The organism is Streptomyces sp. CA-249302, assembly GCF_050936785.1.
Classification (GTDB): Bacteria; Actinomycetota; Actinomycetes; order Streptomycetales; family Streptomycetaceae; genus Streptomyces.
The window spans coordinates 4,043,312-4,158,654 of sequence record NZ_JBNJMG010000001.1 but is presented as its reverse complement, the minus strand read 5'-3'; the positions used below and the strand labels follow the sequence as shown (position 1 = coordinate 4,158,654).

Sequence of the window (115,343 nt, the reverse complement as noted above, 5' to 3'; positions counted from 1 at the left end):
GCTGCGCGCCCTGCTCGACGCCGAGCGGCGCGGGGAGCCCGCCGCGGGGGCCGAGGAAGTGCTGGACGCCTTCGGGCTGGGGGCCGAGTTCGTGCCCGTGGCGCTCGGCGGGCGGCTGGAGCGGGCCGACGGGCTGGCCGCCGTGCTCGCGCCGGTGTTCCGCCGGGACCTGTCGCTCGGGTTCGGACACGGCATCACCTCGCTGTTCGCCGCCTCGCCGGTGTGGGCGGCGGGCAGTGCGGGACAGCGGGACGCCATGGCCCGGCTGCTGTGCGGGGGCGGGCGGGCCGCGATCGTCCACCACGCGCTCGCCCAGGGCAACGCCCTGCTGAGCGGCGAGATCAACGCGGCCCCGGCCGCCGACGGCACCTTCGTCGTCGGCGGGCGCAAGGACGCCGTCATGAACGCCGACCGGGCCGGGCTGTTCACCGTCTACGCCCGGACCGCCCCGCGAGCCACCCACGGCCCCGGCACCCTCTCCGTCCTGCTCCTCGACCCCTCCGGACCCGGCCCGCACCGCACCCGGCTGCTGCCCCACCGCCCCACCGCGGGCCTGCGCGCCTGCCGGGTCGGCGGTCTCGAACTGGACGGCCGTACCGTGCCGCGCGACGCGCTGGTCGGCGCCGAGGGGCAGGGCATGCGGCTCGCCCTGCAGACCTTCCAGCTCAGCCGCGCCCTGATCCCCGCCGCGCTGACGGCCGGCGCCGACACCGTGCTGCGGGCCGCCGCGCGCGCCGCCGTCCACGGCACCGCGGGCGGGCCGGGCGCCCGGCAGACCGGTGTGCTCGTCGGCGTCCTCGCCGACCTGCTGCTCTGTGACAGCCTCGTGCAGTGCGCCCTGCGCGCGCTCCATCTCACCCCGCGCAGCGCCCACCTGACCGCGGCCTGCGTGAAGTACCTGGTGCCGGAACTGCTCCGGGACGCCTTGGAGGAACTGTCCGCGATCCTCGCCGGCCCGGGCCGGTACGCCGAGCGGGGCGCCGGGCAACTCGCCAAGCTGCTGCGGGACATGCCCGCCGCGGGGCTCGGCCACGCCGGTACCGCGACCTGCCAGGCGGTGATCGTCCCGCAGCTGCCCCGGCTCGCCGCCCGCTCCTGGTTCCGCGCCCCCGAACCGGCCGCCGCGCTCTTCACCACCCGCGCCGAACTGCCCCCGCTCGACCTCGGCGCCCTCGCGGTCGCGGGCGGGGACGACCTCACGGCGGCGCTGACCGCCGGCGCCGGCCGGCTGTCGGACGGGGCGCCCGAGGGGCCGTACGGGCCGGTGCTGCGCGCCCTGGCCGACGCCCTCAACGGCGAACTCGCCGCCCTGCGCGACCGCTTCCGCGCCCTCGCCCCCGACGGACGGCCGCTGCCGCCCGGGCCGGTGGTGTACTCGCTGGCCGACCGCTACGCCACCGTCGTCGCCGCCGGGATCGCGCTGTCGACCTGGCAACTCCGTTCCCCGGACGGCTCGTTCACCGCCCACCCGGCCTGGCTCACCCTCGCCCTGCAACGCCTGGCCCGCCGCCTCGGCACCCGCGACCTCCCCGACCTGCCGGCCGCGACGACCGGAGACCTGCGCGACGAACTCCTCGCACGGCTGCGGACGGGGCGGGCGTACGACCTGGGCGGGGCGCGGCTCGCCGGGGAGGGGTGATGGGAGCCGGGCCGCGACGGCCGTGCGAACCGTCGAGGACGGGCAGGCCGACTGGGCCGACTGGGCCGACCGGGCCGGAGGAGCGGACTGGGCCGGGCGAGCGGATCGGGCCGGGCGAGCGGACTGGGCCGGGCGAGCGGATCGGGCCGGGCGAGCGGATCGGGCCGGGCGAGCCTTCGGTCGCCCGCGAGCTGTCGGGGCCGCCCGGGAGGTCGGTCGCCCGCGAGCTGCCGAAACCGTTCGGGCGGTCGGCCGTGGGCGAGCTGCCGGGAGCGGCCGAGTCGTCGGCCGTGGGCGAGCTGGGTCAGCCCGTCGAGGTCGCCGGTCCCGGGGCGGGTTGGCAGCAGGTCGTCGACGACATGGCCGTGCACGGGACCGCCGTCGTGCAGGCGCGGTGGGCGGGGTGGTTGCCCGGGGAGTTCGACTCGGTGCGGATGCGGGCCCGGCTCGGGGCGCACGACTGGCGGCGTACCCGGGCGCTCGCGAACCCCGAGGCGCGGGCCCGGTTCGTGGCGACCCGGTTGCTGACCCGGCACGCGGCGGCCGCGGTGCTCGACGTGGCGCCGGACGAGGTCGACCTGGCGTACCGGCCGGCCGGGCGGCCGTATCTGCGCGGCTGTCCGCAGGTGGAGGTCGCGCTGACGCACACCGGGCCGGTGGCGGCGGTGGCGCTGAGCCGGTGCGGGCGGGTCGGGGTGGATCTGGAACCGGCGGGCCGGGCCATGTCGTTCGAGGGGGTGCAGCGGCTGCTGTGCACCCCGCGGGAGCGGGACGCGCTGGCTCTGCTGCCGCCGGACCGGCGCGGCCGGGAGCTGCTGCGGCTGTGGACGCTGAAGGAGGCGTACACCAAGGCGATGGGGCAGGGCATGCGGATGGGCTTCGCCGACTTCGGGTTCACCCCGGACGGACGGGAGCTGGTCTCCCGCGCCGGCGCGTCGATCTCGCCCGGCGAGTGGACCTTCGCCACCTACGAGGTGCTCGACGGCCATCTGCTGAGCGTGGCCCGGCACGCGGCCGGCTGGGAGCCGTCGGCGGACACCGCCGCCCGCTCCATGCTGGACGCGGGCTTCGTCGACGAGGTGCTCAGGGCGATGGGGGAGGCGGATCCGGTGGACGGGATCGCCTGAAGTGTCCGGGAGTTGGACAAGGCGTGATACCGCCTGCCGTCGAGTACCATCCAACCGTCACACAATGTTCGAGGGCGTACGGCCGTCGGCGGCCGCACCGGTGGGGACCGGCGCGACGCAGGGGAGGAGGCCGGGCCCGGTCGTGGGGCTACGGACTACGCACGGGGGAAAAGTGGTCTCTGTTCTGATAGCCGAGGACATGCTGATGCTCCGCAGAGCACTGGTGTCGCTGCTGGAGCTGGAACCGGACATCGAGGTCGTCGCGGAGGTCGCGGACGGGACCGAGGTGCTGCCGCAGGCGCGGAAGTTCCGCCCGGACGTCGTGGTCCTCGACATAGACCTGCCGGGCCTGGACGGCATCTCGGCGGCCGGCGAGCTCCATCGCGAGCAGCCGGACTGCGGCATCCTGATGCTCACCAACCTGCACCGCTCGGGCAACCTGCGCCGGGCGATCACGGCCGGCGCCTCCGGCTTCCTGCACAAGGACACCGACCCCGACCGGCTGGTCGCCTCGATCCGGGCGATCGCGCAGGGGCAGCAGGTGGTCGATCCCGAGATCGCCCTGGCCGCCCTGAAGGACGGGCCCGAGCCGCTGACCCCGCGCGAACTCCAGGTGCTGCGGCTGGCCGCGGAGGGCGAGGAGGTGGCCCAGATCGCGGGCCGGCTCTTCCTGTCCACCGGCACGGTGCGCAACTACCTCACCAACGCGGTGACCAAGCTGGGCGCCCGCAACCGGGTGGACGCCGTACGGATCGCCCGTGAGGCCGGCTGGCTCTGAGGCGTGGGCGGCGGCCGGGCGCGGCGGATCGTTCCGGCTGGCTGCTCAGGCCACGTTCTGCGTGTCCGTCGCGGCGGCGGACGGCCTCGGCTGCGCGGGCAGCAGGATCTCGGCGGTCAGGGCGAAGCGGCCGTCCGCACGGACCCCCGCGGTGAGCCGGCCGCCGTGCTCGCCCATCCGCTCGGTGAGGTTGGCGATGCCGCTGCTGGCGGTGGAGCCGTCGCCCGCGTCGGGGATCCGGCCGACCCGGCCCACCCCGTCGTTGACCACGGTCAGCCGCACCGTACGGCCGGTGCGCACCGCCTCGATGTCCACCGACTCGGCCTTGCTGTGCCGCAGCATGTTGGTCAGCCCCTCGCGCAGCACGGTCGCCAGCACCGTGTCCACCGAGGTGGGCAGTTCGCCGCAGTCGAGACGGACGGAGATGCGCAGGCCGAGCGTGGTGAGCATCGACTCGGCGGTGGCCGCCTCGGCCGGCAGCGACATGTCGCGGTAGCCGCGCGCCACCGAGCGCACGTCCGACAGCGCCTGCCGGGCCGTCTGGAGGATCTCGGTCAGTTCCTGCTGCACCCGGTCCGGATGGCGCAGGGCCAGCCGGTAGGTCAGCTCGCACTTGAGCGTGATCGCGGAGAGGCTGTAGCCGAGCAGGTCGTGCAGGTCGCGGGCGATGCGCAGCCGTTCCTGCGCGATGGCGAGCCGGGCCAGCTCGGCCCGGGACCGGTGCACCTCGGCGACCATGTCGGTCAGCCGGGACAGGCCGAACACCACGAGCGCGGTCAGTACGGTCGCCACGGTCGTGTAGACCGTGTCGGCCACTCCCGTGCCGAGGCGAAGCTCGATCAGGTCGGTCAGGAGCAGTTCGCCGATGAACAGCGGTACGGACAGCAGGGCGGGCAGGAGCAGCAGGGTGGACGCGGCGAGCAGGCCCGGCATGCCCAGCCAGGCCCTGCCGAACATGGTGAAGGGCGCGTACGTGAGCGCGGCCTGCACGGCGAGCGTGAGCCGGCCGGGGCGAATTCGGGACGGGGCCAAATTCACGAACGAATGCTGCAACTGGATCGCCACGATGGCCAGGAGCAGGACGGTCGCGGAGGCGAGCATCAGCGTGCTCGGATGTGCGGCGAGTACATATGTCGCCGCTATGCCGAAGAATCCGGCCAGAACCACGGCGGTTATCGTGGTGGCCACCCGTGGCGCCAGATCGGTGCGTTCCGGCTGTGCCTCGCCTGTGCTTCTGCTGAACGGCTTGCCAAAACGCATGTCCATCCCCCATGGAAGCGGCGTCCTGAGTCCGAGTGAGCATAGTCGGTTTCAAGCCGCGGCGGGTGGATGGAGTTTGACAAACCGTGATTGTTCAAACGCCAATTAATTTCCGGTAATTGACAGGAATTCAGTTCCCGTCGGGAAGTCCCAGGACGATTTCCCCCACACTGGGTTCCACCAGCCAGTCCAGGGCGAGCGCGCGCGCCGCCGCGTCCAGGTCGGAGGCGGTCAGCGCGCAGGCGCCGAGGCCCATCGCCGAGCACGTCAGATAGAAGGTCTGCTGGAGCGCGCCCACCTCCTTCAGCGCGTTGGTGTAGGCGACCGCGCTGTACTGGGCGGCCAGTCTGAGCATCCGGGTCGTCAACACCACCAGCAGCGGCGGCGGTTCGGCCAGCCCCGCCGCGGTGCAGGCGCCGGCCAGCAGGTCCCGGACGGCGTCCGGGTCGCCGGCCACGGGCTCCAGACGGTGCCCGAGCGGGTCGTAGTGGTACGGGCCCGGCGCGAGCCCCGGGCAGCGCGCGGCGATCAGATAGATCTCCAGGGCGTAGCTGTCCCCGGCGCTCGGATACGGGCGGGCGGTGCGCGGACCGCCGGTGGGGTCGGTGGCCGCGGGCGGCAGCAGCGCCCGTACCCGGGCCGCGCGGTGCAGCAGCACGCCCAGCTGTTCGAGGGAGGGGCCCTCGGAGGCGAGCCGGCGGGTGGAGCGACGGCCCTCCAGAACGTCCGCGAAAGGCCGGTCGAAAGCCCCCAGCCGCACCGGGTCGGGCCGGTCGAGCAGGACGGCCGTGCCGCCGGGGGAGGGCTTGACCGGCGGCTGCGCCGGGACGCGGCCGGCCAGCGGATACGTCATGCCGAAGTCGTCGTCGTGCCGGCCGAGCCGGCTGCGGGTGTGGGTGAACAGATCGGTGGGCGACCAGGCCAGCAGGGACGGGTCGCCGTCCTCCGGATAGCCCGCGCCGGGGCCGGTGCCGTCCGCGCACACCACCATCGCGGCCGCCGCCAGATGTACGTGCACCGCCTCGACCACCTCGTCCCCGAACGGCCGCGCCGGACCGGAGCCCGGCAACTCGCCCTCACGGCCGCCGAGTTCGCCGATCAGCCAGCCGACCCCGGGATGGCGCACCTCGACCCGGTGGCGGGCCAGCGGGGACTCCAGGCGCATGCCGTCGGCGGTGGCCCGCAGGACCGCGAAGCGGGACATCCGGCGGGCCCGGCCGGGTGCCAGCGGCCGCGGCGCGAAGCGCGCGTCGCGGGCCACCGGCACCACCGACAGCAGCGGGGTGCCGCCCAGCGCCAGGGTGCGCACCACGCAGTGCGCCACCCGCTCCAGGCCCTCGACGACCTCCTTGGCCTCGGGCGGCACGGCGTGCGCCATGGCGAGCACGGCCGGGAAACCCGGGACCACGTTGGCCGGGGTGACCGGGCCGAACGTCATCCGGCGCAGCAGCTCGGCCAGTTCCCGCCCCGGCCGCTCGATGCGGATACCGCCCCAGCGGGTCCGCAGCGTGACCGCCGGGCACTCCTCCCCGGCCGCCGCCGGCTCCTCGTGCTCGACCAGCACGTCCTCGCGCAGGGACCACAGTTCGGCGAGTTCGGAGCCGGCGAGCTGGTCGATACGCATGCGAAGGGCCGTCCAAGTCGGGGGAGGGTTCCGCGGGTTCGCGGAACACGGTCGGGACGCGGCGGGCGGGTAACCCGTGATGAGGAGTCGCGCGGGGCCGATGTGATTCAGAGGAAGAGCGGTACGGGGTTGAGCTGTTCGTAGGAGAGGGGCGCGGCCAGCCGGCCGAGGCGCACCGGCACCTCGTACAGGCGGCCCGGGGCCAGCCGTGCCCAGTGCGGGCGCAGTCCGGGGACGATCACCCGGGCCACCGCGAGCCCCACGTCGGGCCGGGTCTGGTCGAGCACCATGAGCTCCAGTCCGCGCGCGGCGAGCCGGCCTTCGAGCAGCGCCACGTCCGCGGTCACGTCGTCGGTCGGCGCCGGGCGGTCGGTGACCACGGGGGCGTCGGCGCGGGGGCGCAGATAGGGCAGGTCCTCGTAGGCCGCCGTACGGAACCAGTCCAGGGCGTACGGGTCCGAGCAGCCGTAGCCCGTGCCGTCCGCGGTGGCCTCCACGACCGGTGGCAGCATCTGGTTCAGCTCGGTCAGCGCGCGGCGCAGCGCGACCCCGGGGTCCAGATGGGCGCCGAAGCCGAGCACGATGTCCTGGCCCCGGCCCGCCGGGCGGTCGGTGCGGCGGGACAGCGCGGCGACCACGGGCACGCCGAGGTCGGAGGTGAGGTCCAACGCCCAGATCTCGCGGCCGAGTCGGCGGTGCAGCTCGGCGACCTGGCCGACGTACGGGTCGGTGGCCGTGGTCAGGTCGATGCCGGGCTGGCGGGTGCGGTTGTACCACCACAGGGCGACCGCGTCCCGCTCGATCAGCTCCAGGGTGCCCTGCAATACGGCGTCCTCCAGGGTGGCGCCGGCGGCGGTGCCGTTGGAGTGCGCCCAGCAGTAGGTCCGGCCGGGGGCCTGCGGGGCGTTGTAGTAGAGGTACGCGGTGGGCAGCAGTCGCCGCCGTTGCCCGGTCAGTGACCAGACCGGCGTCCAGTCGGTCTCCGCCCGTTCGTCGAAGGGGTCGCAGACCCGGTGGACGGCGGCGTGCCCCGCGTTCCAGCGGTCGCGGTCGCGGAACTGACGCGGGTGGAAGAGCTGCACGGCGTCGGGGTGCACGGCCTCGGGCGCGAGGTCGGCGTACCGGCCGCGCCGGACCGGCTCGTCGCCCTGGAGGAAGCCGCTGTGCCGCTCCAGCGCCTCGCCCAGCGCGCTCACCCTGGCGTGCAGGGCGGTGACGCCCTTGCCGGAGCTGGTGTGCCGCAGCCCGGCCCGCAGGGCGTCCAGGCCGGACGGGCCGGCCACCGGATTGTGCCCGGCGTGGAAGCAGTTGAGGGCCTCCGGGCCGCGCGGGTCCCGCCGGATCTCGGCGACCAGGCCGGTGAGCGGGTCGACCAGCCTGCCGTGCCGGGCCAGCATCTCCTGCGGCGACAGCGAGCGGTGGCCGCCGCCGGACACGTCCCGCTTGGGCCGCGGTTCGAGGACGACGGGCCGCCGTACCCGGCGCGTCACCAGCCCAGGGTCCCCGCAACTCGCGCACTGCGGGCGGCGGTCCACGGGATGGTGGGTGCCCTGAAGGGTCAGCGTGTCCAGCGTCCACAGCGCCGCCTGATGCGCGTCCCGGTGCCCGCCCAGCCACTTGGCCGCCTCCAGCACGGCCAGTTGCAGCCCGGCGAGACGAGCGGCGGGCAGCGAGCAGCCGGGCCGCGGCGCGGGCCCCGGCCGCCCCAACAGCCGCTGCACATGCGCCTCGGCCTGCCGCCCCCGCCACAGCCGGTCGGCGAGACAGCTCCAGCAGGGGCCGACCGGGGATGGGAGGGCGGCGCTCTGTGCGGCGGAGCTGCCGGAGGGCGTGCCCTCGAGTGATTCGGTGTGCGTGCCGGCCGCGCAGAGGCCGACCGGGGGTGCGGGGGCGGCGCCCTGTGCGGCGGAGTTGCCGGAGGGCGTGCCGTCGAGCGAGTCGGTGTGTGTGCCGGCGGGCCGGGCCGTGTGCGTGGCTCCTGGTGTGCTCGCGGGCACGCCGAAGAACGGCCCCACCCAGAGCTCCCGGCCCGCCGTGCGGACCGGTAGCCATGGGGTGTTCGCGGCGCGGAACTCCTCGTCCACCCGGGCCAGTTCGGGGTTGAGGTAGTCGTCGCACAGGACGAGGGTGAGGGTGGCCGGAGTGCCGTCCGGGGCGAGGACGAGGCCTGCCGCGGTGAGGGCGGTGCGCAGCGGCCCGTCGTCGCCGGGGCCGACGCCGAGGACGCGGACCGTCGAGGTGGCGAGGCGGTCCGCGGCCGCCGTGGCCTCCAGGCCCGCCAGCTCCCAGTACGCCTCCTGCGCGCGCCGGCCGGGGTCGGCCGGGCGGGCCCCGGCGCGGTGCAGCAGCCCGGCCCGGTCGAGCCCGGCGACCAGGCGCTCCACCTGGTCGTCCGGGATCCGGTCCGCGCACGCCGCACGCAGCGCGCCGAGGTCCCTGGTGCCGTCGAGGAGCGGCGCCAGATGGGAGATCGCCGTGCCGTGCAGCGCCGTCACCCGCCGCTCGGAGATCAGGTACGCCGCCTCGCCGGGTACCGCCTCCACCCGCAGATGGGGCTTGAAGCCGAGGTAGGGGCGGGTGCCGGGCCGCACGGCCGCGGTCACCGGGCGGCCACGGCTGCGGAGTCGTGCTGCGGGGCGTGCAGGGCGGTGATCCAGCAGATGCAGATGCTGTTCTCGTCGGTGATGTCCTGTGCCAGCTCCTCGACCACGAAGCCGTCGACCGGGTCGCCGTACTGGATGGTGTTGCCGTTCATCGCTACCCCCTGTGTGGTGAACGTGCGCTGTCCGATGCCCCGAAGTCTTTCGGCCGGGGGCGGTCCGGAACAGTGCCGCCATCACGACTCGGCATGTGAGGAATTCACGGTTCGCGCCGGTAGGGATCCACTGCGGGTCAGGGATGCCGGCACTGGTGACGGGCGGGCCGCCCGGGTGATGGTCGTAGGGCCCCGAGGGGTCATGGCCGGCCCCGGTCCCTGCGGACCCGGAGGGGAAACAACGGAGGGAATCATGGAAATCAAGGCGCTGGGAGCGCTGACGGCCGAAGTACGCGGCCAGTCAGTCGTTCCGACCGCGGCGAAACCCCGCCAGATCCTGGCCCTGCTCGCCGTCCATGCCAACCAGGTGCTGCCCGTGCCGACACTGATGGAGGAGATCTGGGGGCACGACCTGCCGCGCAGCGCCCTCACCACGCTCCAGACGTACATCCTGCAGCTGCGCCGCAAGCTCGTCGCGGCGTACGGCACCAGCTCGGCCCAGGTCTCCCGCGAGGTGCTGATCACCCGGCACGGCGGCTACCTGCTGGAACTCCAGCCCGGTTCGGTGGACATCCACGAGTACGACCGGCTCGCCGCCGTCGGCCGGGACGCCTTCGAGCGCGGCGACGACGAGTCCGCCTCCGAGTACCTCGGCCGGGCGCTCGCCCTGTGGCACGGGCCCGCCCTGGTCGACGTACGGGTCGGCCCGATCCTGGAGATCGAGCTGGCGCGGCTGGAGGAGAGCCGGCTCAACACCCTGGAGCGGCGCATCGAGGCCGATCTGCGGCTCGGCCGGGACGTCGGACTGCTCACCGAGCTGAGCGAGCTGACGATCCGGCACCCGCTGCACGAAGGGCTGCACGCCCAGCGGATGGTGGCGCTGTACCGCTCGGGCCGCCCCTGGCAGGCGCTCGAGGTGTACCAGCGGCTGCGCGGCCGGCTCGTCGACGAACTGGGCCTGGAGCCCTCGCCGCGGCTGCGCCGGCTTCAGCAGGCGGTGCTCTCCGCGGACCCGGCCCTCGACCACGACGGAGCCGAACGGCGGCGCGTGCTGGACCTGTTCGCCGCGTAGGAAAACCACCTCAGGAAGAACAGGAAGAACAGCAGAACAGCAGAACAGGAAGAACAGCAAGAACACGACAACCGAACCGGCCTCATGCACCCCCGTGAATCCCCCCACGGCACCATGACGCCCGGCATCCCGCTGCCGGGTCCCCCCCGCGGCCCCGCTCCGCCGTTCCCCCCGGCCGGAGCGGGGCCGCACGTCTGCGCCCCACCCGTACTCGACCCGTCGTCCAGCGGCCGCGGTCAAGGTGCCCCGCGCGGTCCGAACCGGCCGCGTGCCCGACCGACCGGCCCTGGGGGTTGCCTTGTCCGCCTTGCCCGTTCCCATTGCTTCGCCGGGTACCCGGATCATCGATCTCTCGTCCCCGATCGACGCCTCCTTCTGGGAGCCCGACCCCGTGGTGCACGAGATCATGACGCCCGCCGAGGGCGCCCGGCACATGGCCGAGGAGATGAAGGCCCACTTCGGGATCGACTTCGACCCGGCCGACCTGCCCGGCGGTGAACTGCTCTCCCTCGACACGCTGACCCTGACCAGCCACACCGGCACCCATGTCGACGCGCCCTCGCACTACGGCTCCACCGGCGAGTACGGCAGGCCCCGGCACATCGACGAGATGCCGCTGGACTGGTTCCTGCGCCCGGCCGTCGTGCTGGACGTGACCGAGGCCGGCACCGGCACCATAGGCGTCGAACGGATCGAGAAGGAGATGGCCCGGATCGGATACCGGCCCGAGCCCCTCGACATCGTGCTGCTGCACACCGGTGCCTCCCGACACGTCGGCACCCAGCGCTACTTCACCGACTTCGCCGGACTCGACGGCCCCGCCACCGACTTCCTCCTCGACCTCGGCGTCCGCGTCATCGGCACCGACGCCTGGAGCCTGGACGCCCCCTTCGGGCACATGCTGCGCACCTTCCAGGAGACCGGCGACCGTTCGGTGCTCTGGCCCGCGCACTTCGCCGGACGGCGCCGCGAGTACTGCCAGATCGAGCGCCTGACCGGCCTCGGCGACCTGCCCCGCCCCTTCGGCTTCCAGGTGGCCGCCTTCCCCGTGAAGATCGCCGGCGCCGGCGCCGGCTGGACCCGGGCCGTGGCGCTGGTGCAGGAGTGAGCGCGGGGGACGGCCGCCGGCCGCCGTTGCTGCTCTGCTTCCACCACGCCGGCGCCGGCGTCTCCGCCTTCGCGCGCTGGCAGGCCCGCTTCGGCACGGCGGCCGAGGTGGTGCCGGTGCTGCTCCCCGGGCGCGACGCCCGCGCCCGGGAGCCCCGGATCACCGAACGGGCCGCGCTGCTGGCCGAGTTGGAGGTGGCGGCCGCGGTCACCGAGGGACGCCCGTACGCGCTGTACGGGCACAGCCTCGGCGGCCTGGTCGCCTACAGCTTCGCCGCCGCGAGGGAGGCCGCGGGGGCGCCGCCGCTCGCCGTGGCCATCGGCGCGGTGCTGCCGCCGCATCTGCGCTCGCCGCTCGCGCACAGCGCCGAACTGCCGGACGAGCCACTGCTGCGGCTGCTGGTCCGGCAGGGCGTGCTGCCGCCCTCCGCGGCCGACGACGAGCTGAACGGCGGCCTGTTCCGCCGCCGGGTGCTGCCCCGGCTCCGCGACGACCTGCGGCTCGCCCGCGACCTCATCGGGCGCGCCGGGACCCCCCTGCGCACACCGGTGCTGGCCCTCGCCGGCCGCGACGACCCGGTCGCGCCGCCCGCCGGGGTCGCCCAGTGGGAGCGGTTCGCGGCGGGCGGGTTCCGGCTGCGGCTGGTCGAGGGCGGCCATCTCTTCGTACGCGACAAGGCGCTGCCGGACCTGCTGCGGCGGGAGCTGGAGCGGCTGCCCGCCACCACGAGTCGAGCCGGGGTCCAGGGGACGCGGGCAAGGTCGTCCGAGCGGCAAGCGCCCGCGGCGTGACGGCACAGAGAGGTCGTGAGCACGTGACAGGACAGCATCCCCGCCGCCCCGCGGCGGACACCGGACACCGACGAGGGAGGCAGCGATGAGGCGGCGCGTGGTCATCACCGGCATCGGGGTGGTGGCTCCGGGCGGGGTCGGCACCAAGGAGTTCTGGTCCCTGCTGACCAGCGGGCGCACCGCGACCCGGGCCATCAGCCACTTCGACGCCTCCTCGTTCCGCTCCCGGATCGCGGCCGAGGCCGACTTCGACGCCGTGCGCGAGGGGCTCACCCCGCAGGAGGTGCGCCGCATGGACCGCGCGGCGCAGTTCGCGGTGGTCAGCGCCCGGGAGGCGGTCGCCGACAGCGGGCTCGACCTGGCGGCGGCCGACCCCTTCCGGACCGGCATCACCATCGGCAGCGCGGTCGGCGCCACCACCAGCCTCGACACCGAGTACGCGGTCGTCAGCGACGGCGGCGCCAAGTGGCTGGTGGACCACGAGTACGCCGTACCCCACCTGTTCGACCACTTCGTGCCCAGCTCCTTCGCGACCGAGGTCGCCTGGGCCGTCGGCGCCCAGGGCCCCGCCTCGGTGGTCTCCACCGGCTGCACCTCGGGGCTCGACGCCGTGGGGCACGCCGTGGAGCTGATCCGGGAAGGCACCGCGGACGTGATGGTCGCGGGGGCCACCGACGCCCCGATCTCGCCGATCACCGTGGCCTGCTTCGACGCCATCAAGGCCACCTCGCCGCGCAACGACTCGCCGGAGACCGCCTCCCGGCCCTTCGACGCCTCCCGCAACGGCTTCGTGCTCGGCGAGGGCTCCGCCGTCTTCGTCCTGGAGGAGCTCGGCGCCGCACGGGCCCGGGGCGCGCACATCTACGCGGAGATCGCCGGGTTCGCCTCCCGCTGCAACGCCTACCACATGACCGGGCTGCGCAAGGACGGCGCGGAGATGGCCGAGGCGATCCGGGTCGCCCTGGACGACTCCCGCCTGAACGGCACCGCCGTCGACTACATCAACGCGCACGGCTCCGGCACCAAGCAGAACGACCGGCACGAGACCGCCGCCTTCAAGCGCAGCCTCGGCGACCACGCGTACGCCACCCCGGTCAGCTCCATCAAGTCGATGATCGGCCACTCGCTGGGCGCCATCGGCTCGCTGGAGGTCGCCGCCAGCGCGCTCGCCATCGAGCACGGCGTGGTCCCGCCCACCGCCAACCTGCACGAGCAGGACCCGGAGTGCGACCTCGACTACACCCCGCTCCAGGCCCGCGAGCGCCGCATCGACACGGTGCTCAGCGTCGGCAGCGGCTTCGGCGGCTTCCAGAGCGCCATGGTGCTCACCCGGCCCGAGAGGAGGCCCGTATGACCACCGTGACCCCGGTGCGCGAACGCGCACAGGCCCCGGTCACCACCGCCGTGTTCACCGGCATCGGCGTCACCGCGCCCAACGGCCTCGGCACCGGCGCCTGGTGGGCGGCGACCCTGCGCGGCGAGAGCGGCATCCGCCCGCTCACCCGCTTCGACGCCACCGGCTACCCGGCCCGACTCGCCGGTGAGGTACCGGGGTTCGACCCGGCCGAGCACATCGCGAACCGGCTGCTGCCGCAGACCGACCACATGACCCGGCTCGCGCTGGTCGCCGCCCAGGAGGCGCTCGACGACAGCGCCGTCGACATCGCCGCGCTGCCCGAGTACGCGGCCGGCGTGGTCACCGCCGCCTCCGCGGGCGGCTTCGAGTTCGGCCAGCGCGAGCTGGAGGCGCTGTGGTCCAAGGGCGGCCAGTACGTCAGCGCGTACCAGTCCTTCGCCTGGTTCTACGCCGTCAACACCGGCCAGATCTCCATCCGGCACAAGCTGCGCGGCCCGAGCGGGGTACTGGTCAGCGAGGGCGCGGGCGGCCTGGACGCGGTCGCGCAGGCCCGGCGCCAGCTGCGCCGGGGCAGCAGCCTCATCGTCACCGGCGGCGTCGACGGCGCCCTGTGTCCATGGGGCTGGGCCGCCCAGCTGGCCGGACGCCGGCTCAGCACCTCCGACGACCCCGAGCGGGCCTACCTGCCCTTCGAGGCCGGGGCGGGCGGGCACGTACCCGGCGAGGGCGGCGCGATCCTCGTCCTGGAGGACGCGACGTCGGCACGGGCGCGCGGGGCGCGGGTGTACGGCGAACTCGCCGGGTACGCCGCCACGTTCGACCCGGCGCCCGGCACCGGCGGTGAGCCCGGTCTGCGCCGGGCGGTCGAACTCGCCCTCGCCGACGCGGGCATGGACCACGGCGAGGTGGACGTCGTCTTCGCGGACGCGGCCGGACTGCCCGCCCTCGACCGGGCCGAGGCCGACGCGATCACCGCCGTCTTCGGGCCCCGGGGCGTCCCGGTGACCGCCCCGAAGACCATGACCGGCCGCCTGTACGCGGGCGGCGGTTCGCTCGACCTGGCGGCGGCCCTGCTGTCCCTGCGGGACTCGGTGCTGCCGCCGACCGTGCACGTGGACCCGGACCGGCTCGCCGACGGCGTCGAGCTGGACCTGGTCACCGGCGGCCCGCGGGAGCGCCGCGAGGTGCGCACCGCACTGGTGCTGGCCCGGGGCGTGGGCGGGTTCAACGCGGCGGCCGTGGTACGGGCGCCGGACGGCAAGTGAGAGAACACCACAGGGGAACAAGGGAGATGGCACAGATGACCCTGGAAGACCTGACCGCGCTGCTGCGCGAATGCGCCGGGGAGGACGAGACGATCGACCTCGACGGGGACGTCCTGGACACGCCGTTCGACGAGCTGGGCTACGACTCGCTCGCCGTCCTGCAGACCACCGGCCGCATCGAGCGGGACTACGACATCCAGCTGTCGGACGACACGGTCGCCGAGGCGAGCACCCCGCGGCTGCTGCTGGAGTTCATCAACGAGGCGCTGGCCGGGGCGGAGGTCCGCGCGGCCTGACCCGAGCGACGCGAGGCCGGCCGCGGCACCCGACGGGGGTGCCGCGGCCGGCGCGTTCGGGTGTGGCGGAGGGGACACGGGCCGGGTGGGGCGTACGGGCATACGACTGCCCCCGCCGGCGGGGGACGAAGGCGGGGGCAGTCGGTTCGCGGGCCCCCGAAGGGGCCGTGGGGCCGGGTCAGACCAGGTCGTCGCGGGTGACCTGGCGGTGCTCGACCAGCCAGTCGGCGCCGTCGTGCACGAGCCGGTCCTCGCACAGGGTGCTGACCCGGATCGCGGCCTGGCCGCCGCGCGGGGTCTCGATGACCAGGGCGTAGCAGCGGGCGTTCACCCGGTTCCGGGTGCCCGGCTCGACGGAGACCATGCCGAGCCAGTGCCGGCGCTGCACGCCCTTGGCCGCGTACTCCTCGGTGGCCTTCGCGGCGGCCGCGGTGATGGCGGCGCGCCCCGCGGCCGGCTCCGGGTGGGCGTTGGCGGCGAAGACGCCGTCCTCGGTGAAGGTCAGCGCCCACTCGGCCACCCGCCCGTCGTCGAGCAGCTGCATCTGGCGGGCGTAGAACTGCTGGACCTGCTGGTACAGCGCCGCGGCGCCGGGGGCGGCCGCCTCGTCCGTCACGGTCATGGGTGGTCCTCTCTGGCCGGTGAACTCCGGTGAACTCCTGGCTTCTCGCTGCCGATCGTGGGTCCGGGCCCTCGCGGCCCTCTGGAGGAGCGGTCGACCGGACCGGCCCGAGCGGGGCTCCGTCCGGGGTCGAGACGGGACGCGCATGCTCGGGCCGGTCACCACGGAGGACTCGAGAGGAGCAACGGGCATGACGGGCAAGGAGCGGAAGGTCGCCCTGATCACCGGCGCCACCAGCGGCATCGGGCTCGCCGCCGCGCGCGAGCTGGGCCGGGCCGGACTGGCGGTGTTCATCTGCGCACGCACCGCGGAGACGGTGGAACTGACGGTCAAGCAACTGCGCGAGGAGGGTTACGACGCCGACGGCGCCACCGCCGACGTGCGCGACCCGGAGAGCGTGGCCGCCCTCGTCGACACCGCCGTCGAGCGGTACGGCCGGATCGACGTGCTGGTCAACAACGCGGGCCGGTCCGGCGGCGGCGTCACCGCGGACCTCGACGACGAGCTGTGGAACGACGTCCTCGCCACCAACCTGAACAGCGTCTTCCTGCTCACCCGCGCCGTGCTGCGCAAGGGCGGGGTGCGCGAGCGCGGCTGGGGCCGGATCATCAACATCGCCTCCACGGCGGGCAAGCAGGGTGTGGTGCTCGGCGCCCCCTACTCGGCGTCCAAGCACGGTGTCGTGGGTTTCACCAAGGCGCTGGGCAACGAGCTCGCCCCGACCGGCATCACCGTCAACGCGGTCTGCCCCGGGTATGTGGAGACGCCGATGGCACAGCGGGTGCGGGCCGGTTACGCCGCGGCGTACGAGACCACCGAGGAGCAGATCCTCGCGAAGTTCCAGGCGAAGATCCCGCTGGGCCGGTATTCGACGCCGGAGGAGGTGGCCGGTCTGGTCGGTTACCTGGCCTCGGACACCGCCGCTTCCATCACCGCGCAGGCCCTGAACGTCTGCGGCGGTCTCGGCAACTTCTGAGCCTACGGCTGTCCCAAGTCCCTTGTTTCTGAGGAGAGTTCACGATGACCATCCGTGAGGTCGAGCACGCGATCACTGCCTCGGCGCCGGCCGGGGCCGTCTACCGGCTGATCGCCGAGGTCCGCAACTGGCCGCGGATCTTCCCGCCGACCATCTACGTCGACCAGGTCGAACAGGACGGCGACAGCGAGCGTATCCGTATCTGGGCGACCGCCAACGGCGAGGCCAAGAACTGGACCTCGCGCCGCACCCTGGACCCCGAGGGGCTGCGGATCACCTTCCGTCAGGAGGTCAGCACGCCGCCGGTGGCGGCGATGGGCGGCACCTGGATCATCGAGCCGCTCTCACCGGGCGAGTCCCGGGTGCGGCTGCTGCACGACTACCGTGCCATCGGCGACGACCCCGGGGGGCTGGCCTGGATCGAGGAGGCCGTCGACCGCAACTCCCGCTCGGAGCTGGCGGCTTTGAAGCAGAACGTCGAACTCGCGCACGCGGCGGAGGATGTGACCTTCTCCTTCGAGGACACCGTGCACGTCGCGGGCTCGGCCAAGGACGTCTACGACTTCATCAACGAGGCCGGCCGGTGGTCCGAGCGGCTGCCGCACGTGGCGACGGTGCGGCTTCAGGAGGACACCCCGGGGCTGCAGTCGCTGGAGATGGACACCCGTGCGAAGGACGGTTCGACGCACACCACGAAGTCGTACCGGGTGACCTTCCCGCATCAGAAGATCGCCTACAAGCAGGTCACGCTGCCCGCGCTGATGACCCTGCACACCGGCTACTGGACGTTCGCCGACACCGCCGACGGTGTGGCCGCGTCCTCGCAGCACACCGTGACCATCAACACCGCGAACATCGCGAAGATCCTGGGTGCGGACGCCACCGTCGAGGACGCGAAGACCTTCGTACGGGACGCCCTGAGCACCAACAGCCGCGCCACCCTCGGCCACGCCAAGCAGTACGCGGAGGCGCGCCGTGGCTGAGGCGACGCGGCTGGACGGACTGGTCGCAGAGGCGGCTCGCACGCGTTCGGACCGCACCGCGATCGAGGCGGGGGAGCGCAGCCTGGACTTCGCCGGCCTGGAGCAGCGGGTGGACGCGGTGGCCGCCGCCCTCGACGCGCTGCTGCCCGAGCCGGGGGCGGCGGTGGCGGTCGCCTCCGTGCTGGACCCCGACTTCGCGGTCGCCTACTACGCCTCCGTGCGGGCCGGCCACGTCACCGCCGTGGTCAACCCGCTGCTGCGCGAGGAGGGCCTGCTGCACGTGCTGGCCCTGTGCGAGGCGCGGGCCGCGTTCGTGGACGCCGGACTGCTGGCCCGGCTCCACCCGCTGCTCGACCGGCTGCCGCACCTGGCGCACGTGTTCGTGATCGGGCCGGCGGCGGAGGGCGCGGTGCCGGGGGTGCAGTCCCTCGCCGGGCTGGTCGAGCGGTACGCCGGTCGGCGTGACTCCGGTCCGCGGCCCGCGCCGGACCTCGACGACGTGGCCTGCGTGCAGTTCACCAGCGGCACCACCGGACTGCCCAAAGGAGTCCGGCTCACCCACCGCAACCTGACCGCCAACGCGGCCCAGATCGCCGAGGCCCACCTGCTCGACGGCGCCTCGGTGACGGTCAACCACCTGCCGACGTACCACCCGATGCACCTCAACTCGGCGGTTCACGCGGGTGCCACGCAGGTGCTGTGCCCGGCACCCGACCCGGTGGACGCCGTGCACACGGCCAACCGGGCCGGTGCCAGCCACCTCTACAGCCTGCCGGTCCGGCTGGCCCGGCTCGCCGCCACCGCGCCCGACGGGCTGCGGCTCACCTCCGTACGGCACATCGCCTCCGGCGGCTCCCCGCTGCCGGTGGCCGCCGCGCGGGCGCTGACCGAACGCTTCGGCGTCCCGGTCTTCCAGGGCTACGGCCTCGCGGAGACCTCCCCGCTGACCCACAGCGACGATCCCGGGGCGCCGGTGCACGGTTCCGTGGGGCGGCCGGTGCGCGGGACGGAGTGCCGGATCGTGGACACCGAGACGCGTGCGGTGCTGCCGGTGGGGGCCTCCGGCGAGGTCCAGCTGCGCGGGCCGCAGGTGATGAAGGGGTACCTGGGGCGGCCGGACGGCTCCGGGACGGACGCGGACGGCTGGTTCACCACCGGGGACGTCGGTCGGATCGACGCGTCGGGGCGGCTGTTCGTCGTCGACCGGCTGCGGGACGTCTTCAAGTGCGACAACTTCCTCGTCGCGCCCTCCGAGATCGAGCAGGTCCTCGCCCGGCACCCCCTGGTGCGCGAGACGGTCGTGCTGGGCCTGCCGGACGAGGCGCACGGCGCGGTGGCCGCCGCGCTGGTGGTCCTGGCCGACGGGGCCCCCGAACCCGACCTCGCGGTCAAGCAGTTGCGGGCGTACGTCGAGGAACACCTGCCGTACTACCAGCACCTGCACCACGTACAGCCGGTGCCGGCCATCGAACGCTCGGCCAACGGGAAGATCCAACGACGGGTGCTGGCCGAGGAGTTGGCGGCCAGGGTGAGGAGGGCGTCATGAGCGGCGCCGGGCCGGACCGGCGGGCGGAGAGCCGCTCGGCGGCCGGTGGCGCGGGGGCGGAGCGGTGGGCGGCCCGGGATTCCGCGGTCGGCGGCCTCCGGCTGGACGGGCGGGTCGCCGTCGTCACCGGGGCCACCCGGGGGGTCGGGCTCGCGGTTGCCCGGAAGCTGTGTGCGTCCGGGGCCCAGGTGGTCGTCAACTGGGCACACAGCGCCGAGGACGCCGAGCGGGCGTTGGCCGAGTTGGCGCCGCTCAAGGGCGGGGCGGTCGCCGTGCGGGCCGACGTCACGCGGGAGGAGGAGCTGCGGGAACTGGTCGGCCGGGTGCGCGCCGACCACGGCGGGCTCGACGTGTTCGTGCACAACGCGGGCTCCTGGCACCCCGGCCCGGCCGTCGGCGCGAACCCCGCGCACGTCCGGGCGGACATCGCCGCCGGCGTCGAACCGCTGCTGGTGGCGGCGCCGTTGCTGGCCGAGGCGATGGCGGGCCGGCCCGGCCGGATCGTCGCCGTCTCCAGCAGCGGGGCCCGCTCGGTGATCCCCGGCTACACCGGCCAGGGTCTGGCCAAGGCCGCCGTGGAGAGCCTGGTGCGCTACCTCGCCGTCGAGCTCGCGGGCCGCGGCATCACCGTCAACGCGGTCTCCACGGCCAAGGTCGACAAGGGCCCGGCGACCCCCAACCCCCAGGCTGCCGCGATCCTCGCCGCCCGCACCCCGGCCGGCCGCCTCACCCGCCCCGAGGACATCGCCGACACCGTCGCCCTGCTCTGCACCGACGAGGCGGCCTGGATCCACGGCCAGACCCTCACCGCGGACGGCGGCCTGAGCCTGCTCTGAACGGGCGCCGCCCACCACCCACTGACGCGTGCCACGCCGAACGGAAGTGACGCGTGCCACGCCGAACGGAACGGATGGAGAAGAGGACATGACCGCCGCCGAGGACGAAGTCACCACCGACGTCTGCGTCGTGGGCGCCGGGCCGGCCGGCCTGGTGCTCGCGCTGCTGCTCGTGAGGTCCGGCGTGCGGGTCGCCGTGGTCGAGAAGAGCGGCAGCGGACAGCGCGAGTTCCGCGGGGAGATCCTTCAGCCGGGCGCGATGGCCCTGCTCGACCGGCTGGGCGTGCTGGCCGGCGCCCGCGCCCGCGGCTGCCACGAACACGCACGTTTCCGGCTGGTCGAGAAGGACCGCGTCCTGCTCGACATCGACTACCGCGCGCTGCCCGCCCCCCACGACCACCTCCTGAGCATCCCGCAGCCCCATGTTCTCGACGAACTCCTGCTGCACTGCGGCAAGTTCGAGCACTTCACCCACCTGGACCGGCACCGCGTCTCGGAGCTGGTGCGCGAGGACGGACACGTCCGCGGCGTCCGTGCCGACGGCCCCGGCGGCCGGGTCACCGTGCGCGCCCGGGTCGTCGTCGGCGCCGACGGCCGCTTCTCCAAGGTGCGCCGCCTCGCCGGCATCGACGCGGGCCGCACCGAGGCCTTCGACCTGGACGTCCTGTGGTTCAAGCTGCACCGCCCCGACGGCGCGGACGGCGCGGAAGGCCAACGCGAGCGTGACGTACGGGTGTTCCGGGCCGGCGGCAGCCCCGTCCTGGCGTACGACTCCTTCCCGGACCGCATCCAGCTCGGCTGGACCCTGCCGCACCAGGGCTACCGGCAGGTCGTCGCCCGTGGACTCGACCACGTCAAGTCCGAACTCGCCGCGGCCGCCGCGCCGTACGCCGACCTGATCCACGAACAGATCACCTCCCTCAGGGACCTGAGCCTCCTCGACGTGTTCTCGGGGCGCGCCGAACGCTGGGCGGCGGACGGCCTGTTGCTGATCGGTGACGCCGCGCACACCCACAGTCCGATCGGCGCGCAGGGCATCAACCTGGCCGTGCAGGACGCGGTCGTCGCCCACCCGCTGCTGGTCGGTGCGGTGCGCACGGGCGACGCGAGCCGGGCCGCGCTCGGCGCGTTCGAGGAGCTGCGGGCCCCGGACATCAGGCGCGTCGCCAAACTCCAGGCCGTCCAGAGCACGGCGATGCTCTCCCACGGCACCTTCGCCACCCGCGTCCGCCCGAAGCTGGCGTCCGCCCTCCGGCACACCCCGGTCTACCGAAAGATCCTCGACGCCATCGCGTACGGCAACCGGTCCATCGGCGTCGCCGAGGACCTGTTCCTCGACTGACCGCACCCGTTCGTTCCCTCCGTCTCCCTTCCGTCTCCCTTCACGAAAGGCGGCTGCCATGGCCGACACCCTCTTCACCGTCATCAACACCTTCACCCTCAAGGACCCCGCGAAGGCAGGGGAGTTCGAGGAGCGGTTCCTGAGCCACGTCGAGTGGATGCGGGCCCAGGAGGGCTTCCGTTCGCACCAGGCCGTACGGCTGACCGAGCGGCCCGGCGTGTACGTCAACCTCGGGCGCTGGCGCTCCCCGCAGGACTTCCAGAAGGTGCTCGGCAGCGAGGTCTTCCAGGCCCACGCGGCCGAGTTCCACGAGCTCGTCGAGGTGTCGGCCGCGCCCTCCTTCAACGTCGTGCGCGCCGGTGACGTGGCCGCGGTCACCCCGGTCGTGGTGGTGGAGACCTTCGAGAGCACGGACGACCCGGAGACCGTCGCCAAGGCCTGGTCCTCCTACGCCGAGGAACTCGCCGCCCGCGACGGCTTCCGCCACGCCGAACTGGACGCCGCGATCCTGACGCAGGGCTCGTACACCTTCGCCACCTGGTGGACCTCCGCGGACGCCGCCCGCGCGGCCCGCGCCGAGGTGCCGGCCCCGGCGGACACCGACGCCGACGAGGCGACGCACGTCACGGCGGCCTGACCGCCCGACGCCGAGCGGCCCGTCCCACCTGACGAGGGGCGGGCCGCTTCGGCGTGCGCGGGGCGCCTGGTGCAGCTCGGATGGCTTCGGCGTGCGCTGGGCGCCGGAATGCCCGCCGACCCTGCGCACGCCCGGGGCGGGCACAGCCGGCAACGCTCCCGCACGTGGGGCGTGTTCCGGCCGGGTCGTCCACGGCGCGGACCCGGGTCGGCGGGTGCGGCCCCGCAACTGTCCGGCGCGGCACGTCTGTTCCGGTACGGCGCAGGGCCGCCCCCCCGGGAGGGGAGCGGCCCTGCGGGTGAACCGGCCTCAGGCGCTGGCGAGTTCCGTCAGACGGGGGACCAGGGACGCCGGTGTCGGCATCGCCGCGATCTGGTCGCCGGCCAGCACCGCGGCCCGGTGGACGGACGGGTCGTGGGTGACCTGGTCGAGGGCGGTCGCCACCGCCTTGCCCAGGTCGCCGTCGGCCTCGGTCAGCGCCCGGCCCACGCCCGCCGCCTCGACCCGGCGCCCGGCGGCCGCCAACTGGGGCTGCTGGGCCGGCAGTACGACCTGCGGGACGCGGTGCGCGGCCGCGGTGAGCGTGCTGCCGCTGCCGCCGTGGTGCACCACCGCCGAGCAGCCGCGCAGCACCAGGTCCAGGGGCAGCGGGGCGTGCAGCCGGACGCCGGCCGGCAGCGCGCCGACCGCCGGGTGGTGCTCCTCGTCCAGCAGGACCACCGTCTCCCGCCCCGCCACCGTCCCGGCCGCGCCCGCGATGTCCCCGATGACCTCGCCGAGCCGCCCGCTGTCCGCCAGCAGCCGTGTTCCCCACACGCCGAAGACCACGCAGACGCGCTCGCCGTCGGCCGGTGCGAGGGCCCAGCCGGGGATCCGTTCCGCCCCGCTGAACGGGATGTGCCGCACCTCGTGGGCCGGGCCCGCGTCCGGGGCTCGCAGCAGCGCCGGAGTCGGGTCGATCACCAGCGCGGGCTCCGGCAGCCCCGCCTCGGCGCCCCGCTCCCGGCACAGCGGCCCGAAGACCCGGCGGGCCGCCGCGTTCATCGCCACGCTGGAGTCCCAGGCGCCCAACTCGTGTACGACGACCGGGATGCCGGATATGGCGGCGGCGACCTGGATGCCGTACCCGAACGGATCGGTGAGCACCAGGTCCGGGCGCCAGCCCGCCAGCAGCTCGACGAACTCCCCGAGCCCGGCCCGCAGTTGGGGCTCCTTGCCGGCCAGGATCCGGTCCCAGGGCGGGGAGCCGGCCGGAGCGGCCGACCCGGGCTGCGGGGGCGCGCCGGTCTGTGGGGACGCGCCGGGCCGGGGGGAGGCTTCCGGCCGCCGGGACGGTTCGGGCCGCGAGGATTCCTCGGCCCGCGGGGACCGCTCGGCCCGCGCCCGCCCCGGCCCGGTCTCCCCACCCGGGTTTCGGGTCGCGCCGGTGACCGGTACGGCGTTGAGGCCGGCGGCGCGGCCCGCCGCGGCGACGTCGGTGCCGCCCACCACCAGCAGGTCGTGTCCCGCCGCCCGCAGTGCCCAGGCCAGCGGCAGCATCGGTGAGAGGTGGCTGGCGATCAGCCCGTTCAGCAGAACTCGCACGGGGGTGCCCCCTTTCCTTCGGTCTTCGTGTCGCTTCGTGTGCCGGATCGCTTCATCCCGCTCGGTCCATCTCCCGGCTCATCTCCCGGCTCATCTCCCGGCTCATCTCCCGGCTCATCCCCGACCGCGGCCAGGCCCGTGGCCAGGTCGGCCTCCGCCCAGGCGCGCAGCGCTTCCCGCGGCCCGGGCAGCGCCGCCCGCGGCGACGACAGGACGAGGCTCGCCGTGAGCCGGGTCCGGTCGGCCGAAGCCGGGGTGATCCGCCAGCGGCGCAGGCACAGTTCGAGCGGGTCGGGAGGTGTCAGGTCCTGGTGCACCACGGCCCGGCCGGGCACCGCGATGCGCAGCGTGCGGCCGGTGTGCGTACCGCCGGCGGGGGCGCGGGTCACCACGTCCGCGAAGTCGGCGCCGGTGCCTTCGTGGCCGAGCGCCCGCACCAGGCGGTCGTACGACTCCTCGGTGCCGTACGGCAGTTCGCGGTGTGCCTCGACCCGCAGCACCCGGTCCGTGAACTCGGCGCGCCGCTCCGCCTTGGCACGCAGGGTGGCGAGCTGGCGGGCGCTGTTGCGGTCCAGCTCACCGGCGGTCTCGTCCGGGTCCCGGTCGGTGGTGAACCAGTGCTCGGTCGCCACCCGGCAGCCGTCCGGACCCTCCGGGTGGAAGATCCAGGTGCCGCCGAGACCGGTGATCGGGCCGACCGAACCGAGCTGTTCGAAGTCCATGCGCAGCGCCCGCGGGTCCAGGACCCGGCGCGAGGTCCAGTTGCGTACGGTCCCGTCCGGCTTGACCGCCCAGAACTCGACGAGGTCCCGCCCGCCCTCGCTCTCCAGCACCTCGGTGTGGGCGATCCAGGGGTAGAGCAGCGGCCATTCGGCCACGTCGGTCAGCAGCCGGTAGACCTCCCCGGCGGGGGCGGCGACCGGGGCGGACGCCTCCGTGCGGTGTGCGTCAACGGTGGTCACCGGGCACCTCCCGCGATCAACTCCGGGAGGTTCAGGGCGAGTTCGGCGGGGCTGGGCAGCGCGGCGATCTCGTCGCGCAGCACCGCGGCCCGCTCCCGGTAGGACGGGTCCTCCAGCAGCGGCCGGCACTGTGCGACGACCGCCTCCGGGTCGGCCTCCTGCGGGGTGAGCCGGCGGGCCACGCCGAACTCGTCGAGGCGGCGGGCGTAGTCCCAGGTCTCGGCGATCACCGGGACGATCATCTGCGGTACGCCGGCCACCAGGCTGGTCATAGTGGTGCCGGAGCCGCTGTGGTGGACGATCAGGTCGCAGGTGGGCAGCACCATGTTGAGCGAGACCCGGCCGACGGCGAGGACGCCCTCGGGCGTCGGCCGCAGTTCCTCGGCGGCCGTGTCGTCGATCGCCACGACCACTTCGAGGTCCAGGTCGGCGGTGAGCGTCTTCATCAACTGGCTCATCATGCCGAGGCCGCCGCGCAGCGGCACCTGGGTGCCCAGGGTGAGCAGGACCCGGCGTCCGCGGCGCGGGCGCAGCAGCCAGTCGGGCAGGACGGCGGTGCCGTTGTAGGGGACGTAACGCAGGCCCGTCACGGCGGTCTGCTCGGGGCGGCGCACGCTCGGCGGGCAGACGTCCAGAGTGAGCGCCGGGGCGGGCAGGGCGGGCAAGCCGAGGCGCTCCAGGTCGGGGGCGACCTCGGCGCGGGCCGAGTCGTCCATGACCGGCGGCGAGCCCATGCTGAACCCGAGCCGCACCCACGGCAGTTCGCGGGCGCCGGCGACCAGTCCGCCGACCAGGCCCTGCGGATCGCTCATCACGACGTCGGGGCGCCAGTCGTCGGCGAGGGCCAGCGCCTCGTCCAGGGTCCGGCCGGCCAGGCGGCCGTAACCGCGGCCGATGTGGGCGAGCAGCTCGTGCTCGCCGCCGGACGGCATGGACTGCGGATTGCCGGCCCGGTCCTTGCGGAGCAGGTCGGGGAAGGTCACCGGGTCGCGGTACGGGGCGAAGGGCAGTCCGGCGCCGGTGACCAGCGGCCGCACGTTCGGCGGGCCGCTGACCAGCACCTCGTGTCCGGCGGCGCGCAGCGCCCAGGCGAACGAGGTCATCGGCAGGACGATGCCGTCCGAGCAGGACCCGGTCAGCAGAATCTTCATGATCACATCCAGTGGACGAGAGGGAGAGGCGGTGGGAGGGGGCTGTTCAGCCGGTGGCCGCCGCCGGGCGGGCGGGGCGGTGTGCGGGGTGCCGGGAGCCGGCCACGGAGCCGGGCGGCAGCAGGGCGGCGAGCCGCGCGGACTCATCGGCGGTCAGTTCGAGGCCGGCCGCGCCGATGTTGAGCAGCAGATGGGCCTCGCTGCGGGTGCCGGGGATCGGCACCACGTCCGGGCCGCGCGACAGCAGCCAGGCCAGCACCAGCTGTCCGGTGGTGACCTCGTACCGTGCGGCCGTCTCCTCGACCGCGCCGAGCAGGGCGCGGTTGCGGGCGAGGTTCCCGGCGCTGAACCGGGGGTGGTTGCGGCGGATGTCCCGGGCGCCGAGCCGGTCCGCGGAGTCGAGGGTGCCGGTCAGGAAGCCGCGGCCCAGCGGGCTGTGCGCGACGAAGCCGATGCCGAGGGCGCGGGCGGCGGGCAGGATCTCGTCCTCCACATGCCGTTCCCACAGCGAGTACTCGCTCTCCAGTGCCGACAGCGGATGCACGGCGTGCGCCCGGCGCAGCTGCCCGGCACCGGCCTCGGAGAGGCCGAGGTGGCGCACCTTGCCCTCGGCGACCAGCTCCGCGAGGGCGCCGACGCTCTCCTCGACCGGCACCTCGGGGTCGACGCGGGCGAGGTAGTAGAGGTCGACACGGTCCGTGCCGAGCCGGCGCAGCGAGGCCTCGCAGGCCTGCCGCAGATACGCCGGACGGCCGTCGGTGACCGACGGGGGGCCGCCGGGAACCGCGGAGCGCACTCCGCCGCGGGTGGCCAGCACCACCTCGTCGCGCCGTCCGGCCACCGCCCGGCCCACCAGCTCCTCGCAGGCCCCGCCGCCGTAGAAGTCGGCGGTGTCCAGCAGGGTGACGCCCTCGTCGACGGCCCGCCGCAGCAGCGCGACCGAGCCGGCCTCGGGGGCCTCGCCGTAGCCGCCGCTGAGCCCGAGGCAGCCGAGGCCCACGGCGGACACGGTGAGGCCCCGGCCGAGCGTCCGTGTCCGTACGGCTCCCCGCGGGAGTCCGGACGGTGCGGGTGCGCTCACCGGGTCTGCCAGTCGGGGGTGCGCAGGATCTCGATCACCGCGCTGCCGATGCCCACGCCGGGGCCGATGCCGATGGCGAGCAGATGGTCGCCGGGCCGCAGCGCGCCGGTGGCCAGCAGGTGCTCGAAGGACAGCACCTGGTCGCTGGCGGCGATGTGCCCGATGCCCCGGCCGTAGTCCCAGGTGGACCGCTCCAGCGGCAGGCCCAGCGGGCGCAGCAGCCGGTCCTCGACCATGTCCCGTTCGGTGTTCATGTAGGCGACGCGGGTGATGTCGGCCAGCTTCACGCCGGCCTCCTCCAGGCTCTGCCCGATCAGCTCCTCCTGCGCCTTGAACAGCCGCAGCCCGGCATCGGCCGGCCGGTCCGGGGAGGCGAAGAAGGCCCCGGCGCGGGAGCCGAAGTCCAGCTGCCCGCCGGTGGTCGCGCCGGGCGGGAACAGCGGTTCGGTGCCCCGGTGCAGCTGCTCCATCTCGGGCACCGTGCGGGTGGCCACGCTGCGCAGCCGGGCGAAGCCGTCCCGGTTGCTGAGCACCAGGGAGCTCGCGCCGTCGCCGAGCACGAAGCCGGGGTTGGCCCGCCAGCGGTCGACCAGCGGCGTACCGAAGTTGTCGGCGGCCGCGATGAGCGCACCGCGTCCCTCGCGCCCCGCCAGCAGCCGGGCGGCCGCCAGCTCCAGCGCCCCGAACACGCCGTTGCAGCCCTGCCGGATCTCGGCCGCGAGGCAGTCGCCGCCCAGCAGGTGCCGTTGCAGATAGGCCTGCGGGCACCAGCCGTCCGGCCCCTGGTGCCAGACGGTGACGTACAGCAGGGTGTCGATCTCCTCGGCGGTCAGCCCCGACCGCTCCAGCGCCTGGCGGGCCGCGGCCAAGGCCATGTCGGGGGCGGGCAGTTCACCGGCGACGGCCGCGCCGGTGAGGCCGTAGCGTTCGATCTCCTCGGTCGAGTACCGGCCCTCGGCGACCGCCGTGTCGGCGGAGACGACTTCGGGGAGAAAGCCTCCGACTCCCGCGACGTACACGTCCGTTGTGCGCACGGTCCGCTCCTCTCGTGTGTCCGGTTGGCAGCCTCAGGCTGCCGACGCCCGGTCGGCGGCCGGTGGAGAGCCGCTCGACACCGGCGGGCCGGCCGGGCGCACACCGCTCAGAGCGTGAGCTTCTCCAGGTCGCGGACCACGTCGGCCGGGCTCGGCTGGGCCTCGATCTCGTCCCGCAGCGACCGGGCCGCGGCGGTGTACGCCGGGTCGTCGAGCAGTGAGCGCAGACCGGTGCGGACCAGGCGGACGCCGGCGTCCCCGGCGGGCACGTCGCTCTGCCGCAGGTGCCGTACCGCGCCGGTACGGGCCAACCGCCGCCCGGTGACGGTCAGTTGCGGGATGCGGGTGACGGACAGCTGGGGCACCCCGCAGGCGGCCGCCGTCAGGCTGGTGCCGGGGCCGCCGTGGTGCACGACCGCCGCGCAGGTCGGCAGCAGCAGTTGCAGCGGCAGTCCCACCGCGCACCGGGTGCCCTCGGGGAGTTCGCCCAGCAGCTCCCGCAGGGCGGGGCTCGCCGCCACGACGATCTCGGCGTCCAGGCCGGCCGCCGCGTCGATCGTCTGGTGCACGGCGTCCAGCATGGCCGGGCCGAGCGCCTTGGCCGTCGTACCGCCCCAGGTCAGGCAGACCCGCGGGCGGCCGCCGGACGTGTACAGCCAGTCGGGCACCCCGCCGGGGCCGTTGTAGGGGACGTAGCGCAGGGGCAGGGTGCGCTCGTCGGTGGTGTAGCGGACCGAGGGCGGGCAGGGGTCGAGCCAGGCGTCGGGTTCGCGGTGCGGGCCGGCGCCGTACTCGGCGAGCAGTTCGGTGAACCCGGGCAGCGGGCCGCCGCCGTCCAGCCGCCACTCGATGCGCTGGAGGTAGGGGATGCCCCACTGGTAGCGGACGTTGGGCACGTCGAGCACGGCCGCCGCGACCGGGCCGGCCAGGGTCACCGCGTCGCTGACGATCAGGTCGGGCCGCCAGTCGCGGGCGTGGGCCAGCAGCGGGTCGAGCATGGACCGGGCGATGACGCACTGCATCGCGCCCATGTTCTCCAGGAAGTGACGCTGTTTCGCGCTGAGCGTGCGGGGGTCGGCCGGCCAGTCGTCGGGCCAGCCGTCGGGTTCCATCCCGGCGATGTGGCTGCGGCCGCCGAACAGTTCCTTCAGCTCGCGCACCGCGGGGCCCACCTCGACGGCGGGCAGGCCCGAGGCCCGTACCGCGTCGGCGAGCAGCGGCATCGTCGCCACCTGCACCTCGTGCCCGGCCGCCCGGCAGGCCCAGGCCGTGGGGACGACGGGGTAGTAGTGCGACTCCCAGGGGAAGGTCATGAACAGGATCCGCATGCGGGTCTCCTTCGGGGACGGCCGGTGTGGTGGAGGGCCGGCGGTGGTACGGCCCACGACCCGCCGGCCCACGACCCGCCGGCGCCGACACGGCCGGGGCCCGTCCGGTCGGCCGGTCCGCGGTGTCCGCGGTGCCGGCGGGCCGGACGGGCCCCAGCGTCCTCGGGAGGGCTCGAACCCCGGTCGAGCCTTCCGGGTGTCAGGCGTCCGCCGGCACGGCGGCCGACGGGGCGCTCGGAGCGGTCGGGGAGGCGGCGGCGCGCAGCCGGAGCAGGGCGAGGACCGCGAGGACCATGATGACGGCCGCCGTGACGAAGATCAGGTCGGTGGCGTCGACGAACACCGACACCGCGTGGCTGTGCTGTTCGCCGGTGAGGCGTGCGATGCCGCTGAGCGGGACGCCCGGCGCGTCCGCGGCGAAGCGGTGCGTGAGCAGGGCGCCGAACACCGAGGCGCCGACCGCGTTGCCCACCGTCTGGAAGAAGCGCAGCGCGGTGGTGGCGACGCCCAGCTGGTGCTCCGGGGAGCTGACCTGCACCACCATGATCAGCTGGCCGACCATCTGCCCGAACCCGACACCCAGCAGCAGCAGTTCGGCGCGCAGCACCCACAGCGAGGTGTCCGCGGAGGTCAGCGCCAGCAGTCCCATCGCGACGGCGGCGCAGGCCGAGCCCGACACCAGGAAGGTGCGCGCCCGCCAGCCGCGGTCGGTGAGCTTGCTGACGACGATGCCGCTGACGGTCATGCCGAACGCCATCGGGATCAGGAAGAGGCTGGCGTCGATGGCGCTCAGCGCACGCGCCGTCTGGAGGTAGACCATCATGTAGACGACCGAGCCCATCAGGCTCACACCGACCAGGAACTGCACGACGAACCCGGTCCGCAGCGCGGGCACCCGGAACAGGCTCAGCGGCAGGATCGGCTCGGCGGCGGTGCGCTGCCGCCACACGAACAGCACGAGCGCCGCGACCGCGCCGGCGATCAGCCCGAGGACGACCGGCGAGGACCACGCGTACTTGTCGCCGCCCCAGTCCGACACCAGCAGCACGACCGTGGTGAAGCCGGCCGCGAGGCCCGCGCCGAGGAAGTCGATACGGCGGCCGCCGCTGCCCGCGGGCAGCTTCAGCATCAGGGCGCTGCCGACGAGCACGGCGAGGCCGAGCGGCACGTTGACGTAGAAGATCCAGCGCCAGTTCAGGTCGTCCGCGAACAGTGCGCCGACCAGCGGGCCGACGGCCATGGCCGCGCCGCCCACGATGCCGCCGACACCGCCGCCCTTCTCCTCCTCGCCGGGCTCCATGAGCTGGGCGAGGACCACCATCGTGACGCTCATCAGGCCGCCGCCGCCCGCGCCCTGGAGTGCCCGGAAGGCGATGAGCTGGCCCATCGACTGGGCCGCTCCGCACAGCATCGAGCCGACCAGGAAGGTGCCGACGGAACCCAGGTAGACGCGTTTGGCGCCGTAGAGGTCGCAGAGCTTTCCGTACAGGGGGAGCGTGGCGGTCGCGGCCAGGGAGTAGGCCGTGATCAGCCAGGGGAGCCGGTTCACGCCGTTGACCGGGTCGAGGTCGCGGACGATCGGGACGGAGGCCGCCGACACGATGTTCATGTCCAGCAGGGCCACGATGATCGTCACCAGGCAGAGCGCGAAGCACAGCTTGCGCCGGCCGGCCGTCATGGGGGGCAGGGAAGGTGCGGTGGTCGTTGTCATGACTCCAGGCTTCCAAGAATCTTGTAGTGAGTCAATGTATTTGGTGAGTCAATTTCTGTGTTGACTCGAACTGTATAGTTGCTACACTGCGGTTCATGGCCAGCCTTCGAACGCTCAAGAAGATGCAGACCGAGCGGAAGCTGTGGACGACGGCGATCGAGCTGTTCACCCACCGCAGCTTCGACAAGGTCTCGGTCGCCGAGATCGCCGCCGCCGCCGAGGTATCGACGATGACCGTCTTCAACTACTTCCCGACCAAGGAAGACCTGGTCATGCGGCCTCTTGAGCGGCACACCGACGAGCTCGCCCAGGTGGTGCGCGAGCGTGCCGTCGGCCGGTCCGCGGTGGACGCGGTGCGCGAGCAGTTCCGCGCCGCGCTGGCGGAGTTCGACCCCTCGACCGGGCTGAACGACGAGGAGACGATCCTCGCCGTGGTCCGGCTGATCCATGCCACCCCCTCGCTCCAGCAGCGTCGGCTCGCGGTCGTCTCGGCGGTCGAGGAGGCCCTGGCCGCGGAGCTGGCGGAACAGGACGGGGGCGACGACCCGCTGGCACCGCGGCTCGCCGCGGCCCAACTGGTCGGTGCCCGCCGCATCCTGGTCCTGGAGAACCAGCGCCGGGTCCTGGACGGCGAGCGCGCCACCGCACTCCTCGACGAGGCACACGCCGACGCGGACCGCGTCTTCGCCCGGGTGGAGTCGGGCCTGGGCGACTACTGCCGCCGCTGACCCGACCACCGCCCGGGCGGGCATGCCATGCCTGGTCCAGCGTCGGACAGCCGCCTGGTGGCCCACTCGCGCACCGGTCGAGCGGGCTTGCGCAGCCGCATCCGGAGCGCCTGCGGGACCGCGCCCGGAGTGCCCGCGCGACCACATCCGGAGCGCCTGCGCAGCCGCACTCCGGAGCGCGTGCGTCCCCGGACTCCTTCGCCGTCGTCCTTCAAGTGGCCTTCCAGTGCCTGCCTAGCGGGTGCCCGCACAGTGGAGCGGCGTCGGCCCCACTAGGCGAAGGAGCACCCATGGAATTCGGCTGGACGCCCCAGCAACAGGCCGCCTACGACGGGGCGTTGGCAGCGGCCCGGTCCGTCCTTCCGGACGGTTTCGGTACGGCCGAGTACTACACCCGCGACCACTGGCGGGCCCTGGGCGAGGCGGGCCTGCTCGGGGCGAGCGTGCCCGTCGAGTACGGCGGCGGCGGACACGGCGCCCTCGACGCGGCCCTGCGCTTCGAGGCCTTCGGCAAGGGCTGCCCCGCCACCGGCCTGGTCTTCGCGGCGGCGGCCCACCTGTTCGCCTGCGCCATGCCGATCGCCGAGTTCGGCGCGGACGCCGTACGCAAGGAGCTGCTGCCCGACCTCTGCGCCGGGCGGCTGGTCGCGGCCAACGCCATGACCGAGCCCGAGGCCGGCTCCGACGTGTCGAGGCTGGCCACGAGCGCCCGCAAGGTGCCCGGCGGCTGGGTGCTCGACGGGCTCAAGAACTTCGTGACCAACGGGCCCGTCGCTGACCTCTGCGTCACCTACGCCACCACCGACCCCGCCGCCGGCCACCTCGGGCTGACCGCCTTCGCCGTGGACACCGGCACCCCGGGCCTGCTCCTCGGCGAACCCTTCGCCAAGATGGGCATGCTGGCCTGCCCGGCCGGCACCGTCGAGTTCCGCGACTGCTTCGTGCCGGACGAACGCGTCCTGGGCGCCCCCGGTCTGGGCGCGGTGATCTTCCAGCAGTCCATGGGCTGGGAGCGGGCCTGTCTGTTCGCCCTCTACCTGGGGCTTCAGGACCGGCTCGTCGAGCAGGTCGTCGCGCACGTCCGCGAGCGGCGCCAGTTCGGCCGCCGGATCGCCGAGTTCCAGTCCGTCTCCGACCGCGTCGTCGACATGAAACTCCGGCTGGAGAGCGGCCGGTTGCTGCTGTACCGCGCCTGCTGGGAGATGGACCGCGGCGGCTCCGCCGTACTCCCGATCGCCCTGTCCAAACTCCAGGTGTCCGAGGCCGCCGTGGCCTCCGCCCTCGACGCCGTCCATCTCTTCGGCGGCCGCGGCTACCTCGCCGAGACCGGCGTCGAGGCGGCCCTGCGCGACGCCGTCCCCGCGACCCTCTTCTCCGGCTCCTCGGAGATGCAGCGCCGGCTGGTCGCCGCCGAACTCGGCCTGTGACACCGGACGTCCGCACGGGACGTCCCCGCCCCGGGCGCCCCGCGCCCACCACGAACGGAGGTCGCGCCATGGGCGTGAACCCGCAGCCGGACGACGACCTGCTGCACCACCTCGTCGTCCGGGCCGCCGCCCGACGGCCCGACGCGCCGGCCGTCGTCGACGACGCCGGCACCACCGACTACCGCCAACTCGACCGCATGGCCGACGACTTCGCCGCCGCCTTCACCGCGCGCGGGGTGCGCGCCGGCGACCGGATCGTGCTCTGGGCCGCCAAGTCCGCCCGGACGGTGGCCGCCATGCAGGGCGCGCTGCGGATCGGCGCGCTGTACGTGCCGGTGGCGCCCACCAACCCGGTGGCCCGGCTGCGCCGTATCACCGACAGCTGCGCGCCGGCCCTCGTCGTCACCGACGAGTCCGGTGCCGCCGCGCTGGCCGCCGCCCCGCAGGCCGGGCCCGCCGCAGACTCCGTCACCGAGGCCGCACTGCTCACCGAAGGCGCCCGGTCGCCGCGGCCGGCGGCCCACTCGGGCGCCCCCGACGACCCGGCCTACATCCTCTACACCTCCGGCTCCACCGGAGAGCCCAAGGGCGTCTGCATCAGCCACCGCAACGCGCTGGCCTTCGTCCACTGGGCGGCCGAGGCCACCGCCCTCACCCCGGACGACCGCCTCGCCAACCACGCGCCCTTCAACTTCGACCTGTCGGTGTACGACCTCTACGCGGCCTTCCTGGCCGGCGCCGCGGTCCGGCTGATCCCCGCCGACCTCGCCTACGTCCCCGACCGCCTGGTCGACCTGGTCCACGACGAGGGCATCACCGTCTGGTACTCGGTGCCGTCGATCATCCTGCTGATGATGCGCGAGGGCCGCTGGACCGAGCGGCCGGTCGGGCTGCGCGTGTGCGTCTTCGCGGGGGAGCCGTTCCCGCTTCAGCAGGCCAGGGAACTGCGCGCCGCCTGGCCCGGGGTGCGCATGTTCAACTGGTACGGGCCGACCGAGACCAACGTCTGCACCGCCTACGAGGTCACCGCGGCGGACCTGTCGCGCACCGCGCCGCTGCCCATCGGCCGGGCCTGCTCGGGCGACACGGTCGTGCTCGACGGCGACGAGGACGGGCTCGGCGAGGTCGTGGTGAGCGGGCCCACCGTCATGCTCGGCTACTGGGGGCGACCCGCCCACCAAGGCCCGTACCGCACCGGCGACCTGGCCCGCCGCGACGCGCACGGCGAACTCGAGTACGCCGGCCGCCGCGACCACATGGTCAAGGTCCGCGGCCACCGGATCGAACTCGGTGAGATCGAGGCCGCGCTCGGCACCCTCGACAGCGTCGCCGAAGCCGTCGTCACCGTACGCGGCAGCGGCCTGGACGCGCGGCTGCACGCGATCGTCGTGGGCAGGGACGGCCGGCGCCCCGGCCTGCTGGACGTGAAGCGGCACTGCGCCCAGCGCCTGCCCGGCTACATGCTCGTGGACACCCTCCAGGTCGTCGACGAACTCCCGCGCACCGCGAACGGCAAGACCGACCGGGCCGCGCTGCAGGCTGTACCCGCCGCCGCCTGACACCCCGTCAACCACCCGACACCCAGCCCCGTTCCAGGAGGGACCATGCTCACCGTCACCGACCGCGACGAGCTGCTCACGCGCATCCGCGACCACATCGTCCACGAACTGCTCACCGACGCCGGCGACATCGAACTCGCCCCGGACACCCCGCTGTTGGAGTGGGGCATCCTCAACTCCCTGTCGACCATCCGGCTGCTCAACCACCTCCGCCAGGACCTGGGGGCCGCCGTGAGCACCTCGGACCTGGTCGGCGACAACTTCCGCGACCTGAACTCCATCGTGGCGCTGATCCTCTCCGCCGACCGCGCCCGCCAGGAGGCCTGACCTCCCACCCGTACACCCGCCGCCCGCCGCCCGCCGCCCGACCAGGGGCGGCGGGCGGCTCCATGTCCGCCCGTCCCGGACTGCATCCCCGTTCGAGGACGACACGACCGGACCGCCCCATGCTCCGCCTGTCCAAACGACCCGTCATCACGCAGCGAGAAGAGGTTTCTCCATGAAAGCCCTGGTCCTGTCGGGCGGTTCGGGCACACGCCTGCGGCCGTTCAGCCACTCCATGCCGAAGCAGCTCATCCCCATCGCGAACCGCCCGGTCCTGGAACACGTCGTGGACGGCATCCTGCGGCTCGGCGTCACGGATATCGGGATCGTGGTCGGCGACCGCGCCGCCGAGATCGAGGCCGCCCTCGGCGACGGCTCCCGCCACGGTGCCCGCCTCACCTACATCCGCCAGGACCAGCCGCGCGGCCTCGCCCACTGCGTCGCGATCGCCCAGGACTTCCTCGGCGACGACGACTTCGTGATGTACCTCGGCGACAACATGCTGCCGCAGGGCGTCGGCGAGGTCGCCCAGGACTTCCACGAGCACCGCCCCGCCGTGCAGGTCGCCGTCCACAAGGTCGCCGACCCGCGGGCCTTCGGCGTCGCCGAGACCACCCCCGACGGCACCGTGCTGCGCCTGGTGGAGAAGCCCCGCGAACCCCGCTCCGACCTCGCGCTGATCGGCGTGTACTTCTTCACCCCGGCCATCCACCGGGCCGTCGCCGCCATCCGGCCCAGCGCCCGCGGCGAACTGGAGATCACCGACGCCATCCAGTGGCTGGTCGCCCACGGCGAGCCGGTGCGCGCCACCGAGTACGCCGGCTACTGGCGCGACACCGGCCGCGTCGAGGACGTACTGGAGTGCAACCGCGAGATCCTCGGCGGACTCTCCCGCGAGGTCGCCGGAGAGGTCGACTCGGCCAGCGAGATCATCGGCACCGTGGTGGTGGAGGCCGGCGCCCGCGTCGTGCGCTCCCGCATCGAGGGACCCGCCGTCATCGGCGCGGACAGCGTGGTGAGCGACAGCCACATCGGCCCGCACACCTCCATCGGACGGGACTGCGCGATCAGCCGCACCGACATCGCCTACTCCATCACCCTCGACGGGGCTCGCGTCGTCGGCGCCCGGCGGCTGCACGGCTCGGTGATCGGCCGCGCGGCCACCGTCACCACCCCCGACCACCCGGCCGGCCTGCGCTCCCTGGTCGTCGGCGACCACGCCCGGATCGAGGTGGCGGCATGAGGATCCTGGTCACCGGCGGCGCCGGTTTCATCGGCTCGCACTACGTCCGCACCCTCCTCGACGGCGGTTACCCCGGCTACGAGTTCGCCCGCGTCACCGTCCTCGACGCCCTCACCTACGCAGGCAACCGCGCCAACCTGCCCGCCGCGCACCCCCGGCTCCAGTTCGTGCAGGGCGACATCGGCGACCTGCCACTGCTGCTCGACCTGCTGCCCGGCCACGACGCGGTGGTCCACTTCGCCGCCGAGTCGCACGTCGACCGCTCGGTGGAGTCGTCCGCCGCGTTCTTCCAGACCAACGTCGTCGGCACCCAGAACCTCCTGGAGGCCTGCCACCGCACCGGAGTCGAACGCTTCGTCCACGTCTCCACCGACGAGGTCTACGGCTCCATCACCGAGGGCTCCTGGACCGAGGAGTGGCCGCTGGCTCCCAACTCCCCGTACGCCGCCTCCAAGGCGGGCTCCGACCTGGCCGTCCGCTCCTACTGGCGCACCCACCACCTCGACGCCTCCATCACCCGCTGCTCCAACAACTACGGCCCCCACCAGCACCCCGAGAAGCTGATCCCGCTGTTCACCACCAACCTGCTCCAGGGCCGGCCGGTCCCGCTGTACGGCGACGGACTCAACGTCCGCGAGTGGCTGCACGTCGACGACCACTGCCGGGCCATCCAGCTGGTGCTGGCCGAGGGCCGGGCCGGTGAGATCTACAACGTCGGCGGCGGCAACGAGCAGACCAACCGCGACATCACCGAGCGGCTGATCGAGCTGTGTGGCGCAGACCGCTCCCTGATCCGCCGGGTCGCCGACCGCAAGGGCCACGACCTGCGCTACTCCCTCGACGAGACGAAGATCCGCGAGGAACTGGGCTACGCGCCCCGCGTCGGCTTCGAGGAGGGCCTCGCCGGGACGGTCGCCTGGTACCGCGACCACCCCGACTGGTGGCAGCCCGTGCGGGCGGCCGACACCCGGACCGGAAGGGCGGCCTGATGAGCACGCCCCCCGGCATCCGCCCCCAGGTCCTGGTCGTCGGCGCCGGACCGGTCGGACTGACCGCCGCCCACGAACTCGCCCGCCACGGAGTGCGCGTCCGCCTGGTCGACGCCGCCCCCGGCCCCGCGACCACCAGCCGGGCGCTCGCCAACCACGCGCGCACCCTGGAGACGTACGACCACATGGGCGTCGTCGACGAACTGCTGTCGCGCGGGCAGCGCGTCGAGCACTTCACCCTGCACCAGAACGGGCGCCGGCTGATCCGCTTCGACACCGACTACAGCCGGCTGCCCACCCGCTTCCCGTTCACGCTCATGGTGGACCAGGTGATCACCGAGGAGGTGCTGCGCACCGCCGCCGCCAAGCGGGGCGTCGAGGTCGAATGGGGCGTCCGGCTCAGCCGGTTCGAGGACCGCGGCGACCGGGTGCGGGCCGTCCTCGAACACGCCGACGGCACGGTCGAGGAGACCGAGGCGGACTGGCTGGTCGGCACCGACGGCGGCCACAGCACCGTCCGCAAGGCCCTCGGCCTCAAGCTGACCGGCGAGTCCTCGGAGACCTGGCTGATCGCCGACGCGGTCGTCGACTGCGACCTGCCGCGCGACAGCATCCACTGGATGCGCACCCCGGCCGGCACCGTGATGCTGGTGCCGTTCCCCGAGCCCGGCAAGTGGCGGCTGCTGGACACCGCCGACGTCGACTACGACCCCGACGTCCCCGGCGACGGCGCGCGGGTCGCCCGCCGGTTCGCCGACAAGATCCGGCAGGGTCTCGGGCGTGAGGTGCGGGTCGAAGAGCCCACCTGGGTCTCGGTCTTCACCATCCAGCAGCGGATGATCCACCGGATGCGGGTGGGCCGCTGCTTCGTCGCCGGGGACGCCGCCCATGTGCACAGCCCCGCCTCCGGACAGGGCATGAACACCGGTGTGCAGGACGCCTTCAACCTCGCCTGGAAGCTGGCGGCGGTCCTGCGGGGCGAGGCCGGCGAGACCCTGCTCGACAGCTACACCGCCGAGCGGGTCCCGGTCGGCGAGGCGCTGCTGCGCTCCACCCGGTTCGCCACCGCACTCGTGCAGCTGAAGAGCCGCACCGCCGCGACGCTGCTGCGGTCCTTCTTCACGCTCATCCGCCTCACGCCCGCCGCCAAGGGCCGGATGCAGCGCGAGATCATGGGCGGCATGTCCGCGCTGGGCCTGGTCTACGAGCGCGGCGCCCTGCGACCGGCCGCGGGAGGTACGGGACCGGTGCGGCCCGGCGCCCGTGTGTCGCGGGTGTCCGGCACCCGCTTCGAGCTGTCCGCGGGCTGGCGGGAACTCCTCGCCCAGCTCAGGGAGTCCGGCTGGGTCCTGCTGACACCGGACGCGGAGACGGGGAGCGCGGCGGCGGCCCGGCACCCCTGGCTCACGGTACGGACCGTGGCCGACGACCTCGGCGCCCCGGTGCCGGGACCGCTGGCGGACCCGTACGGCCACCTCCGCCAGGACCTCGGCCTCACCCCCGGCACCTGGCTCCTGATCCGCCCCGACGGCTACGTCGCCGCCACGGCACCCGGCGACCCGGACGAGGCGATCACGGCCCTGGGCCTGGGGCCGCGCGCCCGAGGCTGACGCCGGCCAGGGCATGCGGTGACGGGCCTGCCCCCGCCCACGGCCCACCGCACCGACCCGCCCACCGCCCTCCCCGGGGCCGCCGACACCCCCGAGTGCCGGCGGCCCCGGGCCGTCCGCACACCGCCGAGTCCCTGCACACCGCCGAGTCCCTGCACACCGAAAGCCCCCGGGCTCCACGGCCCCGCACGGGCCCGATTCCCGAGTCCGGCACGGGCTCGATTCCCGAGCTCCGCATGGGCCCGATTCCCGAGTCCCGCATGGGCCCGATTCCCGAGCTCCGCACGGGCCCGACTCCCGAGTCCCGCATGGGCCCGACCCCGCGCACCCCCCACCGGCCCGACCCCGCGCACCCCCCACAGACCCGACCCCGCGCACCCGGAACTCCCCGGCCCCCACGCTCCGCCCCCGGTCCGCCCGTACTCGAGCGGTCCCCCACACGCTGACGCTGTTTCCCGACCAAGGCACGGGCGCGGTCCCGGCCCGGACACGGAGGAGGGGCGCCCCATGGCGCACGACGAGCCGCGAGACGTACCCACCGAGCAGGCCGCGGCAACGGCCGTCGTGCTCGGGGCCACCGGGTTCGTGGGGCGGCACATCTGCACCGCGTTCGAGGCGGGCGGCACCCGGGTGCTGCGCGTCGCACGCGGCGGCGCCCGGGCGGGCGGTGGCCCCGTCACGGCCGTCGATCTCCTGGCCGCGTCCCCCGCCCGGATCGCCCGGCTCCTCGACCGCGCCGGCGCCGACGTCGTCGTCAACGCCGCGGGTGCCGTCTGGGGCACCACCGAGGCGCAGATGCACCAGGCGAACGCGGAGCTGCCCCGCCGTATCGTCGAGGCCCTCGGCCTGCTGCCGACGCGCCCCCGGCTGATCCACCTCGGGTCCGTGCACGAGTACGGTCCGACCCCGTCGGGCGCCCGCATCGCCGAGGACCTGTCACCCGCCCCGGTCGGACCGTACGGCACCTCGAAGCTGCTCGGCGCCCGCGCGGTGCTGGAGGCCGCGCACACCGGCCGGGTGGACGGGCTGGTCCTGCGGATCGCCAACGTGTCGGGGCCGGGCGCCCCGCCCGGCAGCCTGCTGGGCACCGTCGCCGCCCACCTCGCCACCGCCCTCGCCCGCCCCGGCCGGCCCGCGCCCCCGCTTCGGCTGGCCCCGCTGCGGGCCCGCCGGGACTTCGTCGACGCCCGCGACGTCGCCGACGCGGTCGTCGCGGCCGCGCACGCCGACGCGCACGGGCACGTCATCAACATCGGCAGCGGACAGGCCGTCCCCGTACGCCTGCTGACGAGCCGTCTGATCGAGCTCAGCGGACTCCCGGTGGCCGTCGTCGAGGAAGCCGTCGGCGCCGCGCCGCGGGGCGGTACCGGCGGCCGGTCCGACGCGGAGTGGCAGCAGCTCGACATCTCGCGCGCCGCCCGCCTCCTGGACTGGCGGCCGCGCCGGACGCTCGACCAGTCGCTGCGCGATCTGCTGACCGAGGCCGCGCGGGAGTGCGCCGCGCTGGCCGGCTGACCCCAGGAGGTGTCGAGGGGCGTTCGAGCGCCTTGGCCCAGGGTGTGAAGCCGGGCGGGAAGTCCGCGAAGGCGCCCGACACCACGAGAGACGAGGAAGCCATGAGCGATCACAAGGCGCTGGTGCTCGACGAGGTCCGCAAGTACCACCAGGACACCCAGGACGGGCGGCCGTTCGTCCCGGGCGTCACCGAGATCTGGCCGTCGGGGGCGGTCCTCGACGAGGAGGACCGGGTGGCCCTTGTCGAGGCGGCGTTGGAGATGCGGATCGCCGCCGGGCGCAGCTCCCGGAAGTTCGAGTCGGCGTTCGCCCGACGGATGAAGCGGCGCAAGGCGCATCTGACCAACTCCGGGTCCTCGGCGAACCTGTTGGCGACCACCGCGCTCACCTCGCACCTGCTGGAGGACCGGAGGCTGCGCCCGGGCGACGAGGTGATCACGGTCGCCGCCGGCTTCCCCACCACCGTCAACCCGATCCTCCAGAACGGCCTGGTGCCCGTCTTCGTCGACGTCGAGCTGGGCACGTACAACACGACCGCGGCGCGGGTGGCGGCGGCCATCGGCCCGAAGACCCGGGCGATCATCATCGCGCATGCGCTGGGCAATCCGTTCGAGGTGGCCGAGATCGCCCAGCTGGCCGTGGAGCACGAGCTGTTCCTCATCGAGGACAACTGCGATGCGGTCGGAGCCACCTACAACGGGCAGCTCACGGGCACCTTCGGTGACTTCACCACGGTCAGCTTCTACCCGGCGCACCACCTCACCATGGGCGAGGGCGGGATCGTGCTCACCCAGAATCTGGCGTTGGCGCGGATCGTGGAGTCACTGCGCGACTGGGGCCGGGACTGCTGGTGTGAGCCGGGTGAGTCCAACAAGTGCCTGAAGCGGTTCGACTACCAGATGGGCACGCTGCCGGCCGGCTATGACCACAAGTACATTTTCTCGCACGTCGGTTACAACCTGAAGGCGACCGACCTCCAGGCCGCCCTGGGCCTGACCCAGCTGGCGAAGCTGGACGGTTTCATCGCCGCGCGCAAGGCCAACTGGCGGCGGTTGCGTGAGGGTCTGGAGGGTGTGCCGCATCTGCTGCTGCCCGAGGCCACCCCGAACAGTGACCCAAGCTGGTTCGGTTTCGTGATCACGGTCGACCCCGACGCGCCGTTCAGCCGTGCCGCGCTGGTCGATTTCCTGGAGGACCGGAAGATCGGCACCCGGCGTCTGTTCGCGGGCAACCTCACCCGGCATCCCGCCTACATCGGTACCGATCACCGTGTCGTGGGGGACCTGACCAACAGCGACATCGTCACCGAGCAGACCTTCTGGGTCGGCGTCTACCCGGGCCTGACCGACGAGATGCTCGACTACGTCGTGTCCTCCGTCCGCGAGTTCGTCGCCGCCCACTCCTGAACCAGCGACCCTGCCCGACGGAGGCACGGCATGACCACACTCACCGCCCCCACACCCGCACTCCGGTCACGCACCGACACCGGACTGCCCGCACGCCTCGCCCGCTCGGCCGCCGCCCGCGAGGGCGCCCACCTGGCGACCGGCGACTTCGCGGACTGGCTGGCGGCCCGCGGCCGCGCCAACCGCTTCCGGGTCGACCGGATCCCGTTCACCGCGCTGGACGGCTGGTCCTTCGCCGAGGGCACCGGCAACATCGTCCACCGCAGCGGCCGCTTCTTCACCGTCGAGGGACTGCACGTCACCCACGACGACGGCAGCCGCCGCGAGGAGTGGTACCAGCCCATCATCAAGCAGCCCGAGATCGGCATCCTGGGCATCCTGGTCAAGGAGTTCGACGGCGTCCTGCACTGTCTGATGCAGGCCAAGATGGAGCCCGGCAACCCCAACCTGCTCCAGCTGTCCCCGACCGTGCAGGCCACCCGCAGCAACTACACCAAGGTGCACAAGGGCGCCGACGTGAAGTACCTCGAGTACTTCACCGACCCGCGCCGCGCCCGGGTCGTCGCCGACGTGCTCCAGTCCGAACACGGCTCCTGGTTCTACCGCAAGAGCAACCGCAACATGATCGTCGAGGCCGTCGGTGAGGTCGAACTCCACGACGACTTCTGCTGGCTGACGCTGGGTCAGCTCGGTGAGCTGCTGCGCCGCGACAACGTCGTGAACATGGACTCCCGTACCGTGCTGGCCTGCATGCCCTTCGACGGCGACCCCGGACACGCGCTGCACTCCGACGCCGAGCTCAGGTCCTGGTTCACCGCCGAGCGGTCCCGGCACGACGTCGTCGCCGAGCGGGTCCCGCTGGCCTCGCTGCCCGACTGGCGGCTCGGCGAGACGACCGTCTCGCACGACCAGGGCCGCTACTTCGACGTGGTCGCCGTCGACGTGCAGGCCGGCAGCCGCGAGGTCGCCCGCTGGAGCCAGCCTCTGTTCGAGCCGGTGGCCCCGGGCGTCGCCGCGTTCCTCACCCGCGACTTCGGCGGTGTGCCACATGTGCTGGCGCACGCCCGGGTCGAGGGCGGCTTCCTGGACACCGTGGAGCTCGGCCCGACCGTGCAGTACACCCCCGGCAACTACGCCCACCTGCGCGGCACCGACCGCCCGCCCTTCCTCGACCTGGTGCTGGCGGCCGGGCGGGACCGTATCCGCTACGAGGCCGTGCACGCCGAGGAGGGCGGCCGGTTCCTCAACGCCGTCAGCCGCTATCTCGTCGTCGACGCCGACGCCGTGGAGGCGCCGCTGGACCCGCCGCCCGGCTACCGCTGGATCACCCCCTGGCAGCTGTCCTCGCTGGTCCAGCACTCCCACTACGTCAACGTCCAGGCGCGCACCCTGCTCGCCTGCCTCGACCCGGGGACGGGACGGCCGCGGTGAGGCCGCTGCGCGTCGGCGTCCTCGGCTGCGCCGGCATCGCCCGCCGCCGGATGCTGCCCGCCTTCGCCGCCGCCCCGGACACCGAGGTCACGGCGGTCGCGAGCCGGGACGCCGAACAGGCCCGGCGCACCGCCGAGCCCTACGGCGCCCGGCCCGTGCACGGCTACGCAGCGCTCCTGGAGCGGGACGACGTGGACGCGGTGTACGTGCCACTGCCCGCCGCGCTGCACGCGCGGTGGACGGAGGCGGCGCTGCGGGCGGGCAAGCACGTGCTCGCGGAGAAGCCGCTCAGCCTCGAACCGGCCGCGACGGCCGCCCTGTTCAAGCTCGCGCGGGACCGCGGCCTGGTGCTGATGGAGAACGTCATGTTCGTCCACCATCCCCAGCATGCGGCGGTACGGCGCCTGGTCGCCGAGGGTGCCATCGGTGAACTCCGGGGCTTCGGCGCCGCGTTCGCCATCCCCGAGCCGCCGCCGGACGACATCCGGCTCGACCCGGAACTCGGCGGCGGCGCGCTGTGGGACGTCGGCGTCTACCCGGTCCGGGCCGCCCTGCACCTGCTGGGCCCGGACCTGGAGGTGGCCGGCGCCGCCCTCGAACACGGGCCCGGGCAGCGGGTCGAGACGGCCGGGGCGGCGCTGCTGCGCACCGCCTCGGGCGTCCTCGCCCACCTCTCCTTCGGAATGCGGCACGCCTACCGCAACACGTACGAACTGTGGGGCAGCGAAGGGCGGATCACCGTCGACCGCGTCTTCACCCCGCCCGCCGACCACCGGCCCGTGGTCCGCATCGAGCGGGCCGCGGGCACCGAGGAACTCCTCCTCGACGCGGCCGACCAGGTGGCCGCCACCGTCCGCGCCTTCGCCCGCGGCGTGCGCCGGGGCCACATCCCCTTCGCGGACGAGAGCCTGCGCCAGGCGCTGGTCCTGGAGTCGCTGCGCCACCGCGCGCGGCACTGAACCGGAACGGAGGAAAGCCGTGCCCGTGCCATCCACCACCACCGAACCGCGGTCGTCGGCCCAGACGTACGTCGAGATCCTGCAGTTCTACGCCCACCAGATGCACCTTCTCGACGAAGGCGCCGCCGACAAGTGGGCGCTGACCTTCACCGAGAGCGCCTGGCTGGACCTGCCCACCGAGCCGGAGGCACTGCACGGCCGCCGCGCCATCGCGGACGCCGCGCTGCGCCGCCGTATCGAACTCGACGGCTCGGACCACCGGCAGCGGCATCTGCCCAGCTCGGTGACGGTCGCCCCGGGCGAGGGCGCCGCGGTGCGCGCCACCTGCCAGGTCCTGGTGCTGTCCACGCCGCGCGGCCGGCGCCCGTCCCTCGCCCACTCCATGACCTGCGAGGACGTCCTGGTACGCGGCGCGGACGGCTGCTGGCTGGTGCACGACCGGCTGGTCGTCAGCGACTCGACGGGCTGATTCCCGGCCGTAGTGCTCGTGCGGGAGGGCCCTCCGTCGGTACGGAGGGCCCTCCCGCACGAGCACTACGGCCGGTCCGCGCTCCAGCCGACCGGCGGCCGGTCGGTCCCGTCCGCCGGCCACCAGCCGGAGGGCAGGCGCTCGGCGAGCGGGGCATCGGCGCCGTGCCGGGCCCGGGCGAGGGCCAGCACGACGGTGAGTACGGCGGCCAGCTCCGGCCCGGTCGGCGCACCGCGCACCACCCGCAGCAGCGGTTCGGTCCCCGGCCCGCTCACTGGGGCTGGTTCCCGTGCTTGCGGCGGGGCAGCTGCCCGTCCTTGCGACGCAGCACCCCCAGCGCGTCGATGATCCGGGCCCGGGTCTCGGCCGGTTCGATCACATCGTCGACGAGACCGCGCTCGGCGGCGTAGTAGGGGTGCATCAGCTGCTCCCGGTACTCCTCGATGTACCGCTTGCGGGCCAGCTCGGGATCGTCGGCGGCGGCGATCTCCCGGCGGAAGACGACGTTCGCCGCGCCCTCGGCGCCCATCACGGCGATCTCGTTGACCGGCCAGGCCAGCGAGACGTCGGCGCCGATCGAGCGGGAGTCCATCACGATGTACGCGCCGCCGTACGCCTTGCGCAGGATGACCTGCACCCGGGGGACGGTCGCGTTGCAGTAGGCGTACAGCAGCTTGGCGCCGTGCCGGATGATGCCGCCGTGCTCCTGGTCGACGCCGGGCAGGAAGCCGGGCACGTCCACCAGGGTCACGATCGGGATGTTGAAGGCGTCGCAGAGCTGGACGAAGCGGGCGGCCTTCTCGCTGGCGTCGATGTCGAGGACGCCGGCCAGCACCGCCGGCTGGTTGGCGACGATCCCGACGACCCGGCCGTCGAGCCGAGCCAGCCCGCACAGGACGTTGCGGGCCCACGCCTGGTGCACCTCCAGCCAGTCGCCGTCGTCGACGAGCTCGGCGATCACCTGCCGCATGTCGTAGGCCCGGCCGGGGTCCGCCGGCACCAGCTCGGCCAGCGCCTCGGTGCGGCGCTCGGGCGGGTCGGACGACGGGGCGCCGGGCGGCAGTTCGCGGTTGTTGGCGGGCAGCAGGGAGAGCAGGTAGCGCACCTCCTCCAGGCAGGTCTCCTCGTCGTCGTACGCGAAGTGCGCCACCCCGGAGGTGCCGGCGTGGGTGTCGGCGCCGCCCAGCTCCTCCTGGGTGATGCGCTCGCCGGTGACGGCGTGCACCACGTCCGGGCCGGTGATGAACATCTGCGAGGTGCCGCGGACCATGAAGACGAAGTCGGTGAGCGCCGGCGAGTAGGCCGCGCCGCCCGCGCACGGACCCATGATCACGCTGATCTGCGGGATCACCCCGGAACTGCGGACGTTGCGCTGGAAGATCCCGCCGTACCCGGCGAGCGCGGTGACTCCCTCCTGGATCCGGGCGCCCGCGCCGTCGCACAGCCCCACGATCGGCGCCCCGGCGTCGGCGGCCATGTCCATGATCTTGTGGATCTTCTCCGCGTGCGCCTCGCCGAGGGCGCCGCCGAAGACCCGGAAGTCGTGGGCGTAGGCGAACACCGGGCGGCCGTGCACCCGGCCCCAGCCGACGACCACGCCGTCCGTGTGGTGCCGCTTGTGCTCAAGGCCGAACCCGGTGGCCCGGTGCCGGCGGAAGGGCTCCAGCTCGGTGAACTCCCCGTCGTCGAAGAGGAGTCCGAGCCGTTCGCGGGCCGTGAGCTTGCCCTTGGCGTGCTGGGCCTCGGTGGCCCGGCTGCTCGGCCCGCTCCGGATCCGGGCCCGCAGCCCCATGAGTTCGCCGATCCGCGCCCCCATCCGCGGCGGCCCGTCGTCGTATCCGTCGAACCCCTCGTCGTCCGGGAACGGGGCTCGCACCGGACTGTCCTCGACGATGCTCATCGACATGATCCCTTCTCGCTGGCGGAACCGATGACGGGGCAGCATGACGACGGTGACTGGAGAAGTCCTCGACCGGCGCCTCGGCGGGAGGGGCCGGCGACGGCGGCGGCGCGACCGGCATTCGAGTACGGCGCCCTACAGTCCCGGCCCATGGAGATACAGGAGATGGCCGTGCCCGACGCCTACCGGGTCGCTCCGCGCCTGATCCGGGACGCCCGGGGCAGCTTCCACGAGTCGTACAAGTACGGCGAGCTGGCCCGCCGCACGGGCCATGTCTTCCGCCCGTCGCAGGTCAACTACTCGGTCTCCGCCCGCAACACGCTGCGCGGCATGCACGGCGTGGCCATCCCCCCGGGCCAGGCCAAGTTCGTCACCTGCGTACGCGGCATCCTGCTGGACATCGTGGTGGACCTGCGCCTGGGCTCACCGACCTTCGGGGTGTACGACACCACGGTCCTGGACGCCCGCAAGGGCACCTCCGTGTACGTCGCCGAAGGCCTGGTGCACGGCTTCGTGGCACTCACCGACGACGCCTGCATCAGCTACCTATGCTCCACCGCGTACGTGCCCGGCACCCAGTTCGAGATCGCCCCCTTCGACCCGGACCTGTCCCTGCCCTGGGCGAGCTGGCTCACCGGGGAGCCCCTCCTCTCCGACAAGGACCGCGAGGCCCCGACGGTCGCGGCGGCGACGGACCTCGGCATCCTGGCCCACTACGACGAGTGCCTCGCCCTCTACGACCGCCTCCGCACGGAGGCCGGCGAAGACACCGGCCACGAGCCACGCAAAAGGCCCCCCACTGATGTGGAGGGCCTTGCTGTCTGTGCGCCGCCAGGGACTCGAACCCCGGACCCGCTGATTAAGAGTCAGCTGCTCTAACCAACTGAGCTAGCGGCGCCTGCTGACGTCGTAGACCTTAGCATCCTGATCGGCGGACGACGAAATCGATATCCGTACGGCCGCACGGGCCGCCCGCACGGCCGCCCAGAGCAGGATTTCCGGGCCCGGCAGCCACGGGTGGCGGGTGTCCGGGGCGACCAGCCAGCGGGAGTCGGCCGAGGTCGGGGCGGGGATGCCGAGCAGGGGCGGGACGGTCACCGCGTCGCCGTTGCCGTGGCACAGCAGCGGCGGGATCGCGCCGGTGCGGCCGAACTCCTCCCACTGCAGCAGCGAGGGCAGCCGTTGCGCGGTGCCGGGCGCCGCGAACAGCAGCATCCGGCCCCGGTAGGCGGCGACCGGGCCGGAGCCGGGGCCCTCGTCCCACAGTCGGTCGATCATCCGGCGCCCGAAGACCGCGGGCGCGTTGACGACGTCGAAGACGGCGCCGCAGGGCAGTACGAACGGGGCCTCGGGGCGCTCCTCCCAGAGGGCGAGCGTGCTGCGCGGATACGTTCCTGCCGAGGCGAGCCAGGAGGCTCCGTCCGCGGTGACTCCGCTGATGTCGCGTGCGCTGCTCATGGCAACTACATCTACCGGGGGTGAGCAGTCCGTTCCTGAGAGTTGCCGGAATTCGGGACAGGGCGGGGTGAGGAGGCGTATCTTGCTCGCCTGGCATATGCCAAACCGAATCGACGCGTGTTCACACCGGGGTCGGAACGGGCTGGGGACGGGCTTGGCTCATACCGGGTCGGCGGAGTTGCGGCCGCCCTCGGCGCCGCTCAGCAGATCGCGGCCGAACTCGACCATCTTCTTGGCATAGTCCTCGGTCCACCCGGCGCGCTCCGCGATGTCCGCGGGCGTCAGCCGGTCGAAGCGCCGGGGGTCGGCGAGCTGCGCGGCGGCCATCGCCTGGAACTCCACGGCCCGGTCCGCCGCCGCGCGGAAGGCCTGCGTCAGCTCCGTCGCGCGGGCGAGCAGGGCGCGGGGGTCGTCGATCGACTCCAGGTCGAAGAAGTGCTCGGGATCGGCCGCGACCTCCGCGGGCTCGAAGAGCAGGGGCGCGGGGCGCAGCCGCGATTCGTTCCGACGCGGCGTCTGCTCCGCCATGTCTTCTCCTCCTCGTTCGTTCAAGCTCGTACTGACCACCGTCCATTGTCTCGTGCCAGTGCAAGAGGGTCTCGAGAGCCGAGGATCCGGCCCCGGCACTGGCCCCCCACCGGCCCCGCAGTCTCAAGGCGTCCAAGCGACCCGATGTTCCCCCAGCCGAGCCAACACCGCGTGATTCGCCTCCCAGCCGTCAGGGCTGTATTCACTGGCCGCCTCCGGCGGCGTGCCGGACTCCGTCCGGCGAAACGGCGGCGTGATGCTCGGCGTGGATGCTTCGATCACCCCTGCCAGCCCACCCGATGTTCCCCCAGCCGAGCCAACACCGCGTGATTGGCCTCCCACCCGTCAGGAAACTTCACGAGCGTCCCCAGCTGCACCGGCTCCGTCGACGGGTAGTCGTCCAGCAGCTCCGTCACGCCCGCGCGGCAGACCACGATGCAGGCGTGCCGGTGGCGGGAGGCGAGGACGCACAGGCGGCCCGTCTCCAGGTGGAAGGCCGTGGCGTCGGGGCGGCCGGAGAGGGGGTGCAGGACGACCGTGACGTCGTACTCGCGGCCCTGGAGGCGGTTCGCGGTGTCGACGGTGACGTCCGTGACGCCCAGGTCCGCGAGGGCCGCGCGGACCGAGGCCGCCTGATCGCGGTGGGCCGTGCCGACGGCGATGCGGTCGGCGGTGAGGGGGGCGGGGTCCGGTGAGCGCTCCGAGGTGGCCGCGCCACCCCGGTCCAGCAGGCGTCGTACCACCGTCGCCACCGCCCGTACCGCCTCCGGGTCCGTCCGCGGGGTGTGCCGGGCGGGCAGCTCCAGCAGGCCCCAGCCGGACTCCGCGGCCTCGTCGATGACCCGGTCGGGGCCCGAGCCGTCCGAGGGGACGGCGAAGGAGAGGGCGCGGTCGCCGTGGCCGGTGCCGCTGCGGAAAGGGGTGTACGGGTAGAAGGCGTCCGAGACCAGCTGTGCCGCTGAGGCCGGGAGCCGCCAGGAGACCGGGAGGCGGTGCTGCGGCAGCTCGGGGTTGTGCGCCAGCAGGGTGGTGACCGCGGAGGCCGAGGGGTCGTACGACAGTCCCGCCCACTGCTCGCTGCCGACGATCGCGAACGGGTCGAGCTGGCCGGGGTCGCCCACGAACAGCGCCCGCTCGAAGAGGCCGGCCACGGCCAGCAGCGAGTCCGAGCGCATCTGGTACGCCTCGTCGACGATCGCGTGCCGCCACGGCTCGTCGACCTTCACATGAGCCCACTTCGCGGCCGTGGAGATCACGACCGAGAGGCCGGTCAGGTCGGCCGCCTTCGCCGACTTGCGTACGTTCGGCAGGTCGTCGAGCGCCTTGTCGTACGGGTCGGCGTCACTGCTGTGCAGCCGGCCGACCGGCAGCTCGGGGTTCTTCTCGGCGAGCCGCAGCACGAGGTCGTCGACCTGGGCGTTCGTCTGCGCGACCACCATCAACGGGCGCCCCGCGTCGGCCAGTTCGAGCGCGGCCCGCACGACGAGCGTCGACTTGCCGGCACCGGGCGGGGAGTCGACGACCACGCCCCGGTGGGTGCCGTGCAGGGTGTCGTGGAGGATCTCGGCGGTGGCGCGGGAGGCCTCGGCACCGGGGTCGAAAGCCTGGGCGGTCACAGGACGTCCTCCGCGGTCACGGGGTCGGCGGACTCGGTCTCGGCGGCCTCACCGGGCGGCCCGCCGTGCGTCCACGGCGTCGCCTCCGGGTCGGGCAGCCTGGGGCCGCCGCGCTGCTCGTGCTCGAAGAGCGTGAAGCAGAGCCGGTCGCCCTTCTCCGGCACGGACCCGGCCTCGGGCTCCTTGCCGCGGCCCATCTTGTCGAGGACCCGGAGCACCACCACGGCGCCGTCCTCCTCGTACCCGACGAACTCCGCCGACTGCGGCTTCCCGTCCAGCGAGCGGTACACCTTCGCCCGCTCGCCCAGATGCGGCCGGTCGTCGGTGCGGACGGTGACCAGCGGGCGCGGGCTGGGCCGCTTGCTCTCGCTGTACGCCATCGCCACATCCGTGACCTCGCCCGCGAACGCCTCCCCGGACAGCCGTCGCCCGGCCATCACCAGCGGGTCGTCGAGGGCTTCCTGCGCCTCCAGGCGGGCCTGTTCGCGCTCGCGGGAGGCGAGCTTGTTGGCGGCGGTGACGGCGTCGTCGCGGCGTGGCTGCGGGGGTTCGCCGGCGGTGACCCGGTCGCGGTGGGCGGTGAACGACCAGCGGTCGCGGGTCCACCGCTCCTCGACGTGCGCGCCGTCCGGCAGGGCCCGCACCAGGTCGATGCCGTCCCAGACCTTCTCCCAGGTGGGACGGGTCTGGCCCGCGACGAGTTCGCGGATCTCCCGCTCGGCGGCGGTCAGTTGGCCCAACCGGGCGTCCGCCTCCAGACCGTCCTCGGCGGCGGCGAGGGCGGTACGCGCGCGGTCGTGGCGCTCGAGGGCCGGGGCGAGCAGCTTGTTGTCGAAGGCCGGGTCGGTGGCCGGTCCGGCGGGTGGGCAGCGGAGTTGGCCGCGCGGGTCGCGGGCGAGCTCGGCGTGCAGGGCCGCCTCCGCGCCGGACAGGCCCTCCGGCGTGGCGATCCAGGCGAGCAGCGCGCCGAGGTGCTGGTCCTCCAGGTTCGACTGGCCGGTCGCCCAGTGCCGGGACAGGACGTCGGTCATGGCCAGCAGCAGCGACGAGCCGGGGACGCGGGCCCGCTCCCCGTAGTGGGTCAGCCAGCGGCCGAGCAAGGGCACGCGCGGGGGCGCGGGATACGGCGTCTCCGGGTCCTGCTCCGCCGTACGCCTGAGGCGCATGGAGCGGCCGAGGAGCCGTACGAAGTCGACGCCCGTGCGGCTCGGCACGATCAACTGTGGGGCGTCCGCGCACAGTTCGACCTCGACCTTGACCCGCTTGCCGGTCTCGGGATCGGTCTCGTTGCGCTCGGCGGCCTCCACGTCCTCGGCGTAACCGTCGATGTACGGCAGCACGACGTCCGCGAGCTCGGCCAGGAACGCGAACCGCAGATCCCGGTCGCGCGGCTGCGGTACGGCGAGCAGCCGCGGCGCGTCCCGCTCGGTCCCGACGAGCGCCCCGAGCGGAGCCCCGGCCTCACCGGCGGTGGTGAGCGGCACGAACACGAGGGGCCGGGCGGAGAGGTGCCGGTGCCGGACGGTGGCGGCGGGCTGGGCGCGGCCGGTGGTGACGGCTTCCAGGCGGGCGAGGGTGGAGATCAGGGACATGGGGTGACCTCCGGGGCGAGGGCTTCCGACCGCAGCCGCGCAGCCCTCCGCAGTGCCGTCACCGCCGGGTCCTCCGGGTCGCCCGACTCCCCGCGGGCCGCCGACAGGACGTCCTCGACGGTCGTCAACCCGCCCAGTTCCGCGCGGATCGAACGGCCCAGGGTCGTGACCGCGCCGGACTCGCGGGAGCGGGCCCGGCAGTGGAAGGCCAGTTCGCAGGCCGAGAGGCACTCGGGGGCGTAGGTCGCCGGGACCGACTCGACGGCGGCGGTCAGCTCGGGGGCGGGGAGGTCGGGGGCGAAGCAGGTGCCCTCGGGGAGGGTGTCGGCGATGTCCTCGATGCGGGTGAGGCGGGCCAGCTGGCGGCCGGTGACCGCGCGCTGCTTGCGGACGTCGACGGCCGAGGCGGTGGGGAGGTTGGAGAAGTCCTTCGGGCAGACGAGGAGCACCTTGTGCCGTACCTCGGGGGCCGGATCGAGGCGGGCGGCGACCTCCTCCAGCGCCAGCACGTACACCGCCGCCTGCCGGGCAGCCGCGCCCACCTTCGCCGGGTCGGCCGAACCGTCCAGCATCGGGAAGGACTTGATCTCGACGACCGTCCAGCTGCCGTCGGGGTGGACGACCACCGCGTCCGGCTCCAGGAAGGCGGGGGAGCCGGCGACGTCGAGCGCGAGCATCGGATGGTCGAGGAGCGTCCAGGTGCCGGGCGCCTCGGCCGCCTCGCGCAGCGCCAGCGCCGTGCGGGCCGTACGCCCCTCGGGGCCGGTCGCCGTGAGGTCGGGCACGCGCGCGTCGGCGGGCGGTTCGGCGCGGCGGTCCAGCTTCTCGTGCACCAGCCGCAGCAGCTCCGCGCCGCCGTCCGCCTTGACCTTCGCCTCGAACGCGTTGCCCCGCGTCAGCGCGAACTGCGACTGGCCGAAGGCCGACGGGGAGCCCAGCGCGCTCGCCAGCGCCGTCTTGTTCACCCCGGCGCCGTCCAGGATCGCGCGCCGCCTGCAACCCGGGTTGGCGGCGAGGGCCGCGAGGGCGCGCGCGTCGAGGGCCTTGGCCGGTACGTCGGGACCGCGCAGCTCAGCGAGCCGCTGCCGGAGCGCCTTCCCCTGCGTCCGTGGGGGAGGCACTCGGCGCGGCTCCGGATCCGGGCCGGGACTCGCGCTGCCGTGGAAATCGCTCACCCGTGGAAGTCTGGCATCCGGCACTGACAATTGAGGAACCTGCGACCTGAGAGCCCCCTGCGCCGAAGGGCAGCTGCTCCCTGATCCGGTCCGCGCCCCGCATCACGTACGGCGTCAGGAACAGGCCGACGCCCATCACGGCCGCGCCCGCCACCGCGTCCAGGAAGTAGTGGTTGGCGGTGCCCATGACCACGATCGAGGTCAGCAGCGGGTAGGCCACCGCGGCGACCTTCGTCGTACGCGTCCTGCCGTACCGCCACAGCATGACCCCGCACCACAGCGCCCAGCCCACGTGCAGGCTCGGCATGGCCGCGAACTGGTTGGTCATGCCCCCGAGCCCCTTCGGGGCGCTGGCGGCGCCGCCCCACCAGCCGTACGAGCTGTACTGGGCCATGGTGTCGACGAAGCCGTGGCCCGGCGCGAGCAGTCGGGGCGGGCAGGTCGGCAGCAGGGTGAAGCCGATCAGGCCGATGAAGGTGGACGTCATCAGCCAGGTGCGGGCCGCGCGGTAGTGCACGGCACGCGACCTGAACAGCCAGACCAGGATCGCGGGGGTGACCAGGTAGTGCAGCGACGCGTACCAGAAGTCGGCCGGCACGCCGAGCCAGGCCTCGCGGGTGAAGAGCCGGTTCAGCGGGTGCTCGGCGTTGATGTGCAGGAACTTCTCGATGCGCAGGATCGCCAGGCCGTGGTCGACGGCGCCGGTGTTGTCACCGCGGGCGAGGAGCCGGCCGGCCGAGTAGCAGGCGTACACCAGCATGATCAGCGGCAGCTCGGTCCACCAGCGCAGGCGGGTGCGCGGGGCTGCAGCCTCGATGCCCGGTGTCGTCTCGGTCCTCGGCATCCGATCGCCTCCCCCTTCATTCTCGTGCGGCGCCCGGTCGGTGGTCGGGTCGTGCCACTTTACGGCGTACGTGCGCTCCTCGGTGGGGCGCCCCCGGCCCTCAAAGACGCAGAGATCGACCACCGGGTTGCCCTCGGACCGGCCCGATCAGGGTGCGCGATGATGGAGGGGTTCCGCCTGCGAATTCTTCGGAAGGGGTTCTCCTCCCATGGCACCGCGCATCCTGCTGGCCCGGCACGGACAGACCGAGTGGTCGTTGTCCGGCAAGCACACCGGCCGGACCGACGTGCCGCTCCTGGAGGAGGGCCGGCGCGGGGCCAAGCTGCTCGGCGAGCGCCTGCACCGGACCCCCTTCGACGGGCTCCCCGGGGTCGAGGTGCGCAGCAGCCCGCTGGCACGCGCGCGTGAGACGTGCGAACTCGCAGGGTTCGGGGAGCGGGCGGCCGTCTGGGACACGCTCATGGAGTGGGACTACGGCGCCTATGAGGGCATGACGCCGGACGACATCCAGGGCGTGCGCCCCGGGTGGCTGATCTGGCGCGACGGCGTCCCGGAGGGCGAGTCACCCGTCCACGTGACCGCCCGGGCCGACGAGGTGGTGGCGTGGGCGCGGGCGGCCGACCGGGACGTGCTGGTGTTCGCGCACGGGCACATCCTGCGGTCGATCGGGGCGCGGTGGCTGGGTCTGCCGATCGACTTCGCGGCCCGGATCAGGCTGAACCCGGCCTCGCTGTCCGTGCTGGGCTGGGCGTACGGCGAACCGGCCGTCGAGAGCTGGAACGACACGGGGCACCTGGTGTGACCGGAGCCCTTCATGCGGTTCGGGGCAGCGAGGCGTGCCTCTCCAGGAACGCCGACACCCCGGACGCCCGCCGGTGCGGCAGCAGTACGCGTGCCGTCCCCGCCAGCATGGTTTGAATTCTGGACGACTGGACCTGGTCCAGCAGATCCAGGACGCGCATACCCGCCGCCGCGGCCTCGTCCGGACGCCCGCCCCGTGCCAGGTCGTCCGCGAGTTCCGCCGTGTAGAGGGCGATGTTGCGGCTGAAGTGCGGGTTCTGCAGCTGTGCCGCCCGGCGGGCGTGCCGGGACGCGCGCGGCCAGTCGCCGAGCGTCGACCAGCACTGTGCCTCCAGGCCCTCCAGCTCGGCCTCTCCGTAGAAGCTCATCCACTCGGGGTCGGCGTCCGAGGTGCCGCGGTCGTAGAGGGCCTGCGCGCGGGCCAGCGCCTGCTCGCAGCCGGTGCGGTCGGCGAGACCCGCCCAGCCGCCCGCCTCGCGCAGCGCGAGCAGCGACATCAGGCGGGCCGAGCCCAGGGGGCGGGCGACGCGCTGCGCGGCCTGCGCGGCCCGCACCGCCTCCCGCGGCCGCCCCGCGTCACGCGCGAGGAACGCCGTGTTGCAGAAGGCGTGTGCCTCCAGGGCGTCGTCCCCGGTCATCCGGGCGGTCGCGAGCGCCTCGGCGTAGTGCGAGCGGGCGTCGTCGAACCGCCCCGAGTCGTGCGCCAACCAGCCCACCGAGATGGCGAGTTCACCCGCGCCCGAGTGCAGCCGGTCGGCGGTCGTCTGCCGGGTCGCGCCGGCGTCAAGGAGCGCGTAGGCGGCGCGCAACGGCTGTGACGCGCGCCGGTAGAGGCCGTCCGCGCCGTGTCGGTCGTCGAGCAGCCGGATTCTGCGTACGGCCTCTTCCAGCGCGTACGCGTCGCTCGTCCCGGGGCGGCGCACGGGACGTCCCGCCGCCGCGGCGTCGAAGGCGAGCCCGATGGGCCCCAGCGAGGCGGCGGCCACGGTGGCGCCCCCGCCGGTCATGAATGCGCGACGTAGCACGTCGCTCTCCTCGTTCTCGTGCGTCTCGTACGGGTCGTGCTTCTCGTGGTCCTGCGTGTCATACGGCTCGTACGCCCCGGGTGTCTCACCTGGCGCATATGCCAGGCTCGTTGGGTGAACGGGGGGCGCGTCCCCGGCCGCGTGCGCCCGGCGTCCGCGTACGGACGAGCGGGGCGCGAAGCCCAGGTCGGTGAGCGTGCGGCCGGGGAACATGTGCAGGAACACCCGTTCGTACGCGTAGTTGGGGCAGCGGATCTCGCCCGCCTCCACCCGGCCGACGTAGCGCGCGTCACAGCTGACCCGCTCACCGATCTCGCGGGCTGCCCGGCGTACCGCGGCGGCGAACTCGGCCGGCGAGCGCTGGCCGCGCAACTGCCGGAAGACGAGGTTCGGCCGCGGTGGCCGGGTGGGCCGGTACGAAGTCACCTTTGACGACGCCATGGCCGGGTCCTCTCGTGCGAACCGTCGAACCATGCCGGAATTGAGGTGAGTTGTTCGTGTGCCACCCTGTTTCCGGCGGGCAAGAACGTACCTGCTGTGTCGGACCCGCCACGCAGGGTTTGGCTACAAACCGGATATCTCATCCGGGATCCGCCATGAACTGCCATCCTTTGCGGCGGACTTCCGCCGTAGCCGTTGACGCGCGCGTGCGTTGAACTCCACGGACCGGGAGCCACCCGAACTCCCGACCCGCTTCGTTCAAGGAGGGGTTCCGTGGTGGAGGCCGGGATGGAGACGACGCCATTGACGTCGGCGGGGCACACGCCGACTCCCGAGCACAGCGAGCCACCCCCGCCCGGGGGCGCCTGCGACCTGGTCACCGTGCCGGCCCGGCAGGGCCTGGAGGCCGTGGACATCCTGCGCCGCGGGGCCTGCGAGGCGGTCGGGCCCGTACTGCACGACGACGGCTGCGACACCCTGGGCTTCGTCGTCCCGCCCGGCACCGCGGCCGGCTGGGACGTCCCGGGCAGCACCTGTACGGAGACGAACGGCCGCGGCCTCAGCCTGAACCCCGAGCCCCCCGTCGAGGGTTCCGACTGGCTCCTCCCACCCGGCGAGGCCGACCTCGCCACCGACCCGGCGGTCCTGCGCGCCGCGCTCGGCGAGGCGGCCCGGATGATCGAGGCGGCGGACGGCTGCCGGTGACGCCCACGCGCGCGTGCCGACTCCGGTCGCGGCGACCGGCGCGGGCAGGCGGGCCGCCACCGGGCCGTCGATAATGGCCCCATGGGAAAGTCCAGGAACCCCCGGCGCGGGGGAGCTGCCGCCGAGGCCGTCGTCGAGCCCGTCGACGGTGGGCTCGCCCAGCTCATACCCGACCGGGACCGGGCGCGGGCCTGGACGCTGCTGATCGACGGGGCGCCGCAGTCGCACGTCGACCTCGACGACCCCGCCCACCTCTCCTTCGAGTACCAGCGCCGCCTCGGGCACGTCGTCGACCTCGTCGCGCCGCCCGGGAGGCCCATCCACGCCGTGCACCTGGGCGGAGGCGCCTGCACGCTCGCCCGTTATGTCGCCGCCACCCGCCCCCGCTCCACCCAGCAGGTCGTCGAACGCGACGCGGCCCTCGTCCAACTGGTGCGCCGGGAGCTGCCGTTGGACCCGAACGCCCGCATCCGGGTGCGTTCCGTGGACGCCCGCGAGGGGCTCGCGAAGGTCCTGGACGGCTGGGCCGACCTCGTCGTCGCCGACGTCTTCAGCGGCGCCCGCACCCCCGCCCACCTCACCTCGTCCGAGTTCCTGGACGAGGTCCGCCGCGTCCTGCGCCCAGGCGGGTGCTACGCCGCCAACCTCGCCGACGGCCCGCCGCTCGCCCACCTGCGCGGCCAGATCGCCACCGCCGCCGCCCGTTTCCCCGAGCTCGCCCTGATCGCCGACCCGACGGTGCTGCGTGGCAAACGCTTCGGCAACGCCGTCCTGGTCGCCGCCGACACCCCGCTCCCGATCCCGGAACTGACCCGCCGGGCCGCCTCCGACCCCCACCCCGGCCGCGTCGAACACGGCCGCGAACTCCTGGACTTCACCGGCGGCGCGGCCCCGGTCACGGACGCGGCGGCCGTCGCCTCCCCGGCGCCGCCACCGTCGGTGTTCCGGTAGCGGCCGATACGGCTAGTAGTTCCCCACTAGTAGTTCCCCACGTCCACCCGTGGCGGCCCGTCGTGCCAGGTGCAGATCACCGAGACCTTGTCCGTGCCCGAGGTGAACTCCACGCGGATCCAGGTGTCCGTCTTCCATGTCTGCATCGACCAGCCGGTCGCCGGGGTCGCCATCACCAGCGACGCGGACGTCTTCCCGAGGTCGAAGACCACCCGCCCGCCGTCGGTGTCGTAGCTCTTGACCTGGCCGGACGCGGAGGGGGAGGTGGACGGCGTGGGGGAGGCGGACGGCGTGCTCGACGGGGTGGGCGTCGGTGTCGCCGAGGGCCTGCTCGACGGGCTCTTCGGCGGCGAGGGGCGGGTCGTCGAAGAGGCCAGCGGCTTCGACTCCTGCGTGGTCGCGTCGGCCGCCGTGATCGGCAGCGCGCGCGGCGGGTCGTACGCCGTGCCGGCCATCACCGTGTGGACGCCCCACCACGACAGCGTGACCGCCGCGCCCGTGGCGAGCGACCAAGCCAGTACGTGTACGAGTCCTCTGCGCATCGCCGGTCATACTGCCTCACGCGTCCCACCCGCCGCACCCGTCCGGAGTTATCCACAGCCCTTACCGGTAGCTGCCGGGAGTTGTCCACAGGCCCCGATGCGGCTCGCCCGCATGGCGTACGGTGCCGCGCATGGCAAGTGTGCTCGTGGTCGAGGACGACCAGTTCGTGCGTTCGGCGCTGATCCGGCACCTGACCGATGCCGCGCACACCGTGCGCAGTGTCGGGACGGCGCTGGAGGCGCTGCGCGAGGTCGCCCATTTCCGTTTCGACGTGGTCGTCCTCGACCTCGGTCTGCCCGACCTGGACGGGTCCGAGGCGCTGAAGATGCTGCGCGGTATCACCGACGTACCTGTGATCATCGCCACGGCCCGGGACGACGAGACGGAGATCGTCCGGCTGCTGAACGCGGGCGCGGACGACTACCTGACCAAGCCGTTCTCGGTCGAGCACCTCTCGGCGCGGATGGCGGCCGTCCTGCGCCGCTCCCGCACCGTGCCCGGTGACGCCCCACCCTCCTCGGTGCTGCGCGTCGGCGGCCTCACCGTCGATCCGCTGCGCCGCCAGGCCGAGCTGGACGGCGTCCGACTCGACCTCACCCGGCGCGAGTTCGACCTGCTCGCCTTCCTGGCCGGCCGCCCCGGTGTCGTCGTCCCCCGCAAGGAACTCCTCGCCGAGGTGTGGCAGCAGTCGTACGGCGACGACCAGACGATCGACGTCCATCTTTCGTGGCTGCGGCGGAAGTTGGGCGAGACGGCGGCCCGGCCGCGGTATCTGCACACCCTGCGCGGTGTCGGCGTGAAGCTGGAGCCGCCGGGCGGGGAGGGGGCGCGATGAGGTGGGCACTGGTCAAGGTCTGTGTGGCGGTCACCGCCATGGTCGTGGTCGCCTTCGCGGTGCCGCTCGGCCTGGTCATCAAGGAGATGGCCCGGGACCGCGCGTTCTCGAACGCCGAGCGGGAGGCCGCCGCGGTCGCCCCGGCGCTGTCCATCACCACCGAGCGCGACCAGCTGGAGCGGGTCGTCGCCTCGGCCGGCTCGGACTCCGGGATGGCCGTCCACATACCGGCGGCCGGCGACCAGCAGGCCGTCGACATCGGGAAGCAGCGCGCCGCCGGCAAGGACATCGCGACCGTGCGCCGGCTCGGCCGCGCCTCCACCACGAAGGTGTCCGGCGGGGCGACCCTGCTGCAGCCGGTCGCGCTGAGCTCCGGCGCGATCGCGGTCGTCGAGGTGTACGTCCCCGAGTCCGAGGTCAGCAACGGCGTCGGCACGGCCTGGGCGGTTCTCGCGGGCGTCGGCCTCGCGCTGATCGTCGGCTCGGTCGCGGTCGCCGACCGGCTGGGCGTACGGATGGTGCAGCCCGCCCAGCGGCTGGTCGAGGGCGCGCACGAACTCGGCGAGGGGAAGCTCGGGTCGAGGGTGCCGGAGGAAGGGCCGACCGAACTGCGGCTGGCCGCCGTCGCGTTCAACTCCATGGCCGACCAGGTCGTACAACTGCTGGCGAATGAAAGGGAGTTGGCGGCGGACCTGTCGCACCGGCTGCGTACGCCGCTGACCGTGCTGCGGCTGAACGCGGCCTCGCTCGGGGACGGGCCGGCCGCCGAGCAGACCCGGGCCGCGGTCGCCCAGCTGGAGCGCGAGGTCGACACGATCATCCGGACCGCCCGGGACGCCAAGCCGCAGACCGCGGCCGCCGGGCCCGGGGCCGGGTGCGACGCGGCCGAGGTGGTGCGGGAGCGGATGGGCTTCTGGTCGGCGCTGGCCGAGGACGAGGGCCGCAAGTGGCGGGTGGCCGGCGCGGACCGGCCGGTGCGGATACCGGTGGCCCGGGCCGACCTCGGGGCCGCGCTGGACGCCCTGCTCGGCAACGTCTTCCGGCACACCGCCGAGGGCACCGCCTTCGCCGTCGACCTGCACAACGGCGAGGACGCGGTGATCGTGCTCGTCTCCGACGCGGGCCCCGGCATAGCCGACCCCGAGGCGGCGATGGCACGCGGCCGGGGTTCGGGCAGCGCCGGCTCGACCGGCCTGGGCCTGGACATCGTGCGCCGGCTCGCGGAGGAGACCGGCGGGGACGTACGGATCGGCTCGTCGGTCCTGGGCGGCACCGAGGTGCGGATCTGGATCCAGCTGGACGGGCGGGAGCGGACGCCGGGCCGCAGGGGACACCGGGGAGCCGGACGACGTCACCGACAGGGCAAATTGGTCTCGACCTTTAACCGTCCCCGATCCCTCCCTTAAGCGCACCCTAAGAACCTCAACCCCCGCCCGGAACAGGCACTTTGCCCGTTTCCGGGTCGCTAGCGTGCTGCCGCACCCACCCCGGGAATCCCAGTGAACTCCCGTGAATCCCCGTGGACCCCGTGAAAACGAAGGCAGGCACGCGCATGAGCACGCACCGGCGCAAGGTCAGTGGCAGAAACAAGGTGATCGGCGGGGCCGTCGCCGCGGCCGTGGTCGGTGGTGGCGCGCTCCTGCTGACCGGCACCGCGCAGGCCGCCGGGGTCGGCGCCGCGTACACCAAGACCAGTGACTGGCAGACGGGTTACACCGCCCAGTACGTCGTGACGAACAACAGCGGCGCCACGGAGAAGACCTGGAAGCTGGAGTTCGACCTGCCGTCGGGCGCGAAGCTCAGCTCGCTGTGGAACGCCGAGTCGAGCGTGAGCGGTCAGCACGTCACGGTGACTCCGGCCAAGTGGGACACCGACGGGCTCGCGGCCGGCAAGTCCGTCGACGTCGGCTTCGTCGTCAACGGCAGCGGCGATCCGACCGGTTGTGTCATCGACGGCGCCAAGTGTTCCGCGGACGACGGCGCGACCCCCGAGCCCAGCGGCCGCCCGACGCAGTCCGCGACGCCGACGGCCACCCCGACGCCCACCGCGACCGCGACCTCGAAGCCCACCCAGTCGGCGACCCCCACGGCCACCGCCTCCCCGACCCAGAGCTCCGGCACCGGCACGACCGTGAGCGCCGGCTTCGCCCCGTACGTCGACACCTCCCTCTACCCGGCCTTCGACCTGCTCGCGAGCGCCGACGCGACCGGCGTGAAGAACTACAACCTCGCCTTCGTCACCGACGGCGGCGGCTGCACCCCCAAGTGGGGCGGTGTGACCGACCTCGGCAGCGACGGTGTGGCCGCCCAGATCGGCGCGCTGCGCGCCAAGGGCGGCGACGTCCGCGTCTCCTTCGGCGGCGCCTCCGGCTCCGAGCTGGCGACGACCTGCTCCTCGGCGGACGCGCTGGCGACGGCGTACGGCAAGGTCGTGGACGCGTACAAGCTGACCAAGGTCGACTTCGACGTCGAGGGCGGCGCGCTGCCCAACACCACGGCGAACACCAACCGCGCGAAGGCGATAGCCAAGCTCCAGGCGGCCCACCCCGACCTGGACGTCTCCTACACCCTCCCGGTCATGCCCGAGGGCCTCACCCAGGACGGCGTGAACCTCCTCTCCAACGCCAAGTCCAACGGCGTGAGGATCAACACCGTCAACATCATGGCGATGGACTACGGCGCCTCGTACAGCGGCGACATGGGCACGTACGCCGAGCAGGCAGCCACCGCGACGCAGGCCCAGATCAAGAGCGTGCTCGGGCTCTCCGACGCCGCCGCCTGGAAGGCGGTCGCGGTCACCCCGATGCTCGGCGTCAACGACGTCTCGTCCGAGATCTTCAAGGTCGACGACGCCTCCCAGCTGGTCAGCTTCGCCAAGTCCAAGGGCCTCGGCTGGCTGTCCATGTGGTCGGCCACCCGCGACAAGCAGTGCGACGGCGGCGCGAAGAACTTCGCCGACGCCACCTGCAGCTCGATCGTCCAGGACAAGTTCGCCTTCTCGAAGGCCTTCGGCGCCTTCAACTAGCCGCCAGGACACGGGGGTCGACGCGCCCCGGCCGGCACTTCCCCCCATCCGGCCGGGGCGCGCACACGTACATTCGGCGGTACGGCGAATACGGCGGTACGGCGGTCAGAAGGGCCCGGGGCCTCCGAAGCCGCCGAAGCCCCCGAACCCGCCCCCGCCCGGCCCGCCGGGCCCGGGCCCGTGATGGTGGAACCCGTCGAAGAGCGCGTCCGCCAGCAGCATCCCGCCGACGCCCGCCGCGCCCGCCACCAGCGCCGTCTTCCACCAGGGCCGGCTGTACCAGCCGCCCGGCACGGTACGGCCGCCGACCACACCGCCCGGGTAGTAGTACGGGTTCGCCGCACCGGGCTGCGCGGACGCGGTGTACGTCTGCCCGCCGACCGTGACCTGCCCGCCGCCCAGACCGGTGGTGGGCAGGGCGGGACCGGGGTCGAGGCCCAGCGCGGTGCGGGCGGTGCGCACATGGTGCAGGCCCTCGACCGCGGTCTGGGTGACCAGCGCGTACTGCGCGGGGGAGTAGGCAGTGGCGAGCTGGCCCTGGGCCGCCCGGTGCCGTTCGCCCGCGTCCGCCAGGGCCTGCCGGGCGGCCTGGTTCCCGCCCGCGTCCAGCGTCGACAGACTCCCGCCGAGCAGCTCCACCCAACGGTGCGCCTCGGCACCGGCGTCCGCGGTGGCGTCGTACGACTGCTGGGCGGATCCGCCGCCGAAGCCCGAGCCGAAGCCCGGACCGGTCCCCGAACCCGCCCCGCCCGCCCGCTGTCTGCCGACGAACGCGACCACACCGCCGATGACCAGCGCCAGCAGGACCAGCGCGATGAAACCCATGACGTCCTCCCGAGACCTGCGGGGTTCGCTTCTCATCCGTCCCGCACACCCCATGAGACGCCCCGGCGCTGAGAGGTCTCTGATCCCCGGCTGAGCGGTCCCTGTGAGTCCGTTCCGCAGCTCGTCTTCGGGGCGTTTCCGCAGGTCACAAGTGCATCAAGATCCTTACGGGGGTTGGGGGTTCACGCGCGGCCCACACTTGTGCGCCAGCTGGGGAGGAAGTGTGGACATCGCCCGAAACGCGTACAGGCGGCCCGTACCGGTACCACCCCTTCCGCTCCGGACTCGCACAGCTCACCGACAGCAACCCCCGCCCACCCCCTCGGCGAGCCTCCGCCGCGCACAAGAGGTGCCGCTACCTTCCGGCCGACACGGTCGAATTCCGGCCATGGCCTGCGAAGTTGCAGGCCAAGTTGAGGGAGGGCACTTGAACAGACGCATCGGGGGGACGCCCACCGGGCGCAGATCCCGGCACAGACGTGGCGCGCAGGCCGTCGTGGCGGCACTGCTGCTCACGGGGCTGGTCACCGCCACCGACCCGTTCGGCGGCACGACGCTGCTGAGCACCGCCACCGGGACGACGGCCTCGGGCGGCACCGTCCACGCCACCACCCTGGAGGACGGCGGCAGCGCCACCGCGGCCAAGGCGCTGTCCTTCCTGTCGGAGGACGAACTGGCCCGGCGCAAGGCCAGGTTGAGCGGAGAGCGGGTCGAGCTGACTTCGCAGCGCACTGCGGACTCCACCGTGTACGCGAACCCGGACGGCACGCTCACGGCGGAGTCGTACGCGGGCCCGGTGCGGGTGAAGCAGGCCGACGGCTCCTGGCAGGCCATCGACACCGACCTCTCGGACACCGGTCCCGCCCTGGAACCGGAGGCGGCGGCCGCCGACATCGCCGTCTCGGACGGCGGCGACAAGACCCTCGCCTCCGTCTCCCAGGATGACGTGTCCCTGACCCTCGGCTGGGAGAGCACGCTGCCCACCCCGAAGGTCGACGGCGACACCGCCTCGTACGACCTGGGCGACGACCAGACCCTCACCGTGACCGCCCTGAAGCAGGGCATCTCCGAGAACGTCCTCCTGGACGCGGCCCCCGACACCTCCGGCGGCGCGCTCTCCTACCGCATCCCGGTCCACCTCGACGGGCTCACCCTCTCCAAGGCCGCCTCCGGGCACCTGCTGCTGAAGAACGCCGACGGCGAGCTCGTCGCCGAGGCGCCCGCGCCGATGATGTGGGACTCCTCCAAGGACCCGGCCTCCGGCGAGTCGAAGCACATCGCGCCCGTCGCGACCGACATCGAGACCGCCGCCGACGGCAGCCAGACCCTCGTCCTCACGCCGGACCCCGCCTACTTCGACCAGGACCTGACCTACCCGGTCACCGTCGACCCGACCAGCACGCTCGCGGTCACCACGGACACTTGGGTCGCCACCAACTACCCCGACTCGCAGATATCGTCCGCCGAGTTGAAGTCGGGCACGTACAACGCCGGCAGCACGATCGCCCGTTCGTACCTGAAGTTCGACGTCTCGGACTTCGCCGGGACCGACATCCTCGACACCAACCTGGCCCTGTACTCGTACTGGTCCTCGTCCTGCTCGACCTCCGGCTCCGGCACCCAGATACGCCGGATCACCTCGACCTGGTCGTCCTCCACGATCACCTACGGCGACGAGCCGTCCTCGACCAGCACCGGCGCGGTCGTCTCCACCGCCGCCAAGGGCTACTCGGACGACTGCCCGGCCGGCACGGTCAACTTCGACATCGACGACATCGTGCAGGCCTGGGCCGACGGCTCCACCAACTACGGCATCAAGGTCAAGGGCACCAGCGAGACCGACAGCCTGACCTGGCGCCGCTGGCGCTCGGCCAACTACGTCTCCGGCGCGGACAGTTCGACCGAACCGCACCTGACGGTCACCTACAACTCGTACCCGAAGACGCCGACCTCGCTCACCCTCTCGCCGAGCACCACCAGCTCCGGCGAGAAGATCGTCACCTCGGTCAACCCGGTGTTCTCCGCCAAGGTCAGCGACGTCGACGCGGGCGCCAAGGCCAGGGTCCAGTACGCGATCGAGCCGGACCCCGACTACGCCGACACCACTTACGCGTACACCAAGTCCAGCGCGTACGTCAGCTCCGGCAAGGCGACCGCGCTCACCGTCCCGTCCTCCAAGTCCCTCACGGACGGCACCCACCTGCGCGTCCGCGCCCGCGCCTACGACGGCACCGACTACTCCACCGCCTGGACCTCCTGGCAGACCTTCACCGTCGACACCGGCGCCCTCGACATCCCGGACGTGCCGACCGACCTCCAGACCGGCGCCACCGAGACGGCCACACCACTGCTGACCGGACTGGTGGGCGCCGTCGGACAGGAGGCCGTCAACGCCGAGTACGTCCTGTACGACAGCACGGGCGCCGTCGTCGGCGACACCCCGCTGGGGACGGCCACCGTCTCCACCGGTGAGCGTGCCTCCCTGGTCGTGCCGCAGGACCTCACCGACGGCGCCACCTACAGCTGGAAGATGCGGGCCTGCGTGGAGGACGTCTGTTCCTCCTACACCTCGAAGCACACCTTCACCGTCGACGTGGCCGCCGAGGAGGGCGACGACACGTCGACGGACACCGTCCCCACGGCAGTTGAGCACCTGGCCGCGACGGCCGGAGAGACGGGCGCCCTCGTCACCTGGGAGCCCCCGGCCAACTGGGGTGTCACCGACGAGGACCTGAGCTACACCGTCACCGCCCTCAAGAGCGGTACCACCGTGGCCACTTCGACCACGGACGGTACGTCGGCGGTCATCAAGGGCCTCACCAACGGCACCGCCTACACCTTCAAGGTCACGGCGACCAACAGCGTCGGCACCGGCCCGGCCGCCACCTCCGGCGCCGTGACCCCGGCCGCCGTCACCGGCGGAACCGCCGCCTACCAGGCCGTCGTCCAGGCCTACCTGGACGCCCATCTCGCCCTGCTCACCGGCGACTACGCGAGCGCCGACGCCGCCGCCGACGCCAGCAGCTCCGGCACCGGCTTCGCCGACGTGCTCGCCGCCGAGCAGTCCGACCCGCTCGCCGACCGGGCCGCGCTCGGCGACGAGGACTCCGACACCTACGAGCCCGCGGTCGCCCTCACCGACGTACTCGCCATGCCCGGCACCACCACGGGCACCGTCGTACTGCGCGCCACCGCCACCCTCACCGACACCGTCGTCGCCGGTCAGGAGAGTGACGACCCGGACTCCACGGACGAGGCCGAGGAGACCACCCGCCTCTACACCCTCACCACCGCGACCCCGCCGGTGATCACCGGCTACCAGGACGCGGCCGCCGCCGAGACCACCGTCAGCGACTCCGCCGACGCCCTCGCGGTCGCCGACACCACCACCTCGGACTCCACCACCGTCCCGGACGTGATGGAGACCGACGCCGACGGCAACCTCGTCACCGGCACCACCACCACGGCCACCGCCGCCTCGGCGAACGCCACCTACGCGGCCGACATCTCCTGGGGCGGCACGGCCAGTTGGGCCCGCGACCACTGGAACTCCAAGCACGACTACGACAACGACTGCACCAACTTCGTCTCCAAGGCCCTCAACAAGGGCGGCGGGATGAACAAGAAGTCCGGCGGCACCCGTTGGACCTACGACGACGATGACTACTGGTGGCGCGACGACAGCAACACCTGGCCCAAGCGCTCGTACTCCTGGGCCAACGCCTACCACAACGCCAACTTCATCAGCCGACAGGCCACCTATGCCTGGCACACGAAGAAGAGCCAGGTCAACGTCGGCGACATCGTCTACTACAACTGGAACATCAGCGGCGACGACCACCCCAGCGGCTTCAAGGGGATCAGCCACGCCTCCGTCGTGACGAAGATCGACTCCCAGGGGAACATCTACATCACCCAGCACAGCAACAACCGCAAGAACTACCGGCTCACCAAGCAGCGCACAGGCAAGTACAAGAACATGTCCGTCTGGATCGTGTCCGTCTTCCCCTGGTACGAGTGAGGAAGGGCCCCCTATGCCCGCCACGTCACGTGTGAAAGGCCTGGGCGCGCTCCGGCTGCCCCTGCGCTGGTCGCTGCCGCTCGGTGCCGAGGCGGTCCTCGCCCTGGCCACCGCGTACGGCATGTACTCGCTCAGCGGACATGTCTACTGCGACCGGGCCACCCAGGACAGCCGCCTCTGGCTGGCCGCCGGGATCCTGCTGTCCCTGCCGCTGACCTGGCTGCTCGCCGGGCGCACCGGCCGCGGCGCCCGCCCGGCCATGTGGGCGCTGATCGTCGTACGACTGCTGCTGGCGGCCTTCGTGTTCCTGCTGCTCCAGCCGTTCTCGGGGGAGTGGTACATGGAGTGCTGACCAGGTGACCCACTGAACCGGGGCGCGGCGCCCCCCTCGGCCGCCGCGCCCCGCCCCCCGTCTGTGGACCCCCGTTACTGCGCCGTCTCCACCGGAGCCAGCGTCCCGGTCCGTGCCGCCTGCCCGTACCAGAGGGCGCTCGACTTCGGGGTGCGGGCGAGGGTCGCGTAGTCGACGTAGACCGCGCCGAAGCGCTTCTCGTAGCCGTACGCCCACTCGAAGTTGTCCAGCAGGGACCACAGGTAGTAGCCGCGCACGTCCGCGCCGTCGCTGATCGCGCGGCGCACCGCTGCGAGGTGGCCGTGCAGGTAGGCGATCCGCTCCGGGTCGTGGACGCGGCCGTCGGGGTCGGGCTTGTCGTCGTAGGCCGCGCCGTTCTCGGTGATGTAGAGCGGCAGGCCCGGGGCCTCGCGCGTGTAACGCATGATCAGGTCGTGCAGGCCCGTCGGGTCGATCGTCCAGCCCATCTCCGTGCGCTCGCCCGGGGTTTGATGGAAGGCGACGTCGTCGGCGCCCGGCCACGGGGTGTGCTCGCTCGCGCCGTGGCCGTCCGTGCGCGGACCGGTCATCGCGGTGTCCGCCGCCGAAACCAGCGACGGCGTGTAGTAGTTGAGCCCCAGCGCGTCCAACGGCTGGTGGATCGCCCGCAGATCGCCGTCGAGGACGTACGACCAGTCGGTCACCAGCTCCGTCGCCGCGAACAGCGACTCCGGGTACGCCCCGTGCAGCATCGGACCGTGGAAGACGCCGTTGGCCAGGTCGTCGATCTTCCGGGCCGCCGCCAGATCGGCCGCCTCCTGCGAAACCGGCCTGACCACCGCCGAGTTGAGGCTGATCGCCACCGAGTTGCGGGCGGGCATCACCGACCGCAGCGCCGAAGTGCCGAGCCCGTGCGCCAGGTTGAGGTGGTGGGCGGCCCGCAGCGACGCCTCCGGGTCCGTCCGGCCGGGCGCGTGCACCCCGGAGCCGTACCCCAGGAAGGCGCTGCACCACGGCTCGTTGAGCGTGATCCACTGCTCCACCCGGTCGCCCAGCGCCTCGCCGACGATCTGCGCGTACTCTGCGAACCGCAGCGCCGTGTCCCGCTCCGGCCAGCCGCCCGCGTCCTCCAACTCCTGCGGCAGATCCCAGTGGTAGAGCGTCACGGCCGGCTTGATGCCGTGCTCGAGCAGCTCGTCCACCAGCTTCCGGTAGAAGTCGAGGCCCACCTGCACGGCCGGGCCCCGTCCGGTCGGCTGCACCCGCGACCAGGAGATCGAGAAGCGGTACGCCGACAGGCCGAGCTCGGCCATCAGCGCCACGTCCTCGCGGAAGCGGTGGTAGTGGTCGACAGCGATGTCACCGTGCTCGCCGCCGGCCGTCTTGCCCGGCGTATGGCTGAAGGTGTCCCAGATCGAGGGCGTACGGCCGTCCTCCCGCACCGCCCCCTCGATCTGGTACGCGGAGGTCGCGGCGCCCCAGAGGAAGGCGGGAGGAAAGGTCACCGGGGTGGCCGGCGTTGCGGGTTCAGGCATGGAAGCGCTCCCATTGGAGGTCGTGGAGACCGAGACGTATGACAGATGACGTGTGCTATATGACATGTCACATGTGACATGTCATATGTGACATAGCACTGACGGGTCGTCAGCCCTTGATCGCACCCTGCATGATCCCGCCCACGATCTGCTTACCGAACAGCACGAAGGCGATCAGCAGCGGCAGCGTGCCGAGCAGCGCGCCCGCCATGATCACGGCCTGGTCGGGGACATAGCCGGTGCCGAGCGAGTTCAGGGCGACCTGCACGGTCGGGTTCTGCTGGTTGAGGGCGATGATCGGCCACAGGAAGTCGTTCCAGGCCATGACGAAGGTCAGCAGCCCGAGCACGGCCATCGCGGGCCGCGCCGCCGGGAACACCACGTGCCACACCACCCGCAGACTGCTCGCGCCGTCCACCCGGGCCGCCTCGATCAGCTCGGTGGGCAGCGCCTGCAACAGGTACTGCCGCATGAAGAACGTGCCGAAGGCGCTGACCAGGGTGGGCAGGATGACCGTCTGCAACTGATTGGACCAGCCGAGGTCCGACATCCACAAGTACAGCGGTACGACGGCCAGCTGCGGCGGGATCATCATCGTGCCGATGGTCAGCAGCAGCAGGGTGCTCGAGAACCTGAACCGCAGCTTGGCGAAGGCGAACCCGGCGAGCGTGGAGAACACGACCGTACCGAGGGTGATGGTCCCGGCGACGATCGTGGAGTTGACCATCGCGGTGCCGAGCCCGGCCTGGTCCCACGCGGCCTGGAGGTTCTTGAACAGGTTCGCGCCGAACCACAGCGGCGGCGGTGACTGCGCCAGCCGCTCGTTGTTGCGCGAGGCCGCGATGGCCGTCCAGACCAGCGGGGCCAGCGAGATCAGCGCGAAGACCACCAGGACGACGTAGGTGACCGGACCCGCGTGCATCTGCTTGCCCGCGCCCATCATCCGGCGCGACCGTCGCGGCTCCTTACGGATCTGAGGAACCGTCAGTTCACTGGTGGTCATTGGGACTTCCTCAACCGTCGGGTGATCAGCAGGTTGACCGCGGCGACGACCAGCAGGATCAGGAACATCGTCCAGGCGATCGCGGAGGCCTTGCCGAGGTTGCCGATGCCCCAGCCCTGGTCGTACATGTACAGGCCGAGCGTCTGGTACTGGTGCGCGGAACCGCCCTTGGAGCCGCTGACCCCGCCGAACAGGAGCGGCTCACCGAACAGCTGCGTCGCGCCGATCGTGGAGACGACCACCGTGAACAGGATCGTCGGCCGCAGCATCGGGACCGTCACATGGCGGAACTGCTGCCAGCGGCCCGCGCCGTCGATCGCCGCCGACTCGTACAGGTCGGAGGGGATCGCCTGCATCGCCGCCAGGTAGATCAGCGCGTTGTAGCCCGTCCACCGCCAGATCACGATCGAGGAGACCGCGAACTGTCCGCCCCAGTCGGACTCGCGCCAGTTGATCGGGTCGATCCCCACGAAGTGGAGCAGCCAGTTGACCATGCCGCCGTCCCACGAGTACAGCAGCGTGAAGACCAGCGTCGCCGCCGCCACCGAGGTGGCGTACGGGGTGAGCATCACGACCCGCCACAACGTCGAGCCGCGCAGCCGGTAGTTGAGCAGATGGGCGATCCCGATCGCCATCAGCAGCTGCGGGACCGTGGAGATCACGCCGATGGTGAAGGTGTTCTCCAGGGCGTTCCAGAAGAACTCCGAGGACAGCAGGTTCTTGTAGTTGTCCAGTCCGGCCCACGTCTGGTGGTCCAGGCCGGACAGCTGCACGTTGTGCAGCGAGTACCAGGCCGTGTAGAGGAGCGGCACGAGCCCGAAGGCCCCGAAGATGACGAAGAAGGGGGCGATGAACGCGTACGGGGACGCCTTCATGTCCCAGCGGTACAGCCGGCTGCGCCACGATTCGGGGCCGGGCGGCGGCGTACCGCGACCGTGAGCGCCCCGGGCCGCGCCCGGCGGGGTGCCGGGCGCGGCCTCGGCGCTCGACGCGGGATGCGCGAGTGCCTGCTTGGAGCTGCTCACTGGCCGAGCACGTCCTTGACCTCGTTCTTGGCCGCGTCCCAGCCCTGCGTCGGGCTCTTGCCCTTCTGCTCGACCTGGAGGATGCCGACGTCCGTGATCGCGGTGTTGATCGGCTGGTCCTTGACGCCGAAGTACTGGACCGGGATGGTCTTGGCCGAGTCGGCGAAGATCTGGGTGATCGGCGCGTCCGAGAAGTAGGCCGTGGTGTCCGCGGCCGGCTTCAGGGCCGAGTACGCCGACGGGGTCGACGGGAAGCTGGCCTGCTTGGCGAAGACCTTCGCCTGCTGTGCGGGATCGGTCAGCCACTTGGCCAGCGCGATGGCCTCCTTCTGGTGCTTGCCCGCCGTCGGCACGCCGAGGAAGGAGCCGCCCCAGTTGGACGCGGTCGGCGCGGCCGCCACGTCCCAGTTGCCCTTGCCCGAGTCACCGGACTTCTGCTCGATGTAGCCGATCATCCAGGCCGGGCAGGCGACCGTCGCGAAGGACGCCTTGGCGTAGCCCTGGTCCCAGGTCGGGTCGAACTGCTTCAGCTTGGCCGACATGTTGCTGGTCGCCACCGACATCGCGACGTCCCAGGCCTTCTTCACGCCATCCGACTTGTCCCAGATGACGTTGCCGTCCTTGTCGTAGTACCGCTCGGTGCCGCCGCCGAGGGCCGCGTTGTACACCGACGACGCCGAGTCCACGAACTTGGTGCCCTTGGGCGCCTTCTTCATGTACTCCTTGCCGACGTCGACGTACTTCGCCCAGTCGCCCTTCCACTCCGCGGCGAGCTTGGTGCGGTCGGTCTCCAGACCGGCCTTCTTGAACAGGTCCTTGCGGTAGCAGATCGCCATGGGGCCGACATCCGTGCCCAGCCCGATGAGCTTGCCGTCCTTGGTCGTGGCCTGGGCGTTCTTCCAGTCCAGCCACTGGGACTTGTCGACGTCCTTGCCGAGGTCCACGAACTTGTCGCCCTGCGTCTGCACGGCCTCGGTGATGTTGCCGACCTCGATCGCCTGGATGTCGTCGGTGCCGGAGCCGGCCTGGAGCCGGGTGAGCACCTTCGGCCAGTACACGTCGGTACGGGTGGTGACGTTCTCCTTGATGCTGATGTCCGGGTGCAGCTTCATGTACTCGTCGTAGAGGCCGGCCTGCTTGTAGCCGAACACACCGAAGGTGCCGACCGTCAGCGTGGTCTTGCCGCCTGAGTTGCCGCCGCCGCTGTCGTTCGACGAGCTGTCGTCCGAGTCCTTGGAGCAGCCGGCCAGCAGTCCCGTCGCCAGCGCGGCGACGGCCGCGAGGGCCATCAGCCTGCGGGACCGTCGGGTACTCGTGCCCATTTGCGTCCTCCTGTTGCCTGACGTGCCGACCCCCCGGCCAACTGCATTGGTGGCGCCCGTTCGTACTCGCTGCGGCTCGGGCGGGGAACGTGCGGGATGTGTATGTGTCAGGTACTGTGGGAGCGCTCCCACAAGTGATGTGTTGAAGGTTCGCCGGTTCCGGCGGGGGTGTCAAGGGAGTCGGCATGGCGAGATGCGTTCAGTTATCGGGCTGTTAAGTGGACTTGATGGGTCCGGTGCCGGTGGGGATTCTCGGGCGCCCCCGGGGGGTCGCTCACTGATCCCCCGGGACTGTTAGATTCCAGGCCAACACTGGTTCGACGGCGGAAGGGCGGAGCCAATGGCGCGGAGCCGGAGCGGGGGTCGTCCGACCCTCGAAGAGGTGGCCGCGCGTGCCGGTGTCGGGCGCGGCACGGTCTCCCGGGTGATCAACGGGTCGCCGCGGGTCAGTGACGCGACCCGCGCGGCGGTGGAGGCGGCGGTTGCCGAGCTCGGCTACGTGCCCAACACCGCGGCCCGCGCCCTCGCCGCCAACCGCACGGACGCGATCGCGCTGGTGGTCCCCGAGCCGGAGACCCGGTTCTTCGCGGAGCCGTACTTCTCGGACATGCTCAAGGGCGTCGGCGCCGAACTCTCCGACACCGAGATGCAGTTGCTGCTGATCTTCGCGGGCAGCGACCGCGAGCGCCGCCGACTCGCGCAGTACCTGGCCGCGCATCGCGTCGACGGCGTACTCCTCGTCTCGGTGCACGCGGACGACCCGCTCCCCGACCTCCTCGCCCAGTTGGAGATCCCGGCGGTGATCAGCGGCCCCCGTTCCGCCGCGGAGACGCTGACCTCGGTGGACTCCGACAACTACGGCGGCGGCCGCTCGGCCGTGGAGCACCTGCTGTCCCGGGGCAGCGGAAAGATCGCCCACATCACCGGCCGCCTCGACGTGTACGGCGCCCAGCGCCGCGTCGACGGCTACCGCGACGCCCTGCGCGACGCGGGCCACGAGGTGGACGAGAGCCTGATCGAGCCGGGCGACTTCACGGAGGAGGGCGGCCGCCGGGCGATGACGAGGCTGCTGGCCCGCTGCCCCGACCTGGACGCGGTCTTCGCCGGCTCGGACGTGATGGCGGCGGGCGCCCGCCAGGTGCTCCGCGAGGAGGGCCGCCGTATCCCCGACGACGTGGCCCTGGTCGGCTACGACGACTCGGCCATCGCCCGCCACATGGACCCACCCCTCACCAGCGTCCGCCAGCCCATCGAGGAGATGGGCCGCCGCATGATCGACCTCCTCCTCACCGAGATCGCCGACCGGCGACCTGCGGTGTCGCGGGGGCTGGAGCGTCGGCAGGTGGTGCTGGCCACGGAGCTGGTGGAACGTACCTCTTCCTGATCACCGTCCCCCAGCGCGCTCTGACGCGCACGACTCCCCGTCCCCTGCGGCCGTTGACGAACTCCCCGCTGCCGAGCCGTACCCCGGCGTTCAGTGGGGTAGGGCCAGGCGCCAGCGTTGCTCGCCGTCCTGTTCCTCCGCCGTCGGCTCCAGCCCGGCCGCCCGGGCCACCGCGGCGGACGCCGTGTGGTCGGGGTGGACATGGGCGACGACGGTCCGGATGCCGGGGCGGGTCGTGAGCCAGGTGACGAGTGCACGGGCGGCTTCGGAGGCGAGGCCGCGGCCCTGCCAGGGGGTGCCGACGACCCAGGCGATCTCGGCGGTGGGCCCGGCGACGGTGGCCTGTACGGTGCCCACCAGGCGGGAGTCCGTTCGCTGCCGCAGGATCCAGTTGAGCCAGGTGACGGCGGGGTCGGGGGAGCCGGTCACCAGGCGTTCGTAGCGGGTGCGCAGGGCTTCGGGGGTGGCGGGGGTGCCGCCGATGAAGGTGTGCAGGGCCGGGTCGGACAGTACGGCGGCCATCTCGGCGGCGTGTTCGACGCGGAGGGGGAGGAGGTCGAGGCGGGAGGTGTGGATGACGTCGGCGGTGTGCATGTCGGTATGAGTGTCCCTCTTCACGCGGAAACCGAAAGACGGTCGGTCATGGCCGGACGCTCCCCGTAGAGGATTCCAGAAGCCGACGAGACGCGCGTCGGCTCAGGGGCGTTACCCTCGTCTTCCAGACGGACCGAGTCCCAGGACCCGGCTGACGGGGGGATCGTGGAACTCATCGGTCGGGATGATCAGCTGGAGCTGTTGCGCCGGCTGCTGGCCGAGCCACGGAGTCACGCGAGCGCGATGCTGTTCCGCGGATCGCCCGGCATCGGGAAGACGGCGTTGCTCGGCGAGACCGCCGCCCTCGCCGAGGGGCTCGGCTACCGGGTCCTGCGTACCAGCGGCGTCGAGGCCGAGAGCGACATCCCCTACGCGGGTCTCCAACTCGTCCTCCGCCCTCTGGCCGCGGGAGCCGCCGAGCTCGCCGCGCCGCACAGACAGGCCCTGGACACCGCGCTCGGACACGCCGGGGCCGGTGTTCCCGACGTCTTCCTGGTCGGTCTGGCCGTGCTCAACCTCCTGGCCGACGCGGCCGCGGTCGCGCCGGTGCTGGTTCTGGTCGACGACGCCCAGTGGCTCGACGACGCCACGGCGAGTGTCCTTGCCTTCGTGGCGCGCAGGGTCGGCACGGAGCCGGTGGTCGTGGTGGGAGCCGCACGCGACGGCTACCGGTCGCGGCTGGGCTCGGACGAACTCACGTCGGTGACCCTGGGCCCGCTCACGGACGGCCAGGCCATCGAACTCCTGGCCGACCGCGCCCCGGATCTGCGGCCGACCGTGCACCGGCGGCTGCTGGCCGAGGCCGCCGGGAACCCCCTGGCCCTGACCGAGCTCTCCCGCACCCTCGGCGCGTCGGCCGATCCGTACTCGTCCGAACTGCCGCTCACCGAGCGGCTCGAACGGGCCTTCACCGACCGCCTGGAGGCCCTGCCCGACATCACCCGCAGTCTGCTGCGGATCGCGGCCCTCGACGACAGCTCGTCGCTCCCCGAGATCTACCGCGCGACCCGGCAGCTCACCGGCGCGACGGCCGGAACCGCGCAGCTCGAACCGGCCGTGCGCGCCCGGCTGGTCCAAGTCGTGGGTACGGAACTGCGGTTCGGGCATCCGCTGATGCGGTCGGCGATCCACCAGACCATGCCCACCGGCGTCCGTCACGCGGTCCACGCCGCACTCGCCGCCGTGCTCGACGATCATCCGGACCGTCGGCTGCGGCACCGGGCCGCCGCGGCCGACGACCCGGACGAGACGGTCGCCGCCGCGTTGGAGGACGCCGCTCACCGGGCCGCACGCCGCGGCGGCATCGCGGCGGCCGTCACCGCCCTCGAACAGGCCGCCGGGCTCAGTGAGGACGCCGACCGCCGGGCGGAACGGCTGTTGCGCGCCGCCGACTTCGCCGTCGAACTCGGCCGGCCCGAGACCGTGACCCGGCTGCTGGACCAGGCGCTCACCGGGCCGCTGTCGCGACGGCAGCACGCCACGGTCGTCTGGCTCCGCGGCAGCTTCGACGAGGGACTGCACAGTCACGCTTCGGGCGCCAACTCCCTGACGGCGCTCGCCGAGGAGATGGCCGCTCAGGACCGTGCACTGGCGCTGCGGATCCTGTGGAGCGCCGCGCAGTTGTGCTTCTGGTCCGACCCCGGCGCGGAGGGCCGCCGCACGGTTCTGCGGGCCGTGGAGCGAATGGATCTCGACGAACTCGATCCGTGGCGCCTGGCCATCTGCGCCTACGCCGCGCCGGTCGACCGCGGCGCCTTCGTCCTGGACCGCGCCCGCCACGTCGCCCTGAAGGAGGGCGACGACGGCCGTGCCTACCGGATGCTCTCCACCGCCGCGCTCCTGGTCGGCGGATTCGACCTGGCGCGGGCGTTCTCGGCGGCCGGTGGTGCGCCGTTGCGCGCCCAGGGACGCCTGGGGCTGTTGGCCCGGACGGTCGGCGCGGACGCGTGGAGCGCTCTCGTGGTCGGCGACCTCGGCGCCGCGATCGCCGCGACCGAGGAGTCACGGAGGCTGGCCCGCGAGACCAGCCAGACGATGATGTACGCGCTGATGACAGCCACCGCCGCCAAGCTGGCCGCGTTGCGCGGTGAGGCGGATTCCGCCCTGGAGCTGGCCGAGGAGGCGGAGGAGATCGGGCTGCCGGCCGGCGCACGTCCGGTGCTGGCCACCGCGTCGATGGCGCGCGGGCTGGCGGCCTTGGGCGTGGGGCGGTTCGAGGAGGCCTTCGGCCATTTCCGCCGCCTGCACGATCCGGCGGATCCCGCGTTCCAGGTCGCGCTGCGGCTGACGGCCGTGGGTGACCTCGTCGACGCGGCGACGCACTGCGGGCGGTCGGAGGCCGTGCTCCCCGTCGTGACGGAGCTGGAGGAGGTCGCCACGGTGACCTCGGCGCCGGTGCTGCACGCCGAACTGCGCCTGGCCCGGGCACTGCTGGCCGCCGACGAGGACGCCGATCCGCTCTTCTCGGGTGCGTTGAGCGCCGACCTCAGTGCCTGGCCGCTGATCAGGGCCCGTACTCACCTGGCCTATGGCGAATGGCTCCGGCGTCGGCGGCGCAGTGTCGAGTCCCGCGAACACCTCCGTGCCGCCCGGGACATGTTCGACGCCCTCGGCGCGATCCCCTGGGGGGAGCGGGCCCGCAGGGAACTGCGCGCCGCGGGCGAGACCAGCCGCCGCCGGGCCCCGGACGCCCGGGACCGGCTGACCGCGCACGAGCTGCAGATCGTCCAGCTCGCCGCCGACGGGCTGACCAACCGCGAGATAGGCCAGCGGCTCTACCTGTCGCACCGGACCGTCAGCTCGCACCTCCACCGGATCTTCCCCAAGTTGGGCGTGGTGTCGCGCGCCGAACTGCGCACGGTGGTCAGCGCACTGCGCTGACCACCGTCACATGACGCTCGCTTCCGCCCGCACGGCGCTCCTAGCGTTTCCTCTCGTCAGGACATCGGCAGGGGGGCGGTCCCATGGTGTGGAACGGCGTCCAGCAGGCATCCGATCCGCCGATGGTCGGCCGCCAGGCCGAACGGGAAGCCATCGGAGGACTGCTCGACGCGGTGCGCGACGGACTCGGCGGAGTCCTGGTCCTGACCGGCGAACCAGGGATCGGCAAGACCCGCCTCCTCGAGTACGCCGCGGCCACCGCTGCGGAACTGCGCGTGGTCCGGCTGACCGCGGTCGAGCCCGAGACCGGTCTCGGCTTCGGCGCGCTGCACCGGTTGCTGCGGCCGTTCCTGGACCGGAGGGGCCGGCTGCCCGGGCCGCAACGGGCAGCGCTGGACGCGGCCCTGGGCCTGGTGCCGGGGCCGCCCGCGGACCGCTACCTGGTCGGCCTCGCGACGCTGACACTGCTGTCCGAGGCCGCCGCCGACCAGCCACTCCTGTTCCTTCTGGACGATGCGCAGTGGCTGGACCGGGAGTCGGCCGAGGCACTCGCCTTCACCGCTCGGCGACTGCACGCCGACTCCCTGGGCCTGATCATCGCCGTCCGTGACGGACTCGGGGACAACGGCCTGTTCGACGGGTTGAGCGTGTTCTCCGTGACCGGTCTGCCGGAGCCGGAGGCCAAGGCCCTGCTCTCCTTCGCCGGCCGGCGGGTGGACACGGCGGTCGCCGACCGGATCGTCGTCGGTACCGGCGGCAATCCGCTCGCGCTGCTGGAGCTGGCCGACGCCCTGGCCGCCGAACAGCTGTCCGGTGTCGCCCCGTTGCCCGACCCGCTGCCGGTGGGCCGACTGCTCGAAGGACACTTCCGACGCCTGGTCGCGGCCCTGCCGCCGGAGACCGCAACCCTGTTGCTGCTGCTCGCGGCGGCCCCTTCGGACGACGCGGGGATGATGTGGCGGGCCGCCGGGCGACTGGGCCTGTCGGCCCGCGCCGTCCAGCCGGCCCTCGCCGCCGGAATCCTCGACCGGGACACGCCGACGGCCTTCCGGCATCCCCTGATCCGCTCGACGGTGTACGCCGGAGCCGAACCCGGCGAGCGCCGCCGGGCGCACGCCGCACTGGCCGCCGCCTGCGACCCCGTACGGGACGCCGACCGCCGCGCCTGGCACCGCGCCGAAGCCGCCGAGGGTGTGGACGACGCCGTCGCCGACGACCTGGCGGCCGCCTCCGAGCGGGCCCGCGCCCGCGGCGGCCACTCCCAGCAGGCCCTGTTCCTGTCCCGGGCCGCCGAGTTCACCAAGGACCCGGACAAACGGGCCGAGCGGCTGCTCGACGCGGCACAGGCCCACCTGATGTCCGGCGACCCACCGGCGGCCGGGACCGCGCTGGACCTGGCCGGTGCCGACATCCGCGGCCCGGTGATGCGTACCCGCGAGCTGCGGATGCGGGCGACCGCGCAGATGTTCCGGATCGCCGTCGCCGACGTTCCCGCGATGCTGCTGGACGCCGTGACCCGGCTCGGCGCGCGGGACCCGCGGCTCACCTGGGAGCTGCTCTGCGAGGCGCTGCATGCCGCGCTGGTCGCCCGTGACACCCTGCGGGGCACCTCGCTCGCCGAGGTCGCGGCGGCCGTCGTCGCCGCGCGGCACACCCCCGACCCCGCCGGGCGCGGCCGGGACCTGCTGATGGAGGGTCTGGCCCGTCGCGTGGCCGAGGGCTACGAGCACGGCGCGCCCGTGCTGCGGACCGCTGTGGACGACATGCGGGGCGGCGGCGGGATCCGGGACGCGAACAGTCCGTTCGCGGTGATGCTGACCATCGCCTGCGACGACCTGTGGGACATCCGGGCCGGGCGTGAGCTCACCGGCCGCCTGGCGGCGGCGGGCCGCGACTCCGGTGCGCTGTACGCGCTGAGCATCACGCTGCTCTGCGAGGCGTACTACGAACTCTGGGACGGACGTTTCACCGAGGCGGAGGTCCGCTACGCCGAGTTCGACGACCTCGCGGCCGCCACCGGCTTCCCCGGCGGCGGGGACATCAACCGGCTCAACCTGTTCGCCCTGACCGGCCGGGAGGCCGAGCTGCGGGCGGCGGTGCGGAAGGCCGCGGAGCTGAGGAGCATGGGCCACGGCGTGCTCCAGCTGATGGCGCAGCACGCGCTGGCTCTGTTCGAGTTGGGGCGGGGCCGCTACGGGCAGGCGCTCAAGCACGCGCGGACGGTTTTCGGGGAGGATCCCCCGGCCGGCGGCAACCTGGTTCTGCCGCTGCTCGTCGAGGCCGGTGTCCGCACCGGTGACCGGGCCGCCGTGAGCGCGGCCCTGGCCCGGCTGGAGGAACGCGCCCCGCTCGCCGGCACGCCCTGGGCCCTCGGCAGCCTGGCCCTCGGCCGGGCGTTGACGACCGAGGGCGACGATGCCGAGAAGTCGTACGAGGAGTCGGTGGACCTGCTGGGACAGGGACCGCTGGCCCTGGAACAGGCCCGCTCCCGGCTGCTGTTCGGTGAGTGGCTGCGCCGCCGCAAGAGGCGTTCCGATGCCAGGAGGCAGCTGCGTGCCGCGTACGAGAGCTTCGACGCGTTCGGCGCGGTGCCGTACGCCGAACGGGCCAGGACCGAGCTGCTGGCCACCGGCGAGAGGGCCCGCAGGCGGACCGAGGAGACCAGGTTCGATCTCACTCCGCGGGAACGTCAGGTGGCCTCCATGGCCGCCTCGGGGCTGACCAACGGGGAGATCGCGACGCGGTTGTTCGTCACCGCCTCGACGGTCGAGTTCCACCTGAACAAGGTGTTCCGCAAGCTCGGCATCACCTCCCGGAAGCAGATCCCCCACGCGATCGGCGAACCGGGCCCGGCGACCGGCGGCTGACTACTTGGCCAGGAAGGCCAGCAGCGCCGCGTTGACCTCCTCGGCGTGCGTCCACAGCAGGCCGTGCGGGGCGCCCTCGATCTCGACGTACTCGGCCGAGGGCAGCAGCGCGTGGAAGGGCCGCCCGGTGGCGTCGACCGGCAGGATCCGGTCGGCCGTGCCGTGCAGGATCAGTGTCGGTACGTCGATCTTGGCGATGTCGGCCCGGAAGTCGGTGATCCACGTGGGCACGCAGGCCACCGACGCGTATGCCGACGCGCCCGCCGCAACGTTCCAACTGGCCCGCACGGCCTCTTCGCCGATACGGCTGCCGAGCGTCTCGTCGAGGTTGTAGAACGCCTCGTAGAAGCTGGTGAAGTAGGCGTAGCGGTCTTTGGTGACAGCCTCCAGGATGCCGTCGAAGACGGACCGGTCGACGCCGCCGGGGTTGTCGTCGGTCTTCACCAGGAAGGGTTCGAGGGAGGCCAGGAAGGCGGCCTTGGCGATGCGCTGCGAGCCGTACCTGCCCAGGTAGCGGCCCACTTCCCCGGTGCCCATGGAGAACCCGACGAGTACCGCGTCGGTGAGGTCCAACTCGGTCAGCAGCGCGTCGAGATCGGCGGCGAAGGTGTCGTAGTCGTAGCCCGTGGTCGGCTGCGAGGACCGGCCGAAGCCGCGCCGGTCGTAGGTGACGACCCGGTGGCCCGCGTCGAGGAGGGCCGGGAGCTGCTTCTCCCAGGAGTGGCCGTCCAGCGGGTAGCCGTGGATCAGTACGACGGGCCGCCCGCTCCCGTGGTCCTCGTAGTACAGCTCGATGTCGGCGGAGTTCTCCCGGCCGACGGTGATGTACGGCATGTCGGTTTCCCTTCGTGTGCTCGGCGGGCCGGCGGGCGGCTCACAGGGACGGCGGCGGTCCGGTGACCCGCAGGTGGAAGGCCTCGGCGGAGGCCACGACCGCCGCGAGATCGAACTCCGGCGGCAGGTCCCCGGCCTCGGCGACCGGGGTGCCGTTGGCCCTGAAGTACTCCTCTATGCAGGCCGGGCTGAACAGCACGGCTATCCGCGCCCCCTCGGGCGAGCGCACCAGGTAGCTGTGCGGAACCCCGCGCGGCCCGTACGCGACCTGCCCGGGCACCAGGTCATGGCGCTGGTCGCCGACGAAGAACGTCACCTCGCCGTCGAGGACGAACCAGACCTCCTCCTCGTCCTCGTGAACGTGGTGCGGAGGTGCGTGGCCGACCGGGTCGGCGAACTCCATCAGACTGAGCCGGTTGTCGGTCGCGGTGCCGGGCAGCAGGATCCTGGCCCGGCCGCCGAGGAACCAGAAGGGTTCGCGCTCGGCCGTCGGCTCGAAGGTCGGGAAGAACCGGGTCATGTCCGCTCCTGTCGTCATCGTGGGCCGCCCAGGAAGCGCAGCAGCGTCTCGGTCATCTCTTTCGGGTGCTCCTCGTAGATCCAGTGGCCGGAGTCGGGGACGACGGCCGGGGTGACGTGGGTGGCGTACCGGCGCACCTGTTCCGCGACGGACGAACCGAGGCTGCCGGAGGCGCCGATCGCGAGCACCGGCATGGTCAGGGGCTTCTTCCGGAACCGCGCGTTGTCGGCGATGTCCTGCGGGAACGTCCGGAACCACGCGAGACTCGCTTCCAGGTGTGGGTAGTCGCGCAGGTAGGAGGCGAAGACTGCGAGGTCATCCGAGGTCAGGGCGTCCTTGTGCACCGCGATGCCCCGCATGAAGCCGGTCGTCCAGGTCAGCTCGCGGCCCCGGATCAGGCTCTCCGGGAGACCGGTCCGCAGGGAGAAGAAGCCGAAGTGCCACGCCCCTGGGCCGTCGGCCGTCAGCGACGGGAACTCGTAGACGGCCGGGTCCGGGATCGGGGCCTCGCTCAGCACGAGCTTCCTGACGCTGCCCGGGTACTGCGCCGCGTAGGCGTAGGCGACCATCGTGCCGATGTCATGGCCTACGACGTTCACGTCGTGGTCCTTGCCGAGCGACACCAGGAGCGCGTGCAGCGTGGCGGCCATGGTCTTCTTGTCGTAGCCGGACGCCGGGGCGTCACTGCGGCCCGCGCCGGGCAGGTCCGGCGCGATGACGGTGTAGTGCTCGGCGAGCGCGGGCATGATGCCGTGCCACTCGTACCAGGTCTGGGGGTAGCCGTGGATCAGGACCAGGGTCGGGCCGTGGCCGCCGATCACGTAGTCGATGCCGGTTCCGGCGACCCGGGTCCTGTGTTCGCTGAAGCCGGCGGGCATCCGCTCGCCGTGCGACGACGCCGGCCCGGCGGAGGCGGAGGCGGTGAGGGTGGTCGAGCCGAGGCCGACGGCCAGGGCGAGGAACGCGGCCACCAGGCGGCCGGATCTGGGCAGGCGGAATCTCACTGCTCTCTCCAGGGGATGCCGGGGACGGCCGGTCAGAGGGATTCGACGAGGCCGCCGTCGATGACGAAGTCGGCGCCGGTGATGTTCGCCGCGCGCGGGCCGGCCAGGTAGAGCACCAGGTCGGCGACCTCGGACGGCCTGGTGAAGCGGCCGGTCACCGACTGGTCCGCCGCGCCGCGGGCCACGTCCCGCGGGTCGACGCCCTGGGCCTGGCCGACCGTGGCGGCGACACCGCCCGCGCCTTGCCACAGCGCGGTCTCCACCGGGCCGGGACCGATGGTGTTCACCCGCACACCGCGCGGCCCCACCTCTTTGGACAGGGCCTTGCAGAAGTTGGTCAGCGCCGCCTTCGCCGCGCCGTAGTCGATGACCAGCGGGTCCGGCAGCCGGGCGTTGACCGAGGAGACGGTGACGATGTTTCCCTCGCCGGCGGTGAGCAGGTGCGGCAGCGCGGCCCGGGTGGTGCGGACCGCGGCCATGAGGTTGACCGTGAACGTCCACTCCCAGTCCTCGTCCGTCACGCCCAGGAAGCCGTCGGTCCGCGGCCGTACCGCTCCGACGTTGTTCACCAGGACGTCGACACCGCCGTGGACCGCCACGGCCTCGGCGACCAGCGCCGCCGGACCGTCGGGCGTGGCGAGGTCGACCTCCACGACGGTGAGTTCGGCACCCTGCTTCACCCGCTCGTCGAGGGCGTCGGTGCGTTCCCTCGACCCCGCGACGACACGGGAACCGGCCGCGAGGAAGGCCTCGACGATAGCCAGCCCGATGCCGCGCCCGGCACCGGTGACCACCACGGTCCGTCCGGCCAGGCCCGGGTCGGAGGTCATCGCCCGGTCTCCGGACCCTGCTGTCGCAGCCAGGTGAGAACGGTGTCCGCGACCTCGCGCCAGCCGCCGTCGATCGTCAACGAGTGCCCGCGGTCGGCGAAGTTGACGATGTCGGTGACGGCCTCGGAGTGCCGGTACTGCTTGAGGGTGGCCCGGGTGACGACCTCGGGCACCGTGTGGTCCTTGCCGCCGGAGATGAGCAGCAGCGGGCCGCGTCCGCTGTTCTCGGTGTCGACCTTCGCCGGCGAGTGGGGGTTGAAGTTGGCGGCGGCGGCCTCGTACAGCGGTTTGCCGGGCGCGGGGACGGTCCAGCGCTCGTACAGGGCCGCCGATTCCTCCTCCGGAACGGCGTTGCCGAACGCGAACCGGAACTGCTCCGCGGTCAGGGAGACCGACCGGCGCTTGTTGGCCGGGTTCCTGAAGACCGGGAACGTCGCCTTCAGCGCGGACAGCGGCAGGGGCAGGACGCCCTTGATCTGCGCGGCGTCGATCGCGACCGCCGCGGCGGCGCGGTCCTGACCGAGCAGTTTCTGCGCGATCATCCCGCCGAACGAGTGGCCGATCACGACGGGCCGCACGGGCAGGGCCTCGATCAGGGCCGCATAGTGCTCCACGACGTCGTCGATGCCGTAGCCGGCGACGCTCTCGGGGTTCAGGCGCGCCTCCTCGACGGTGTCGGGGTCACCGGGCCAACCGGGCGCGGACGGGTCGTAGCCCTCCTCGCGGAACAGCTCGATCCACGGTCGCCAGGAGGTGCTGTGCAGCCAGAGTCCGTGGACGAAGACCACGGGGAGCGGAAAGGTCATGGGCACACGAAACCCGGAACCCCGGTGCGTTCGCACCGGGGTGGCACCCCAGTGGTTCGGGGGCGTCCAGCCGTCTGTCCGTCGGTACGAACGACGAAAAGGCTCTCGGCCCGTGTTTCCACGGGCCGAGAGCCTTTTGCATCAGGGTGAGTGACGGGACTTGAACCCGCGGCATCCTGGACCACAACCAGGTGCTCTACCAGCTGAGCTACACCCACCATGACCGGCGTTACTGCTTCGGGTCTCCCCTACCGGCCGAGAAAAAGTGTACAGGGTCCGAAGGGGTGCTCGCGCACGACTTCCGCGGCGCCCCTCCGGACCGCTACTGAGCAGGCAGAACGTGCTTCGCGGCGATGGTCCTGGCGGTGTCCGAGTCGGGGCCGGGCTGGGGGACGAAGACGGCCTCGCGGTAGTAGCGGAGCTCGGCGATGGACTCGCGGATGTCGGCCAGGGCGCGGTGGTTGCCGTTCTTCTCCGGGCTGTTGAAGTAGGCGCGCGGGTACCAGCGGCGGGCCAGCTCCTTGACCGAGGAGACGTCGACGATGCGGTAGTGGAGGTAGCCCTCCAGCGTCGTCATGTCCCGGGCCAGGAAGCCGCGGTCGGTGCCGACGGAGTTGCCGCACAAGGGGGCCTTGCCGGGTTCCTTCACGTGCTCGCGGACGTAGGAGAGGACCTGGTCCTCCGCCTCCGCGAGCGTCGTACCGCCGGCGAGCTCGTCCAGCAGGCCGGACGCGGTGTGCATCTGGCGGACCACCTCCGGCATCGTCTCCAGGGACCTGGCCGGCGGACGGATGACGATGTCCACGCCCTCGCCGAGGATGTTCAGCTCGGAGTCGGTGACGAGGGCGGCCACCTCGATGAGCGCGTCGTCGGACAGCGAGAGGCCGGTCATCTCGCAGTCGATCCACACCATGCGATCGTTCATGCGACCACCCTAAAGCGGGCGCTCGCTTTTGTGGTCCCCGGCGTCGGTGCGGGCGTGACTGGGGGCTGCCGCCCCCAGACCCCCGCTGCGGCCTGAACGGCCTCGTCCTCAAACGCCGGACGGGCTGAAAACCGCCCGGCGCTTCGAGGTCACATACCGCTGCGCTGCCCCGGCAGGGTCGCCCGGCCCGCCAGATACGCCTCGCGCCCGTTCTCGGCCGAAGCCGAGGCCGACGCGGATGCCGTCGCCGACAGCGAGGCCCCCGAGCCCACCGCGCTCGCGGCCGCCCGGCGGCTCTGCAGCGGGACCGGGCCGTCAGGGTGCAGGACAGGACCCGGAGCGGCCGGCCCCGGTGTGCCCTCCACGTCCGTCGGCTTGTCGCCCTGCGGGCGGCGGGCCCGGTACGCGGCGCGGTACGCCGCCGGGGACGAGCCCAGCTGGCGGCGGAAGTGACCGCGCAGCGCGACGGGGGAGCGGAAGCCGCAGCGGCCCGCGACCTCGTCCACCGAGTAGTCCGACGTCTCCAGCAGGCGCTGTGCCTGCAGCACCCGCTGCGTGATCAGCCACTGGAGCGGGGCGCTGCCCGTCAGCGAGCGGAAGCGGCGGTCGAAGGTGCGGCGGCTCATGTACGCGCGTGCCGCCAGCGTCTCCACGTCGAACTGCTCGTGCAGGTGCTCCAGCGCCCAGGCGACGACCTCGGCGAGCGGGTCGGCGCCGATCTCCTCTGGTAAAGAGCGGTCCAGGTAGCGCTCCTGACCTCCCGTCCGGCGCGGCGGGACGACCAGACGACGGGCCAGCGCACCGGCCGCCTCGTTGCCGTGGTCCGTCCGCACGATGTGCAGACAGAGGTCGATTCCGGCCGCCGTACCGGCCGAAGTCAGTACGTCCCCGTCGTCGACGAAGAGTTCTCTCGGATCCACGTGCACCGACGGATAGCGCTTGGCCAGCGTCGGCGCGTACATCCAGTGCGTGGTGGCGGGACGGCCGTCCAGCAGGCCGGCCGCGGCGAGCACGAAGGCACCCGTGCACAGCCCGACTATGCGGGCGCCTTCCTCGTGCGCCCGGCGCAGTGCGTCGAGCGCCTCCTCCGGCGGCGGTGAAGTGATCGAGCGCCAGGCCGGTACGACGACCGTGCCCGCGCGGGAGATCGCTTCCAGGCCATGCGGCGCGGTGAGTTCCAGGCCCCCTGTGGTCCGCAGTGGGCCTTCCTCGCCGCCGCACACCAGCAGTCGGTAGCGCGGCACGCCGGCGTCCTGGCGGTCGATCCCGAACACCGACAGCGGTATGGAACTCTCGAAGATGGGGCCGCCGCTGAACAGCAGCACCGCGACGATCTCCTTGCGGCGTCGCCCGGAAAGTTTCCGGGCCGCGGCTTCCGGCGCGGCAGTGGAGTCGTGGCTCATACTGCTAAGCCCCCCTCGGTGGTCGCGGCTCCTCGGTTGTGTCGCTCCTGCACGTTTCCCCTCGGTCCTGCACGAGTCCCCCGCCGTAAGACGTCAAGATCGAATCTACTGTGTCCCGTGGTGCCGGGGTGACCCAGTTCGGGAACCGGCACATTGTCGACATGGCAACTTGGCGTGAAGCATTCGATCACGAAGCGTTGCACTCGTGGGCCGTGCAGGGAAGTGCGCCTTGTCGTGGTGGCCAATCCACGTAGGGTGCGCGGGGTCCGTTGACCCCTGTCCGTGCAGGTCGAACGGGGGTTGGGGGGTGGTGCGGGGTGGTGATGCACGGGGGCCGGAAGTTGGCTGAAAAGCGTCGGGCGCGTGCATCGAAACCGGTCAGCCGACCGGTGTATTTCCCCCAGTGTGACGTCCGCCTCTGTGTGCACCCGTACCCGTTCTGTGACGGCGGCCCCGGTGCGGGGCGCGTTCCTCGGCCAGCATTCTGGCCGCACCGCGCTCGGACTGGCGCAGCAACAGCCGGCATACGGCCGTGACGGCGGCGAGACCGAGGGCCGTACCGGCCGTGCCGGCGAGCGAGGTGCCGTACCAGAGGAGGACCACGGGAACCAGGACGCAGCTGAAGGCCGCCCAGCGGACGACGTCGGTCGCCGGGTCCTGGGGCGGGTTGGTCGCGCGGGGGGAGTCGGGGGTGGGGTGCGGTCCGGACATGCGTGCTCCCTGGGGCGTGGGTACGGGGTTCAACGCGTGTTCGACCCGTCGGTCACTGTGCGCGGGGCCCCGGACGGCCCCCGGGTAAGTGAATCCTGTGCAAACCGCCTGTACAGCGCAGCAACCATTGCGTTACGGGCGCCCCCTCGTGCATGCTCCCTGGAACCCCCACAGACCGTGGGCGGGATCTGGGCGAAGGAGGCGTGGCGCCGTACCCTTGGGGGTATGGGCGTGGGAAGACCATTCCCGGACACAGCTCCGCCGCACACTGCCGCAGTTGGCAGCGAGCTCCGCTCGCGGGCCCTCCCACAAAGGATCAAAACGCCGAGACAGCCATGGCCGCTCACGAATTCTTCGAACCCGCGGACCGCAAGCGGCCCGTCGCCGATCCCACGGCGGCCGAGCCCCAGGCGGCGGAAGAGCCACGTCATTCCTGCGATCCAGCCTTCAAGCACGGCGTCGTCGTAGGCTTCGACGGCTCCATGTCCAGTGAACGCGCCCTCGCGTACGCCATCGGCATGGCCCATCGATCCGGTTCGGGCCTGATCATCGTCCACGTCGCCAACCGGCTGCCCACCACGGTGTGGGCCGGCTGCGAGCCGCCGGTCTTCGTGGACGTCCCGGACCACCGCACCGAGGTGCTCGGACTCGAACTCGCCTGCGCGGAGTACCTGTCCGAGGTGCCCTGGATCCTCGTCGAGCGCGGCGGCGACATCTGCCACGAACTCGAAGAGGTCGGGCGGGAGTACGAGGCCGACGCGATCGTCGTCGGTTCCACGCACGGCATCGTCGGGCGGATCTTCGGCTCCGTCGCGGGGCGGCTCGCCAAGCGCGCCAAGCGCCCTGTCGTTGTCATTCCGTAACTCCCCGTTCTCCCAGGTGAGATGCGCCCTGGGAAGGGGTGGCTTTCTTTGTGCAGCGTGCAAATCTACTCGCGCGTAGAGGTGTTTGTGCTCTTGTGAAGGGCATATATCGGTCACCGCACAACTGCACATGCATGAAGGGAGCCCGCAGTGGACAAAGACGTCTCCGCGGGGACTGCGACCACCACCGTGGTCGGCCGACTCGCCCTGGGAATCACCCTGTTGGCGTTCGGACTCGGATACACCGACGTGATCAACGGCGTATCGGCCGCTGACGCCGTATCACTGGCCCACTATGTAGGCGGCGTTGCGCTGTTCGTCGCCGGACTCCTCGCCTTCCGTGAAGGCGACTCCGTCAACGGTACGGCGTTCTCGGCGCTCGGTGCGCTCTGGTTCACCTGGGCCGTCGCCGCGCACGGCTCCGCCAATGCGGGCGGGCTGTTCCTGCTGCTGTTCGCCCTCGTGGCCCTTTCCCTGACCCTCGCGGGCGGGGACCAACTCACCCAGGGCACCTACGGGTTGTTCTTCGTCTCCCTCGTGCTGCTCGCCATCGCGGAGTTCGGGACCAGCGGTTCGCTCACCAAGGTGGGCGGCTGGTTCGCCGTGGCGGCGGGGGCGGTGGCCTGGTACGCGGCGACCGCCGCGCTGGCCCACTGGCCGACCGTCCTTCCCCGACGCGCTGCAGGCCGGGGGGTGACGGCCACCGGCTGACGCAGCGGTGGGCCGGGGTACTTGGGCGGCCCCGGTCCCTGAAGGAACGACCCCCCGTGCTGGTGGCGCACGGGGGGTCGTTCATGTCCGGGAAGAAGTCCCGGAGGGAATCTGGGAGTTACTACTCCACCGTCACCGACTTCGCGAGGTTCCGCGGCTTGTCGATGTCCCGGCCCAGCGCCAACGCCGTGTGATAGGCGAGGAGTTGCAGCGGGATGCCCATCAGGATCGGGTCCAGCTCGTCCTCGTTCTTGGGGACCAGGATCGTCTGGTCCGCCTTCTCCTGGTCCTGGTGGGCCACCGCCAGGATCTTGCCGCTGCGGGCCTTGATCTCCTCCATCGCGGCGCGGTTCTTCTCCAGCAGGTCGTCGTCGGGGACGATCGCGACCGTGGGGAGGGCCGGCTCGATGAGGGCGAGGGGGCCGTGCTTGAGCTCGGAGGCGGGGTAGGCCTCCGCGTGGATGTAGGAGACCTCCTTGAGCTTCAGGGAGGCCTCGCGGGCGACCGGGTAGCCGCGGACCCGGCCGATGAAGAGCATCGAGCGGGCGTCGGCGTACAGCTCGGCCAGCTCCTTGATGCGCTCCTCCTGCTTGAGGACCTCGGTGATCTGCTCGGGCAGCTTGCGCAGGCCCTCGATGATCCGCTTGCCGTCGCGGACCGAGAGGTCGCGGGTGCGGCCGAGGTGGAGGGCGAGGAGCGCGAAGGCGACCGTCGTGTTCGTGAAGCACTTCGTCGAGACGACGCAGACCTCGGGGCCCGCGTGCACGTAGATGCCGGCGTCCGCCTCACGGGCGATCGCCGACCCGACCACGTTCACGATGCCGAAGACCCGCGCGCCCTTCCGCTTGAGCTCCTGGACGGCCGCGAGGACGTCATACGTCTCACCGGACTGGGAGACGGCGACGTACAGGGTGTCGGGGTCGACCACCGCGTTGCGGTAGCGGAACTCGGAGGCCGGCTCGGCGTCCGCGGGGATGCGGGCCAGCTCCTCGATCATCTGGGCGCCGATCATGCCCGCGTGGTACGAGGTGCCGCAGCCCAGGATCTTCACCCGGCGGATCTGGCGGGCCTCCCGGGCGTCCAGGTTCAGGCCGCCGAGGTGCACGGTGGAGAAGCGGTCGTCGATCCGGCCGCGCAGCACGCGGTCGACCGCCTCGGCCTGCTCGTGGATCTCCTTGTGCATGTACGTGTCGTGGCCGCCCATGTCGTAGGAGGCGGCCTCCCACTCCACGGTGGTGGGCTCCGACGTGGTGCGGGTGCCCTCCGTCGTGTACGTGCGGAAGTCGTCGGCCTTGAGGGTGGCCATCTCGCCGTCGTCGAGAGTCACTATCTGCCGCGTGTGGGTGACCAGCGCGGCGATGTCCGAGGCGACGAACATCTCCTTCTCGCCGATGCCGAGGACCACCGGGGAACCGTTTCGAGCCACCACGATGCGGTCCGCGAAGTCGGCGTGCATCACCGCGATGCCGTACGTGCCCTCGATCACCCGCAGGGTCTCGCGGACCTTCTCCTCCAGCGTCTGAGCCTGGGAGCGGGCGATCAGGTGGACGAGGACCTCGGTGTCGGTCTCGGAGAGGAACTCGACGCCGTCCGCCTCCAGCTTGCGGCGCAGGTCGGAGGCGTTGTCGATGATGCCGTTGTGGACGACGGCGACCTTCTGGTCGGCCGACATGTGCGGGTGGGCGTTCACGTCGGACGGGGCGCCGTGGGTGGCCCAGCGGGTGTGGGCGATGCCGGTCGTGCCCTTGAAGCGGGCCGGGACCCTGGCCTCCAGGTCGCGCACCCGCCCCTTGGCCTTGACCATCTTCAGCCCCGCCGTCTTCGGGGAGGTGACGACGATGCCCGCGGAGTCGTAACCGCGGTACTCCAGCCGCTGGAGGCCCTCCAGCAGCAGCGGGGCGACGTCACGCTTCCCGATGTATCCGACGATTCCGCACATATATACGTATCCCTCAGCGTTCGCGGATCCCGATGGATCAGCCGTAGACGATGCGGCGCAGCTGCCTGAGCGTAAGCTCCGGCGGCGCGACCGCCCGGTATTTCAGGTCCGCCTCGATCCGGTCGAAGATCTCCGCGTTCACCAGGCCCTGGGCCTGCAGCTCGCGGTGGCGGCGACGGACGTACTCCGTGGTCGTCTCGTCGAAGAAGGCGAGCACGTCCTGGATCACCCGCAGCGCCTCGCCCCGGTTCAGGGGCGTGGAGCGCGTCAGATGATCTACGAGTTCGTCGTGCACCCGGTAGATCCTGAGGTACCGCGAGGGGATTCGCAAGAATCCTGCCCGATTTCGGGCAGGCTGCTGTTAAGGATCTTTGGGGGAACGTTGAATCTCTCATGGCACTCTGTTCGCAGGCTGTCCATTCCGCGTCTTGCGGTTTGTCGTCTGTGGAGACGAGTTTCAGACGCCATGGACATTCCTCGTATGGGAGTACCCGAAGAGCTCGCCGAGCGCATGAGCATGGCCGAGCAGCACGAGTACCTGCGCGCGAGATTCTCGCGGCGCAACCTGATGAGAGGCGGTGCCGTGACCATCGGCGCCGTCGCCGGTGGCGCGTTCGTGCCGGGTGCCGTGGCGCAGGCCGCGGTCCCCACGCAGAGCACCGCCCCCGCTACCGAGTACGTCGACGGCTCCCTCGTCGCCCCGTTCGGCCGCCACCTCGCGTTCGGCAACGACGCGAGCACCGAGATGACCGTCTCCTGGCAGGTCCCGGTCGCGGTGAAGAAGCCCTTCATCCGCATCGGCGCCCACCCGTGGGACCTTTCCCGCAAGATCGAGGCCGAGATCCGCACGCTCTACACGCCGGCCGGCGTCGGCGCGAGCGCCGACCACACCCAGTACTACGTCCACGCCAAGCTCAGCCACCTGCGCCCCGGCCGGACGTACTACTACGGCGTCGGCCACCAGGGCTTCGACCCGGCCGAGCCGCACCTGCTCGGCACCCTGGGCACCTTCACCACCGCCCCCGGCCGCAGCGAGCCGTTCACCTTCACGGCCTTCGGCGACCAGGGCGTCAGCTACCACGGCCTGGCCAACGACAGCCTGATCCTCGGCCAGAACCCCAGCTTCCACCTGCACGCCGGCGACATCGCGTACGCCGACCCGGCCGGCCAGGGCAAGGCCGCCGACACCGGCTTCGACTCCCGCGTGTGGGACCAGTTCCTCGCGCAGACCGAGTCGGTCGCCAAGTCCGTGCCGTGGATGGTGAGTTACGGCAACCACGACATGGAGGCCTGGTACTCGCCGAACGGTTACGGCGGCGAGGAGGCCCGGTTCAGCCTCCCCGACAACGGGCCGGACAAGGCGCACCTGCCGGGCGTGTACTCCTTCGTCCACGGCAACACGGCGATCATCTCGCTGGACCCGAACGACGTGTCCTTCGAGATCCCGGCCAACCTCGGCATCTCCGGCGGCACCCAGACCACGTGGTTCGAGGGCCAGCTGAAGAAGTACCGCGCCTCGAAGGACATCGACTTCATCGTCGTGTTCTTCCACCACTGCGCGTACTGCACCTCCACGGCGCACGCCTCGGAGGGGGGCGTGCGACAGGAGTGGGTGCCGCTGTTCGAGAAGTACACGGTGGACCTGGTCATCAACGGCCACAACCACCAGTACGAGCGCACCGACGTCATCAAGGGCAACCAGGTCGTCAAGAAGCTGCCGATCGGCGAGACCGCGTACCCCGAGACCGAGGGCGTCGTCTACGTGACGGCGGGCGCCGCGGGCCGCAGCCTGTACGCGTTCACCGCGCCGGACTCCTACGAGGGCCACCTCAACGAGCAGGAATCCGTCGCCTCCTTCATCAACACCAAGGACGGCAAGGTCAACGAGACCGTCGCCTGGTCCCGGGTGCGCTACCTCAACTACTCCTTCCTGCGCGTGGACGTGGAGCCCGCCGCCAAGGGCCGCTACGCCAAGCTGAAGGTGTCGGGCATCGCCGAGACCGGTGACCGCATCGACCACTTCACGGTGGCCCGCCGGGCCAAGTAGCGGTACCGGTACGCCCGGAAGGCAGGGCGCACCTCCGGGCAGGCGGTCCTCACATGCGTTTGAGGACCGCCTGTTTGGCCATGGCGAACTCCTCGTCGGTCAGCACCCCGGTGCGGTGCAGCTCGCCGAGCTCCCGCAGCCGCCGTAGCAGAGCGTCGTGGTCGTCCTCGCGCGGTCCGGCGGCCGCGAGCTGCTTCGGGGGCTCCGCGAGTGGTACGTCCGTCACGGCCGGCGCGGACGGATGCGGCAGCCGTGCCTGGACCGCGGCCGCGATCAGGGCCATCAGCGGGTCCTTCTTGAAGCCCCACAGCTCCACGGAGTTGGGGTCGTACTTGGGCGGCGCCTTGGTCGGCGCGTGGCGCACGGTGAAGCGCAGATGCCCGTTCTCCAGGCCGACCGCGGGCTGCCACTCCACCGAGACGAGGTCGGTGACCGGCAGGGTGCGGGTGCCGGCGGCGGCCTTGGCGTCCTCCGTCTTCCAGTTCCACTCCAGGCGTACGTGCTCGCCGTCGAAGCTCGCGGTGCCGTCCCCGGCGGAGACCGAGAGCGGGACGGGCGGGCCGGGCAGCAGATAGCCGTCCACCGGGTCGGACGGCACCTCGTCCAGGAGCAGCGCGTTGCGGACCTCGTCCACGAAGTACTCGGCGACACCGTAGCGGTCGGACTCGACGAGCAGTTGGTACGGGTCGTTGGGCTCGGTCAGCCGGCCGCCGGAGGCGTGCAGCAGCGGGTCGGCGCCGTCGCGCAGCCGCAGCCTGAGCCGCCCCGACTTCTTGCCCTGCTCGAAGGAGACACCCGCCAACGCACCCAGCGGGACGACGAGTTCACCCAGAGTGCGGCGGAGGAGGCTGACGTTTCTGTCCCGTCCGGGCGTCAGCCGCAGGGCGTCCCCGTCGAAGGCCCACGTGCCGTCCTTCTGGATGATTTCCGCCATGGGGGGATTGTTTCACCGGATCTGCGGGAGAGTGGTCTCTACCAATCGAAGGGAGCGCATGTGAGAATGCACCGCGTTCTGGGATCGCTGCTGCTCGTGGCGGCGGTCGGCACCTTCACAGTAGGAGCCACCACGGTGACGAAAGCCGCCCCGACCCCGCTCGACCGAGTGGTTCCGGCGCCCGAGTCGGTGACACCCGGTGGGTCCCCGTACCGCATCACCCATGACACCGCCGTCCACGTGGACGGATCGGGTGAGGCACGCAGGGTCGGCGAGTACCTCGCGGACATCCTGCGCCCGTCCACCGGCTACCGACTGCCGCTGACCGCCCATGGCAAGGGCGGCATCCGACTCCGGCTGTCCAAGGGCGACTTCGGTGCGGAGGGCTACCGCCTCGACAGCGGCCCCGCAGGCGTCACCCTCACCGCCGCCCACTCCGCCGGTCTCTTCCACGGCGTCCAGACCCTGCGCCAGCTCCTGCCCGCCGCGGTGGAGAAGAGGTCCGTACAGCCCGGCCCCTGGCTGATCGCCGGCGGCAGGATCACCGACTCGCCGCGCTACGCCTACCGCGGCGCCATGCTCGACGTCTCCCGCCACTTCTTCACGGTGGTCCAGGTCAAGCGCTACATCGACGAGTTGGCCCTCTACAAGATCAACAAGCTGCACCTCCACCTGAGCGACGACCAGGGCTGGCGCATCGCCATCGACTCCTGGCCGCGGCTCGCGACCTACGGCGGCTCGACCGAGGTGGACGGCGGACCCGGCGGCCACTACACCAAGGCCGACTACAGGGAGATCGTCCGGTACGCCGCCTCCCGCTATCTGGAGGTCGTCCCCGAGATCGACCTGCCCGGGCACACCAACGCGGCCCTCGCCTCCTACGCCGACCTCAACTGCGACGGCAAGGCGCCCCCGCTCTACACCGGCACCGACGTCGGCTTCAGCTCGCTGTGCGTGAACAAGGACGTCACGTACGACTTCGTGGACGACGTGATCCGCGAGCTGGCGGCGATCACGCCGGGCCGCTATCTCCACATCGGCGGCGACGAGGCGCACTCCACGCCCCACGACGACTACGTGAAGTTCATGGACCGGGTGCAGCCGGTCGTCGCCAAGTACGGGAAGACGGTGGTGGGTTGGCACCAGCTGACCGGCGCGCACCCGGCCAAGGGGGCGATCGCGCAGTACTGGGGTCTGGACGACACCGACGCGGCGGAGAAGGCGCAGGTCGTCAAGGCCGCGCAGAACGGGACCGGCCTTGTCCTCTCGCCCGCCGACCGGGTCTACCTCGACATGAAGTACACCGAGGACACTCCGCTCGGGCAGGACTGGGCGGGGCTGGTCGAGGTGAAGCGGTCGTACGACTGGGATCCGGGCAACTACCTTGCCGGGGTGCCGGGTTCGGCGGTCAGGGGTGTCGAGGCGCCGCTGTGGACCGAGACGATCGTGACGAGCGCCGACATCGACTACATGACCTTCCCGAGGCTGCCGGGCGTCGCCGAGCTCGGGTGGTCGCCGGCCGCGACGCACGACTGGGACGGCTACAAGGTCCGGTTGGCCGCGCAGGCGGCGCGGTGGGATGCCATGGGGATCGGCTACTACCGGTCTCCGCAGGTCCCGTGGCCTGCCAACTAGGCTGAACATGCCGAACGGGCACCCCGGAGGACCGTACTCCGGGGTGCCCGTTCGCTGTGATCAGAACCCCGCGACGGGATTTTTGAGGGTTCCGATCAGCTGGAGGGCGCCCGCAGGGTCGGCGAGGTCGACCATCTGCTGGTTGTTGCGCAGCTGGAGCCGGTTGAGGCAGGACAGCGCGAACTCGGGCGCGAACATGTCGTACTGCTCGAACTTCTCGGCGAGTTCGGGCGTCGAGGCCTGGTACTCGCGGGTGACCTCGGCGACCGTCCGCCAGAAGTCGTCCTCTTCCAGGACCCCTTCGCTCGCGAGGTTCGCGGCGAGGAAGCGGAAGAAGCAGTCGAAGACGTCGGTGAAGACGGAGAGGAGCTTCTTCTCCTCGGGGACCTCCACACGCAGCCGCTCGACCGTCGGCGGCAGCACCGCGTCCGGGTCCATGACGGCGATCTCCTCGGCGATGTCCTTGTAGATCGCGCGCCGGACGACGCCGTCCTCGAGGACGAGGATCACGTTCTCGCCGTGCGGCATGTAGACCAGGTCGTAGGCGTAGAAGCTGTGCAGCAGCGGCGTGAAGTAGGCCCGCAGGTAGTGGCGCAGCCACTCCGCCGGCGCCAGTCCCGACCGCTCGATCAGCGCGCCCGCGAAGGACGCCCCCTCGTGGTCGACGTGCACGAGGGAGGCCATGGTGGCGAGGGACTCGCCGTCCCGCAGGCCGGCGACCGGGCTCTCGCGCCACAGCGCCGCGAGCATCTTCCGGTACGGCGAGTAGCGGTCCGTCGCCTTCTCGTACTCCAGGTGCCGGTAGCCGACGGCCGCCCGCTCCCGGATGATCGACAGACCCGTGGCCTTCAACACCGGGTCGCCCTCGACGAGTTGGGCCAGCCAGTCGTTGATCGCGGGGGTGGCCTCCATGTAGGCGGCCGAGAGTCCGCGCATGAAGCCCATGTTGATGACGGACAGGGCCGTCTTCACGTAGTGCTTCTCGGGGCTGGAGGAGTTGAAGAAGGTCCGGATGGACTGCTGGGCCAGGTACTCGTCGTCGCCCTCGCCCAGACACACCAGGTGCTTACGGGCGACCTCGGCGGCGAAGGTGACGGTGAGCTTGTTCCACCACTGCCAGGGGTGGACGGGGATGAGGAGGTAGTCGGCGGGGTCGAGGCCCTGCTCGCGCAGGACGTCGTCGAAGCGCTCGACGGTCTTCTCGCCCAACTCCTCGCGCACGAAGGACTCGTACTCGATTCCGACACCGGCCGTGAAGGCGGCACGGGACCGGTGCGCGGCCAGCCACACCAGCCGGACCGGGCTCGCGGTCTCGGGGGCGTACGACAGGTACTCGTGGATGCCGAAGCCGAGCCGGCCGTTATTGGCGACGAAGCAGGGGTGGCCCTCGGTCATGCCGGTCTCGATGGCCTGGAAGTCGGATCGCACCAGCTCGGCGACCGGGAGCTGCGGCTTGGTGAGCTTGTAGCAGGTGCCGGAGAGGGTGGAGGAGATCTCCTCCAGGTAGACCGGCAGGATCTCGTCGCTCAGGCCGAGCGCGTTCCTCAGCTCGATGAAGAAGTCCAGGGCGGCGAGGGGGAGTTCGGCGCCGTCGCGGTGGCGGGTGATCGAGTCGGCGTCGACCTGCCAGTGGTCGAGGGCACGGCGGGCGGCGGTGAAGCGGTAGCGGGTGAGGCCGTCGTCGCTGCGGACGACGTACGTGTCGCCGTCCGGCTCCGGCGTGATCAGCCGCTCGTGGGCGAACTCGGCGAGGGCCTTGCGGATCAGGAGGCGGTTGGCCTTCTCCCAGCGCTCGGGGGAGAGGTGGGCGACGGAGTCGGCGAGGCTCATGCGGGCACCATCGCCTTCTCGAACTGTTCGCGGGTGCAGAAGCTCAAAAGGGCCATTTTCTCGGGCTTCTGGATCTCGCGCTCGGCGATGAATCCGACGGCTTCGTTCAGGGCGTGGACGGCCTTGTTGGTGACGTCCGGTTCGACGACCACGCGCTCGGCCGACGGGTCCTCGAAGAGGTGCGCCATGACGGCGGTGATGACCGCGCGGGTGAAGCCGTGGACGGGCGTGTCGGTCGGCGGGGTGAGGAAGTGCATGCCGACGTCACCCGGCAACGGCTCGTACAGGCCCACCAGTTCGCGGTGGCGGGGGTCGTAGTACTCCATGAGGAAGGCGGGGACGCCGTACCGGTCGAGGCCCAGCAGCGCGTGGTGGTGCTCGTCGGCCGCGATCTCCATGTAGGCGCGCTCGACGTCGACCAGGCTCGCGTCCTGCATCATCCAGAAGGCCGCCTTGGGGTGGGTGACCCAGGAGTGCAGGAGTTCGCCGTCCTTCAAGGGGTCGAGGGGACGGAACGTGAAGGTCATACGGCGAACTCCTGGAACGCGATGGTCTTCTCGACCGGGTAGTACTCGGTGCCGAGCAGCTCACGGATGATGTAGCTGTTGCGGTAGGCACCCATGCCCAGGTCGGGGCTGGTGATGCTGTGGGTGTGGACGCCGGCGTTCTGGAGGAAGACGCCGCGGCCGGTGGTGTCGATGGAGTAGTTGCGGGCGATGTCGAAGTTGCCCTGGGAGTCGTAGCGCAGCCGGTCCTTCACCGGGGCCAGGAACTCGGGCTCGGCGTACTTGTAGCCGGTGGCCAGCACCAGGCCCTGCGTCTCGAGGTCGTACTCCTTGCCCTGCTCCTCCTGACGGAAGGAGAGGGTGTACGTGCCGTTCTCCCAACGCGCTTTTTCGAGCGCCGAGTTGGTGAGCAGCCGGGTGGGCACCGGGCCGCCGAGGTTCTTCTGGTAGAGCAGGTCGAAGATCTCGTCGACGAGGTCGCCGTCGATGCCCTTGAAGAGGCCCTTCTGCTGCTGGGTGAGCCGGTAGCGGGTGGCCTCCGGGAGCTCGCGGTAGTAGTCGATGTACTCCGGGCTCGTCATCTCCAGCGTGAGCTTGGTGTATTCGAGCGGGAAGAAGCGCGGCGAGCGCGTCACCCAGTTCAGCCGGTAGCCGTGGACGTCGATCTCGCTGAGCAGGTCGTAGTAGATCTCGGCGGCGGACTGCCCGGAGCCGACGATCGTGATCGAGTCCTTCTTCTGGAGCTCCGCCTTGTTCTGCATGTAGCGGGAGTTGTGGAAGAAGTCGCCGCCCAGACCGCGCACGGCCTCCGGGTGGTGCGGCGAGGTGCCGGTGCCGAGGACCAGGTGCCGGGCGCGGTAGACGTCACCGGCCTCGGTCCGCACGCCGTAAAGGCCGTCCTCGTACGTCACTTCGGCGACCGTCGTGCCGAAGCGCACGCTGCTCAGCCGGTTGGCGGCCCAGCGGCAGTAGTCGTCGTACTCCACCCGCAGCGGATAGAAGTTCTCCCGGATGTAGAACGAGTACAGCCGGCCCTTCTCCTTCAGGTAGTTGAGGAAGGAGTACGGCGAGGTCGGGTCGGCGAGCGTGACCAGGTCCGACATGAACGGGGTCTGGAGGTGCGCGCCGTCCAGGAACATGCCCGCGTGCCACTCGAAGTCCGGCTTCGACTCCAGGAAGACGCCGTCGAGTTCGTCGATCGGCTCGGTGAGACAGGCCAGGCCCAGGTTGAAGGGGCCGAGCCCGATCCCCACGAAGTCGAGGGTTTTGGACGGGGTTTCAGGACGCGCGGTCAAGGGACTCTCCCAGGTACTGCTCGGCGTGGCCGGCGATCAGGTCGAGGACGGCGGCGATGTCGGCCGTCGTGGTCTCGGGGTTGAGCAGGGTGAACTTCAGGTAGTGGCGGCCCTGGACCTTCGTGCCCGCGACCACGGCGTCGCCGGAGGCGAACAGGGCCTTGCGGGCGTACAGGTTGGCGCGGTCGATCTCGGCCGGGTCGGTGACGGCGGCCGGTATGTAGCGGAAGACGAGGGTGGAGAGCGTGGGCTCGACGACCACGTCGTAGCGCGGGTCCGCGGCCAGGATCCGCCAGCCCTCCACCGCCAGGTCGCAGACCTCGTCGAAGAGTTGGCCGATGCCGTCGGCGCCCATCGTGCGCAGGGTCATCCACAGCTTGAGGGCGTCGAAGCGGCGGGTGGTCTGGAGGGACTTGTCGACCTGGTTGGGGATGCGCTCGGTGACCATGCGCTTCGGGTTGAGGTACTCGGCGTGGTAGGTCGCGTGGCGTAGCGTCGAGGCGTCCCGGACCAGTACGGCGGACGAACTCACCGGCTGGAAGAAGGACTTGTGGTAGTCGACGGTGACCGAGTCGGCGCGCTCGATGCCGTCGATGCGGTCCCGGTACTTCAGCGAGGCCAGCAGTCCGCAGCCGTAGGCGGCGTCGACATGCATCCAGGTGCCGTACTGCTCGCAGAGCTCGGCGATCTCGGGCAGCGGGTCGATCGAGCCGAAGTCGGTGGTGCCGGCGGTGGCGACGACGGCCATCGGGATCAGGCCGTCGCGGCGGCAGCGCTCCAGCTCGTGGGCGAGGGCGACGGTCTGCATCCGCTTGTCGTGCCCGACGGGGACGGAGACGACCGAGTCCTGGCCGAGACCCAGCAGTTTCGCGGACTTCTTCACGCTGAAGTGGCTGACCTCGGAGGCGAAGATGCGCAGTTTGGCTAGGGAGTCGGTCTTCGACTCCTCGCGCGCCAGCAGCAGGGCCTGGAGGTTGGACTGGGTCCCGCCGGAGGTGAAGACGCCGTCGGCGTTCTCGCCGAGGCCGATACGGGCGGTGGTCCAGTCGATGAGCTTGCGCTCGATCAGGGTGCCGCCGGCCGACTGGTCCCAGGTGTCCAGGGAGGAGTTGACGGCGGACAGGACGGCCTCGCCGAGCACCGCCGGGATGACGACCGGGCAGTTGAGGTGGGCCAGGTAGCGGGGGTGGTGGAAGTAGATCGCGTCCCGGAGGTAGACCTCCTCCAGCTCGTCGAGCACGGCCCCGGTGTCGTGCAGCGGCCGGTCGAGGTCGATCGCGTCGATCCGGGGAGCGAGAGCGTCGACCGTGACGCCGGTGAACGGGCTTTCGGTGGCGGCGAGTTTGGCGGCCACCCGCTCGACGCCTTCCGTGACGGAGCGACGGTACTGCTCCGCGGTCGTGTCATTGAGCAGGTGCGAGCGCATGTGCGGGGTCCTCCGGTGCGGGAGCGTTTACTTAGGTTAGCCTAACCTAAGTAATGCGGGTTGAGGGCAGCCTTGATCGTGACGGTGATCACTTCGGGGTACGTCGTGAACTACTCGGCCGCGCGCAGCTCTTCCTCGGTCATGCCCTGCCGCCAGTAGCCGACGAAGGTGACCCGGCGCCGGTCGATCCCGCGCTCGCCGACGAAGTGCCGGCGCAGCGCCTTGACGGACCCGGACTCGCCTGCGATCCAGACGTACGGGTGCTCGGCGGGCGGGAGTTGGGCGTCGCGGAGGGCGTCGAGGGCCATGGATGACCCCTCGGCGCCGGTCTCGTCCCGCACGAGCCAGGTGATCTCGGCGTCGGCCTCCGTGCCGAGGTCCTGGATGTCCCCGGCGTCGTGCACCTCGAGCCAGACGCGGGCGCGCTGTCCGGCGGGCAGGGACTCGAGGATCGCCGAGATGGCGGGCAGCGCGGTCCCGTCGCCCCAGAGCACCACGAGGTCGGTGTCGGCGGGCGGGCGGAAGCGGATCGCACGGTTGTCGGCGATCGCCGGGCCGAGCAGGAAGACCCGGTCGCCGGCGCAGGCCCGGGCGGCCCACGCGGAGGCGGGCCCGGCCGGGGTGTGCAGCACGAAGTCGATGTCGATCTCGTCGGGGTTCCGACGCAGCGACCGGAGCGTGTACGACCGCATCACGGCCCGTACGTCGTCCGGGAGTTCGCGCCAGGCCTGCCACCAGCCGTCGCCGAGCTCGACCGGTACGACCGGTTCGCTCTGGTGCGGGTGCGGCACGAACAGCGACAGGGACTGGTCGCGGCCGTCGGAGAAGAAGTGCTGCAGTTCCTCGCCGCCGAAGGTGACCCGGACCAGGGACGGGCCGAGCCGCCTCGTCCGTACGACCTGGAGGGAGAAGAAACGGAACGGGGCGGCTACGGCCGTAGTCATGTCAGCTGACCTTCTTCGCCTTCTCGATCGCCTCCGCCAGGCTGGTGAGCAGCGGGGTGCACTTGTCGTAGGACAGGATCGGCTCGGGGTTGCGGGCGATGACCTGGCCGGCCTTGACCGCGGGGAGCTTCTTCCAGGTCGCCTCGGTGATGTCGGCGGGCTGGATGGCCGAGGTGCGGTTGTCCATCATGATGATGTCCGCGTCGTACTTGTCGACGTTCTCCCAGCTCAGCGACTCGTACCAACCGCCGCCCTTGGCCTTGGACTTCTCCGAGGGCTCGACGAAGGTCACGCCGAGGGCCTTGAAGTACTCCAGGTCGACGGAGAGGTTGGAGCCGGAGACGTAGAACAGGTCGGCGCTCGCGGAGCCGGCCATCACCTTGATGTCGGGGTTGGCCTTGGTGGCCGCGCGCAGCCGGGCGGCGGCGTCCTCGAAGGCCTTCTTGGCCGCGGTGACCTTGCTCGAAGCGGTGTCCGCGCCAAGGGACTTGGCGAGTTCCAGCATGCGCTGGAGCGGCTCGGTGAGCTGGCGGTCGTAGACGGAGATGCCGACGCTCGGGGCGCCCACGGCGAGGATCTTCTTCTTCGACTCGTCCGGGACGTACCAGAGGGTGCCGGCGTCGTCGAACATCGTGGAGATCAGTACGTCGGGGGCGAGGGCCGCGTACTTCTCGATGTTGAACTGGCCCCACTCGTTGCCGAGGACGGTGACCTTGCTGATGTCCATGTCGCCGGCCTGGACGTCGGCCTTGCCGTCCTTGGTCTTCGTCGGACCGAAGACACCCTTGGACTCGATGCCGTAGTCGTACAGTGCGGCGGCGACACCGACGAACGCGACGATGTTCGCGGGGATCTTGTCCGTCTTCGCGGTCTCGCCGCGGTCGTCCTTGAAGGTCCACGGGCCGGACTTGGCCGCCGCCGTCTCCTTGCCGGAGTCACCGCTTTTCGCGTCGTCGTCCCCGCAGGCCGCGAGCACGGCACCGAGACCGAGGGCGCCGCCGGCGGCGAGGATGCCGCGTCGGGTGAGGTGGGTGACTCTGGCGTTGGGCATGGTGTGGCTGCTTTCGAACGGGGCGGAGCGCCCGCCGGACAAGTTCGAACGAAGGTTAGCCTAACCTCAGCTGATGTCCAGAGTCGGGGGCTCTGTGACCGGCGCCACATCGCCCGCTGTTCAGGTCTCGTTTTCCGGGTGTTCCCCTTTACCTCTCCTTTTATTTCGGGGAATTGGCCAAAGCGCGGGTAATCCGCGGATCAACCTTGACTATGGACGGTCAAGGTGCGTAAAAATTGCGCCAGTTGGGGACTTGTGGCTCACGGGGGGCTGTAGTGACACCTGTTCTGACGTTCCGTCAAAGACCTGTGCGCGGAAGATGGTTGACTCTCGTCACCGTCCTCGCGGTGGGCATGGGGACACTCAATGCGCTTCCTGCGGCCGCAGTTTCTTCCGTTTCCGCCGAAGAGCAGGAAAAGCAGCCGGAGTTGACCGACGCTCAGAAAGCCGCCCAGGAAGCGGTCGAGAGCGGCGAGCGCGTCGAAGTGAAGAGCGAGCGCACCGAATACGCCACCACCTACGCCAACCCGGACGGCACCACCTTCTCCCTGAGCATGTCCACCGTGCCGGTCCGTGCGCGGCAGTCCGACGGCTCCTGGGCGGAGCCCGACGCCACGCTGGAGCGACGGGCCGACGGCACCGTCGGCCCGAAGGCGAGCGTCGCGGACGTGTCCTTCTCGGGCGGCGGCTCCGGCGCCGACCTCGTGACGGTCGCCGAGGGCGGCCACTCCCTGACCGTCGGCTGGCCGGGCACCCTGCCCGAGCCGACCCTCGACGGAGCGTCGGCCGTCTACCCCGAGGTGCTGCCCGGCGTCGACCTCAGGATGACCGCGACCACCGAGGGCTACCGCGAGGTGCTCGTCGTCAAGACGCCCGAGGCCGCGGCGAGCGACGAGCTGAAGAAGCTCGACTTCCCCGTGCAGGCCCAGGGGTTGACCCTGAGCGAGGGCGCGGGCGGCGGTCTGAACGCCCTCGACGACAACGGCAACGCCGTCTTCCGCACCCCGACCGCACGCCAGTGGGACAGCGCGGGCGACGCGGCAACCTCCGGGGCGACGGGGGCGTCGGAGGCATCCGGGCCGTCCACCATGTCGCTGACCGCGGCGGACGAGCAGGTCCCGTCCGACGGCGACCACACCCCCGACCCGGCGGCCGGCCCGAGCGACGGGGACGCCTCCACGGCACTGCCGGTCACGGCGGACGCCGACTCCATCAGCGTCGTACCCGACACCGCGCTGCTCACCGGCGAGGACACGGTCTACCCGCTCTACATCGACCCCGACGTCTCCTGGGGCGAGTCCGAGCGCACGCTGCTGTCCTCCGACGGCGACACCTTCTACAACTTCTCCGGCGGCGACGACGGCGAGGGCGTCGGCTACTGCGGCACCTATGTGACCGGCGGCTACGCCTACTACTGCGGCTCCGGCTACAAGCAGCGCATGTACTTCGAGTTCGCGCCGACCGCGCTGCGCGGCAAGCGGGTGCTCGACGCCACGTTCCGGGTGACCGAGCGCTGGTCGATGTCGTGCACGCACACCACCGTGCAGCTGGTGCGGACCCCGAACATCTCCTCCGCGACCCGCTGGCCGGGGCCCACCAGCAACTGGGACATCATGGGCGACCGCACGGTGTCGGCCGGCCGCGGCACCGCCTGCGACCCGAGCCAGCCCGACGCGCCCATCGAGTTCAACGACGACCCGGCGCAGAGCTACGAGAACCTCACCAACACGGTGAAGTCCTTCGCGGCCGGCGACTTCTCCCGCCTCACGCTGATGCTCAAGGCGTACAACGAGGCGGACCCCAACGGCTGGAAGCGGTTCGACGACGACGCCGTGCTCGACGTCGACTACGTGGGCGTCCCGGCGCCGCCCACCAGTCCCGGCGTCCTGTCCGGCGAGGTCTCCTCGTGCGAGACGGACGCGAGCGACCCCGACGTCCTGTCCGACCCCACGCCCACCCTCAGCGCGGTCGCCCAGACCCTCGCCGGCGGCGAGTCCGAGGCGAACCTGCGCACCCACTTCTACGTGCAGAAGAAGAACGCCGACAACACCTGGAGCCTGATCACCGAACCCGTCCGCCCGGTCAGCCCCGGCTACACCGGAGACGGGAAGAAAGTGGAGGTCAGTTCGCCGGTGACGCTGGCGGACGGCGGAACGTACCGAATGGCCGTGTTCACCCGCTCCTACTACAACGGCGGGGCGAGCTATCTGGAGTCGCACAGCACCGTGACGACCAAGGGCTGGTGCTACTTCAAGGTCGACACCACCGCCCCCAAGGCCCCGGTGATCACCTTCGGCACCCCGTACTCCGCCTGCACCGCCAACGACTGCCCGCCGGCCGGTGGACCCGGCGTGAAGGGCACCTTCACCTTCGCCCCGGCCTCCGGTGACGCGGCCACCGTCGTCGGCTACCGCTACAAGCTGTCCTCCGCCACCGCCTGGTCGTCCACGGTCTCCGGTACGACGGTGGTGAAGAGCATCGCACCGGAGCTGGCCGGCACCCAGGTGCTCCAGGTGCAGGCGCTGGACAACGTGGGCAGCGGACGCTGGGGCGCCAAGGCGAGCGTCAAGTTCAACGTGCAGGAGGGCCAAGGGGCCAGCGGACGCTGGCACTTCAACGACAGCGCGGTCGGCTCCGGCGAGACCCTCGCCGCCGACGAGGCGACGACCGCCGGCACCCGCCACCCGGCCACCCTCTACACCACCGGCGCCGGCTGGTCCGGCTGGGGCCGCCGCGGCTCCAGCGACCGCTCGCTGTGGCTGAACGACACCTCCGACACCACCCGGCAGACCGGATACGCGGCGACCGCCTCCGCGGCCGTCAACACCCAGTCCTCGTACACCGTCTCGGCCTGGACGTACCTGACCGACAGCAGCGCCTACCGCACGGTCCTCTCCCAGACCGGCAGCGACAGCTCCGGCTTCTCCCTGTACTGGTCGGGCGGCGTCAAGCGCTGGGTGTTCCGCTTCAACTGGTCCGACAGCAGCGGCACCCGGCACTTCGTCACCAAGAACGCCCTCGCCGAGGGCCCGCCGCTCAAGGTGTGGACGCACGTCGCGGGCGTCTACGACGCCGACGAGAAGACCATCCAGCTGTACGTCAACGGACGCGCCCAGGGCACCCCGGTGGCCGTCCCGTCCGGCGGCGAGAAGCAAACCCCCGACGGCCCGCTGCAGTTCGGCCGCGCGAGCTATGTGTACGGCACCTTCGAGCAGTACTGGAAGGGCCGCATCGACGAGGCCGCCGTCTTCCAGGAGGCGCTCACGCCCGCCGCGGTCGCCACCGAGGCCAGGCTGCTGGACTCCACCGACACGGCGACCGCCACCGAGATGGTCGCCGCCTGGAACCCGGAGGGCGCGAGCGGCACCACGCTCGCCGACACCGTCACCGGCTACGCACGCACGCTGACCCTGACCGGCGGCGCCTCGCTCGACGGCGAGGCGATCGTCCTGGACGGCACCGACGACGCGGCCACCACCGCCGGACCGGTCGTCGACGACACCGGCTCCTTCACCGTCACCACCGAGGTCGAACTCGACCAGACCGCCCTCAACGCCAAGGGCACCGGCTTCATCGGGCAGATCCTCGGCCAGCGCACCGCCGACGGCTCCGCCTGGGGCCTGTGGTACGAGACGACCGGCACCGAGACCCGTTTCGACGACGACGACAATCCCTACGAAGTCCCCGTCGGCTTCTGGCGGTTCGGCCGCCTCGACGCCGCCGGCACCTTCACCGCCGTCGACTCCGACAGCGCGGCCGTGGTCGGCAGCCGGGTGCGGCTGACCGGTGTGTACGACGCGCAGGCCGGCACCATCGCGCTCTACCTCGACTCCACGCAGAACGACACCGATACCCCGTACACCGCGGTCGTCGGCTCCGGTGAACTCGCCGTCGGCAAGAGCTTCGTGAACAGCGCCTGGGGCCACTACCTGCCCGGCCGGATCTCCGACATCCGCATCTGGACGGGCGCGGCGGCCGACGGCACCCAGGTCGACACCATGACCGGCGGCTGACGACCACCGCCCTCCTTCGACTCCTTTCCCTCCGTGGCCGCGCCCGCGGCCGTGCCTTGACAGGGGTATGTCGTGAACACCGGTACGAGAGTGGTTCGTTGGCTGCGCGGCAGACGCGCGGGGATCGTGGTGACGCTGGCCGTCGCACTGGCCACCGGCGCACTGCCCACCGCCGCCGTACAGCCGGCGAGCGCCGCGACGGGCGGCCTGGGACGCCCCGACCTCCCCGAGCAACGGGACAGCGACGTCCGGGCGGTCACCGGCCTTGGCGCCGCCAAGGCCCGCGCCGCCGTCGCCACCGCACGCCAGAAAAACGCCACTCAGGCCCGCCGCGCCACCGTCGAACAGCACTCCGCCTGGCCGAAGCCGGCCCGGACGACCGTCGCTGTACCCGGCACCCGGTCGGGCCGCGCGACGACGAAGCCGGGCGGACTGCCGGTCACGGTCGCCCGCGGCAGCGTGGGCAACGTGGCCGCCGGCGACGCCACGATCCGCGTACTGGACCGCAAGTCCACCGCCGCCGCGGGCATCAAGGGCGTACTCCTCACCGCGACCGCCACAAAGCCCGGCCGCGCCCGTCTCACCCTGGACTACTCGCAGTTCGCCTCGGCCTACGGGGGTGGGTGGTCGGGGCGGATGGGGCTGGTGCGGCTGCCGGAGTGCGCGCTGACGACGCCGGAGAAGGCGGCCTGCCGTACCGGCACCCCCGTGGCCTCGGACAACGACGCCCGGAAGCAGACCGTCTCCGCCGACGTCCCGATGGCCGCGAGCGCCTCCGTCCTCGCCCTCGCCGCCACCTCCACGACGTCCCCCTCCGGGGCCGGCACCTACACCGCGACCCCGCTCTCCTCGTCCTCCACCTGGGAGGCGGGCGGCAGCGCCGGCTCGTTCTCCTGGTCGTACCCGATGAGCGTGCCGCCCGCCGCCGCCGGCCCCGCGCCCTCGCTGCAGCTGTCGTACGACTCAGGAAGCATCGACGGCCGCACCGCCTCCACCAACAACCAGACGACGACGATCGGTGAGGGCTTCGACCTGTCGGCGAGCTCCTACGTCGAGCGGTCGTACGGCAGTTGCGACAAGGACGGCCAGGACGACAAGCACGACCTGTGCTGGAAGTACGACAACGCCTCGCTCGTCCTCGAAGGCAAGTCCAGTGAGCTGGTCAAGGACGACACCACCGGCGTGTGGCGGCTGGCCAACGACGACGCCTCCACCGTCACTCACTCCACCGGCGCCGACAACGGCGACGGCGACGGCGAGTACTGGACCGTCGTCACCGGCGACGGCACCAAGTACGTCTTCGGCCTGGACAAGCTCGCGGGCGCCGGCACCGAGCGCACCGACTCGGTGTGGACCGTGCCCGTCTACGGCGACGACTCCGGCGAACCCGGCTACGACCAGGGCTCCGCCTTCGCCGACCGGGCCGCCACCCAGGCCTGGCGCTGGAACCTCGACTACGTCGAGGACACCAGCGGCAACGCGGCCAGCTACTGGTACACCAAGGAGACCAACGCCTACGGCAAGAACGGCGCCGCCACCGCCACCACCGAGTACGTCCGCGGCGGCCACCTGGACAAGATCCTCTACGGCCAGAACAAGGACACCCTGTTCACCGGCGTCACCTCCGACAAGGTGACCTTCACCTACGAGGAGCGCTGCACCGCTGCCGACTGCTCCGAGCTCAAGGACTCCACCGCGCCGAACTGGCCGGACGTGCCCTACGACGCGATCTGCAAGAAGGACGCCGACTGCGACGCGCACAGCCCGGCCTTCTTCACCCGCAAGCGGCTCACCCAGGTCGACACCTGGGCCTGGTCGGCGACCACGAGCGCCTTCACCCCGGTCGACACCTGGGCGTTCACCCAGCAGTACCTGGACGGCGGCGACATCGGCGACAGCACCGACCAGACCCTCACTCTGAAGAGCATCAAGCGGACCGGCAAGAACGGCACCGCCATCTCCCTCGACCCGATCTCCTTCACCTACCAGATGCGGGAGAACCGGGTCGACGCCACCGACGACATCCTCCCGCTGTCCCGCCCCCGCATCGAGAGCATCACCTCGGAGACCGGCTCCATCACCCGCGTCACCCTCTCCGAGCCGGAGTGCGTGCGCGGCTCGAACATGCCGGCCGCCGAGGACGACAACGCCAAGTCCTGCTACCCCCAGTACTGGGGCATCAACGGCGCGAGCGAGTCGAGCATCGACTGGTTCCACAAGTACCGGGTCCTCGCCGTCACCGTCTCCGACCCGACCGGTCACAACGACGCCGTGGAGACCTCCTACAGCTACTCCGACCCGGCCTGGCGCTACAACGAGAACCCGCTGGTCTCCGCCGACGAGCGCACCTGGTCCATCTGGCGCGGCTACGGCAAGGTGACCACCACCAAGGGCGTCGGCGCCTCCGCGACCAAGACCGTCTCCGTGTACCAGCAGGGCATGAACGGCGACCGGCTGCTGGGCTCCGACGGCAAGCCGGACCCCGACGCACGCCGCACCGCGACCGTCAAGGGCATCGGCTTCACCGGCCTCGACGTGCCCGACCAGACGGACACCGAGCAGTACTCCGGGATGCTGCGCGAGCAGATCGCCTACAACGGCACGACCCCGGTGACCGTCACCGTCAACGACCCCTGGTCGAAGAAGACCGCCACCCAGCACAAGTCGTACGCCGACAGCGAGGCCTACTACGTCCGCACCGCGAAGACGTACACCCACACCTATCTGACGGCGACCGCCGGCTGGCGCACCCGCACCACCGCCACCAGCTACGACGACTACGGCATGGCCGCCACCGTCGACGACGCCGGTGACACCGCCAAGAGCGGCGACGAGACCTGTACCCGCACCTGGTATGCCCGCAACGACTCCGTCGGCATCAACTCCCTGGTCTCCCGCACCCGTTCTCTCGCCCGCGCCTGCTCGGTCGGCGAGACCTCGCTGTCCCTGCCCACCTCGTCCGCCACCCGCGGCGACGTCCTGTCGGACACGGCGAGCTACTACGACAACACGTCGGCGACCGCGTGGAGCGCGAGCCAGACCCCCACCAAGGGCCTGAAGACCTGGGCCGGCCGGGCCTCCGCCTACCCGGCCACCGCCACGGGCGGCGAGCGCAACCCGACCGCCTGGCAGACCACCGGCACGAGCGGCTTCGACAGCCTGGGCCGGGTGGTGAGCACCACCGACGCCGGCAAGAACACCACCACCGTCGCCTACACGCCCACCACGGCGGGACCGCTGACCCGGATGGTCGTGACCAACCCCAAGACGCAGAAGTCGTACACCTACCACGATCCGGCGAGCGGCCAGATCACCAAGGTCTACGACGTCAACACCAAGCTCACCGAGACGGCGTACGACGCCCTCGGCCGCACCACCGCCGTGTGGCTGCCCAACCGCTCCCACTCCGGCGGCCAGAGCGCCAGCTACACGTACGACTACTCGGTGACCAGCGACAAACCGTCCTGGACCTCGACCGGCACGCTCAAGGCGGACGGCGACACCTACAACACCAGCTACACGGTGTACGACTCGCTGCTGCGTACCCTGCAGGTCCAGTCGCCCACCGCGCTCGGCGGCCGTCTGCTGACCGACACCCGCTACGACAACCGGGGCCTGGTCTACGAGACGTACGCGGACATCTTCGACCAGGACCACACGCCGACCGGCACCTACACCCGCGCCGAGTACGGCGAGTCCCCCAAGCAGACCGAGACCGCCTTCGACGCGGCCGGCCGCCCCATCGACAGCACTCTCTACGTCTACGGCGTCAAGCGCTGGTCGACCACGACCAGTTACACCGGTGACTCCACCGCCGTCACCGCCCTGTCCGGCGGCTCCGCCACCCGTGACATCACCGACGCCCTCGGCCGTACCGTCGAGCGCCGTGAGTACGCCGGCACCGCCACCTCCGACACCGACTACGGCGCGAGCAGCGGCGCCCCCTACACCAGCACCAGGTTCACGTACACCCTCGACGGCAAGCAGTCCACGGTGACCGGGCCCGACAAGGCCAAGTGGAGCTACGGCTACGACCTCTACGGCCGTCAGGCCACCGCCACCGACCCCGACAAGGGGAAGACGAGCACCGAGTACACGGCCCTGGACCAGGTCTCCAAGGTCACCGACTCGCGCAACACCTCACTGCTGTACGAGTATGACGTCCTCGGCCGCAAGACCGGGGAGTGGACGGGCTCCAAGACCGACGCCAACAAGCTGACCGCCTGGGCCTACGACACCCTCGCCAAGGGCCAGCTGGACTCGACGACCCGCTACGTGAGCGGCGTGGGCGGCGCCGCCTACACCAAGAAGGTCACAGCCTACGACGCCAACTACCACGCCACAGCGACCCAGTTGGTGCTGCCGTCGAGCGACGCCCTGGTCACCTCGGGCGCGGTCAAGGACACGCTGGACTTCTCGACGTACTACAACATCGACGGCACCCAGCAGTACATCAACGAGCCCGCCGCGGGCGGCCTCGCGGCCGAGAAGGTCACCTCCGAGTTCAACGGGATCGGCCTGCCGACCAGCCTCTCCGGCGCCAGCGGCTATGTCCTGGGCGTCAGTTACTCCGCCCTGGGCGAGACCGAACAGCTCACCCTGGGCACCTCCACCGCGACCGGCACCAAGAAGGCGTACCTCACCAACACCTACGAGGAGGGCACGGGCCGGCTCACCCAGGCAGTGCTGACCGACCAGACCCACGGCTACGAGCTCCAGGAGCTCAACTACGCCTACGACGACACCGGCAACGTCACCTCCATCAAGGACCCGACGACCCTGGGCGGCACCTCGGCGGCGGACAACCAGTGCTTCGCCTACGACGGCCACCGCCGCCTGACCGAGGCCTGGACGCCGGCCGGCGGCGACTGCACGGCGACTCGGACCACGTCCGGGCTGGGCGGGCCGAGCCCGTACTGGACGTCGTACACCTACACGGACTCCGGACTGCGCGCCACCGAGACAACCCACACGACGACCGCCACCACGACGAAGACCTACTGCTACAGCGCCACTCAGCCGCACGCCCTCAACGCGACCACCACGGCGGCCTCCTGCACCGGCGTCACCCCCGTCTACGGCTACGACACCGCGGGCAACACCACCGGCCGTCCCGACGGCACCGCCACCCAGTCCCTCGCCTGGTCGCCCGAAGGCAAGCTCGCCGAGCTGAAGGAGGGTACCGCCACCACCGGGTACGTGTACGACGCCGACGGCAACCTGCTCATCCGCCGCAACGCGTCCGGCGAGACCGTCCTCTACCTGGGCACGACCGAGGTCCACCTCGACAACACCACCGGCAAGTACTGGGCCCAGCGCTACTACGGCTTCGACGGCGACGCGGTCGCCCTGCGCAGCAACAAGACCGGCACCGACACCCTGTGCTGGCTCGCCGCCGACCAGCACGGCACCTCCAGCGTCGCGCTCGACTCCTCGACCCAGGCCGTCACCAAGCGCTACACCACACCCTTCGGCGCGACCCGCTCCGGCGGGACCGGCAGCTGGCCCGACGACAAGGCGTTCCTCGGCAAGACGGCGGACGCGAGCACCGGCCTGACGCATATCGGCGCCCGCGAGTACGACCCGTCGACCGGCCGCTTCATCAGCGCCGACCCGCTCCTGGAGGCCGACAAGCCGCAGACCCTCAACGGCTACACGTACGCCGCGAACAACCCGGTCTCCTTCTCCGACCCGAGTGGCGAGCAGCTCATGGAGTGCGCGGAAGGTCTGATCGAGTGCCGGGGCGGCATGCCCGTCACGCACAACAAGAAGGCCTCCTCGTCCGGCTCCGGCAGCAACGGCAAGGGCAACAGCGGCAAGACGGTCGTCCGCAACGGCGGCAAGAGCAACGTCGGCTCCGCCTGCGCCCTGACCTTCCACATGAGCGGCCACGACGCCGCCGTCTGCCAGTCCGGGTACGCGGCGCAGGTGTGGGCCATGGAGTACAAGGTCGAGGGCTACGTCACGGTGGACGTGGGCGACGGCGGCACCACCGCCAACACCGTCCCGGGCGCGAGCGGCAACAACACCGGCAACGACGGTGCCGCGGACGTCATCCTGTGGACGAAGGACAAGGTGTACATCTGGGAGGTCAAGCCGGGCAACGACTACGGCAAGACCGACGGGCCCAAGGACCTGACCAGGTATGTCGAGGGTATGTCCGACTACCTGGAGGACCAGGGCGACGACCGGACCGTGGAGCGCGGCCCAGGCCTGCTCTCCGGCCGGGCGGCGTCCCGGGAGGGCATCGTGAACGTCTGGTCCAAGGCGGAGTACCCCGGCATGCGCTTCTACGGCCGCAAGAACCGCGACAATCCCACGCCCAGGCCCGGCCCCAGCCCCACCCCAAGCCCACCGCGAGCACCGCGGCACCGGTCGAGGAACCCGCACCGGGCACGGTCGACGCCCCGGCTCTGGAACCGGCGCCGGGCCCGACCGGGGTGGCCTCGGCGGGCGGGGCGGCGGGCGGCTTCGAAGTGTCGCCGGGCGCGCAGAAGGCCGGAGCGGGAGTGATGGTCTTCACCGGTGTGCTGTTCACGGTCGGATTCATCTTCAACGGCCTGACGGGCGGGGCCTTCGCCTGACAAGGCGCCCACTAGGGTCTGAGACGACGGGAGAAGGGGAAGGCCGCGATGAATGAAGAGGCACCCAGCATGGACGTGACCATCTGGGCCACGTTGGACGAACGGGCGCCCGCACCGCGCGGGGACCTCGTCGTCCACTGGTTCCGCACCGCGATCGACTCCTTCTTCTCGGGCGAGGCGAAGGAGACCATGGGCTCCTACGCGGCCGTCACCCAGGCGATCAGCGGCGAGGAGGAGACCCGGCTCAAGGACGTCCGGCTGAACTGGACGACGCTCGCGGAAGCCTTGCGTACGCACCCCTTCTACGCGAGTGCCGGCTTCCACGAGTCGTCGGTGGACGAGGAGGAATGGGTCGACGACTTCGGGCGCGTGGGCAGCCAGCACCGGGGCCGCGGCGGTACGCACACCGAGCTGTCCGCGGCCCTCCTGGCCGGGGACCGGATCTCCGACCCCGCCTTCTGCGCCCGCCTCGTCGACTTCCTGGTCACCGCCCTCGACGGCGCGAATCCCGTCTTCGCCCGCGTCGACCACCTGAACTTCCACGACACCCCCGACCTGGAGGCGGCGCTGCGGCGGACCCACCGCAGGTACCTCCAGGAGTCCCGCACCTACCTGCGCGGCTACTCCTGGATCACCGTCGTGCCCGCCGAACTCGACGCCCGCCTCGGCGGCGCCCCGCGCCTCACCGCGACCGGCGCCTTCCACGCCGTACGGGAACTGCGGGGCGGCGGCCTGCTGCTGCAAGCGACCGGGACGCTCGCCGGGTACGACGACCGGGCCATGCGCCAGGTCTTCCGTGCCCTCGCCCCCGTACTCCCACCGGGCATCCCGCAGGACGACCCCGCCCGCGAGTACCTCCGTGTGGTGTTCGAGGACGCGAGCGGGGTCTGAGGCGTATCAGGTGAACCCCTTGGACACGCTCATCCGGGAGCACGTGGCCCCGGTCACGAGGGCAGCGGGCTTCGCGAAGAAGAGCAGGATCTTCCGGCGGGCCGCGCCGAACGGCGATCACGCGTTCCTGCACATCGACGCGGATGCGGTGGATCCCGAGAAGTCCGTCTTCGAGGTGAGCTTCTGGATGGTGCCCCTGCCGAGTTGGGAGTTTCGTGTATCGGAGCCACCGAGGAGGCGGTTCCGTACCGAGTTCCCCCCGGCCCCGGCCGCACGAACGGCAGCCACCTGGGCCCGCGAAGCCGGCCTCACCCCGGACCCCGCGGGCCTCCTCGCGACGTTCGCGGAGGAGGACAGCGACTTCGCGGAGGAGCTGTTCTTCCGGATGCTGGACCAGCTGGGCATCGGACCGGCCGAGTGACGGTGCCGTCCGGTCCGGCCGGTCAGCCCACCAGCCCCAACTCCCGTGCGATCAGCATCCGTTGCACCTCGCTCGTGCCCTCCCCGATCTCCAGGATCTTCGAGTCGCGCCACATCCGGGCCACCGGGTACTCGTTCATGAAGCCGTAGCCGCCGTGGATCTGGGTGGCGTCGCGGGCGTTGTCCACCGCGATCGTCGACGAGTACAGCTTCGCCAGGGCCGCCTCCTTCTTGAAGGGGGCGCCCGTCACCAGGCGGGCGGCCGCGTCGCGCCAGGCGAGGCGGGCCGTGTGGGCCTTCATCTCCATGTCGGCGATCTTGAACTGGATGGCCTGGTTGGCGCCGATGGGCCGCCCGAAGGCGTGCCGTTCCTTGGCGTACTTCACCGACTCGTCCACGCAGCCCTGGGCCAGGCCCGTCGAGAGGGCCGCGATCGCGATCCGGCCCTCGTCGAGGATGCGCAGGAACTGGGCGTAGCCGCGGCCGAGTTCGCCCAGCAGGTTCGCCGCCGGGACCCGGACGTCCGAGAAGGACAGCTCGCGGGTGTCGGACGCGTTCCAGCCGACCTTCGAGTACGGCGCCGCCACCGAGAACCCCGGTGTGCCGGACGGGACGATGATCGAGGAGATGAGGGGCTTGCCGTCGGGCCCCCGGCCGGTCACCGCCGTGACCGTCACCAACCCCGTGATGTCCGTGCCCGAGTTGGTGATGAAGCACTTGGTGCCGTTGATCACCCACTCGTCCGTCGACTCGTCCAGGCGGGCCGTGGTGCGGGTCGCCCCCGCGTCGCTGCCGCCGTCCGGCTCGGTCAGGCCGAAGGCCCCCAGGATCTCGCCCGTACACAGGCGCGGGAGCCACTCCTGCTTCTGTTCCTCCGTGCCGAAGAGGTGGATCGGCATCGCGCCCAGCGACACCCCCGCCTCCAGGGTGATGGCGACGGACGAGTCGACCCGGGCCAGTTCCTCCAGGGCCACGCCCAGCGCCAGATAGTCGCCGCCCATACCGCCGTACTCCTCGGGGAACGGCAGCCCGAACAGGCCCATGCGGCCCATCTCGCGGACGATCTCGTAAGGGAACTCGTGGTGCTCGTAGAACTCGCCGATCTTGGGAGCCACGACGTCGTGCGCGAACTCCTCGACGGTGCGCCGGAGTTCCTCCAGCTCGGGGGAGAGTCGGTAGTCCATGGCGGTGATCACTGCTCCTGGTGGGAGAGGGCTCGGACGGTGCGGGACGGGCTGGGTCGGCCCAGTTGTTCGGCCATCCACACGCTGGTGGCGACGAGACGGCCGAGGTCGACTCCGGTGTCGATGCCGAGACCCTGAAGCATCCACACGAGGTCCTCGGTGGCGAGATTGCCGGTGGCGGACTTGGCGTACGGGCAGCCGCCGAGGCCGCCGGCGGAGGCGTCGACCGTGGTGACGCCGTGCTGGAGGGCGGCCAGGGTGTTGGCGAGCGCCTGGCCGTAGGTGT

General features: G+C 72.1%; 93 protein-coding genes, 2 tRNA genes and 1 pseudogene (2 of these 96 running past the window's edge). 47 read left to right on the top strand and 49 right to left on the bottom strand.

From position 1 onward, the window contains the following. The 3 genes from ACQEWB_RS18560 to ACQEWB_RS18550 all read left to right on the top strand — a co-directional run. Positions 1-1,639: the 3' portion of an acyl-CoA dehydrogenase gene (locus ACQEWB_RS18560; protein WP_432832319.1), read on the top strand. It extends 134 nt beyond the left edge of the window; only the last 1,639 of its 1,773 coding nucleotides appear in the window; the start codon falls outside the window, past its left edge; the stop codon is at positions 1,637-1,639. After that, entirely contained in the window at positions 1,639-2,766 is a 1,128-nt protein-coding gene (locus tag ACQEWB_RS18555) for a 4'-phosphopantetheinyl transferase family protein (protein WP_432832317.1), read from the top strand. The genes ACQEWB_RS18560 and ACQEWB_RS18555 overlap by 1 nt, the downstream gene beginning before the upstream one ends. A gap of 172 nt (positions 2,767-2,938) precedes the next feature. Further along, positions 2,939-3,544 (top strand): response regulator transcription factor, encoded by a 606-nt coding sequence (locus ACQEWB_RS18550; protein WP_432832315.1) that lies wholly within the window; start codon positions 2,939-2,941, stop codon positions 3,542-3,544. A 45-nt stretch (positions 3,545-3,589) separates the two neighbouring features. On the opposite strand, the gene ACQEWB_RS18545 is transcribed toward ACQEWB_RS18550, so the two are convergent. The 4 genes from ACQEWB_RS18545 to ACQEWB_RS18530 all read right to left on the bottom strand — a co-directional run bounded on the left by ACQEWB_RS18545 (position 3,590) and on the right by ACQEWB_RS18530 (position 9,183). Then, positions 3,590-4,711, bottom strand: a complete 1,122-nt coding sequence (locus tag ACQEWB_RS18545) for a sensor histidine kinase (RefSeq protein ID WP_432832313.1) — start codon at positions 4,709-4,711, stop codon at positions 3,590-3,592. A 223-nt stretch (positions 4,712-4,934) separates the two neighbouring features. Continuing rightward, entirely contained in the window at positions 4,935-6,428 is a 1,494-nt protein-coding gene (locus ACQEWB_RS18540) for a SagB family peptide dehydrogenase (RefSeq protein WP_432832311.1), read from the bottom strand. 107 nt (positions 6,429-6,535) lie between these two features. Next, positions 6,536-9,031, bottom strand: coding sequence for a TOMM precursor leader peptide-binding protein (locus ACQEWB_RS18535; protein WP_432832309.1), 2,496 nt, complete (start codon positions 9,029-9,031; stop codon positions 6,536-6,538). After that, positions 9,028-9,183: a hypothetical protein gene (locus ACQEWB_RS18530; protein ID WP_432832307.1), complete on the bottom strand. Its 156-nt coding sequence runs from the start codon at positions 9,181-9,183 to the stop codon at positions 9,028-9,030. Before ACQEWB_RS18530 ends, ACQEWB_RS18535 begins: the two co-directional genes overlap by 4 nt. Positions 9,184-9,436: 253 nt before the next feature. Here ACQEWB_RS18530 and ACQEWB_RS18525 point away from each other — a divergent pair, with 253 nt between their 5' ends. From ACQEWB_RS18525 to ACQEWB_RS18500, 6 genes are all read left to right on the top strand, one after another. Beyond that, entirely contained in the window at positions 9,437-10,255 is an 819-nt protein-coding gene (locus ACQEWB_RS18525) for an AfsR/SARP family transcriptional regulator (protein ID WP_432832305.1), read from the top strand. A gap of 307 nt (positions 10,256-10,562) precedes the next feature. Beyond that, positions 10,563-11,363, top strand: coding sequence for a cyclase family protein (locus ACQEWB_RS18520; protein ID WP_432832303.1), 801 nt, complete (start codon positions 10,563-10,565; stop codon positions 11,361-11,363). After that, positions 11,360-12,154, top strand: a complete 795-nt coding sequence (locus ACQEWB_RS18515) for a thioesterase II family protein (RefSeq protein ID WP_432832300.1) — start codon at positions 11,360-11,362, stop codon at positions 12,152-12,154. Before ACQEWB_RS18520 ends, ACQEWB_RS18515 begins: the two co-directional genes overlap by 4 nt. 85 nt (positions 12,155-12,239) lie before the next feature. After that, positions 12,240-13,508 (top strand): beta-ketoacyl-[acyl-carrier-protein] synthase family protein, encoded by a 1,269-nt coding sequence (locus ACQEWB_RS18510; protein WP_432832298.1) that lies wholly within the window; start codon positions 12,240-12,242, stop codon positions 13,506-13,508. Then, on the top strand, positions 13,505-14,776 hold the full coding sequence (locus tag ACQEWB_RS18505) for a ketosynthase chain-length factor (protein WP_432832296.1): 1,272 nt from the start codon (positions 13,505-13,507) through the stop codon (positions 14,774-14,776). The genes ACQEWB_RS18510 and ACQEWB_RS18505 overlap by 4 nt, the downstream gene beginning before the upstream one ends. Positions 14,777-14,802: 26 nt before the next feature. After that, the gene (locus ACQEWB_RS18500) at positions 14,803-15,072 is read left to right on the top strand and encodes an acyl carrier protein (protein ID WP_432832294.1); all 270 of its coding nucleotides are present in this window, start codon (positions 14,803-14,805) and stop codon (positions 15,070-15,072) included. A 178-nt stretch (positions 15,073-15,250) separates the two neighbouring features. Here the strand turns inward: ACQEWB_RS18500 and ACQEWB_RS18495 are convergent, their stop codons facing one another. Then, positions 15,251-15,694: a nuclear transport factor 2 family protein gene (locus tag ACQEWB_RS18495; RefSeq protein ID WP_432832292.1), complete on the bottom strand. Its 444-nt coding sequence runs from the start codon at positions 15,692-15,694 to the stop codon at positions 15,251-15,253. Between the two features lie 190 nt (positions 15,695-15,884). On the opposite strand from ACQEWB_RS18495, the gene fabG reads away from it, so the two are divergent. From fabG to ACQEWB_RS18465, 6 genes are all read left to right on the top strand, one after another. Beyond that, positions 15,885-16,670 carry a 3-oxoacyl-ACP reductase FabG gene (gene fabG / locus ACQEWB_RS18490; RefSeq protein ID WP_432832290.1) on the top strand — a complete coding sequence of 262 codons (786 nt, stop codon included), beginning with the start codon at positions 15,885-15,887 and terminating at the stop codon, positions 16,668-16,670. Positions 16,671-16,714: 44 nt separating this feature from the next. Beyond that, positions 16,715-17,653, top strand: coding sequence for an aromatase/cyclase (locus ACQEWB_RS18485; RefSeq protein ID WP_432832287.1), 939 nt, complete (start codon positions 16,715-16,717; stop codon positions 17,651-17,653). Then, entirely contained in the window at positions 17,646-19,199 is a 1,554-nt protein-coding gene (locus ACQEWB_RS18480) for a class I adenylate-forming enzyme family protein (protein WP_432832285.1), read from the top strand. The genes ACQEWB_RS18485 and ACQEWB_RS18480 overlap by 8 nt, the downstream gene beginning before the upstream one ends. Then, complete coding sequence (locus ACQEWB_RS18475) at positions 19,196-20,035, top strand: SDR family oxidoreductase (RefSeq protein ID WP_432832283.1); 840 nt, start codon at positions 19,196-19,198, stop codon at positions 20,033-20,035. The genes ACQEWB_RS18480 and ACQEWB_RS18475 overlap by 4 nt, the downstream gene beginning before the upstream one ends. 88 nt (positions 20,036-20,123) lie before the next feature. Further along, complete coding sequence (locus ACQEWB_RS18470; RefSeq protein ID WP_432832281.1) at positions 20,124-21,377, top strand: FAD-dependent monooxygenase; 1,254 nt, start codon at positions 20,124-20,126, stop codon at positions 21,375-21,377. Between the two features lie 58 nt (positions 21,378-21,435). Further along, positions 21,436-22,014, top strand: a complete 579-nt coding sequence (locus tag ACQEWB_RS18465; RefSeq protein ID WP_432832279.1) for an antibiotic biosynthesis monooxygenase family protein — start codon at positions 21,436-21,438, stop codon at positions 22,012-22,014. 309 nt (positions 22,015-22,323) lie between these two features. On the opposite strand, the gene ACQEWB_RS18460 is transcribed toward ACQEWB_RS18465, so the two are convergent. The 7 genes from ACQEWB_RS18460 to ACQEWB_RS18430 all read right to left on the bottom strand — a co-directional run bounded on the left by ACQEWB_RS18460 (position 22,324) and on the right by ACQEWB_RS18430 (position 30,865). Beyond that, positions 22,324-23,598: a nucleotide disphospho-sugar-binding domain-containing protein gene (locus ACQEWB_RS18460; RefSeq protein ID WP_432832277.1), complete on the bottom strand. Its 1,275-nt coding sequence runs from the start codon at positions 23,596-23,598 to the stop codon at positions 22,324-22,326. After that, on the bottom strand, positions 23,583-24,560 hold the full coding sequence (locus tag ACQEWB_RS18455) for an aromatase/cyclase (protein WP_432832275.1): 978 nt from the start codon (positions 24,558-24,560) through the stop codon (positions 23,583-23,585). The genes ACQEWB_RS18460 and ACQEWB_RS18455 overlap by 16 nt, the downstream gene beginning before the upstream one ends. Next, entirely contained in the window at positions 24,557-25,711 is a 1,155-nt protein-coding gene (locus tag ACQEWB_RS18450; RefSeq protein ID WP_432832273.1) for a nucleotide disphospho-sugar-binding domain-containing protein, read from the bottom strand. Before ACQEWB_RS18450 ends, ACQEWB_RS18455 begins: the two co-directional genes overlap by 4 nt. 46 nt (positions 25,712-25,757) lie before the next feature. Beyond that, positions 25,758-26,792, bottom strand: a complete 1,035-nt coding sequence (locus tag ACQEWB_RS18445; protein WP_432832271.1) for an aldo/keto reductase — start codon at positions 26,790-26,792, stop codon at positions 25,758-25,760. Next, positions 26,789-27,826 (bottom strand): ketoacyl-ACP synthase III family protein, encoded by a 1,038-nt coding sequence (locus ACQEWB_RS18440; protein WP_432832269.1) that lies wholly within the window; start codon positions 27,824-27,826, stop codon positions 26,789-26,791. Before ACQEWB_RS18440 ends, ACQEWB_RS18445 begins: the two co-directional genes overlap by 4 nt. A gap of 107 nt (positions 27,827-27,933) precedes the next feature. Further along, positions 27,934-29,154, bottom strand: coding sequence for a nucleotide disphospho-sugar-binding domain-containing protein (locus ACQEWB_RS18435; RefSeq protein WP_432832267.1), 1,221 nt, complete (start codon positions 29,152-29,154; stop codon positions 27,934-27,936). 199 nt (positions 29,155-29,353) lie between these two features. Next, entirely contained in the window at positions 29,354-30,865 is a 1,512-nt protein-coding gene (locus tag ACQEWB_RS18430) for an MFS transporter (protein ID WP_432832265.1), read from the bottom strand. A gap of 95 nt (positions 30,866-30,960) precedes the next feature. Here ACQEWB_RS18430 and ACQEWB_RS18425 point away from each other — a divergent pair, with 95 nt between their 5' ends. From ACQEWB_RS18425 to ACQEWB_RS18370, 12 genes are all read left to right on the top strand, one after another. Continuing rightward, positions 30,961-31,593 carry a TetR/AcrR family transcriptional regulator gene (locus ACQEWB_RS18425; RefSeq protein ID WP_432832263.1) on the top strand — a complete coding sequence of 211 codons (633 nt, stop codon included), beginning with the start codon at positions 30,961-30,963 and terminating at the stop codon, positions 31,591-31,593. Positions 31,594-31,883: 290 nt separating this feature from the next. Next, entirely contained in the window at positions 31,884-33,020 is a 1,137-nt protein-coding gene (locus tag ACQEWB_RS18420) for an acyl-CoA dehydrogenase family protein (RefSeq protein WP_432832261.1), read from the top strand. A gap of 68 nt (positions 33,021-33,088) precedes the next feature. Then, positions 33,089-34,579 (top strand): amino acid adenylation domain-containing protein, encoded by a 1,491-nt coding sequence (locus tag ACQEWB_RS18415; RefSeq protein ID WP_432832259.1) that lies wholly within the window; start codon positions 33,089-33,091, stop codon positions 34,577-34,579. A gap of 45 nt (positions 34,580-34,624) precedes the next feature. Then, a complete protein-coding gene (locus tag ACQEWB_RS18410; RefSeq protein ID WP_432832257.1) occupies positions 34,625-34,906 on the top strand; it encodes an acyl carrier protein in 282 nt (93 codons plus the stop codon). Positions 34,907-35,078: 172 nt separating this feature from the next. Then, positions 35,079-36,146 carry a glucose-1-phosphate thymidylyltransferase gene (locus ACQEWB_RS18405; protein WP_432832255.1) on the top strand — a complete coding sequence of 356 codons (1,068 nt, stop codon included), beginning with the start codon at positions 35,079-35,081 and terminating at the stop codon, positions 36,144-36,146. Then, positions 36,143-37,135: a dTDP-glucose 4,6-dehydratase gene (rfbB, locus tag ACQEWB_RS18400; protein WP_432832253.1), complete on the top strand. Its 993-nt coding sequence runs from the start codon at positions 36,143-36,145 to the stop codon at positions 37,133-37,135. The genes ACQEWB_RS18405 and rfbB overlap by 4 nt, the downstream gene beginning before the upstream one ends. Further along, positions 37,135-38,745 carry an FAD-dependent oxidoreductase gene (locus tag ACQEWB_RS18395; protein WP_432832251.1) on the top strand — a complete coding sequence of 537 codons (1,611 nt, stop codon included), beginning with the start codon at positions 37,135-37,137 and terminating at the stop codon, positions 38,743-38,745. Before rfbB ends, ACQEWB_RS18395 begins: the two co-directional genes overlap by 1 nt. Before the next feature lie 507 nt (positions 38,746-39,252). After that, positions 39,253-40,260, top strand: a complete 1,008-nt coding sequence (locus ACQEWB_RS18390) for an NAD-dependent epimerase/dehydratase family protein (protein WP_432832249.1) — start codon at positions 39,253-39,255, stop codon at positions 40,258-40,260. Positions 40,261-40,361: 101 nt separating this feature from the next. Continuing rightward, on the top strand, positions 40,362-41,666 hold the full coding sequence (gene rfbH, locus ACQEWB_RS18385) for a lipopolysaccharide biosynthesis protein RfbH (protein WP_432832247.1): 1,305 nt from the start codon (positions 40,362-40,364) through the stop codon (positions 41,664-41,666). Positions 41,667-41,696: 30 nt separating this feature from the next. Beyond that, positions 41,697-43,097 (top strand): NDP-hexose 2,3-dehydratase family protein, encoded by a 1,401-nt coding sequence (locus ACQEWB_RS18380; protein WP_432832245.1) that lies wholly within the window; start codon positions 41,697-41,699, stop codon positions 43,095-43,097. After that, positions 43,094-44,056, top strand: a complete 963-nt coding sequence (locus ACQEWB_RS18375; RefSeq protein WP_432832243.1) for a Gfo/Idh/MocA family protein — start codon at positions 43,094-43,096, stop codon at positions 44,054-44,056. The genes ACQEWB_RS18380 and ACQEWB_RS18375 overlap by 4 nt, the downstream gene beginning before the upstream one ends. A 25-nt stretch (positions 44,057-44,081) precedes the next feature. Then, a complete protein-coding gene (locus ACQEWB_RS18370) occupies positions 44,082-44,525 on the top strand; it encodes a nuclear transport factor 2 family protein (protein WP_432832241.1) in 444 nt (147 codons plus the stop codon). Between the two features lie 65 nt (positions 44,526-44,590). Here ACQEWB_RS18370 and ACQEWB_RS18365 read toward each other — a convergent pair whose 3' ends face one another. Together ACQEWB_RS18365 and ACQEWB_RS18360 are read right to left on the bottom strand one after the other, a co-directional pair. Then, positions 44,591-44,800 (bottom strand): acyl-CoA carboxylase subunit epsilon, encoded by a 210-nt coding sequence (locus tag ACQEWB_RS18365; protein WP_432832239.1) that lies wholly within the window; start codon positions 44,798-44,800, stop codon positions 44,591-44,593. Further along, the gene (locus ACQEWB_RS18360; protein WP_432843879.1) at positions 44,797-46,341 is read right to left on the bottom strand and encodes an acyl-CoA carboxylase subunit beta; all 1,545 of its coding nucleotides are present in this window, start codon (positions 46,339-46,341) and stop codon (positions 44,797-44,799) included. The genes ACQEWB_RS18365 and ACQEWB_RS18360 overlap by 4 nt, the downstream gene beginning before the upstream one ends. A 114-nt stretch (positions 46,342-46,455) precedes the next feature. On the opposite strand from ACQEWB_RS18360, the pseudogene ACQEWB_RS18355 reads away from it, so the two are divergent. Beyond that, positions 46,456-47,094: pseudogene (locus ACQEWB_RS18355) on the top strand (dTDP-4-dehydrorhamnose 3,5-epimerase family protein); the annotation flags it as partial. A 155-nt stretch (positions 47,095-47,249) separates the two neighbouring features. Here ACQEWB_RS18355 and ACQEWB_RS18350 read toward each other — a convergent pair. The 7 genes from ACQEWB_RS18350 to ACQEWB_RS18320 form a co-directional block, all read right to left on the bottom strand. Further along, positions 47,250-47,323, bottom strand: a tRNA-Lys gene (locus ACQEWB_RS18350). After that, positions 47,314-47,883, bottom strand: a complete 570-nt coding sequence (locus ACQEWB_RS18345; RefSeq protein ID WP_432832237.1) for a bifunctional DNA primase/polymerase — start codon at positions 47,881-47,883, stop codon at positions 47,314-47,316. The genes ACQEWB_RS18350 and ACQEWB_RS18345 overlap by 10 nt, the downstream gene beginning before the upstream one ends. A 159-nt stretch (positions 47,884-48,042) precedes the next feature. Continuing rightward, a complete protein-coding gene (locus ACQEWB_RS18340) occupies positions 48,043-48,411 on the bottom strand; it encodes a hypothetical protein (protein ID WP_432832235.1) in 369 nt (122 codons plus the stop codon). Between the two features lie 278 nt (positions 48,412-48,689). Beyond that, on the bottom strand, positions 48,690-50,027 hold the full coding sequence (locus tag ACQEWB_RS18335) for an AAA domain-containing protein (RefSeq protein WP_432832233.1): 1,338 nt from the start codon (positions 50,025-50,027) through the stop codon (positions 48,690-48,692). Then, positions 50,024-51,619, bottom strand: coding sequence for a hypothetical protein (locus ACQEWB_RS18330; protein WP_432832231.1), 1,596 nt, complete (start codon positions 51,617-51,619; stop codon positions 50,024-50,026). The genes ACQEWB_RS18335 and ACQEWB_RS18330 overlap by 4 nt, the downstream gene beginning before the upstream one ends. Next, positions 51,610-52,740 carry a hypothetical protein gene (locus ACQEWB_RS18325; protein WP_432832229.1) on the bottom strand — a complete coding sequence of 377 codons (1,131 nt, stop codon included), beginning with the start codon at positions 52,738-52,740 and terminating at the stop codon, positions 51,610-51,612. The genes ACQEWB_RS18330 and ACQEWB_RS18325 overlap by 10 nt, the downstream gene beginning before the upstream one ends. Next, positions 52,691-53,638: a phosphatase PAP2 family protein gene (locus tag ACQEWB_RS18320; protein WP_432832227.1), complete on the bottom strand. Its 948-nt coding sequence runs from the start codon at positions 53,636-53,638 to the stop codon at positions 52,691-52,693. The genes ACQEWB_RS18325 and ACQEWB_RS18320 overlap by 50 nt, the downstream gene beginning before the upstream one ends. Positions 53,639-53,846: 208 nt before the next feature. On the opposite strand from ACQEWB_RS18320, the gene ACQEWB_RS18315 reads away from it, so the two are divergent. Continuing rightward, a complete protein-coding gene (locus tag ACQEWB_RS18315; RefSeq protein WP_432832225.1) occupies positions 53,847-54,440 on the top strand; it encodes a histidine phosphatase family protein in 594 nt (197 codons plus the stop codon). A gap of 10 nt (positions 54,441-54,450) precedes the next feature. Here the strand turns inward: ACQEWB_RS18315 and ACQEWB_RS18310 are convergent, their stop codons facing one another. Then, positions 54,451-55,905: a hypothetical protein gene (locus tag ACQEWB_RS18310; RefSeq protein WP_432832223.1), complete on the bottom strand. Its 1,455-nt coding sequence runs from the start codon at positions 55,903-55,905 to the stop codon at positions 54,451-54,453. A gap of 273 nt (positions 55,906-56,178) precedes the next feature. On the opposite strand from ACQEWB_RS18310, the gene ACQEWB_RS18305 reads away from it, so the two are divergent. Together ACQEWB_RS18305 and ACQEWB_RS18300 are read left to right on the top strand one after the other, a co-directional pair. Then, positions 56,179-56,610 carry a hypothetical protein gene (locus tag ACQEWB_RS18305; RefSeq protein WP_432832221.1) on the top strand — a complete coding sequence of 144 codons (432 nt, stop codon included), beginning with the start codon at positions 56,179-56,181 and terminating at the stop codon, positions 56,608-56,610. An 81-nt stretch (positions 56,611-56,691) separates the two neighbouring features. Then, complete coding sequence (locus ACQEWB_RS18300) at positions 56,692-57,561, top strand: spermidine synthase (RefSeq protein WP_432832219.1); 870 nt, start codon at positions 56,692-56,694, stop codon at positions 57,559-57,561. Positions 57,562-57,587: 26 nt separating this feature from the next. Here the strand turns inward: ACQEWB_RS18300 and ACQEWB_RS18295 are convergent, their stop codons facing one another. Next, entirely contained in the window at positions 57,588-58,103 is a 516-nt protein-coding gene (locus ACQEWB_RS18295) for a hypothetical protein (RefSeq protein ID WP_432832217.1), read from the bottom strand. A 131-nt stretch (positions 58,104-58,234) separates the two neighbouring features. Here ACQEWB_RS18295 and ACQEWB_RS18290 point away from each other — a divergent pair, with 131 nt between their 5' ends. The 3 genes from ACQEWB_RS18290 to ACQEWB_RS18280 all read left to right on the top strand — a co-directional run bounded on the left by ACQEWB_RS18290 (position 58,235) and on the right by ACQEWB_RS18280 (position 61,964). Continuing rightward, entirely contained in the window at positions 58,235-58,939 is a 705-nt protein-coding gene (locus tag ACQEWB_RS18290) for a response regulator transcription factor (protein WP_432832215.1), read from the top strand. After that, entirely contained in the window at positions 58,936-60,345 is a 1,410-nt protein-coding gene (locus ACQEWB_RS18285) for a sensor histidine kinase (RefSeq protein ID WP_432832213.1), read from the top strand. The genes ACQEWB_RS18290 and ACQEWB_RS18285 overlap by 4 nt, the downstream gene beginning before the upstream one ends. Positions 60,346-60,491: 146 nt before the next feature. Further along, a complete protein-coding gene (locus ACQEWB_RS18280) occupies positions 60,492-61,964 on the top strand; it encodes a glycoside hydrolase family 18 protein (RefSeq protein ID WP_432832211.1) in 1,473 nt (490 codons plus the stop codon). Between the two features lie 105 nt (positions 61,965-62,069). On the opposite strand, the gene ACQEWB_RS18275 is transcribed toward ACQEWB_RS18280, so the two are convergent. Beyond that, positions 62,070-62,789, bottom strand: a complete 720-nt coding sequence (locus tag ACQEWB_RS18275; protein WP_432832209.1) for a hypothetical protein — start codon at positions 62,787-62,789, stop codon at positions 62,070-62,072. A 427-nt stretch (positions 62,790-63,216) separates the two neighbouring features. Between ACQEWB_RS18275 and ACQEWB_RS18270 the strand changes: the two genes are divergently transcribed. Both ACQEWB_RS18270 and ACQEWB_RS18265 read left to right on the top strand, forming a co-directional pair. Next, positions 63,217-66,810, top strand: coding sequence for a DNRLRE domain-containing protein (locus ACQEWB_RS18270; protein WP_432832206.1), 3,594 nt, complete (start codon positions 63,217-63,219; stop codon positions 66,808-66,810). A gap of 13 nt (positions 66,811-66,823) precedes the next feature. Then, complete coding sequence (locus tag ACQEWB_RS18265) at positions 66,824-67,162, top strand: hypothetical protein (protein WP_432832204.1); 339 nt, start codon at positions 66,824-66,826, stop codon at positions 67,160-67,162. A gap of 74 nt (positions 67,163-67,236) precedes the next feature. Here ACQEWB_RS18265 and ACQEWB_RS18260 read toward each other — a convergent pair whose 3' ends face one another. The 4 genes from ACQEWB_RS18260 to ACQEWB_RS18245 all read right to left on the bottom strand — a co-directional run bounded on the left by ACQEWB_RS18260 (position 67,237) and on the right by ACQEWB_RS18245 (position 72,026). Then, entirely contained in the window at positions 67,237-68,676 is a 1,440-nt protein-coding gene (locus tag ACQEWB_RS18260) for a GH1 family beta-glucosidase (RefSeq protein WP_432832202.1), read from the bottom strand. Between the two features lie 109 nt (positions 68,677-68,785). Further along, positions 68,786-69,679 (bottom strand): carbohydrate ABC transporter permease, encoded by an 894-nt coding sequence (locus ACQEWB_RS18255; RefSeq protein ID WP_432832200.1) that lies wholly within the window; start codon positions 69,677-69,679, stop codon positions 68,786-68,788. Beyond that, positions 69,676-70,704: a carbohydrate ABC transporter permease gene (locus ACQEWB_RS18250; RefSeq protein ID WP_432832198.1), complete on the bottom strand. Its 1,029-nt coding sequence runs from the start codon at positions 70,702-70,704 to the stop codon at positions 69,676-69,678. Before ACQEWB_RS18250 ends, ACQEWB_RS18255 begins: the two co-directional genes overlap by 4 nt. Further along, positions 70,701-72,026 carry an ABC transporter substrate-binding protein gene (locus ACQEWB_RS18245; RefSeq protein ID WP_432832196.1) on the bottom strand — a complete coding sequence of 442 codons (1,326 nt, stop codon included), beginning with the start codon at positions 72,024-72,026 and terminating at the stop codon, positions 70,701-70,703. The genes ACQEWB_RS18250 and ACQEWB_RS18245 overlap by 4 nt, the downstream gene beginning before the upstream one ends. Positions 72,027-72,366: 340 nt before the next feature. Here ACQEWB_RS18245 and ACQEWB_RS18240 point away from each other — a divergent pair, with 340 nt between their 5' ends. After that, positions 72,367-73,410, top strand: coding sequence for a LacI family DNA-binding transcriptional regulator (locus ACQEWB_RS18240; protein WP_432832194.1), 1,044 nt, complete (start codon positions 72,367-72,369; stop codon positions 73,408-73,410). Between the two features lie 90 nt (positions 73,411-73,500). On the opposite strand, the gene ACQEWB_RS18235 is transcribed toward ACQEWB_RS18240, so the two are convergent. Further along, positions 73,501-74,004 carry a GNAT family N-acetyltransferase gene (locus ACQEWB_RS18235; RefSeq protein ID WP_432832192.1) on the bottom strand — a complete coding sequence of 168 codons (504 nt, stop codon included), beginning with the start codon at positions 74,002-74,004 and terminating at the stop codon, positions 73,501-73,503. A gap of 165 nt (positions 74,005-74,169) precedes the next feature. Between ACQEWB_RS18235 and ACQEWB_RS18230 the strand changes: the two genes are divergently transcribed. Beyond that, entirely contained in the window at positions 74,170-76,884 is a 2,715-nt protein-coding gene (locus ACQEWB_RS18230; protein WP_432832190.1) for an ATP-binding protein, read from the top strand. A gap of 83 nt (positions 76,885-76,967) precedes the next feature. Next, positions 76,968-79,751, top strand: coding sequence for an AAA family ATPase (locus ACQEWB_RS18225; RefSeq protein WP_432832188.1), 2,784 nt, complete (start codon positions 76,968-76,970; stop codon positions 79,749-79,751). Here ACQEWB_RS18225 and ACQEWB_RS18220 read toward each other — a convergent pair whose 3' ends face one another. From ACQEWB_RS18220 to ACQEWB_RS18180, 9 genes are all read right to left on the bottom strand, one after another. Next, positions 79,752-80,585, bottom strand: coding sequence for an alpha/beta fold hydrolase (locus ACQEWB_RS18220; RefSeq protein WP_432832186.1), 834 nt, complete (start codon positions 80,583-80,585; stop codon positions 79,752-79,754). Between the two features lie 40 nt (positions 80,586-80,625). Continuing rightward, a complete protein-coding gene (locus ACQEWB_RS18215) occupies positions 80,626-81,105 on the bottom strand; it encodes a cupin domain-containing protein (protein ID WP_432832184.1) in 480 nt (159 codons plus the stop codon). A gap of 14 nt (positions 81,106-81,119) precedes the next feature. Next, a complete protein-coding gene (locus ACQEWB_RS18210; RefSeq protein WP_432832182.1) occupies positions 81,120-82,109 on the bottom strand; it encodes an alpha/beta fold hydrolase in 990 nt (329 codons plus the stop codon). Positions 82,110-82,141: 32 nt separating this feature from the next. After that, complete coding sequence (locus ACQEWB_RS18205; RefSeq protein ID WP_432832180.1) at positions 82,142-82,939, bottom strand: oxidoreductase; 798 nt, start codon at positions 82,937-82,939, stop codon at positions 82,142-82,144. Beyond that, on the bottom strand, positions 82,936-83,745 hold the full coding sequence (locus ACQEWB_RS18200) for an alpha/beta hydrolase (RefSeq protein ID WP_432832178.1): 810 nt from the start codon (positions 83,743-83,745) through the stop codon (positions 82,936-82,938). The genes ACQEWB_RS18205 and ACQEWB_RS18200 overlap by 4 nt, the downstream gene beginning before the upstream one ends. A gap of 145 nt (positions 83,746-83,890) precedes the next feature. Next, positions 83,891-83,963 (bottom strand) — tRNA-His (locus ACQEWB_RS18195). 104 nt (positions 83,964-84,067) lie between these two features. After that, entirely contained in the window at positions 84,068-84,670 is a 603-nt protein-coding gene (gene orn, locus ACQEWB_RS18190) for an oligoribonuclease (protein WP_432832176.1), read from the bottom strand. Positions 84,671-84,819: 149 nt separating this feature from the next. After that, positions 84,820-86,073 (bottom strand): helix-turn-helix domain-containing protein, encoded by a 1,254-nt coding sequence (locus ACQEWB_RS18185; RefSeq protein ID WP_432832174.1) that lies wholly within the window; start codon positions 86,071-86,073, stop codon positions 84,820-84,822. Positions 86,074-86,451: 378 nt separating this feature from the next. Beyond that, entirely contained in the window at positions 86,452-86,784 is a 333-nt protein-coding gene (locus tag ACQEWB_RS18180; protein ID WP_432832172.1) for a hypothetical protein, read from the bottom strand. A 335-nt stretch (positions 86,785-87,119) separates the two neighbouring features. Between ACQEWB_RS18180 and ACQEWB_RS18175 the strand changes: the two genes are divergently transcribed. Both ACQEWB_RS18175 and ACQEWB_RS18170 read left to right on the top strand, forming a co-directional pair. Continuing rightward, positions 87,120-87,647, top strand: coding sequence for a universal stress protein (locus ACQEWB_RS18175; RefSeq protein WP_432832170.1), 528 nt, complete (start codon positions 87,120-87,122; stop codon positions 87,645-87,647). 150 nt (positions 87,648-87,797) lie between these two features. Next, a complete protein-coding gene (locus tag ACQEWB_RS18170; RefSeq protein WP_432832168.1) occupies positions 87,798-88,358 on the top strand; it encodes a GPR1/FUN34/YaaH family transporter in 561 nt (186 codons plus the stop codon). A gap of 121 nt (positions 88,359-88,479) precedes the next feature. Here ACQEWB_RS18170 and glmS read toward each other — a convergent pair whose 3' ends face one another. Beyond that, positions 88,480-90,297: a glutamine--fructose-6-phosphate transaminase (isomerizing) gene (gene glmS, locus ACQEWB_RS18165; protein WP_432832166.1), complete on the bottom strand. Its 1,818-nt coding sequence runs from the start codon at positions 90,295-90,297 to the stop codon at positions 88,480-88,482. A gap of 37 nt (positions 90,298-90,334) precedes the next feature. After that, the gene (locus ACQEWB_RS18160; RefSeq protein WP_432843877.1) at positions 90,335-90,592 is read right to left on the bottom strand and encodes a hypothetical protein; all 258 of its coding nucleotides are present in this window, start codon (positions 90,590-90,592) and stop codon (positions 90,335-90,337) included. A 186-nt stretch (positions 90,593-90,778) separates the two neighbouring features. Between ACQEWB_RS18160 and ACQEWB_RS18155 the strand changes: the two genes are divergently transcribed. Beyond that, positions 90,779-92,344: a purple acid phosphatase family protein gene (locus ACQEWB_RS18155; protein WP_432832164.1), complete on the top strand. Its 1,566-nt coding sequence runs from the start codon at positions 90,779-90,781 to the stop codon at positions 92,342-92,344. A 49-nt stretch (positions 92,345-92,393) separates the two neighbouring features. Here the strand turns inward: ACQEWB_RS18155 and ACQEWB_RS18150 are convergent, their stop codons facing one another. Next, positions 92,394-93,278, bottom strand: coding sequence for a DUF4429 domain-containing protein (locus ACQEWB_RS18150; RefSeq protein WP_432832162.1), 885 nt, complete (start codon positions 93,276-93,278; stop codon positions 92,394-92,396). 66 nt (positions 93,279-93,344) lie between these two features. On the opposite strand from ACQEWB_RS18150, the gene ACQEWB_RS18145 reads away from it, so the two are divergent. After that, positions 93,345-94,913: a beta-N-acetylhexosaminidase gene (locus tag ACQEWB_RS18145; protein ID WP_432832160.1), complete on the top strand. Its 1,569-nt coding sequence runs from the start codon at positions 93,345-93,347 to the stop codon at positions 94,911-94,913. A gap of 60 nt (positions 94,914-94,973) precedes the next feature. Here ACQEWB_RS18145 and ACQEWB_RS18140 read toward each other — a convergent pair whose 3' ends face one another. The 6 genes from ACQEWB_RS18140 to ACQEWB_RS18115 form a co-directional block, all read right to left on the bottom strand. Continuing rightward, positions 94,974-96,743: an IucA/IucC family protein gene (locus ACQEWB_RS18140; RefSeq protein WP_432832158.1), complete on the bottom strand. Its 1,770-nt coding sequence runs from the start codon at positions 96,741-96,743 to the stop codon at positions 94,974-94,976. Next, positions 96,740-97,270 carry a GNAT family N-acetyltransferase gene (locus ACQEWB_RS18135; RefSeq protein WP_432832156.1) on the bottom strand — a complete coding sequence of 177 codons (531 nt, stop codon included), beginning with the start codon at positions 97,268-97,270 and terminating at the stop codon, positions 96,740-96,742. Before ACQEWB_RS18135 ends, ACQEWB_RS18140 begins: the two co-directional genes overlap by 4 nt. After that, complete coding sequence (locus tag ACQEWB_RS18130; protein ID WP_432832154.1) at positions 97,267-98,544, bottom strand: lysine N(6)-hydroxylase/L-ornithine N(5)-oxygenase family protein; 1,278 nt, start codon at positions 98,542-98,544, stop codon at positions 97,267-97,269. Before ACQEWB_RS18130 ends, ACQEWB_RS18135 begins: the two co-directional genes overlap by 4 nt. Further along, positions 98,528-99,970 (bottom strand): lysine decarboxylase DesA, encoded by a 1,443-nt coding sequence (gene desA / locus ACQEWB_RS18125; protein ID WP_432832152.1) that lies wholly within the window; start codon positions 99,968-99,970, stop codon positions 98,528-98,530. The genes ACQEWB_RS18130 and desA overlap by 17 nt, the downstream gene beginning before the upstream one ends. 110 nt (positions 99,971-100,080) lie before the next feature. Beyond that, a complete protein-coding gene (locus ACQEWB_RS18120) occupies positions 100,081-100,914 on the bottom strand; it encodes a siderophore-interacting protein (RefSeq protein ID WP_432832150.1) in 834 nt (277 codons plus the stop codon). A 1-nt stretch (position 100,915) separates the two neighbouring features. Continuing rightward, complete coding sequence (locus ACQEWB_RS18115) at positions 100,916-101,965, bottom strand: ABC transporter substrate-binding protein (protein ID WP_432832148.1); 1,050 nt, start codon at positions 101,963-101,965, stop codon at positions 100,916-100,918. Positions 101,966-102,318: 353 nt separating this feature from the next. Between ACQEWB_RS18115 and ACQEWB_RS18110 the strand changes: the two genes are divergently transcribed. From ACQEWB_RS18110 to ACQEWB_RS18095, 4 genes are all read left to right on the top strand, one after another. Beyond that, positions 102,319-105,978, top strand: a complete 3,660-nt coding sequence (locus ACQEWB_RS18110) for a LamG-like jellyroll fold domain-containing protein (RefSeq protein WP_432843875.1) — start codon at positions 102,319-102,321, stop codon at positions 105,976-105,978. Positions 105,979-106,050: 72 nt separating this feature from the next. Next, positions 106,051-112,491: an RHS repeat domain-containing protein gene (locus ACQEWB_RS18105; protein WP_432832145.1), complete on the top strand. Its 6,441-nt coding sequence runs from the start codon at positions 106,051-106,053 to the stop codon at positions 112,489-112,491. Between the two features lie 119 nt (positions 112,492-112,610). Next, on the top strand, positions 112,611-113,453 hold the full coding sequence (locus ACQEWB_RS18100; RefSeq protein WP_432832143.1) for a hypothetical protein: 843 nt from the start codon (positions 112,611-112,613) through the stop codon (positions 113,451-113,453). A 19-nt stretch (positions 113,454-113,472) separates the two neighbouring features. Further along, a complete protein-coding gene (locus ACQEWB_RS18095) occupies positions 113,473-113,874 on the top strand; it encodes a hypothetical protein (protein ID WP_432832141.1) in 402 nt (133 codons plus the stop codon). A gap of 22 nt (positions 113,875-113,896) precedes the next feature. Here the strand turns inward: ACQEWB_RS18095 and ACQEWB_RS18090 are convergent, their stop codons facing one another. Together ACQEWB_RS18090 and ACQEWB_RS18085 are read right to left on the bottom strand one after the other, a co-directional pair. Then, positions 113,897-115,057, bottom strand: a complete 1,161-nt coding sequence (locus ACQEWB_RS18090) for an acyl-CoA dehydrogenase family protein (RefSeq protein WP_432832139.1) — start codon at positions 115,055-115,057, stop codon at positions 113,897-113,899. A gap of 8 nt (positions 115,058-115,065) precedes the next feature. Next, a protein-coding gene (locus tag ACQEWB_RS18085) for a hydroxymethylglutaryl-CoA lyase (protein WP_432832137.1) crosses the window boundary here: on the bottom strand, positions 115,066-115,343 show its end. Its footprint extends 646 nt past the window's final position; the window shows 278 of its 924 coding nt (coding positions 647-924); its start codon lies beyond the right edge, outside the window; the stop codon is at positions 115,066-115,068.

Coding starts and splice junctions, on each gene's coding strand:
- ACQEWB_RS18555 (WP_432832317.1), top strand. CDS start 1,639: ATGGGAGCCGGGCCGCGACGGCCGTGCGAACCGTCGAGGACGGGCAGG.
- ACQEWB_RS18540 (WP_432832311.1), bottom strand. CDS start 6,428: ATGCGTATCGACCAGCTCGCCGGCTCCGAACTCGCCGAACTGTGGTCC.
- ACQEWB_RS18530 (WP_432832307.1), bottom strand. CDS start 9,183: ATGAACGGCAACACCATCCAGTACGGCGACCCGGTCGACGGCTTCGTG.
- ACQEWB_RS18525 (WP_432832305.1), top strand. CDS start 9,437: ATGGAAATCAAGGCGCTGGGAGCGCTGACGGCCGAAGTACGCGGCCAG.
- ACQEWB_RS18510 (WP_432832298.1), top strand. CDS start 12,240: ATGAGGCGGCGCGTGGTCATCACCGGCATCGGGGTGGTGGCTCCGGGC.
- ACQEWB_RS18505 (WP_432832296.1), top strand. CDS start 13,505: ATGACCACCGTGACCCCGGTGCGCGAACGCGCACAGGCCCCGGTCACC.
- ACQEWB_RS18500 (WP_432832294.1), top strand. CDS start 14,803: ATGGCACAGATGACCCTGGAAGACCTGACCGCGCTGCTGCGCGAATGC.
- ACQEWB_RS18495 (WP_432832292.1), bottom strand. CDS start 15,694: ATGACCGTGACGGACGAGGCGGCCGCCCCCGGCGCCGCGGCGCTGTAC.
- fabG (WP_432832290.1), top strand. CDS start 15,885: ATGACGGGCAAGGAGCGGAAGGTCGCCCTGATCACCGGCGCCACCAGC.
- ACQEWB_RS18485 (WP_432832287.1), top strand. CDS start 16,715: ATGACCATCCGTGAGGTCGAGCACGCGATCACTGCCTCGGCGCCGGCC.
- ACQEWB_RS18475 (WP_432832283.1), top strand. CDS start 19,196: ATGAGCGGCGCCGGGCCGGACCGGCGGGCGGAGAGCCGCTCGGCGGCC.
- ACQEWB_RS18470 (WP_432832281.1), top strand. CDS start 20,124: ATGACCGCCGCCGAGGACGAAGTCACCACCGACGTCTGCGTCGTGGGC.
- ACQEWB_RS18465 (WP_432832279.1), top strand. CDS start 21,436: ATGGCCGACACCCTCTTCACCGTCATCAACACCTTCACCCTCAAGGAC.
- ACQEWB_RS18450 (WP_432832273.1), bottom strand. CDS start 25,711: ATGAAGATTCTGCTGACCGGGTCCTGCTCGGACGGCATCGTCCTGCCG.
- ACQEWB_RS18435 (WP_432832267.1), bottom strand. CDS start 29,154: ATGCGGATCCTGTTCATGACCTTCCCCTGGGAGTCGCACTACTACCCC.
- ACQEWB_RS18430 (WP_432832265.1), bottom strand. CDS start 30,865: ATGACAACGACCACCGCACCTTCCCTGCCCCCCATGACGGCCGGCCGG.
- ACQEWB_RS18425 (WP_432832263.1), top strand. CDS start 30,961: ATGGCCAGCCTTCGAACGCTCAAGAAGATGCAGACCGAGCGGAAGCTG.
- ACQEWB_RS18420 (WP_432832261.1), top strand. CDS start 31,884: ATGGAATTCGGCTGGACGCCCCAGCAACAGGCCGCCTACGACGGGGCG.
- ACQEWB_RS18415 (WP_432832259.1), top strand. CDS start 33,089: ATGGGCGTGAACCCGCAGCCGGACGACGACCTGCTGCACCACCTCGTC.
- ACQEWB_RS18410 (WP_432832257.1), top strand. CDS start 34,625: ATGCTCACCGTCACCGACCGCGACGAGCTGCTCACGCGCATCCGCGAC.
- ACQEWB_RS18405 (WP_432832255.1), top strand. CDS start 35,079: ATGAAAGCCCTGGTCCTGTCGGGCGGTTCGGGCACACGCCTGCGGCCG.
- rfbB (WP_432832253.1), top strand. CDS start 36,143: ATGAGGATCCTGGTCACCGGCGGCGCCGGTTTCATCGGCTCGCACTAC.
- ACQEWB_RS18395 (WP_432832251.1), top strand. CDS start 37,135: ATGAGCACGCCCCCCGGCATCCGCCCCCAGGTCCTGGTCGTCGGCGCC.
- ACQEWB_RS18390 (WP_432832249.1), top strand. CDS start 39,253: ATGGCGCACGACGAGCCGCGAGACGTACCCACCGAGCAGGCCGCGGCA.
- rfbH (WP_432832247.1), top strand. CDS start 40,362: ATGAGCGATCACAAGGCGCTGGTGCTCGACGAGGTCCGCAAGTACCAC.
- ACQEWB_RS18380 (WP_432832245.1), top strand. CDS start 41,697: ATGACCACACTCACCGCCCCCACACCCGCACTCCGGTCACGCACCGAC.
- ACQEWB_RS18360 (WP_432843879.1), bottom strand. CDS start 46,341: ATGGGGGCGCGGATCGGCGAACTCATGGGGCTGCGGGCCCGGATCCGG.
- ACQEWB_RS18345 (WP_432832237.1), bottom strand. CDS start 47,883: ATGAGCAGCGCACGCGACATCAGCGGAGTCACCGCGGACGGAGCCTCC.
- ACQEWB_RS18340 (WP_432832235.1), bottom strand. CDS start 48,411: ATGGCGGAGCAGACGCCGCGTCGGAACGAATCGCGGCTGCGCCCCGCG.
- ACQEWB_RS18330 (WP_432832231.1), bottom strand. CDS start 51,619: ATGTCCCTGATCTCCACCCTCGCCCGCCTGGAAGCCGTCACCACCGGC.
- ACQEWB_RS18320 (WP_432832227.1), bottom strand. CDS start 53,638: ATGCCGAGGACCGAGACGACACCGGGCATCGAGGCTGCAGCCCCGCGC.
- ACQEWB_RS18315 (WP_432832225.1), top strand. CDS start 53,847: ATGGCACCGCGCATCCTGCTGGCCCGGCACGGACAGACCGAGTGGTCG.
- ACQEWB_RS18310 (WP_432832223.1), bottom strand. CDS start 55,905: ATGGCGTCGTCAAAGGTGACTTCGTACCGGCCCACCCGGCCACCGCGG.
- ACQEWB_RS18300 (WP_432832219.1), top strand. CDS start 56,692: ATGGGAAAGTCCAGGAACCCCCGGCGCGGGGGAGCTGCCGCCGAGGCC.
- ACQEWB_RS18295 (WP_432832217.1), bottom strand. CDS start 58,103: ATGCGCAGAGGACTCGTACACGTACTGGCTTGGTCGCTCGCCACGGGC.
- ACQEWB_RS18290 (WP_432832215.1), top strand. CDS start 58,235: ATGGCAAGTGTGCTCGTGGTCGAGGACGACCAGTTCGTGCGTTCGGCG.
- ACQEWB_RS18285 (WP_432832213.1), top strand. CDS start 58,936: ATGAGGTGGGCACTGGTCAAGGTCTGTGTGGCGGTCACCGCCATGGTC.
- ACQEWB_RS18280 (WP_432832211.1), top strand. CDS start 60,492: ATGAGCACGCACCGGCGCAAGGTCAGTGGCAGAAACAAGGTGATCGGC.
- ACQEWB_RS18275 (WP_432832209.1), bottom strand. CDS start 62,789: ATGGGTTTCATCGCGCTGGTCCTGCTGGCGCTGGTCATCGGCGGTGTG.
- ACQEWB_RS18265 (WP_432832204.1), top strand. CDS start 66,824: ATGCCCGCCACGTCACGTGTGAAAGGCCTGGGCGCGCTCCGGCTGCCC.
- ACQEWB_RS18260 (WP_432832202.1), bottom strand. CDS start 68,676: ATGCCTGAACCCGCAACGCCGGCCACCCCGGTGACCTTTCCTCCCGCC.
- ACQEWB_RS18255 (WP_432832200.1), bottom strand. CDS start 69,679: ATGACCACCAGTGAACTGACGGTTCCTCAGATCCGTAAGGAGCCGCGA.
- ACQEWB_RS18245 (WP_432832196.1), bottom strand. CDS start 72,026: ATGGGCACGAGTACCCGACGGTCCCGCAGGCTGATGGCCCTCGCGGCC.
- ACQEWB_RS18240 (WP_432832194.1), top strand. CDS start 72,367: ATGGCGCGGAGCCGGAGCGGGGGTCGTCCGACCCTCGAAGAGGTGGCC.
- ACQEWB_RS18235 (WP_432832192.1), bottom strand. CDS start 74,004: ATGCACACCGCCGACGTCATCCACACCTCCCGCCTCGACCTCCTCCCC.
- ACQEWB_RS18225 (WP_432832188.1), top strand. CDS start 76,968: ATGGTGTGGAACGGCGTCCAGCAGGCATCCGATCCGCCGATGGTCGGC.
- ACQEWB_RS18220 (WP_432832186.1), bottom strand. CDS start 80,585: ATGCCGTACATCACCGTCGGCCGGGAGAACTCCGCCGACATCGAGCTG.
- ACQEWB_RS18215 (WP_432832184.1), bottom strand. CDS start 81,105: ATGACCCGGTTCTTCCCGACCTTCGAGCCGACGGCCGAGCGCGAACCC.
- ACQEWB_RS18205 (WP_432832180.1), bottom strand. CDS start 82,939: ATGACCTCCGACCCGGGCCTGGCCGGACGGACCGTGGTGGTCACCGGT.
- ACQEWB_RS18200 (WP_432832178.1), bottom strand. CDS start 83,745: ATGACCTTTCCGCTCCCCGTGGTCTTCGTCCACGGACTCTGGCTGCAC.
- orn (WP_432832176.1), bottom strand. CDS start 84,670: ATGAACGATCGCATGGTGTGGATCGACTGCGAGATGACCGGCCTCTCG.
- ACQEWB_RS18185 (WP_432832174.1), bottom strand. CDS start 86,073: ATGAGCCACGACTCCACTGCCGCGCCGGAAGCCGCGGCCCGGAAACTT.
- ACQEWB_RS18180 (WP_432832172.1), bottom strand. CDS start 86,784: ATGTCCGGACCGCACCCCACCCCCGACTCCCCCCGCGCGACCAACCCG.
- ACQEWB_RS18175 (WP_432832170.1), top strand. CDS start 87,120: ATGGCCGCTCACGAATTCTTCGAACCCGCGGACCGCAAGCGGCCCGTC.
- glmS (WP_432832166.1), bottom strand. CDS start 90,297: ATGTGCGGAATCGTCGGATACATCGGGAAGCGTGACGTCGCCCCGCTG.
- ACQEWB_RS18155 (WP_432832164.1), top strand. CDS start 90,779: ATGGGAGTACCCGAAGAGCTCGCCGAGCGCATGAGCATGGCCGAGCAG.
- ACQEWB_RS18150 (WP_432832162.1), bottom strand. CDS start 93,278: ATGGCGGAAATCATCCAGAAGGACGGCACGTGGGCCTTCGACGGGGAC.
- ACQEWB_RS18145 (WP_432832160.1), top strand. CDS start 93,345: ATGCACCGCGTTCTGGGATCGCTGCTGCTCGTGGCGGCGGTCGGCACC.
- ACQEWB_RS18140 (WP_432832158.1), bottom strand. CDS start 96,743: ATGAGCCTCGCCGACTCCGTCGCCCACCTCTCCCCCGAGCGCTGGGAG.
- ACQEWB_RS18135 (WP_432832156.1), bottom strand. CDS start 97,270: ATGACCTTCACGTTCCGTCCCCTCGACCCCTTGAAGGACGGCGAACTC.
- desA (WP_432832152.1), bottom strand. CDS start 99,970: ATGCGCTCGCACCTGCTCAATGACACGACCGCGGAGCAGTACCGTCGC.
- ACQEWB_RS18120 (WP_432832150.1), bottom strand. CDS start 100,914: ATGACTACGGCCGTAGCCGCCCCGTTCCGTTTCTTCTCCCTCCAGGTC.
- ACQEWB_RS18115 (WP_432832148.1), bottom strand. CDS start 101,965: ATGCCCAACGCCAGAGTCACCCACCTCACCCGACGCGGCATCCTCGCC.
- ACQEWB_RS18110 (WP_432843875.1), top strand. CDS start 102,319: ATGGGGACACTCAATGCGCTTCCTGCGGCCGCAGTTTCTTCCGTTTCC.
- ACQEWB_RS18100 (WP_432832143.1), top strand. CDS start 112,611: ATGAATGAAGAGGCACCCAGCATGGACGTGACCATCTGGGCCACGTTG.
- ACQEWB_RS18090 (WP_432832139.1), bottom strand. CDS start 115,057: ATGGACTACCGACTCTCCCCCGAGCTGGAGGAACTCCGGCGCACCGTC.